The organism is Bacteroidota bacterium (assembly GCA_023957335.1).
In the GTDB taxonomy this organism is placed as follows: domain Bacteria; phylum Bacteroidota; class Bacteroidia; order NS11-12g; family UBA955; genus JALOAG01.
The window spans coordinates 692,056-776,051 of the sequence record JAMLHC010000001.1 but is presented as its reverse complement, the minus strand read 5'-3'; the positions used below and the strand labels follow the sequence as shown (position 1 = coordinate 776,051).

Here is an 83,996-nt window from a genome sequence, read left to right as displayed (position 1 = left end):
GACAGGTATGGACATCACCATACAATTGACAATAGAGGGTAACAATACAATGACAGAGACTGTGTATTGCGCTCTTAATCAAACTTTGAAAGATATGTATAATATGTCGTTGCGCAAAATCACACCTCATTCTAAAGTACGTGAGATTGCAGACATTCGCTTTTTCTGCTGGACTATTCTGCGCGAATTTACAGCGCTTTCAATCCTTCGCATAGGCATAGACTTCAACCGTAATCATGCGAGCGTAATCAGCGGTTTGCGCGCACACCAAGACCAGATAAAGGTAAATTCCCAGTATCGCAATGCATACGCACAATTCAAATCAAAATTCATAGAGAATATCAACAAATAAATTAAAATGAATTACCATCAAAAACAGTCTGACCCATTTTGGGAGGACGAAACCGGAAACAAAATTCCGACCAACAGATTGACAGACCTTGAAAAGTTGTCAGAGAGAGTAGCCGTGAAGTTACACAAGGAAGCCGTCAAAATCAACGAAGGGTTGAAAAAGTTTAAAGAAGAGGTTATTGCACTGTGCGACCAGGTATATGAAGCCAGCTTAGAAGACACACAAACATCCGGCAAAAATCGCAAGGGCAATTTTACACTGTTCAACTTCAATCGCACGCTTAAAATTGAAGTGTCAATCAGCGAGCGAATAGAGTTTGACGACTTGACCATTCAGGCATGCAAAGAGAAGTTAGACGATTTTATAACCTCTAACACCACAGGTGTAGATGATTTTATGCGCACACTTATATTAAGTGCATTTGAGAAAACATCCGGCAGTTTAGACGTTAAAAAAGTGCTAACTCTTCGCAAGTATCGCGACCGCACTCGCAGTCCGTTATACAAAGAAGCAATGGACTTGCTGGACAAAGCCATCCGCAGACCCGATTCAAAGAGATACTTCCGTGTGTTTGCACGTAACGAAGAGGGCAAGTACGAATTGATAGACCTTAATTTTTCGAGTATCTGAAGTAATTGTGAATATGAAAATGATATATAAAATAGCTAGATATTACAAAGGCAAAGAGCCTAATGGAATTTCATTTGCTGCCACTCAAAGTAAAGTGGATGATGAGGTGTTTATGGTAGTCTTAGAGATGTCTATTAATGAAATAATTGGCGAGCGGAAGGAAGAATTTGAAAGGGTGAAAAAAGAGGTACTAGATTGTCTTAATTCTGGGAATTCTCTAAGTATTGGAAAACTCCAATTTTAAATAACCAAAAACTCAACACTAAAAACTAAAAACTCATGAAAAAGGTTATCTACATAGCAGGAAAAGTCACAGGCGAAGACCCAGGCTTGTGTGCAGCTAAATTTGAAGCTGCCGAAAGAGAAATTGAAAACGCAGGTTTTAAGGCTGTCAACCCAATCAAGGAAGTTGGCAATCCGGATGAGAACTGGAAAACCGCCATGCGCATCTGCATTAGCCACCTGGTGGCTTGCGATGGCATCTACCTGTTGCCGGATTACAGTCAAAGCAGAGGAGCAATGGCAGAGGTGCTGCTGTGCAGAGCCTTGGGCATGCCCGAATTTTGCAGCCCACAAGCCCTCAAAGACTACTACGTTGAGGGCAAACGCAGCGCGCGCAAACAAGACAGCTTTATTGACTACGTGCATGCCACCAAGCGCAAAAGCCTAACCACCATCAATAGTTTTTCCCTGCCTCTCGAACTTCGTGTAGCAATAGAGGATTTGATAATAGCTTATGACCAGATGGAAGCAAGAATGGACAATTGACAATGAATAATCATCAATTATCATGAAAATCACCATCACCGAAATCAAAACAGGCTACACCGCTCTCTTTGAATACAGAGAGGACGGACAGCTTATCAGGTCAGAATACCCTGACGTGGACATCGCCACGCTAAAGGCTTTCTATTCAGTTACGAGGCTACACGCCTCAGAACTGGAAAAAGTAGCTCAGCGATGGCACAAGGTACTCCGCATTGAGGAGGTGCAAAGCCTTGACTTCGACAGCTTCTGGAAAGCCTACAACTACAAAGTAGGCTCAAAACCTGCCACCCAAAAGCTATGGGACAAGCTGCCCGATGCCGACAAGTACAACGCCCTCAAAGCCATTCGCAAGTACGACAACTACCTCAACCGCACAGGAACCGCCAAAATCTATCCGGAGAGATACTTAAAGCACAGGAGGTGGGAAGATGAGTATTGACCCCACCCCAACCCTCCCCCCGAGGGGAGGGAGTAGGACTCAACTAACAAAAAGTAACAAACAAACAGTAAGATGACAATCACCACCCAACAAATAATCAAGTTCCACGCGCTGCTGCGCAACCTCAATCTGGAGGAGGACGACAAGCGTGCGCTCATTGCAGACTATACCGGAGGCAGGAGCGACCGCACTAATGACATGACCTTTGCCGAAGCCAAAGAAATGATTAGCTTTCTCGCCAAACAAGCCGGAGAAGCTCCAACCCGCTCGGTCGCTGAGCGTAGCCAAAGCGACAAAATGCGCAAGAAAATCATAGCTATTGCCTATCAACTCGGCTGGACAAAGCCCAACGGCAAAATCGACATGGACAGACTCAACAGCTTCATCGTCTCTCGTCCGGTAACTGACTACCCCATAACACAACTCAACGATATCCAATACAAAGACCTGCCCAAGCTCATCAATCAATTTGAGCAGATATTAACCAAACACCTAAACCAATTTAAAAGATAACGTTGAGGTGCTTGGCTTGCATTGCGAGGAACGAGCATTGCGCCAAACCACGGTTATAAAAATGTAAAAAAACACGGATATGACACAGAAAATTTTAATAATAGGAAGCGTGAACAGGAACGAAAAGCTAATAAGAAACGCAAATGGTAGTGTTTTTTATTTCTTATAACGGTTCGCAGGTATATTTAGTGCCGACTTTAGAAATAAAAATTATGAATTGGATAAAAAGATTATTTAAAAAACAAACTATTGTAGAACAACAGACACAGGCATTGAATATACCTATTGTTAGTGGGCGAAGCGAACAGTTTTCTTGCCCATTACCCGATGCAAGGTGTGATAGACATAAAATTGATGATGAAGAAGGTAGATGGGAGTTTTGCAATACGTGTAAAAGGGAATGGGCAAGATAATTGCCACTAACACAGAAATATACGCAAGTTTGTTGAAATAATAAAGTAAAAAAAAATGAAAAGAGAAATATACATCAAAGCAAAACTTACATTAGGGCAGGAGGCAAAATTCTATACCCCGAGCGTTTGGGATATGATGAAAATAGAACTCTGCACTCGGATTGAAAAAAGAGATTTTTTCGAAGTGTTTTTAGAAAGGCAGTTAGAAGTGGACGGAGAGCCGTATTCAGAGGCTGTGGCAAAGCAGCTTCCTGTCGCTGATTACTACATCATCATGGAAGTTTTAGACAACATGTTGAAGGCATTAAAACCAAATTTTCTATGAAAATCCCACCCCTCCGCCTCACACTCCGCACCGTCCAGCAGCCAGCCTTTGAACTGCTGCTGGAACACTATTTAAACTGTCTTGAAAACAGCTTTAAAGAGGTTTTAATACATGTGATAATTGCCGAGCTACTCCTCAAAGTCAAACAAAAAAACATCTTGGAGCGGGCGCAAAGCACTTATCTGCTGAACCCACAGCAACGCCTATCCCTGCTCTACTGCACCCGTAGCTTGCCCCTCCCTGAAGATGCGCTTGTGCTTTCAGTACATACAAAGCTGGCGTTGGCTAACGACATAAAAATTAACTAAACCCCTTATAACATTTTTGCCAAATTTGGCAAAAACTCCTAAGCCCCTCCAAAAAGGGGCTTTTGTTTTTAAAACATTTTTATCTTTGTCGCCATGAACAAAACCCTACTCATCACCTCCCTTGTATTTCTGCTTTCAGGATTTAGCGCACAGGCGCAGAGCGACAGCGCAAAACTCTCTTACTACAAAGAGAGAGCCGCCACAGCATCGGGCGACAAGCTGCTTAAATACGTTGCGCTCATTGAGCAGCAAGAGCCTTTGGACTCACAGCTCACGCTTAGGGTAGCCAAAGATTATTTTTCTCGACAAGAAATGCTGTTTAGAGGCTCGGATAAGCGAAGACTACCTTACTGGGACACGATTTGGCAATGGATAGACAGGTATGAAGAGCGTTTCGACACCACATCGGAGGGATACTGCCGATACAAAACAGAGCTACTCAAACAATGGGTATATATGTTGCGTTTGACAAAAAAATGTGGTACAGAAGACTGCCTTGACACGGCAGATGCACAAACTATCGCCTTTTGGGAAGATATATATAAGCGTGTATATACATACGGAGAAACCTTTTACCGCAAATTTTATTCAACAGAAACAGACCTATGCGAGTACGATAAACAGCTTTGCGATTACAGAAGGCTGTACAACTACATCATATATGAACTAAAATAGACCTGTTGATAATTTCTTTTGTTCAGTACTCTTGCCTCGCCCTACCTTTGTCCTTGCAATGGGAAGAAAAACTACCACCAAGCGCAATGAGGCAATACGGGAGGCTTTTAACGCCCTCGACAGCAAGAAGTTTACACTGGACTATCGTCTTGCACAGGTAGCCCGCCAGTTCTTCCTTGAGCCTAATACTGTCTATTTAATAGTAAAACAGCAGGGGACGTACAAGCCTCTCCCCAAGATGTCACCCTGAGCCTGTCGAAGGGTCAATCTTTTCCCACCACAAACAAACTTGTAAAATTGCTGTTAGGACGGCTCAACGGTTTTTTGTATGCCACTTCCAAATCAGGCTCAACCTCCACTTTTCTTCTGCTCCCGTCCGCGCTCGTATCCATGTAGGTAGTAGCATACTCCATCACAGTAATAACCACGCTCTCGTGGTTGTTATCCTCCTCATCCGCCACACGGGTAAGACTTGCAAAGTTTTCGCCTCCAAATCCCTCCAATGTCTCATGCACCGCTTCGGTAAAATCAAAGTAGCGCAGGGCAAGGTTTGCATCTTCGCTCTCTGCATGGCTTGCCGCCCAGTTCTCAAACAGTAAGTGAAAGCGCAGCACGGTATTAACCCCCTGTACCCCCTTGCTCACAGTCTTGTACTCGCTCCGCCCAAATTCCACCAACACAGCAGGCAGCGGAAAGCTGTCAAACCTGTCAATGGTGGCAATCTGCCCCATGTTCTTATCCACCCACACATCCGGCAACTCCTCCTTAATCCTGTCCCTGATTGCTATAAATATATCTTTTTTCGTACTCATAATTCATAATTACTTTCTCTCAACATCTTTCATCCACTTCCGCACAGCAGCATCTACTTTTTTGTTTAAATTTTTGCTGTCGCCCATAAATTGCCGCTTGTCAATGGTTATAGTGCTGCCTTTTTTCAATGCAAGATTTTTCCATATTTCAGCCTCCGCATTCAGCTTTTCATTTGTCTTTGTTTTGCGGGCTTCGCCTTTTTTGTTGATTTTTACATTGCCCCGAGCTTCGTAATATTTTGCCCAAAAATACGCCCTCATGCGTGGAGTTACGCCTATAGTCCCGCCCTCGTTGTGAATTTGGGCGTATGGCTGATTATTAAATACGATTGCCTTGCTGCCCATATAGGTATATTGTATATTGTCTCGCAGGTTGCCCCTGCCTGTCAGCGTAGCTCTGCCCTTGCCCGGAAACTCAAACTTGCGGGGCTTCCACTTCTTTACCCCGCTATCGTCAAAACCGCCTTTGTTAAAATTCAGCCTGAAAAAATCCCGCGCCACTATCCCCACAGCCTTAGCAGCCTTAGGCAGTTCCGCCTTAAACTTTTTCAGCTTCAAAGCCAACTTATATGCATTATCGTTTTGTGCCATAATTCATAACTCATAATTTATCATTCATAATTACAAGGCTCCCTCAAAATCCATCACCGCCCTGTTCAGCGCATCCTGCACCATGCGCTTCACATCTGTCATGCTCTCCTTAGCCGTTGCCGTGTAAACTTTCAAATCAAAAATCTGCTTATCTATTCTCACACTTACATTACGAACACTCCTGCCGCTGCTCACGCTCTCGCTTGCTCCTCCCCCCGATGTAGGGGTGGTTGGTGCGCCTGCTATCTCGTTGTCGCCCCCTACTGTGTTTAATGCATTTTTATCTTCAGATTTCTGCTTAGAAGCATCTCTGCCACGCCTGTATGCCTTGCCGGATATTGCATCGTCAAGGTTGTTGAGCATACTTACATTGTCCGATATAAGCCCGTCCAATGCGGCTTTGCCTCTTTCTTTCCAGTTGCCGTCAGCCGAAATAAACCGGACCACAAATGTGAGCGGTGCCATTATTAATTTTAAATAGTCCCAAATTGCGCTGAACACAGACTTAGCAGTTTCGCCCAACCCATCCAAAGCTGCGCGAAATTTATCGCTCGTGTTGTACGCATATATCAACCCTGCTACCAACCCTGCCACAAGGGTAATAATAAAACCTATTGGCGATATGGCGAAGGCAGTGTTGAGCGCAATCCATGCAGCTTGGAAACCTCCGGTGGCAACCGCAGAAGCAAGTGTATAAGCACGGTAGATGGCTTGTACTCCGTTCATCACTGCAGTAATTGCAGCACCCGCTTTCATCACTACATAATAAGTTCCCATTAGCGCAACCATTGTGGCTATTGCAACAGCAACCGTATCAATTATCCCCTTATATTTATTGTAAATATTGAGTGCATATTTTATCAGGTTTAGCACTTTCAGCTTTATTTGCATCCACGACAGGTAAACTCCTGATGTGCTTTTGCCAATTTCGTCCATGGTGGTAACTGTTTGATTTTCGAGCACTATCATTTTAGCTTGCAACGAACCGATAGCATTCTTCACACCGGGACCATATAGATTTTCCAAATATTGGGCAAATTGAGGCAAAAACTCTTCTGCCTGTATCTGTCCTCTTTCCATCATCTCCGAAAATCGAGCTTTTGTCACACCCATAGCTTCTGCGGCTCTGGAGAGTGCCCCCGGCAATGCTCCGCCTAACTGCAACACCATTTCCTGCGACTGCACCTTTCCTTTGGTCATCATTTGCTGTATTGCAATAAAAGCAGATGACATTTGAGCCTGTGAAAGTTTAAGCGAGCGACCTGCGGTTGCGAAACCTCTGAAGATATCAATGGTTTTCTGACCTTCGAGCCGACTTCCTTGTGTGGAAGCGGCAAAAGCACCAAAGGCATCTTTGGTTTCCATTATGGGCAGTGCGAGGTCTTTTATGCTCTTGCCCAAAGCAGCGTTGTACTGTGCATATCGCTCTGTGGTGCCGCTCACGGTTTTGAGCCGCACGTCCAACGCCTCCATTTTGGCATGAACCTGTGTACTCTCCTCCACCAGCCCCCACACCTTTTGTGCGGCAAATACCCCCGCCATAGTCGCCCCCAGCTTCTTAACCATGCCGTCCATCTTGCTTGTTTGCTTTTGGGCGTTTGTCATATTCTTGCCAAACGTTCCGTCCAGCAGGTTTATCACGTATTCAAGGCTCATCTTGCTCATATTCTTATTTTTTTTATTTGGTTATTCAATTTTGTTGTATCTTTGTGGCCTATCGGAGCGAATCCTGCGCAATCAGGGTCGCACCACACTAAAGTAGCCCGCAAGGGCTATTTTGGCTTAATAGACTCAAGGACTTGTTCAAAATTCTTTGCGGTCATCGTGTATGTGTGGTCAAGAATCAATACCATCTCCTCAATACCACTATTTTTCCATCCTTCACTAAGCCTTCCTGAGAATGTATTTTTGTCAAAAGATTTTGGAGAGAGAACCAGTATTTTTGTGTTCTGTTTTTTCGCATCGCGGAAAGCGTTTTGAATAAAAGAGGCGAGGTTGCTTCCGCTCTGCTTCTTCATCTCCAAAAGTTTTCCGTTTAAAAAAGCGTCCGTGTTCTTGAAGTTCTTAAAATTCTGACTTACATTCTGCTCCAGCTTTGGCAGCAGGTGTATTGTATCGCCTTTTTTCAAAATACTTCTAATCTGCTCTATCTCTTTCGCTAAAGGCTTGGCATATAGGTGTGTCATAATCTTGCCCCCATTCTCGGTAATCTCCTCTTCCCACCCATGCTGCAACTTCGGCAGCATTTTGCTCATGACTTGGTTCATGGGCTTAAACAACTGCCTGTTTTCAAACCTCACAGGTGTCAGCCCCATTTCCTCACTTCTCGCTTGGTTCATAAAGGGCATTTTGTCCGTAAAAATTCGCTTATTTTTGCGGTAATCCCGCTCAAAGGTAGGCTTGGGCTTGAAGTCTTTGGGGGCAACAATGGTGCTGCCTTCAGGCGGCTCAAATTCCTGTGTCAGAAAACAACGGCAGTTGTAGTCAAGGGGTGGCGTGTATTTCTTCCTGTTGGGGTCGTCCACCCTAAATGTAAACCCGTCCAAAGCCGCATGGCTGTCGCGGGTGCGCTCGTCTATGATGGCGTGAAAGGTTAGATACGGCAACAGGTCTTTCATTTCGTCTATCTCCTCCCAATGCTCTATCTCCCTCGCCACTTGCCTCGCAAGCTGCTTTTCAGCAGCATGATAGTAGTCTGTATATATCTTGTTTAGCTCGGAGATTGATGTTTCTAATTCCGCACCAGTTGCAGTTTTGCGAAGTATCTCTGCTTCTTGCAACATTCGGTAGGTTTTGAAACTGCTGTGTGCAAACACATTTAGCTCGTAGCCTGCCAGTTTTCGGGGGTCTATCCGCCCGCCTGCATCGCGCACTATCGCTTCCATTATGTCGCGGGTTTGCGCCAGCACTATCCCTTCACTCAACTGTTCGGGAGTCGCTCCTGTCTTGTGCAGATATTCGTTCAGGAATTCCAGCGTGTTCAGTCTATTCTCAGGTGCGTGAACAGCAGCGATATGTCCGCAATCAACGCACATCTGTTTTCGGAAAATATTCGTTCATCAAATCGCGGTGAAAGCTCCTGTAGTCATTCTTGGGCTGCTCCGCCCCCTTGCCCTCTTTCTCCCCCTCTCTCTTTCCCTCCATGGCTCCGCCAAATCCGCCAAAGTCAAATGGGCTTGCAGGTCGCTCCTGCTCTCCCGTAATCTCCACACCCAAGTCTTTCTGCACCTGTTCTTGGTTCAGCTTATAGCCAAGCCTGTGTACTCCCTCAAAAACAGCCAATCGCTCACTTGTGTTCAGCCACTCGCTCTCGTCCCACACGAACTGCACACCTTCGGGCAGAGGGTAGCCGTTAATCCGCAGCAGGGGTATCAGTTGCTCGTTTACAAGGTTAGCAACAAAAACTTTGTCATCTTCCACTATTTCGTCCTGCTCCTCTTGTGTTACTTTCTCTTTGCCGTAATTGCCGTTGTCTTGCGTTAGCGATCTGTTGCCCAGCAGCAGGATTTCAAGTTCCTCGTTGCAAGCTTTACGCTTTCTGTCAAAAACTTCAAATGCATCTGTGCGATTATTCTCTTTGATTTCAAGTTCGGTGTCTTGCGGGAATATGCCGTATGCGGCTGTACCCATGCTTTCAAGCCACTTTTCCACCTCTCGTCTCACGACAGGGTCTTGACTGGCTATCTTGGCAATCCGCATAGGTATTCCAAAGATTTCCTCAAACTCGTCCCAGTTAGCCCAGGAGTGCTTTTTCAGCACATAAAGCGGTGCAGCAGGGTTCAGCAGTCCCAAGTCGTCAGGGTCTCCACAGCCGATCATGTAGTCGCTAAACGGTCTTTCCAAATAATCAAAACCCGCAGAGGGCATATCATAGTCGCGCTTCACCCAACGACTGTACTGAGGCATTACGTGTCGCCTGTCCACCAATTTCACATCGGTAAACTCCCGGACCTTCATCTCCCAGAAATATACAAGGGAATAACCATAAAATCTGCTCTCCATTGCCAATTTTACGAACTTGTTAAACCACCCTTTTTGCAACAGCAAGGCAAGGTCTTTGTTTTCGCTACCGTCTTTGTTATTTAGTTTAAAAGGCTTGTTGCTTATTTTCAACACCCGTTTATTTTTTATTACACCCTGAATAAAAGGGTCGAGCGCAATCTCCTTATACAAGTCCATTAGCATCACCCTGCGTGGGTAATACACGTCTTCTGCTTCTAATCGTGCAGACTTCCAGTGCATTATTTCTTTGTTGAAAAGGCTGTGCTGATTGCGTATCAGCTTGGCGATTACCTGTATGGGGTCGCGCTTTACTTTGGCATATTGTACGTTGTCCTTAGCCGCATTGAACGGACTGCCGTTTGGGTAAAAATACTTCTGTCCTATTTTACTGTTGAAACTCATAATTCATAACTCATAATTCATAACTACCTTACCACTTATCCCTCAGCTTCCTGTTTGCTCCCATTATGTACGCACCGCTTGGCTTGTCCTCGTCCATTAAAGGCAGGTCGGGGCTTACCAGTTCTTTCTGCACATTAACGAGCCATTGTATGGCATCGTCATACCGTTTCTCCCGCAGTTGGCTCATGGGCAACCCTGTTGCAGTGAACAACAGATAAGCAGACAGGTCTATGATTATCGTTATCAGATGCCTGTTGCGGGGGTCTTTGGGCTTCCAGTCGTTGGTGTTTTTCAGGTCTGCACTGGGGTTGTCAACCAATGCCATGTATATTGTATTGCGGGCATCAATAATGTCATAGACATATTCTCCCTCATTATACTGCGTGTCGCTATCATGCGCAGGTATTGGAGCAAAAACCTTGCTTACATCGTAACGGCTGCGCAGGTAGCCGCTTGCCTGTTCTATGGCAGCATCTTCCGCGTCTTCTATGGTGTAGTCGTTGCTGCGGCTAATAGCTTGTTTCACACTGTGGCGAAGCTGTGCGTTGTAATCTCTTGGCAAAAGAAACCTCATGGCTTACCTCCCCTTTTTTTCTCTTGGATTCTAATCCACTCGTTGTAAGCCTTAAAACCGGTGTACAAACAGGTTACGGCTATCAGGGCGAGACTCAAACTGTCCTGCAACCATCCAAGCTGTTGTATCATCAGCGTAACGCTCGCTCCTGCCCATGCTTTTAATATATCTATATTATCTCTCATCTGTTTGTTAATTGCTCATTGTTAATTGTTAATAAACCAAACGCTTAACCGGTTTCCCGATAGTGGGCGCAAACCGCACGGTTGGCAGGTGCTGGTCAAGGAAGTACCACGCTCCCTCATCTGCATCAGGTGCATCGTCAGGCGACTTGTAACCGGGTTCTATCCCTTTCACTTGGTTGTTGCCCTCTATCATATCCGTATTGTGGAACTCATCCTGGTTGTACCAAACATTTCCATCTGAGTACTCAGGCTCCATCTTCACTATTCGGACGTATTTGTTTTCTTTTTTTCGTGTATCTACTGATACATACAGTGGGCGTTTGCCCACAGCCCTGCGCCTTTGGTTGTGTCTTTCCAGCGCCTGCTTCAGAGGTCTGTTGAAAAACTGCTCCTCCATATACCACAGCACCCCCACACCGCTTGGGCATGTATCTTCAAAGCTGCTCATAAAGCGGAAGCACTCTTCCAGTTCGGTGCGCTGGTTGAATCGTTGAAGGCAATGCTTCTCGTACGTTGGCGGGTCTTTGTGCAACAACGCCCACACGCTGACAGCTTTGAAATCAGAGGTCGGCTTATTTTCAAAGGATGGGTCTAAGTAGCCTACTACTATGGCATACTTTCGCCAAGTAGCTCGTGGCGTAGGTTTCCACTTAAACATCTTGTCCTTAAATATTTTCCCCTCCACATGAAACTCGTGGTAGAATTCCCTGCGGCTCATGAGCAGCCCCGCCTTACGCATTTTCTCTTTCAGCTCGTCCAGAGAGTAGCGTTCTTTCCATGCGGGCTGCGCTCCTGCTTCTCCTATGTAAGCCTTCACGCCTTTGGCGGATTCCGTAGCATAAACCTTAGAATGGTATATACCCTCACGCTTGGGGTGTCCGGGCTTGATGTCGCCCACCAAATGAGCCAGTACAGACTGTGGGTGTATTCTGTTGCCTGCCACAACAACCCTGGCTCCTTTGATTGAAAGAGCAAAATACAACGCTCCCAAAATTCTGTCCACGATTTCAGCTACCCGCCTTTGGTTGTTGACGATGATGTCATCGTCAATGTCATCAATCACGGCATAATTAGGGCGTTTTTCATTTTTTCGCGCACCACGAGGCGACTGATCGCGACCGATGGCTAAGAACCTCACGCCTCCTTTGGTGGTAAAATCTCCCTCTTCCCATGAGCCAAGATTGTAACTGTCGCCCCAGTCGTAGGCAAACAGTTGGTTGTATTGAAGCTGCGCCTGCACATCAGATAGCAGGTTAGCCGCATCGTCTTCGTTCTTACCCATGAGTATCATGCCTGTAAGCTCGCCTTTTGCAAGCAGCCACATGGGAATAATGATATTGGCGTGTACAGATTTGGCGTGTTCTCTTGCCCATTCCAATATGGCAAAGCAGTTCTTGTCGCGGGCTATGCGGTTGGCTGCCTCTATGTGGAAGTATCCGCAGTCGCTGTCTGCGTAAAGCGGAAAATAAGTCTTTACAAAATAGTTATAGTCTTTTAGTGCACGGGACTTGCGGGCTTGTTGCACTTTGTCGCTCTCCCTGAAAGGAATGTTGGTGGTGTTCTGCACTTGTTCGCAAAACCGCAGCCACTCCTGTATGTCGCGTCTTTTTATGTCAGCCATTTATTTTGTGGTCTATAAACTTCTTTTGAAACTCATTAATTTTTTTAGCCAGTTCAGGGTTTAGCTCCATTGTGAAGGTGGTAAATTCTTTGAACACGTTAATGATTTGGCTTATGGTAGCTTGCCTGTCGCTCAATTTCTCAATACTGTTTGCCAGCTTTATGATTTTGTCAGCATCGAGTCTGTCTTTTTCTGTTTCTTCAGACAGTTTTTTATAGATATTACTAATTATTTTATTAGCAGTGAGTGTGTGAGCGGACTTTAGCTCGTCCCATCTGTTTTTTTTCTTTTTTTCTGTGAACGTTTTTTCAGTCCAGCCCACTATCTCACATATCTCACGTTGTGGCTTGTCAGTATTTAGAAACAAGTCCAGAGCCAACGCTTCTTTATCTGCTCTGCTTAATGCCATATTTTCAGCTACAAAGTTGCGACTGATATATGTTTTTATCGGTGTTGCAGATTATATTCTTATGTATAATCTTTATATTATATATGTAATAAACTTGGAATATAACTGCTAATTTTCTTAACCGCAAAAATGACTTCAATTTTGTGGCTGATTTAATGAGCAGAAAGGCTTTTTATAGCATTAACAACAAAACCAACGAAATAACCATATACGGTTATATCGGAAATGCTGACGGAGAGACCTCTTTTGAGGGATTTGTGGCAGATTTTGAAAAGTTGGCAACCAAAGGAGATGTTACCATTCGCCTCAACTCTAATGGAGGCAGCCTCTTTGAGGCAATGTCAATCATCGACAAGATACGCAATTCATCAGTACAGGTAACAGGCATTGTGGACGGTGTGGCTGCGAGCGCAGCAGCCGTTATTTTACAGGCTTGCGACAAGAGAGTGATGCAGCCAAATGCTCGCTTGATGATACACAGACCAAGCGGAGTGTCAGAAGGAGAAGCCGAAGACATGGAAAGTTATGTGACACTGATGAAGCAAGAGGAGGATAAAATAAAAGCCCTCTTGCTGGAACGTACCAAACAACCGGAAGATGTTGTAAGTACTTGGCTTATTCGCGGCACCAACAAATGGTTTGATGCAAAAGCCGCATTAAAAGCAGGTCTGATAGACGAGGTGTTGCAGGGAGAGAAAGCTGCACCCGCAGCCACACTCAAAGGTAAGGAGGTTAAGGATGTAATTAATTATTACAACAACTTTTTGCCCAAAAATGACAACGAAAATAAAGATAGCGAAAATATTAAAATGAAAAAACCAATTTTGGACGTGTTCAACCGCATGAAGGTGGCACACAACCTGAACGAGGACAGCCCCGAACAGGCTTTTGCCTCACAGGTAGAGGCGGCTCTCTCAGAGCGCGACAAGCAGATTGCAGAGCTGCAAAACAAACTGAAAGCCAACACAGAGGCTGTCATTAAAGGCGAACTGGAAAATGCAGTAAGCACAGGAAGCATAACTGCTGAACAAAGACCGGCATGGGAAAAAATCCTGAACGCGGACTTTGAGAGCGGTGTAACGGCTCTTAAATCGCTACCTAAGCGCATTGACATCAACAACGCGCTTGAAAAAACTCCTGCAAACGGAGAAAAAGAACCCAATGCCAAGCAGCCCCGCGCAAGCTGGACTATTCGCGACTGGGAAAAGAAAGATCCGGAGGGATTAAAAGCGATGAAGGCTAACAATGAGGAAGCCTACAACAAGTTGTTCAACGAATTTTACGAAGAAGAAAAATAAAGCAATGAAAAAGAAAGGAATTTTTAAATTTTTACTCAGTCTGATGGGCGTAATGCTTATGTCAGGCTTGATGTTGGGTGCGGTTGAACAAACATTTGACGTGCCTGTGATGCAGTACTGGTGGGTTGCGCCTATGATCAAAGTGGCGGTACAGTTCTATCCACAAAGGCTGCTCATTAACTTACCTCAAAATAGTTTATTGGAGGCATCTATTGTAACAATATTTAAACGCGATATCGAAGAAAATATCTATCCCAATAATGAGTTTTACCATAGTTCTGTGGACGATAGCCCACTGGTAGAAGTCCACTCTATGACAGGGGCGAGATATGTTAAAACAGGCATTGCGGGTGCAGCACCTAACACGGTGAGAGACAGGGAGGTCTATCCCAAACCTGTTGTGCAGAGAGATGATGACAGCCACCAGTACACATTAACACACATCAGTAACGATGCTAACCGCATTGGTAATTTCGAGGAATTTATTCACTCATATAATAAGCGGCAATCCCTGCTCCGCAACCACATTGAGAAAATCAATAAGGAAACAGCAGAGATACTGATGGACGTATGGTTTCCCAACGGGGCGGACAATATTGTGAGAACAACCAGCACCTCCAAACGCGGACCCTCAACAGGGCAGTCAGGCGACAGGAAGCTGTTCAGCAAGGACGACTTCATAACCATTGCAGAGAAGTTCAACAGAATGGACGTGCCGCAAAGTGGCAGACGTTGTGTATTGCCGGCTGAATTTTTGAGCGATTTGCTCAAAATAGACGGCTTTGTGGAAGCTGACAAAATCGGCAAGGCAAACTTGATTGAAGGTACTATCGGTCGCTTGCTTGGTTTTGACATCTATATGCGTAGCTCGGTGGCAAGATACACCAATGACGGCACACCTGTTTACAAGCCATTCGGCTCGGCTTCTGCTACTTCTGACAACCTTGCAGGTCTGTTCTGGTACGAGGGTTGGGTAAACAGAGCAACAGGCTCGCCAAATGTTATGATTGAGGAAAACAAGCCCGCCTATGACGGCTCTATCCTCTCCATTGAGGCGTGGGCAGGTGGCAAGATTCGAAAGGATAAAAAAGGGGTAATCGCTTTGGTTCAAACAGCAGGATAAAAGACTATGAGCAAGCATAAAGAAGTTTTTGAAGCCAATCCGAACGTAAACCAGATTTACGTAACCACAGACGGAGTGCCGTTCTTGGACGGACACAGAGCAAAGCTGCATCAGCGCAGCACGCACCCCGAAGGCAGAGTGGAAGTGGTGCATAAGGTTGAGGCTACTTCGTTGGCTGAGTCTGTTGAGGCTACCTCCGAAGTAAAGAAAACTGCAGAGGCGCGCATTGCAGACATTAACGCAGCCACCACCGTAGAGGAGGTTGACATTCTGCTCAACGGTGAGAAAGCCAAAACTGTGATAGCTGCAGGAGAAGCTAAAATTGAGGAAATAAACAAAAAAGACAAGGAGGATAAAAAATGAGCGAGCCGAACTATAAAACATTGTTTCCATTTGGAAATGCGAATGTGAAGACAGAAACTGCCGGAGCAACCAAGACGGTTGAGGTGTACGACAACGTAACAATTGTTGATTTTGGAGAGCTGGCAGCAGACATGGCACTGAGTGTGGATGCACATGCTGAAACAAAAACAGGTGCTATTCTTGTGCTCAAAGCTAAGAGTGATAGCACAGCACGCAACATTACCGCAGGCACAGGCATTGTGGGGGGCGTGGCAGGTACTATCAGCAAAACAAAGACCGGTACGTTCATTTATGATGGTACTAACTTTGTGCAGATAGCATTAGTGCAGCTTGATTAAGAAAAACCAAGAGGGTGTTAGATAAAGTCCTGTGTCCGGATTTGTTTTAAGTGCACAGGCAAGCGGGGGTTATTTTAATTGGTAAAACGGTGAACGAACAATGATTCACAAAATGAGGGTTCGAATCCCTCACCCCTGCCAAATGAGTTGGTTGAAAGACATAGCAAGCATTGTGATTGCTGTTATAATGTGGTGGTTCACACCATTGCTGACACGGGCTATTGACCCAACAGCAGGTGTCGATGATGCAGGACTGTTACAACGCATTTCCTTTGCATTTGTAGCTCTATTTATGTTTCATGCTTTTACTAAAATTTTTATGCGCCTATTTTGGTGCGATTTGGATAGATATTTAAAATATGCTTTCACACACAATTTTAAACTCGGATTGAAATGGCAGGAAAACTGGCTCTCGCTTGTTGTCTATTGTTTACTTATGGTCTGTTTGGCGATGCTCTTCTAATTAACCAAGAATGTCAAAAATGCGTAACAGAAGCATACACAGCAGAGATAGGCGTAAGGGAAGCAACAGGCAAGAACGATGGGGAGGACGTAGAAAAATATCTTCGCTCAATAGGTTTAGGCAAAGGCTATGCGTGGTGCGCTGCTTTTGTACACTGGGTCTTGGAGCAGTGCGGTGCAGCCAGAGTGCGGAGCGGGTGGTGTCCTGCTTGGTTCCCAGAAGACAGAGTGATATGGTCGAACAGCACCAAGCAAAACCAAACAAATATTATTCCTGCGGCTGGGGATGTCTTCGGGATATACTTCAGCAGCAAGAAGAGGATTGCCCATGTGGGGTTTGTCCACGACTGGACGAATAAGGATTATGTAACGACAGTAGAGGGCAACACAAATGAGGCAGGAAGCAGAGAGGGAGACGGAGTTTACAAAAAAAGACGATTAAAAAGACAGATATACAAAATAAGCAGATGGCTGGACTAATGGACATAAAAAACAATATGCCTCCTTTGAAGAAAAAAAACGGCATAACGCACAGCACTAATGTGTTGCAGTTTGTTCTGTTTCTGATCGTACTGGTGTTAATTGTATTTTTCTTTTCAGGATGCAAGCCTCAAAAAGCAATTATAGAGCGTGAGACTCATTACAAGGAAACATTTAAGGATACAACTATATACCTGCCCGGAGAGGTGGTAACACAACCTCTATCTGCTGACTTTTTAAAGCAGCTTGAAAACAGATTTAAAAGCAATTTAAAAGACACTGTCCGGATAGTTTCGCGCACAGGCGAAACCGCGCTTAAATATTACAAAGACCAATTTGGACAACTCATAACCGAATGCGAGGCAAAAGACAAACAGATAGACTTATTGTTGAAAACCATAGAGAGGTTTGAAGTAAAAAGTGAGGTTAAGGTTAAGACAGAGCGGGTCATGGCGTGGTGGGCGTGGTTGATTGTGGCAGTCAATATTGGACTGCTGTTTAATTTAGTAATTATAAAAATATTTAGAAAATAATGACAAGAAGTAAGGTAACAGTAACACGAATGCAAGGAAGGCTCGGAAGACGAGCCGCCAATACTGATGGTGTAATTGGATTGGTTATGGGCGGTGTGGCTGTATCAGGCGGTGTTCAACTGGGAGAGGTCAATGTGCTGCACTCGTTGGCAGACCTTGAAGCTCTGTTGGTAACAGCTGCTTATGACAGCACTAATAAAACACTTGTATATCATCATATTGAACGCTTATACGGACGCAACTCGCAGGCAGAGATACATCTGATGTTGGTGGCAAGGACAGTTACAATGGCGCAAATGTGCGATAAGGCTAATGACTATGCCGCCAAAATAAGTAAAGACAGCAACGGCAGAGTGAAACTAATAGGCGCAATTCTGAACCCAACGGACGAATACACACCTGCTTTGAGTGGTGGTTTAGATGCAGACGTGATTGCGGCTATTGCTAAGGCGCAAGAGTTGGCAACTGAAGAAGCTCTCAGGGGCAGGGAAATTTCCTTTGTGCTGGAAGGACGAGAGTACAACGGCACGGCAGGCGCAGCAGACGACCTGCGCACCAAAAACGCACCCAACGTGAGCGTGGTTATAGCCGCAGACAATGACGTATCAGAAGCGGAGGCCGAGTACGAAACCTACGCTGCTGTGGGCGACTTTTTGGGTATGTTGAGCAAGGCGGCTGTGAGCCAAAACTGCGGAGAACTGACAGAAGCTTTTAATCTGCAAAATGTGGCTCGCGGCTGGTTCATCAATCCCGGGTTGAGCAACGGAGGGTTGCTTACCACTCAAACGGATGGCACGCTTGATACGCTTGATACAAAGGGCTTTATTTTTGCGGAAACACCCGCCTCTTTTGCGGGCGTGTTTTTCAGCGATACACATACCTGTGTGGCTATTGAAAATGACTATTTTAGCATAGAGGCAAATCGAACCATTGACAAGATGAAGCGACTGGCAAGGGTTGCCCTGCTGCCGAGAGTAAAATCGCGCTTCCTTGTAGATGAGGAAACGGGCGAACTGGATGAAACGGCTAAGGCAAACCTTGAAGATACGGCAGTAGGTGCAATTTCCGTGATGGTAACAGACGGGGACTTGTCTGGTGGGGTAGATGCTTATATACCTCCAACCAACCTGCTGGGTGGCGACCCCATCGTGATTGAGATTACAGCTGTGCCTGTAGCCATTGGGCGTGAGATAAAAGTAAACGTTGGGTTTAACAATCCTTTTGGTAATAATAATTAAGTTGAAAGAAGATGAGAGATGTAGTAATAAACGGAGTACGATACAGCGCAGCAGATGTGCAGGTGGCGTTTTTGGGCAGGGTATGTCCGGGCGTTGTAGAACTGTCGTACAAGGAATCGCAGGACGTGAACCCTGTGCGAGTTGTGGGTAACAGAAAGTCTGTTGGTCATGTGAGAGGCAATTACAACGTGGAGGGGAGCATTACGCTCCTGATGGAGGAGGTGCTGGGATTGCAAGTGAGTGGTAAAGGCTCTGTACTTGACCTGAAACCCTTTACCATAACCGTAGGGCTTTTCAAAGACGGCATTTTTGTGAAAGAGGCAATCTCCAACGTTGTTTTCAAGGAAAACGATAAGCAGGTTTCGGGCGGAAACGCAGAGGGACTGCGTGCGACATTGCCTTTTTTTGCCAGCGAAATCAAACCATTTAAAGGATAATATATTTATTTATGACAACAAAAAATAATAAGACTGAGACTGAGGTTAAGAGCAACGAGCCGATGTATGTGGGTAAAATCACAGCCAAAGAGAAAGAAGCACTTGAGAAAGAGTGGGGCAAGATCACGGAGATAGAGGTGGACGTGAACGAGAGTGAAATCTCTATCGCCTACTACAAAGAGCCTGTGCGCGAGGTAAAGGCTAAGGCGATGAGTTTGTTTATTGACAAAAAAGTTGTGGAAACAGGCGATATGCTCATTGCCAACTGCTGGCTTGCGGGCGACAAAAGGCAAAAAGAACACCCGGAAATCAGCCTGTCTGCAGCAGTGCTAATCAACCAAGAGGTAGCCTTTTTAGGTGGTCGCTTAAAAAAGTCTTAGACCTCGCTCCGGCAGTGAGCAGTATTGCGGGGGAAGATATTTTGCGAAAAATAAACGGACTGCTCAGCTACCACTTTCATATACCTTACCCTGAAAAATTAAACGATGAGGAGTATAGTGAAAAGTGGCAGCAATTGAAATGGGTACTTGGGTTTGAAGCGAGGCGGTTTAGCGGAGAATCAGGAAATGTAGCAATGTGATGGCAGAAATAAAATTTGATATAAACAATGCGTTTCGAGAGGTGTTTGGCGTGTATAGCCGAGTACCTCTCTTTCCGTTAGCGGGTTCGGGTAGCGGAGTGGCTTCCGGTGGGGGTGATTTTCCTGATGCAGCACAGCTTGAGAAAGGCGATGGGCTTAGGCTTGAGCAAGGTATGGGCGGCTCTGTTTTAATCGACAGGTTTGCATTTGGAGTTCAAAAACTCCCAAGTGAAGGCTCGGGCTATTGGTACAATTTGAGCCCGTACACGATTTTGGAAATAACCTGTGCGAAAAATATAGTGAAAACACCCCTTCAGGGAAGAAACGGCACGGTGAAAGAGTTCATCAGCATGGGTGACTGGCAGCTTCATTTTAAAGGCTTCCTGATAAACGAGGAAGCAGACGAGCTTCCTTATGAGCAAACCGCCCAACTGTTGAAGGTATTTACTAAAAACACCCACCTTATATTTTCGAGCGAAACTGTCAGGAGGTGGTTTGAGGGGTGGGAAAATAATACTGGCGGAGAAGGGCTTGATTTTCTGGTGGTAGACGATGTGAAGCTGCCTGCAATGGACGGTTTTGAAAATGTACAGCCATTTGAGATAATGGCGGTGAGTGATAACCCTGTAGAAATTCAACTCTTAATGCAAAATGCTTAATCCGGAAATCGCCATAATGATAAACCTGCAAGATGGAGCATTTCTGTACATAGACTATGTGCATGAGGTGGAAATAAACAAGTCGCTGAAAGAGATGACAGGGACTTGCACTATACGCTTGCCAAAAAATATAATGGTGGGAAACAGGGATGTTAGTTTTCGCAAGCCTCTTGGCGAGGTCGTGAAAGGGGGAGATGCTGTGCGCGTATGGATGAAGTATGCGCAGGAAGGCGGGGGAAAAACAGAAAACAGGCTTGAGTTTGCGGGATTTGTGAGAAATGTAAATCCAACTGTCCCCCTTGAGATAGAATGCGAAGACTATATGTACAAGATGAAACGTAAAGAGGTTTCTCCCAAGTCTTTTAGCGGAGGAAACTTGATGCAGGTTATTCGGTATATAACAGAAGGTATGCCTTTGGAGTATGAGGTTGTGGATACAGCACTTGGGGGCGTGTTTTACATCACAAAAGACGAACCGACAGCAGGAAAAGTATTAGCGAAAATAGAAGAAGTGTATGGTCTCAAAAGCACAATTCTAACCTCCGAATATGGTGTAGAACCACCATATTATCATGGGAATGGGAATGGGAATAATAAACCAAAATTTACACTTGTAGTTGGAAATCAATATCAAGCGTCAGGAAATAGTGTTCCTGTAAAATATAAGCTGAACCAAAACGTGATAAGCAATGACCTGTCGTTTACCCGTGCCGAGGACAAGCAGATTAAAGTGAAAGTGAGCAGCAGACAGGCAGACGGCAAGGTGATTACCTCGCAGTTCAAAGGAGATGAGGAGGGCGATACAAAAGAGTTGATGATACCGGGGCTAACACAAGCGCAAATCGAAGCCATCGCCAAGAGGTTGTATGCAGAAAACAAAGTGGACAGCTTTGAAGGAAGCATGACGACATTTGGGCTGCCGGCTATCTATCCGGGTATGCTGGCGCATGTGGAAACGGACAATTATGAACTAAAACAAACCACCAACTATGTGGATGAGGTGAAAGTAAGCTTTGGTATGGGCGGGTATCGCAGGCAGATAACATTGGGTCCGCAATTGCGGGACAGCAGCAACCAATTAACACTATTAGCGCAATGACATTAAAGAGCAGATACACGATAAGAGAGGCAATACAGAAGCTGGCAAAGAACGCTCCGCCTGCGCTGTATATAGCGGAGGTGTTAAGTGTGAATAAAGCGAATGGCACAATGCGGATAAGTAGCCCGTGGTTTGGCGAGATAACCATCAGCTATCAAGCAACGGAGGGAGCGGGAAAATTTGTGCTGTGGGCAGCCGTTGGGAGCTATGTGGTGGTTGGCAGGTTGGAGCAGTCGGATAAGCTGTGTGTGATAGCTACCATAGACCCCGAAGAAGTGTGGCTGCGAGGCGGAGAGTGGAGCATGGTACGAGGAGATGAGGCGGAGCGGGAGATGAAGAAGCTGAACAGCAACATAAACCTGCTGCAACAGGCTACAAGGGCGTTGGCTGTTGTGCTTGACGGTCTTGGTGCTGTGGGTACTTCGGTGGCGTTTGATACCGCAATGGCAGCGAAGCAGTCGCAGGTTCTTACGGATTTTAAAAATGAAAAGGTAAAACATGGCTAAGGATATACTCATAGTTGAAAGTGGAGAATTGAGAATTGAAAATGGCGACCTGTGCATAGGCGACAGCGATGTGCAGAACCTGCAAGACCTGACCCTGTTGAATAAAGGCGGGTTGAAATATGACCCATTACTGGGCATGGATTTGATAAAGCTAAACAAGAAGCGTGGGGCAAGTATTAACAACCTAAGCGAGATAAACAGGCAGTTGCGAGCAGACGGCTGGGTGAACCAAAATGTGAGGACAGAGCAGGGAGAAATATTAATAGCAGCAGAGCGCACAGAATGACCCTTCGGCATTTCGACAAGCTCAATGACCGAGGGGTCGGGGTACGAAAAAGGAGAAAATGAAAGAGGTAACAACAGGAAACGGACAGCAGTTGGAAGACATAGCCATACAGGAGTACGGCTGTGAGGAGGGCGTGATAACACTATTGGCGGACAACCGACTGTCAATGGACGACTTGCTCTATCCGGGTCAAAAGCTGAAAGTGAGGGAGGAAGTTCCCGAACTGACAGGTAACAACCGTGTGATGTTGATGGCGATAGAGCGTGAGGGGGTAAGCCCCGTGAGTGGCATAGTAGGTCAAATACCTGATACCCACTATGCAGGAGAGGATTATTTTGGAGAAGATTATGTTGATTAATTGATTTGAAGATTTGAAATTATGGCAATAGTATATAGAAGTGAGAAAGGCGAGCCGCTAACCAATGCGGAGATAGACGGCAACTTCGCACACCTTGACGACAGGAAGCTGGAAAAGAATGTATTGAGCGAAAACAGCGCAATGATCTTGCGGGACAGTGCGGGAGAACTGACGCACATTGCTATACCTGTGAGCAGGCTGGTAGGCAGACTTGGAAGTGGCGAGGTAAAGGCTCTGACAGCCGCAGAGGTTAAGGCTCTGCTGGCAATAGCGATGAGCGATGTTATAGGTCTTGTAGCCGCACTTGACGACAAGGCAAGCAACGATGTGGCTACTACGGACGATGACGGCTTGATGTCAAGTGCGGACAAGTCAAAATTGGACGGAATTGCATCAGGAGCTACGGCTAATGACACAGACATTAATCTGAAAAATAGGGCTAATCATACAGGCGAACAAGCAATAACAACTGTTACTGGGTTGCAAAGTGCACTTGACGAGAAACAGAATGCTATTACGCCTGATGGTGGCTGGGGCGCAATCATAGGAACAAGTTCAAAGAGTGGCTATGATGTGAGTTCGGTGACTTTGCCAGAGTTGGCAGCACACGTGAAGGCTATTGTGGACGCACTGCGAAGTGCGGGAATTATTGCTGACGTATAAGATGAGACTTGAGACTTTTATAGCGGGCGAAACTTTGGCACTTGTGCTTACGCTTGCCGATGCAGGCGGTGAGCCGATTGCGTGGGAGGAGCTGGATGAACTTACTGTTGTTTTAAGCATAAACAGGAAGCCTGTGGCGGTACTAAGGAAAAGTACAGAGGAACTTGAACCGGGCGAAGAAGAAGGGGAAGTGCTTTTGGTGGTGGAAGATGAGGCTACGGCTGTTTGGCAGAGTGGAAAATTAACCGCTACCGTGAGCGTGGAGATTGGGGCTTCGAGTGCCTCAGCCACCAAGATTGAAGTGGTTGAACTGTTTAATGTAAGGAGAGAGAATGTCGGTTAGTATCAGTTTCAGGAGAGATAACAGGTTTTCCGTTGGCTTCAAAGGCGACAGGGGAATAAGCGTTGGAAAGAAAGTGCCGCCACGTAAAGCAGGTAAGGTTTACAGGCACGACTGGCAAGAGCCGTACAGCTATTGCGGTGTAGCGAATGACGGAACAGAAGAAAGCAGCACAGGGTGGAAGATTACGAGGATTGAGGTTAAGGCTGAGGGCGAGGTTGAAACAGGAGTTGCAAATGGAAAATGGACAGACAGATATATTTTGGATTATGAGTAAAATAATAAAATACAGCACAAGCATAGCTCCGATGGGCGATAAGTATGTACTAACACTAAGGGTGTGGGAAGAGAAAGAGGAGGGCGAGATAGTCTTTTCATCAACAACATTTGTGGCAAATAACATTCAAGAAGCACTTTCTGAGCAAAACAAAAGATTAGAGAAATGGCTATAATGTTTCCAATAAGTAACGGTAACTGGTCTAATGCAGCTAACTGGAACAGCGATGACCCTTTGAGAGTAGGAACTGTGCCTACTGTCGGGGATGAAGTGTATATAAACGGCAAGAATATTACTCCCGACATAGACATTAAAGTTACGAGCATTACCAACTCTTCGTTCCCTGCTCTAAGTATAGCAGCGGGAGGCTATATGTTTGGTTTTGCTGGCGCAGAGCGTACTATTGAAGCTCTGCTGGTGCCTGGCTTGTATGAAATGTTGAGAATTGACACAACGCCTGGTCAAACACTTAATCTCATTGGTGGGGCTGCTATTGGTACAGGTAATTATTTGTTTGGCATAAGACCTCTACATGGCATCATAAACTTCTATGGCGATTACCCTATTAACGGTGTATTATATTACTGCTCAGGCTCGGCACAAATTAACATATATGGTACGATTTCTCCTGTCGGAACTTCGATGAATCTGCTGGCATTGCAAAGTATTAAGGTTCGGATTTTCGGAACTGTAATAAATTCCAGTACTATTAACGCCCCGGCAATAAACAATTTAAACCCATCAATCCCCGTTGAAGTACTATCCTTACAGCATGACTACACAAAGGCTGGCTCACATATTTCAGGAAGATTTGCCTTCATGACAGGCGGCTCCTACATAGGCGAGGACACGAGTGGTAATCCGTTGCCACTCACAGACCCGACAACGGCAGACCAAGCGCTGCCACAAGATGTGAGGCTTGGTGTTGTGTATAATAACGGAGGTCTCACCGGCACTTCTAAAATGCCTGCAAAAGAAGTTGTTTCAAAGGATGTAGTCTTTGACAATGGCACGGTCGGGGAGGCAATATTGACCGCAGAAGCGGTATCACAGGCTGCCGCGCAGGTGGTTGGTGCGCAGTTTAATAGTTTTAAATAATGGCAAGAACAAGAGAGCAGATAGAGGCGGTTATAGAGGAAGCTAAGGCAAGCGAGGCCACGCTTGCGGAAATTACCACTACGAGCAGGGTAAGTGTGTGGGCGAGCTTAAAGCGTGTGTTTGCGTCTGCTCAGGTGTTGCTGGAGCAGCTTTGGGAGCAGAAAAAAAGGGAGCTTGACGATGCGGCTGATGCGGCTGTGGCAGGTACGCCAAAGTGGTACGCAAGCGAGGTGTTGAAGTGGCAGAGTGGCGACACGCTGACGGAGGTGGACGGCAGGTTGGTGTATCTGGTGGAAGACCTGGAGAAAAGGCTTGTGAGTAAGGTTGCTGTGAGTGTGTCGGGCAGGTTGCTTTGGATAAAAGTTGCCAAAGATGACGGAAGCGGAGGGCTTGATCCTTTAAGCCCGGAGGAGCGTACCATGCTCGACAGTTATATTAGGCAGAAGAAATTTGCAGGTACGCAGCATTTGACGGTGTCTGTGGCATGTGATAAGGTGGCGATTACGGGTGATGTATTTTTTGACGGCAAGCTGCTTGAGAGTGAGTTTAAGGACGAGTTTGAGGCGGCACTTTCAAATCATTTGAAGGAGATATTTTTCAATGGCGTGTTGAACATTAACCGCCTGCGCGATGCTGGCGAAGCTGTGAGCGGCTGTATAGACTTTGACCTGAAAGTATTGCAGGCGAAGCCTGATGGCGGAAGCTATGTTACTGTGTTGCGGGAGTACGACCCTGCAAGCGGTTATTTTGAAATAGAAAACTTTAACCTGACGTATATCCCGCAATGATAAGGAGTTACGCATGGAACTTGAAGAACTGGCTATGGCGATACCTGCCTTCAAGGAGGCGCAGGGAAGACGTTGTTGCGCTGCATTATGTGTTTCTCGCTCCCCAGCAGCAGTTGGCTGATGATTTGGCTAACAGGTCTGCGGATTGGGATTTTAGGATTAAGTACAGCTCACAGCAGGGAGTTTTGGCAAGCCTTTTAAACAGGCTTTTTGACCCTGTGGAGAAACGAATTAAGGTGCAAACAATAGCAGACCTCGCTCCCGAAGTGGTGATTTATCACGATGGAGAGGTTGATCCCTTGCCACAGGTACTTTACCACGATGGCGAGAACGAGGATTATAACTCTCCTATCTTATACCACGATAGCGAGACTGACGGGTTTCCTGATTACAGGGTGGTTGTGCCTGCTGCGTTGAGCGGAGAGGAAGATAGGATAAGGGCGTGGGTGGCACGCTATAATTTAGCAGATAAAATTTTTGTTGTAGAATATGAATAAATTTAACATACCGAGCCCAAGCGGTGGGTATAAACTGAAAGCGCAGGACTTAAACCTGATTTACGATTACTTAAAATCCGGAATTGAAGGACTTGCGTACAAGGAAAGCTGCATTTTGACAGGCTGTCGCGCCAATTTGCTGATGTCTAACCCAATGATTGGCATTACACAAGGGTATATTGCGATGAAAGGTGAGGTATATTGGGTGGCTGAGCAGAGTTGGGATATGACTGTGGTTACAGACCCTGTGCTCGTGCCGTATGAAGAGGTGCAACTACCATCACCACGAGTGAGTGCAGACGGGAGTAGCAAGAATGTTCATTTTCGCAGGTGGGCACGGGTGGAGCAATCCGCGAGTCAGCCTACGAAGTACCGCATCAAAGAACTCGCTGACTATGGATTTGAGTGGTACACGGTGTATAACCCAAGTGAACTGATTGTAATTAGTGCTCTTGACATCGAGTACGATGTCTCAGGTGGCTGGCGCAAGATTGGCAGCGACCTAGCGGGCATGGGATATGGCAATCTGCGGGTGCGGAAATGGGGGCAGTATATGGAGTTGTCAGGAAGTTGCCGCAAGGAGAGCTTTGACAGCAACAACTTAATAATAACCTTTCCGAACCTGTCTGCGGCTGTGCCTTTCCCCCGTCTGATGCCTGCGAAGGAGCAGGTAGTACTCGTTCCGTTAAGCGAGGTGTCGCCTTTGGCGGGACCGGGTGGCGACCCTTATTTGGTGGAGCCGAATCATTGGGCTTCGGTGGTGTTCAAGACCAACGGCAATGTGGAGGTAGCTCACAGCAGCTATTCGGGAAGTGACGATGTGATGTTGCACTTCAACCACAGGGTGCATTTGCAGTAAATTTAAAACAGATTTAAAGGGGCTTTAAAAAAAGCCCCTGACTTCAACCGAGTATCTCAGGCTCGGTTAATTAAGGTGCTGACACACCAAAGCCAGAGGCAGAGCCTTTGGACGGTGTGTCAGCACCTTTTTTTATTAAGATTTGAGATGGAACAAAAGTAATTTTTAAAACAAATATGAGTAAACAAAAAACAGAAAAAGTAAAGCCAATGGGTAAGACGCCCATTACTTACTACGGAGGTAAGCAAACCATGCTAAAACACATCTTGCCGCTTGTGCCTCAGCACAACCTGTACACGGAGGTATTTGCGGGCGGAGCAGCGTTATTTTTTGCAAAACAGCCGAGCGAGATTGAGGTAATCAATGACCTGAACATGGAGTTAATCAACTTTTACAGGGTGGCAACAACGAGGTTTGAGGAGTTGAAAGCGAAGATTGACTTGTTGCTGCACAGTAGAGCCGCTCATAAGCACGCAGGCTATGTGTATGCCAATCCTCAGTTTTTTGGCGAAGTTGAGCGGGCTTGGGCTGTGTACACCACGAGTAAGATGTCGTTTGCGAGCCACTTTGGCGGTTCTTTTGGGTTTGACAAGAAGGTAAGCCGCCATCCGAAGAAGTTGTTCTACGCCAAAGAGGCTTTTAATTTGTCTCTCAAAGAGCGGTTGGAATGCGTTACCATAGAGATGGACGATGCACTGAAAGTGATTGCGCGGTATGACACGGAGGGTGCGTTCCACTTCATCGACCCGCCCTATGTTGGTAGTAATATGGGTCATTATAGTGGAATGTTTAACGATCAGAACCTAAAAGAGCTGTTGGAGTTGTGCGAGAGGCTGAAAGGTAAGTTTATGCTGACCATGTACCCTAATGAGGTTATCGAGGAATTTGCTACCCGAAACGGTTGGACTATACACAGAGTTGAGCGTAGGGTTACGGCTTGCAAAGCCTCATCTCGCAGGTTGCAAGAGGAGTGGATGGTGTGTAACTATTAATTGCTAATTTTGGGGGCTGTGAAAGCAGCCCCTTTTTTGTCAAACTCGTACTTTTCGTTTTGGGTACGTGTATTTTTGGTTTTGGGGATTATATCTGACAAGTCAATTATATTTGCCTATTGAATAGTTGTAGTTTGTGCTGCAACCAAGAAATTAATACTTAAAATATATGATCAAATTATTACAACCCATTTCCATTCGCCAAGTTATCTTGGGAGTGTTTGGAGCAACCGCGATTGTTTTGCCATCTGCGGTTCAAGCGCAATTGTCAGGTAGTAGTTATACTATTGACAACACAGCCACCGCGAGTTCGTCAAACTATGCAGATTTTCAGTCATTTTTTGATGATATCGCTTATGGTTTTAGAGGTGATGGTGGACCTTCCAATGGTCCGGATGTGTCAGGAAATGTGACAGTAAATGTTAAAGCAAATGCAACCTTTAACGAGCAAGTTACAGTGAACCCCAGTTATGCAATGGACCAAAGCAACAGAGTAACTATTAAAGGAAACAATGCTTTGTTAACATTCAATGCGACAAACCCTTATGCCAGACACACATTGTGGATGTATGGCGCCAGTTACTTTACTTTTGATAGTTTAAGAATTGAAGGAACTAATGCTAACTATGTACACACAGTAAGATTGTCAGATTATGCAAGCTATAATATTTTCAAAAAATGTACACTGAGCGCGCCCAAATACAACTTTAGTGGAGTGATTTATAATACTTACCCTGACTATTTCAGTAATTACTATGGTAATGAATATTATGCAGGTGCGGTGGTTGCCTTTACTGACGATCCTGCCTATTTGAACGCAAACGGATATTATTATGCCCAAAATGGCAGAGGAAACAGATTTGAAAACAATTTAATTATTGGACCTCCTGATGGTTCAAGTTTAATAGGACCAAGCTATGGAATTTTTGAACAAGGCGGGGCTTCTTGGGATGATGGAGAGAATGAGTTTGTAGGTAATTCAATAAAAAACTTTAGTGCTGTTGGGATTTATTCCTTTGGTTGTAGCGGTGGCAAATACAACAATAACGACATAACACGTAATCTTAAATCTCCGGTTCAGCAAATGAATTATGACAATTGGATTTATGGAATTGATATACGTTGGCCAAGTCTGTATGCCCATTCTGATAAGGATATTGAAATTATTGGCAATAATGTACATGATATTGGCGATCCTACTCGAAATGATGGCGCAGCCAACTTCTGCGGAATTAATATTGAAGCCTTAGAGGGTTGTGAGTATTGCGGTAATTTAAACTATGGCTCTAATATAATTAGAGTAGAAGATAATAAGATTATCAATAATGTGGCAGGTAATGATTACAATTCATGGGTTTATATGTGTGGTATTTATAATACGTCTGCAAGTTCAACATTTATGGTGAACAATATTGTAGCAAATAACACCTTGTATAATAATGCACCGATGTATTGGTATTTGTATGCTTGTGATTTCTATAAGTATTATTCAACCGGTGATATGGTAAACAATTCTTTTATCTTTAATAGAAAATTGAGCAGCAATGTTTATTACTATCACGGCAGTTATATTTATACAGGAGGGTATGGTATGTCATCAAACCCACCTCTAAATGAATCCTCTAGAGTAGAAAACAATATTTTTGATTATGATTTGAAGGGAGCATCGATGGGTGATTTTTACTTAACACTTTATTATATAAGCTCTCTCCGAAATAATGATTTCTATGTTAACAAGGTGCCGGGATATGATGGTACTTATATATATGGCGTGGGTTCAACTTATAATAGTGTTAGTGGCAGTGATCCCAATACGATGAATTCTTCACTGGGTCCGGAATCAAAAGGAAATATTAAAGGCGACCCTGTTTTTGTTGACCCCGCCAGCAACTTCACACCTACTAATTCAGCATTAAAATCAGCGGGATATGATTATAATAATGCGGCTTACCCAAGTGGTATTGTTAAAGATTTGGAAGGTACATCCCGTAATCCTAGTAAACCATCTATAGGTGCCATTGAACCCTACTTTGATTGTCTTGTCTCAGGAACATTTAATGGAGGCGATTATAGCATTTGTGGCGGAGAGCAAATACCAATGACAGGTACTTTGACAAGCTTAATTAAATTTGACTTCCCCAACACAAAAGTTGGCTATATATTGAATAATAAACCTGCTGTTATTACGACTGTAGGTACAGCACCGGCTTTGGGTTCAATCCCTTTTGATCTTGGCTTAATTGATTTTACAGGTGCGCCTTTGAATAGTGTTTTGAAAGTATTTATTGCCCATATTGATGACAATCATGCAAATGATACGTTGACATTTAATATCTCGGTTGGACGTGGTGCTTATGGTGGAGTAGTTACCACTAATCCATCAAGCATGGGTCGTGAGCCGGACTTGGACGAAGGAAGAGATTATTGGATTACTATCCCTGATGATATAATCAAATTAGATATCAGTGCGCCTTCTGAGTTTACAAATGCACAATATGGAACCGGTTATTCTGTTCAGGCAAAAGCATTTACAATGTCAGGAATACAATTGCCTTTATCGTCTTCGGTATATAATCATAATGTGGTTACAGGCGGTACATGGTCTATCAATCCTCCGGAAGCTTTTGTTGATAGTTTTATAATTGCAGAATTACATTTGTTGAACTTGTCAACCAATTGTGACTCTGTTGTAAAACGTAAGATTTTTGTAGCTCCTTTTGGTAAACCTGAATTTAAAGATCCTAAATCATGTATGGGTACTGTTGCCGAATTTGAAAATCTTTCTACCGTTCAAAGCGGTTACTTAACGTATGAGTGGGATTTTGGCAATGGACAAACAAGCACTAATACCAATGGTAAAACAACGTATCTTACACCCGGTACTTATCAAGTTACATTGAAAACAACAACGGTACCTCTTGGTTTTGTAAAATCAAAAACCAAAACAATTACAATTAATGAAGGTCCAATTGCTGATTTTACTTACACAAGTAAATGTTTCGGCACACCGGTTACTTTGACTAATACAACTACAAGTAATGTTGGGGCTCCAAGCTATACATGGGATTTTGGTGACGGACAAACCAGCAATGCTGTTAACCCAACTGTTTCTTATTCGTCAAAAGGTCTATATATAATCACATTGACTGCTGAGAAGAATGGCTGTTCATCTAAGTCTGAGCAAACGATAGCAATGTTTGAACAACCAACAGCTGATTTCTTTGTGAGTGCTGACAAATGTGCAAATCACGATGTAGTATTTACAAACAATGCAAGTAATATTAGCGGCAAAACCGGGTACTTATGGAGTTTTGGTGAGAACGGAGAACAATCCACTCAACATAATGGTGAATATACATATACAACTGCCGGAACCAAAAACGTTAAATTAGTAGTACAAACTGCCTTGGGTTGCAAAGACTCAATCTCTAAGTCGATTACTATTATACCGGGTCCTACAGGGGATTTCAGTATCACCGGAGAATGTCAGGACAGAGATATTGTGTTGAGTTCAACAGATGCTCCTCTTTCAGGAACCACATATACTTGGATTGTTGATGGTCAAACAACAACCGGAACAAGCAGTATTACTAAAAAATACAGTGAGATTAGTATTCATAATGTGAAATTGACTACAACATATACCAATGGTTGTACTAACTCAGTTGCAAAGCCGGTTGAAGTAAAACCAACTCCAAAAGCGGACTTTGTTGTTCAGGGTACAATTTGCTCTAATCATGAAGTTGTTTTGGAAAATAAAACTAAATGGTCAGATGGTGCTATGAATTTTAATTGGGAGCTTGGAGATGGAAATACTTCTATTCAACAGCATCCTGTTCACACTTATGCAACTTCCGGTAATATGAATGTTAAGTTGGTAGCTAGCATTACTGACGGATGTTCAGATGAAATTACCAAAACACTTACAGTGAATCCTTCTCCTACGAGATGTGAGTTTACTATGAATTATGATGGAAGTAAAGGTTTGAGAGCATTTTCTTTTGAACCTACAGATGGAGTTAATGTTGGTGCAGAATCTGGCATCACTTATTCATGGTATTTTGGTGAAGGAAATAGCATGAAAGGAACTAAAGGTGCTCAAAGTTTTAAAGAAGATGGATTTTACAAAGTTACGATGAGAGCTGAAAGTGCTGCAGGTTGTTTCTGTGAATCTACTCAACAGTTGATTATTGACAGAACAGGTGTAAATGAAATCGCAGATGGTTCTCTTTTTAATGTTTATCCTAATCCAAGTAATGGATTATTTAAAGTTGAAATTGCAGATAAAGCAACTAACGGGCTTCTTGAAGTGTTTGATATACTTGGCAATAAATTATATAGTTACACTGCAACCGAAATGAACACATTTAACTGGACTATTGATTTGAGTAATCAAAGCAATGGACTCTATTTAATTCGTTATTCTTCTGACAATCAGACAGCCACCAAAAAGGTTAGATTGATTAAGTAATTGAACTTAAAATAGCAAGTAATAAAGGGTTGGTGTATTTCACACCAACCCTTTTTGTTTTAATTATTTAATAGAACAACTAAACAAATTCATTGGATTCACTCTTTGGAATCAAGTAATGAAATTACCTTGGGTTGAGTCTTATATTATGTTTTAATGCACCGGAGCTTGTTTGAAGCTGCTATATGTTAAAATTGGATGGTACAGAATATAAATATGTTGAATGTACGAAAGATTCAGCATAATGCCTTTCATAACAATCAATGTTGTGATGATAATATTTAAAGAAAAGTAAATAAGGAGATAGGAGAAGTCAGTGCTTAGACTGCGAAACTCTCGCCACAACCACAACTTCTGGTTGCATTCGGGTTGATAAAATTAAACCCTTTTCCATTTAAACCATCACTAAAGTCCAACTCAGTTCCAGCAAGGTAGAGAAAACTCTTTAGGTCGCATACTACATTAAGTCCGTTTGATAAAAAAACCTGATCTCCATCTTTCTTTTCGTTATCAAAATCCATGTTGTAAGTTAAACCGGAACATCCTCCGCCTTTCACTGACACACGAACAAAGTAACTGCTGTCGAGTTTGCCTTCTTTCATCAGTTCCAGAACCTTAACTGCAGCTTTTTCTGATATTGTAATATTACCTGTATCGGTCATAAATTTTATTTTAATGAATACGTTTTTTGCCTTCAACCGGTTCCAAGCCGTGTTTTACCCTATAATCGTTTACAGCCCCTTTAATTGCATCTTCTGCAAGTACAGAACAGTGTATTTTCACAGGGGGGAGTGAGAGTTCTTCTACAATATCCATATTGTCTATTTGCAATGCTTCATCCACAGTTCTGCCTTTAAGCCATTCTGTTGCCAAAGATGAAGATGCAATAGCAGAACCGCAACCAAATGTTTTGAATTTTGCATCTTGGATAATGCCGGTTGCTTCATCAACCTGAATTTGAAGTCTCATTACGTCACCACACTCAGGAGCACCAACCAATCCCGTACCTACTGAAGTTGAATTTTTGTCCAAAGTGCCTATGTTTCTTGGATTTGTGTAATGATCTATAACTTTATCTGAATATGCCATGATTTGTTTCTTTTAAAATGCAACTGCAAAGGTACAAAAAATGATAGAATCATTCTAAATAAAATTTTGCAATTCGGAACTTCTTAGATTTTATTGATAGTTTCGTCCGCTTTCCGTCTCGCATCTTGCATTATTTTGTCAGTTCTGTCTTTTGCGGCTTTTTCTATATCATCTGCTTTTTTGTTAGCTTCGTTTTCTAATGCTGTGGCTTTACTATTAGCTTCCTTTCGAATTTTTTCAGCACCTTTCTCAGCAGCAACTTTTTGTATTGGATTGGTAGATTTATTAATTAAATCTTTTGCTTGTCTGTCTGCTTCATCTCTGATTTTTTGGGCAGCATCTTTGCCTTCTTTTCTTATTATATCTGCTTGCTTTTTTGCCTCAGCATTGATTTTATCACATTGTGCTTGTGCCGTTTCTATAATCTTATCTGCTTCTGCTTGTGCTTTCTTTTTTGCCTCTTCTTTGGCATCATTGACTTTTTGAGTGATGTCTTTTTTTACATCCTCAACTTTTTCAGTAACCTTTTGTTTTACTTGGTCTTTTGCTTGATTAACTAAGTTCTTGCCTAATCCTTCCACAGTTTCGCGTAAATCAAGTTTAACAATGGGTTTAGTAAAGTCACCGGTAATACTCAAAGCTATGTTTATCATTTCATCTGCTTCAAGGTTTAATCCTTTCTTTTTTGCCTCACCTAATAATTTATCAAAAGCAGAGTTTCCAACCCCGAGGTCTTTTCGTGGAATACTAATAAAGCCAACGTAGTTCAACCCTTGTTCAATGGTTGAATATCCGCCTAATTTGAGTTTACTGTTTTGCCATAATGGAACCATGATTGAATCCATCAGGAATTTACCATTATCTATTCTGAAAGTCAATTTTTGATCTTTTAGTTCCAGCGTACGAAATTTTTCTAATTTCAGTTGGTCTGCAAGAATGTTCATCACTTTCAGATTAGATAAACTTGCATTAGATAAACTAATTGTACCACTTCCTGTGAGCGATGGATATACCAAATTCATTCCTTCATCCAAATTGGATTTCATATCCAGGGACATTGAAAATAACCCTGTCATCTTTTCAGTAAAAGGAGCGTATTTTTTAATCATATCAAAATATCCGAATGCTTTTGGAATGTCAAAGTGAGTCATTTTCAAGTCAATATCCGTAAAAGGCATTTTGGGATTTTGACCATCAAAAATTCCATTCATTACCATAGTGCCCCCTATCATCTGCATTCCTGCATCTTTGAAGAAAATCTTACTTTCTTTTACAGTTAAATCGCCTTTGAGATTGTCAATATCCATATTATCGTACTTGAGTTTTTTGACAAGTACATTCATGTTGAAGTCAATATTGTCGGGGATTTCGATAGAGCCAAACGATGACGTGTCTTTGGTCTGAGTACTGGTATTGGCTGTTTCGTCATCCGTCATAAATTGGTTGGCATTGAAGTAATTAGAAGTAAAATTCAAATTGCCTTTAATAATTCCGTCAGAAAGTGCATAGGCAAAAAAGTTACTTAATTGACCATTTGCATTGAAATCTGTTACGCCTATTTTGCCTTGACATGCTGGCATTTTTACTACTTGAGGTGTAAAATTCAAATTGAACTTGTCAAGGTTAACACCTTCTGGAAAATCACTGCTTTTGTAAAACATGTTACTAATATCTATGCTGCCTTGAGCATCAATATCATCATAACTGCCACTTTCCAACTTTGAAATTAATCCTTTGAATGACATATCAGCATTGAGTAAACCGGAAATTTGCATATCATCCAATGGAACAAGTCGTGACACACTTGCCAAATCCAGTTTCCCTTTCATGGCTCCGTTTACATGAGGGTTTGCCATGTTTTTCAAGTACAGTTTGAGTTCAAATGGATTCTTTTCCATTGACAGACTGAGTTTTGACAGATCCAGTATAAAGTCAGGGTCCAGACCGGTTTTGTTTTCTACATTTAATTTCACCTGCACATTTTCTAAAGCTGCCGGGAAGTCGGGATATTTGAAATAGCCGTTGTCAATTGATAGATTGATGCCATATCCGGGCATCAAGTCATCGGTCATTTTGCCTTTGAAAAAGCCGGTAAATTCCATTTTTCCACTCGTTTTGAGTGATGCAAAGTCTTTGGAATATATTGCAGGAATCAGAGATATAAAGTGTTTGAAATCATTTTTTAATGCGCCAAAAGTGAGGTCAAAATCAATGTCATTATCATTGAGTTTAATCCATCCATTCAACTTGGTTTCAAGGTCATTGAGTGTGATGCTGTTTTGTGCAAATTCAAATTTGAAATTTTTTAAATCCATGTTTAAATCTGCCAAGATATTTGAATGAACTTTGTTTAAGAAAGGCACACCTTCGTAGGTCATGGTAATCTGTTGTACTTCAGATTTGGTTTTCATCAGGAAATTATCGAGTGAAAAATCACCTTCCAAATGATGGTCGAATCCATTGAGTAACAGTGAAAAATCAAGTTCTTTGTCATAATAGAAAACTTTACCACCGTTGATATCAAGCGCTTTGATTTCCATAGAAAAATCAGACTCTGCTTCTTCTTCTTTGGTTTGGGTTGAATCTTCCGTAACTATATCCCAATTAGCTTTGCCGTCTTTGTTAATCAAAAGATTAACAACGGGTTTGTCAATTGTAATTTTTTTGAGGTTTAACTTATCGCCTCCAATGACTGATTTTATATCAATGATTGTTTTTAGATTTTCTGCATAAAAAAGAGTGTCTCCTTCAAAGTCATTTTTTCCTATTACAGATACGTCTTTTAAACCTAATGAGAAATTAGGAAAACTACGAATCAAAGACAATGAAATATCTTCGTTGAAATCAATGGTTGCCTGCACATTCTCATTCGCAACTTCTTTTATCTTGCGTATTATCTTTCCTTTGAAAATAAAGGGCGCAAGCAGCAAAAACAGAACAAAAACAAGAATAACAATTCCTGAAATTTTTAAAATTTTCTTAATCATGATTTTGATATTAAAATCGGCTTACAAAAGTATAAAAGAAAGATAAGTTATATGCAAAATGGAATAAATCCTTGATGCATACTACCCATTAGTTTGCTTGTTTATTGCGTTTGCGCTCGTGTTCTTTCAGATAAATTTTTCTTAGTCGGATTGCTTTTGGAGTAATTTCCACCAATTCGTCCTCTTTGATATATTCCAATGCTTCTTCTAAAGAAAATTGTCTTTTTGGTGTTTTGTTTGCAGCATCGTCTTTGCCGGCTGCACGGAAGTTGGTTAACTGTTTTGCTTTAACTATATTGACTACAATATCATCTTGACGAGAGTTTTCGCCAACAATTTGTCCTTCATAAATTTCTTCTCCTGATTCCACAAAGAAAATTCCTCTATCGAGCAATTTGTCGATGGAGTAAGATGTTGCCGGGCCGGTTTCCATGCTCACAAGAGAACCGTTCTGTCTTCCCGGGATGTTACCCTTCCATGGTTGATATTCAGAAAAACGATGTGTCATAATAGCCTCACCTTGTGAAGCAGTTAACATTTGACTTCTCAGCCCGATGAGTCCGCGAGACGGAATAACAAATTCTAAATGTTGCATGTCACCACGTGGTTCCATCACTAACATCTCGCCTTTACGTTGTGTTGCTAACTCTACTATTTTGCCGGATAGGTGCTCAGGTACATCCACCACTAAAGTCTCAATAGGTTCATGTTTTACTCCGTCAATTTCTTTAGTTATTACTTTGGGTTGTCCTACTTGGATTTCATAGCTTTCTCTACGCATTGTTTCAATCAAAACCGATAAGTGCAAAATACCCCGTCCAAAAACCAATAAACTGTCAGGACTCTCTGTATCCATTACTTTGAGTGCAAGATTCTTTTCTGTTTCTTTCATCAATCGGTCGCGCAAATGTCTGCTGGTAACGTATTTGCCGTCTTTGCCAAAGAATGGAGAGTTGTTAATTGTAAACAACATACTCATGGTTGGTTCGTCAATCATGATGTTGGATAATGCTTCGGGATTGTTGGCGTCTGCTACGGTATCTCCGATTTGGAAATCTTCAAGTCCTACTATTGCACAAATATCACCGGCTTCTACTTGTTCCACTTTCTTCTTGCCTAATCCTTCAAAGGTGTATAATTCTTTTATTCTACTTTTCTTGATTATACCTTCTCTGTTAATCAATGCAATGGGTTGGTTTTCTTTGATGCTTCCACGTTTAATTTTGCCAACAGCAATCCTGCCTAAATAATTGGAATAGTCCAATGATGTAATTTGCATTTGCAAATCTCCTTTTTCTGTTTTGGGTTCAGGAATCTGTTCCAGAATGGTGTCTAACAAGTAACTTATGTCTTTGCTTGGCGTTTTCCAATCAGGTCCGTACCACCCTTGTTTTGCAGAGCCATAGACAGTTTTATAATCTAATTGCCATTCAGTAGCATTGAGGTTAAACATCAAATCAAATACAGCATCATTCACCCTGTCAGGAGTGCAATTAGGCTTGTCCACTTTGTTGACTATGACTATTGGCTTGAGTCCTAATTCTAAGGCTTTGTTCAATACAAAACGAGTTTGAGGCATAGGTCCTTCAAAAGCATCCACTAGCAGAAGTACACCGTCAGCCATTTTGAGTACACGTTCCACTTCTCCACCGAAATCCGCGTGACCGGGAGTGTCTATAACATTGATTTTAAAACCTTTGTATTCTACTGCTACATTTTTTGAAAAGATGGTGATACCGCGTTCGCGCTCAAGGTCATTGTTGTCAAGAATCAAATTACCTTTTTCTTCATCTTTTCTGAAAATGAGTGTTTGGTGTAAGATTTTGTCAACCAAAGTAGTTTTACCATGGTCAACGTGTGCAATAATTGCAATGTTTCTGAGGGCTTTCATAAAAGGGGTGCAAAAGTAGTGATTGTAATTGGTTTTAAGAAGAGTTTTGTATGCGTTTCTTAAAACTTTTCGATGAGACTCAAAGCAATTAAACAGTCTTGGGTATTAAATTATAACCCTGCATAATCTTTCAGGTATTCATATTTTTTATTTAATTTTCCTTTATTGCAAATTGTGGCTCTGTCAAGTGTTTCACTTTTTTCTGCCTTGAGTATTTCAGGAATAATGCGTTGAATAAAGGTTCGCCCAAAATATAATGATGCATCCTTAGGTAATTCGGTTGGAAGATTGGTTACCGTCATCATGTCTATGGTGTCTGGTAAAAATGCCTCTGTTTCGCTAAAATTTTTTCTATCAACTCCAAAGACAGGATTGAAAATGTCAACAGCTTTGTATGTTATTGGAACAGAACCTTCTATATCACAAGACACATCGGCTATAACAGATATTTTGAAATCTTGATTGCCAATATCAGTTTTCTCAAAAAGTCTTGGAATACGCTCGTTCCAGAAAATTCCGTTAATGAGCAAATCAGTTTTTGGGATATAGGCTCCAAAGGCTGATTCATATTGGTCTGGGTGTGAATGAAACTCTTCTTTGTTAAACCCGCCATTTGTTTTGCGTCTAAAAAGATGCTTGCTACCCAAATGTGTAAAGTAGATTCCTTTTTGTTTGGTTGTAAGAAAGTCTTTAAATGCCAACTCCTTAATACCAACATCGTTCAAGAATTTTAAAGCACCACCGCCAACTCTACCGGTGCCGGTTAATACAATGCGGATATTGCCTTTGAGTTTGTTTTTGGCTTCTTCAACTATGCCTTTGTAAGAGTTAATTTTGTGTGCTGAGGTTAGATTAAAGGTTTTATACTTCTTGCCCCAAGTAAGCAGTCCGTTATAAGCCCCGACTTTGCCTGCAAAATTGCCAAAACCTATGATACGCTTTCCATTGGATTCGGTCAAAGTTTCAAAGTCAATCATGCGTATTTTTTTATCAATCAATGCCCTCATGAGTTTTTGATTATAAGGCTGTTTTTTGATTGTATGAGAAAAAAAGAAATAGGTTTTGTTTGGAAGCAATTTGTCGGGAGGTACTTCTTTAACTCCTAACAAAATATCGCAATCAGAAATGTCATTGGTTACTTCTATGCCGGATTCACCGTATTGTTTATCTTCAAAAGTTCGATCATTGGAACTTTCTACTTTGACTATAATTTCAGGATGGTCAATCATCAATTGCTTACATTGATGTGGTGTCAATACAGCTCTTTTGTCTGCCGGCTGTTTCCATTCTTTTATTATACCTATTTTCAACATTCTTTTAAAAATTCTCTAATACTTCAATTCTCTTTTCTATGGGTGGGTGTGTCGCAAACAGATTCTTCAATCCCATTGAGAATGAGTTGTCTTGCACATTATTCGCTATAAAAAGCTGTTTCATTTCACTATTCACAGACTCAAGGTTGTTATTGCCCGAAATCTTTCTTAGAGCAGATGCTAATGCAAAAGGGTTTTTCGTCATGTCGGCAGCACCGGCATCCGCCATATATTCTCTCTTGCGTGACAATCCGAATTTGAAAAGCATTGAGAAAAAATAGGCTAATAGCACAAGTAATAATGCTACAATAATGACAGCACCTCCACCGCCTTTGCCATCATCTTTATTCCTTCTTCTCCCTGTACCATACATTATATTTCGTAAAATCACTCTTGCAAGTACAGCCAATATTCCCACAAAAACAATGGAAATAATTAACAAACGTACATCGCGGTTTCTGATATGAGAAAGTTCGTGCGCTATTACTCCCTCCAATTCTTTGTCGTCTAAAGTGTCCATAATACCTTTGGTGAGTGTTACGGTGTAGGTTCTCTCGTTGATACCACTGGCAAAAGCATTAAGAGCTGGGCTGTCAATCATTTGCAACTTTGGCATCTGCATTCCTACACTCATACAAAGGTTTTCTGTAAGGTTATACACTCTTGGGTTTTCTTTTCTGCTCAAACTTTGTGCACCGGTTCCTGCATTAATGATAGCGGTATTGCCAAAGTAAGCTATCAAAAACCATATTGCTATTGCAAGTAAAACGAAGGGAAGAATGATTAAGAATTCTCTGTTTGTTTCGTACAAAGCAGCAAGTTTATCAGCATATCTCTGCTCAAAAGCGAGGTAGTAATATATGGTTCCCCAAATTGGTATCAAAATGAGTATAGGAAATGCAATCAGATACAAGACCGACATTCGGTTGTTTCTCGAAATTTGAGATTGAATACCTACATAAGCAGCCATAACACGAACCTTAGAAACTGATTTCAGGAGCTTTATCTAAAGTTGCTCTGTTTTCTTCACCTACATCAAACATAGGTTGAGATGTAAACCCAAACATCCCGGCTAATATGTTGTTTGGGAACACTTGAATGGCGGTGTTAAGTTCTCGTGTAGCAGAGTTGAAGAATCTTCTAACTGCGGCTAATTTGTTCTCAATATCCGAAATCTCCATTTGCAAATTCATAAAATTCTGGTTGGCTTTGAGATCGGGATAGGCTTCGACCTGAATGTTCAATCCGTTCATTGCTTGTGTGAGTTCATTTTCTGCCGCTATTTTATCATTGATACTGCCGGCTTTTATGGCACGCGAACGGGCATCAGTAATTTTGGTCAATACACCTTCTTCATGTTTCATATAGCCCTTGACAGTATTGATAAGTTGAGGAATCAGGTCGTGTCTTTGTTTTAGCTGAACGTCAATGTCGGCAAAAGCATTTTCTCTGCGGAGTTTTAGTTTTACAAGACGGTTGTAGATACTGATAACAAAGAGTACCAAAATCCCAACTACCACTAATAAAATAATTATTGTCATAATTTTATATTGTTTAAATATCTATGTGCGAAGGTAAGCTATCGCAAATATTGTTTGAAAAAATATTTGACGATGCTATATATTTCCATGAACAAAAAAAGCCGCTCGTAGGCGGCTTTTTTTAAATTAATAATTTATGATTAGTGATTAACGATTATTTTTTGAGTAACACTGGCTCCATCTGAGGTTACTGTTACAGTATATACACCATTTGCAAACTCTTTGGTATCCACTAAATATGAGCTGGAACCGCCATTGAAATTAAACTTGTTTTGACTCACAACCTGTCCTTGGATATTTCTAACCATAACCTCAGCATTGTCTGCTTTATCAAAATTAATGATAAACATATCATCCGCAGGGTTAGGATAGATAATCAAAGATTGTTGTAGTTCAGTTTGATTAACAGATGTTTTCATATTAACACGTGCAAATTGAGATTGAAGTATCTCTTTGGTATTATCGTCTTGCAGGAATACAATAACAGCCAAATTCCAGTGGTTTTCAATAGAATGTTCGGTAGCCCAGTTAATAATATTACCTGCTTGAGCATTTGCAGGTAAACGGTAATTTCCATGAAATTGATAGTTCCCGTGTTCATTGTGGATAGTGCCTTTTGAAATAGCAGGGAGCACTTTGCCGCCAGCCCCATAAGCAAATTTTTTCAAAACATTATGAAACTCTGTTTCACCATTAGTTTTAATATTTTTATAGGTGATGGTCTCCACAATAGCTACATGAAGTTTAATGCCCGCAGGTAAATCGCTGTAAGGAGTTATTTTAATATCAAAATTGAAGTTATCCTTCCATGCCATATAAGCATTGGCATCGATACTCACAAATGACGGGGTATTCATGTAGTTTTGAATCATGGGAAGGGTAGCACTTCCGGGGTTAAATCTTGGGTTTCCATCTATCATCGTGGCAGGAATAGAATTAACGCCACCGTAGTATCCTCCTCGTGTGCCATTTTCGGTTGTATAGTATGGGTCGCCCGTACCAGGGAAACTGTACTGATATTTTAAATAAACAAATCTGTCTTCAGGCAAAGTATTGGTGATTGACATAATCTGTCTGTTACCGGCATTACAAGGTCCGCATGTCGAAGAAGTAAAACTTTCAATCAAAATTCTACGGTTGATAAATGTATCCAGCACTTGAATGGTTATAGATGCCATGTCGTCATCAACAATGGGGTCGTCACCGCCATTTGGCTTTTTAACCTGAAAGTCAATAACGTAAGTTCCTTCTGCAGCCGGAATCCATTGGATAGGGTGAGAAAGTTCGTAATATCCGTTGACAGCCACGTTTGGTGTATTAACGGTTGCAGTAGTCCAACTTCCTCCATTCACTCTATATGAAGCATCCACAGATGCCAACACTTTTAAGCCGTGGTTTTGAATAGTTGCTTTTATAGTAAATGGTCCTGCCGATTTAATATTATATGGATTGAAAATTACTTCCTTCACTCTGGTGGAGTTTTCTGCTAAAGTTCCATGTGCAAATTGATAGTAGCTGTTATCTTCGGAAGTAAATATGTTTTGTGTAGTTTGATTAGCTCCCAAATTTGGCGAAGCGGCAACTGAATAGGCAGTAGAAGAATTAATTTGAATTCCTGCACTCAACTTAACGTTATTAGTACAAAGTTGACTGCTTGCATTCACACACAGTGTTTTCATATCCACAATGTAAATATTGTTTGTGGTTTCTTCTAACACGATTGCCCAATATGTCCAACCGTTCTGAATATTAGTTTCGCCATAAAAATTGAAAAATATCCAATGTTGACGGTTAGGTGCATTGCCATAAGTTCTCGTTAATGCAGCACTTTTGTATGTTGTTTGTCCACCCGCAGATGATTTAGGCTTGATTCCAAGAACACAAACCGAATTGTCGGCAATGTCAGCACTTGGAAGTGTTAAATTGCTAAATCCTGAAGGAAGTATCGTAGGTACTGTATCAGAAAATGTAACTGCGCCAAAGTTGCCAATAGCATACTTGCTAACCGGATTGCCATTGAATTGAAAAGCGAATGGAATGGACTGCACAGTAGAATAAGCCGGAGTGGCGGTTCCATCTCCGTCCCAAACTGTTGTCCAGCCGGCACCATGAGCAGGATAAGGGTTTTCTCCATCTGAGTTTAGCCCTTTAGGATTTTGACCATCATTATAGAAGGTGTAGTAGTATTGTGCTTGAACATAGCCCATGCTCAGCATCAATGCAAATCCTAATGAAAGTAATGATTTCTTCATGTTGATTTTTATTTAATTGATTATTAATTTTTGAGTTCTGATGTATTTACCGTCATTCCATTCAACAATATAAACTCCTTGCGGTAATGCTTGTGTGTTGATTTCTCTATCACTTTGTGTAATATTTTGTAAAATTAAGGTTTTGCCTTCCATGTTTTTCAAAGAGCATATACCGTCTTGTGAACCTTCTATGCGAACAATTGTATGATTGTTGGTAGGATTGGGATATAGCTTAAAATTACTATTGTTCGACAAGGATAATACAGAGTTATATGCATCCCATGCAGTAGCAAAAACGTGAACAGTAACTTTTTGATTTCTGTTATCGATGTTAAAGATTTCGATTACCATTTCTGCATTTCCAACTCCTTTGCCCGGATAGAAATGAGGGTAGAAAATTCCGCTATCGCCTGTCTCCATCTCAAAATCAGCGCTATCTACAGCAGAAGGGTAGCAGAGGTTGATGTCGCAAACAGCACTTTCCCATTCAGCGGAAGGCAGGTTGTTGACAGTCCTAACCCATCTAAACGAATGGGTTATTGCATTGATATTTTTGAATACAAATCCATGTTCCAAATCAGCAAAATCATCGTCATTTGCTTTGTTTGGACCTTGAATTCGTACGGTGTCGGTTGAGCTATAAACCTCTTGTGCAGATGCAAATGAGATTGAGCTAAGTATGATTGATAATATGATTAATGTTTTTTTCATTGTGTATTTGTAAACATAAAAGCCACTCTTGGAAAGTGGCTTTTATGTTTTATAAAATGATTAGTTTAGAATTTTGTGTATTCACCATTTACAAAAGTAACTTGTTTGTCACCGGTTTTGCGCCAGAAAACAACAACTGCTTTTAGGTTCTCTTTTTTCCAACTTGGATCTATGGTGCCTGTATAAGATTTAGAGATTTTATCGCCATTTTTAACAGAAGATGCAATCACTTCACCAACGGGGTCGGTAGTTAGGGTAAGTCTCAAAACATCATCATGCATGTTTTTGTCTTCTGTTCTACCATCTTGGTATTGAGTAGCTGACAATCTGCTCTCAGTGATATATACTGCGAATCTGTATTCGTTTGCAAAGTCTTCATAGAATTTGGCATCAATATCAACGGTTACATTGGTTCCGCTTACTTTTACTTTTGGTTTTGCATATACTGCAGGGTTTGTTTTAGCAAGAATCTCGTTGATTTTAGTGGTTGCAGCACTTTGCATACTTGTTCCCCCGCCAATAGCTGTAATTCCTCCGATGCCATCAGCAATATATAAAGTAGGTACGCCACTTACACCAAAAACACCTGCAAGACCATTGGCAGATTGGTTGTTAAATGGATCAACGGCACCACCGGCACCATTAACCTGACATGAGATAACATGTACTCTGTCATTCAATTTTTTTGCAGCTTGAACGGTAGGTTTGCCATAGGCTCCACAGGGTCCACACCAAGTACCGCCAAAATAAAACATCATCACATTTTGAACCGGTTTTGTTTCTGTGGGTGTTCCACTTCCATTGCTGCTATCACCTTTTTTGTCTTTTTTACATCCTGCAAAGCCTATCAAAAGGGCAGGAATCATAAGTAATAATACTTTTTTCATAACTCTTATTGTTTATAAAGTTCCACAAAATTAGTTTCTATAATGAGAAAAGCAAGATTATTTTTGAATAATTGTTTTGAGACTGATATCCATGCTTTTAACAGAGTGAGTAAGTGCCCCAACCGAAATATAATCCACTCCTGTTTTGAGATATTCAAGCAGATGTTCATCTGTTATACCTCCGGAAGCTTCTGTTTCAAATCTCTTATCTATAATTTTGAGTGCTTCAATAATTTGGGATGGGCTAAAATTGTCAAGCATGATTCTATGTATATTTCCAACAGCGCACGCTTCTTTTACTTCATCCAAATTACGTGTTTCTATTTCTATTTTTAGTTGAAGCTTGTTTTGTTTCAGGTAATCCAATGTTTTATGTATGGCTTGAGTAATACTTCCGCAAAAATCTATGTGATTATCTTTGAGCATAATCATGTCAAACAATCCGATTCTGTGATTTTCTGCCCCACCTGCTTTTACGGCATATTTTTCAAGTAATCTCATTCCGGGAGTGGTTTTGCGAGTGTCCAAAATCTTCACTCCATAAGGTTTTGCAAGTTCAGCATAATGGTTGGCAACTGTGGCAATTCCGCTCAGTCTTTGAATAAAATTGAGAATAAGACGCTCTCCGGATAAAATATCCGTGGACTCGCCTTGAATTTTCATTAAAATGGTTCCGCGTATTACTTTTTGTCCTTCAGAAACAAGTTGTTCTACCTCAATGCTCGGATTTATTTGCTGAAAAATGGTGTTGGCTAAAGGTAAGCCTGCAACTATGCCATCGCTTTTGGCAATCATCTGTGCTACACCTTTGGTTCCTTTGGGTATGGCTGTGAGTGAAGAGTGAGGGGTTTGTCCAAAATCTTCTTGTAAGCCGAGTTCAACGAGCCTGATGACCTGTGGATGCTTCCATAGCTTATCAAAGGTCATAGTTGTTTGGCTATTTCGATTTCTTGAATTTGGAAATCAGATTCTATCTGTTTGAGAAAAACGGTTATTCTGAACTCTTCTTTGTCTGTTTTGTAAGAGAAAACAACAAACTTAGAACCGGTATTTGAGGTGCCGTTGTGAATGATTTGATTGTTTACGGCTTTGTTCTGACTAAAAAACTTTTGCATAATCTGTTTGGCTTGTGCTTTGCTATACATCCCCTCGCCTGTAGGAGTAGTGATTTCGATGCTGGATGCAAAAAAGTCACTTAACTTTTGAGCATCGCCATTTTTGAAAGCATCAGAAATGTTTTCTATGGCTCCGTTCATCTCCGTGGGTAGCGGCTCATCAGGCGAAAGAAATGAGAACAAACCAATAATGAATGTAAATAGTATTTTCATGTCTTATAAGTTTATGCAAAGTAAAATCAAAAACTTTGCCATATCTATATTTTATTAAAAATAAAAATCGATGCCAGTTTTTAGATTTATGTTTATAGCAATTCCTTGTGTAGCTTTGCAAGCAAATAAATGTTGCAAGGTAAAGTAAAAGCGATTTTTTTTGACTTAGACAGAACGTTGTGGGATTTTGAACAAAATGCCAATGAAACCTTAGTTGAATTGTTTCATGAATTTAATTTTGGTAAACTAACTGACTCTTTGCCAAGTGATTTTGTGCAATCTTTTCGCAAACACAGCCAAGCACTCTGGAGTTTATATGACCAAAGGTTGATTGACAAACAGACATTACGCGAGAGGCGTTTCCGACTTGCGATGGATGATTTGGATATTGCACCCGAATACAGACCTGATTCAATGTGGAATCATTTTCTTGCACAATGTCCAACCCGTACGAATTTGATGCCGGGAGCAAGAGAAATACTTGAATCTTTGTCAAAAAACTATCCATTATATATTATAACCAATGGTTTTATGGAGGTTCAACGAAAGAAACTCGAATATGCAGGTTTGTCAAGCTATTTCAAAGATGTTATTATTTCAGAAGAAGTAGGGTACAAGAAACCTGAAAAGGAAATATTCGAATTATCACTTAATAGGGCAGGGCTGAGGAATAGCCAAGCAATTATGATTGGCGACAGTCTTGAGTTAGACGTGATGGGCGCGCTTGGTGCAGGTTGGGAGGCAGTTTGGTTTAATCCCCATAAAATTGATAGTGCGATGAAACCACAAGTCAATGAAATCACTGACTTATCAGAATTAAGAACTCTCCTTCTTTAAAGACTGAGAGATTCAATAATCTTAGATGCTACAATGCCGGAATGGGAAGCCGTCATCACACAAGCCCCATCTTTGACCACAATAACTTGTGGAGATTGATGTATAACAGAAAACATATCAGTAATAGCATTGGATAGCTCTCTATTCTTTAGCAGGTCTAAATAATAGTAATCCAAACTTGTGTTGTTCAAATCTGAGTCTGTTTCGACTCTATTGAGCGCCATTTTGCTGATGGGGCAACGTGTACTGTGTTTGAAGATGAGCGAGAAACCTTTTTTTGACTTTAATGCTTGGAGTTGTTCCGGTTTGTCAAAAATAATTTTATTCATGATTCAAATGCGGTTTTTGCATGCTTGCCTCATGTACTTTGGGGCAATGATCTTTTCTTGACGCACACGCAGAAAGCATTATAATTGCAGTTGCTACAAGTAAGAGTGTTGAAAATGTCTTTTTCATTTATGCTAAAAATTTTAGGGGGACAAAGGTAATGCATTTTTTTGAGGAAATTTCAATAACAGAATTTGACCGGTATATTGACATTATAAGTTCTTGTAATTCAGATGCTAATAAATTTGTTTTGCAAAATAGTGATATTCCTGTGCAGGAGAGAGCTTGGCTCGCAATGCAGATAAAATGCAGAAAAAAAGCAGAAAAAAAACATCCGGATTTTTATGAAAAAGGCTGTTTTTATACAGAGAAAGCTATTGAACAGAGTACATCTTTTTATGTAGCAAAAGAAAAAGTGAAGTTAATCAAGCTGTCAAAGAATGGAAATGTTTGTGATTTGACCGGTGGCTTGGGGGCTGAAACTATTGCATTCGCAGCGGCCGGTATGAACGTGCATTATATTGAGCCGGATAAAGCATTGTTTAAAATGGCTACATATAATTTTTCAAAATTTGTTTGTTCCGGTAACATTGTGCTTCATAATACAAACGCAGAGCAATTTTTAGTTCAAAATCAACAGCATTTTGACCTTGTAATGTTAGACCCGGATAGAAGGGTGGGAGGAACACGAAATTTTACGCTTGAAAACTCATCTCCTAATCCTATTTTATTGGAAAATCAAATTCTGAATATCTCTACTCTGTTGTGGGTTAAACATTCTCCACTTATTGATATTGATTATTTAAAAAAGACATTTAAAAGCCTGCAAACGGTTTTTGTTATCTCACTTCGCAATGAGGTAAAAGAAGTGAGCAGCCTGCATAGTCAAGTACAACACACAACAACTTCAATCATTTGTTTGTGTATTGATAGCAAAGGGGATGCAATAAAAATTGAATTTGAAGAAAATGACCGGCTTGCACAGTCTATACTTGTACCCGAATGCGATTCATTCTTTTTTGAACCGGACAAAGCCATTATCAAATCAGGTTGTGCAGATGCTTATGCAAACAAAAAGCAATTAAAATCCGTTTCTAAAGCCATTCCTTATTATACTGCAAGTACAATTCCTGCTGAATTTGCCGGTAGGGTTTTTAAATTGAGAGGACAATACTTTTATAGTGAAAAATCATTGAAAACATTTCTGAAAACAAATGCAATCACAAAAGCATCCGTTGGTGCCAGAGGATTTCCAATTAAAGCAAATGAAATTGAAAGTAAATTTAGATTGAAACCGGATGATACAACTCACCTGTTTTTCTATCTTGACAAAGATGGATTAAGAAAGTTTATTTGGTGTGAAGCCTATTTGCCAAAGGCTTCTATATAGTTTTCAATTGCCTTCACAATACTCGGTGCTTCCGGTGTGGGTGCAGGAATTTGGCAGTTCAATCCCGCTTCCTCTATTGCTTGTAATGTGGTTTGTCCGAATGCAGCTATGCGTGTGTTGTTCTGTTTGAATCCGGGAAAATTATCATACAGTGACTTAATATCTGCAGGACTAAAAAACACAATGATATCATAAAATACGTTTTCCAAGTCTGACAAATCCGCAGAAACCGTATAATACATAATGGCTTCCGTAAATTGAATGCCCTGTTTTGTCATATATTCAGGGATGGTAGGTTTGCGAATATCCGAACAAGCAAATAGGAACTTCTCTTTTTTATGAGTGTTTAATAATTTGAGAAAGAAATTTTCGCCTTTTTTCTTAGGGAAAAATACCTTTCTCTTTCTCATCATTGTATAGTGTTGTATGTAGTTAGCAATGGCTTCATTGGTGCAGAAATACTTAAATTCGATGGGTAGATTAACCCTCATTTCATCGCACATGCGGAAGAAATGGTCAACACCGTTTTTGGCTGTCAAAATCACAGCGGAATGGTCAAGAATTGAGATACTTTTTTTTCTTAATTCTTTTGCAGGGACCGGGTCAATTTGGATAAATGGACGATAATCAACTTTTACTTTGTATTTGGTAATCAAATCATCATATATAGTCTTATCACTCTCCGGCTTAGGTTGAGAAATCAAGATAGTCTTTACTTTCAACGGGTTTTCGCTCATATCTATATGTTGTTATTAATCCATTTTATGCTGATTAACAGCATGGGAATTTCAAGGGTGCAAAGATAAATAATTAAATAGATTATTTGCCGTTGTTCAAATCTCAAACATGCGAATAAAGATTTGATGGTTCTGATTAAATAGAGACTTACTATTATTGCCACGACAGTAGTATGTTGTTCAAACAAATTTATTCTTAGAAGTGACAATGAAATGATAGCACAAGGGAAGCCTACTAAAGAGAGAATATATATGGTATTGAGAGATGTCCGTGAAAATGTGAACATGATTTCAATGAAATCAAGCGTATGTGAAATGATGATTTGAAAAATACTGAGAAGAAGGAATATTAAAACGAAAAGTACACAGCTTATGAATACTACTATATACGAGTATTGCATAACGGTATATTGGTTGAGTAAAGGGCCGATAATAAAGAGAGCAAAAAAAAGTGAGCTGATGAAAAATGTAAAGACTTTATTAATATCTAACCACTCATAATTGTTTGCCAGAATCTCTGACATGCTTGCCCGACTGACAAAGGCGCTGTTTTCTAATCTGAATTTATAGGGTACAATCCTCGAATATAGAATAATACTTATCACGAAAAGAAAGAATAGTAAATAGTAATAGGAGTAGTTGGTGGGTGCTGTGTTGGGGATGGGATGGGTGCTATTGGGTTTGGTTGTTGAATGGAAATAATAAGGATTTTTTATGCGAACAGAATCAACGGTATTCCAATTTCGAATGGAATCTTTATTTATAACCGGTTTGTGTTTTGTGATGGGTTGTATGTTTAGGCTGTCAGCAACCAGCGCAATTGAATCTGTATTTTCTTGTATAATGATATTGGAATGAAGGCTGTCTGTTTGTGCTTTTGAAGGCAAAACGCAAATCAAGCTAAGCAGAATAAAGAGCCATTGTTTTATTTTCATTTTATATTAGAAAAGACCAATAAGTCCAAAATGAAATTTACCTGCCTGAAACCGAATAGGATTGTTGTTTTCTCTGCCCAAGGCATAAGCCAATGTAAGAATACCAACTCCTGTGTCCAAATTTGCCCCAAAGCCAAATCCGAATGGATAGTCCGATTTTGTCGTTGTCCTTGCAATGCTTTTATCCTCATAATATGCTCCATTCCAAAATGCAAATAAATTGGCGTTTTGACTCAGCAAATATCTGTATTCTATTGTCATCATCGTATAGTTTGTTGCAAAAAGAGATTGTTCGTTGAACCCTCTCAATGAATACACTCCGCCAAAACGTATTAACTCATTAAAATAGATGGTTTGGGAAAATATTCCTTCCCCGCGAAAGGCAGTTTTAAAAGTGCCCAAACTGCCGATTTTTATATATTTCTCAAGATTAAAATGATAACGATAATGCAATGAGTTTAACTGCATAGAATCGTAAATATTGTAATACTCTCCATTTTGCGCTTTGATTGACAATGAGTTAATACGGTTGTCTCTGCGGATGGATTTGGTGCCCACTAAGAAACTACCCTCTATTTTATATCCTTTTCTCGGATTAAAATTATAGTCTAATCTGTTGCTTGTAGCCTCTATTCCATAGTTTCGGATAGCCATAGATTGATTTTCTGGAATTTTCCGGATTGATTTAATCTGATTGGTATCTACTGATATGAGCGATGTTCCTTGATTTTCAAAGAAGAATTTTAGCTTGTCTTTGCCATTCAGTGCATATACAAAGCCGATTCTCCCTTGTATTTGCGAAAATAAGGTGTCGAATTTCAGCCCACTACCTCCTAACTCCACTCCTATATTGCTACCGAAAATATAGGGAAACTCAGTTTTGAGTTGAAATTCCTGAGAACGCTCATTGAAAAAGCGCAAATTGATGTCTAAGTTTTGCCCTCCTCGAAACATATTGCCTAATTTGATTCTCATTTCTCCGGTAATCAGCAACTTTTGATTGCGTGTTGTTCCTCCCGAAGCAGGTGGGGCAAATCCAATGATACCATCAACAAAGTCATTATTCTTGTGTTCCAAATAAAGCATGGGTTTTGCCTTATTGCCAATAAAAATAATAGAGCTTGCTTGTGTTTGCTTTACAAATGGCAGTGTGCGGATTAATTTATCCAGTTCCTTAACTAAACTTTCATTATAGGGTTTGCCGGGCTTGATTCGAGTCAGCGCAGAAATAAATTTTGCAGACACTCTCGCATCACCTGAGATGTTTATGGAGTCAAAATAAATCATCATCCCTTTGTCCACTATAATTTTGGCTGAAATAATGTTTTTTTCAATATCAATAATATTAAGCCTGGTTGAAACAAAAGGGAAACCCCGATTCTCCCAATAGGATGTAATTTTGTCAAAGAAGAACAGGATGTTCTCTGTGGTATATGTGCTCTCATTTAAAAAACTCGTTTTTGTTCCAAAACTTTCTAAAATTTGAACAATTTCGTTGTCCGCTATCAAACGAACTTTTTCGATTCTGTTACCAATATGGAAATAAACTAACCACCTTGCTTCCTCTTTATTGATGCTGTCCACTCCGGCTTCCAGATAGCCCAATTTATTCAAACTATCTTTAATGTCCACAAGAAAAAATGTTACACCATTTTCATTTGTATAAGTTGGCTGAAGCGTAACCTGAGGGTTATCTGTTTTGAACTCAATTTTGATTTCTTGCGAATATAGGTCAAATCCTAGTAAGAGTAGGAGATGCGTGAATATATATAGAATACAATGGCGGAGCAAGAGTTGCTTAATTAAACAAATGTAAAGTTAATCTTTTGCTCAATTTCGGGCGACAGGCTCAGCGCAACCGGGCAAGTTTTGGCGCTTCTTATCAGGGCTTCTTGTGTGTGTGCATCACCGCCTTTGAGTTTGATGGTAAATTCGATTTCAATGCCGGCTACTCTTCGAGGTGCCTCTGCTGACATCCTCTTTGTAACAATCGCTTCACTTCCTTCAATGGAAATACCTTTATTGCGTGCATAAATCCCCATGATTGTAAACATACAAGCGGCAAGTGAAGTAGATAGTAAGTCTGTTGGTGAAAATGCCTCACCTTTCCCTTGATTATCAGGTGGTGCGTCTGTAATAAAACTCTGTGCTGATCTTTCGTGTGTAAGTTGACACCTCAAATCTCCTTTATATATAACGGTTGATGTTTTCATAAATAAAATATGGTTACCTTTGCTCTTCAAAGTTCAAAAGTAAAGATAAACCACACAACCCTACGTGAACACTCAAAAAATCTTTGTCTTCGTTTTTGTCCTTGTTAGCTCGATGTTGCAAGGATATGGACAAAATTATATGCTTTCTACTAATGTGCATATCGGCAATAGAGGGAATGGTATTGGCTTTGCAATTAGAGAAAAGAGCCAAAACAGGATGAATACCAATTATGAATTGAATTTAATTGGTTTGAAAGATTATAAAGAGTTAAGAATTTCAAATGTTGGGATGACAAGTTCCAATTCTAATATTGAACCCGGCACTTTCAAATACGGTAAAATCAATCAGATATTGCAAATCAAAGCGGCTTATGGTAAGGAAATTACACTGATAAAAAGACCGGATAGGAATGCCATTGGATTAATTTGGAACTCAACTGCGGGTATAAATTTTGCACTTCAAATACCTATATATATAGACTATATCACACCCGGTCAAAATGAACAAGGTTTTATAACAGTTCGATACGACCCTCGTATTCATGAGCGCTCTAATATTATTTTGGCACACAGTTATTACGATAAAGGATTGACAAGTGCACGATTGATTCCATCATTCTTTGTGAAGCAAGGTCTCATTATGGAGTTTGGAAATTATTCGAATTCACCTAATAGAATTGAAGGAGGTTTTATGCTGGACGCATTTCCTATTCGACCGGAAATAATGTACGATCATAAACAACCCCATATTATTGCAGCTTTTTATATTAGTTTTGCGGTGCTAAATTTCGAGATATGAGCGAAGTGAAAGAAACCGAGAAACAAGACCGAATTATCAAACCTGATTGGCTTAAAATTAGAATACCTTCAGGGGAAAACTATACCAAAATCAAACAAATAACCCGTGACAACAACTTGCATACTATATGTGAGTCGGGCAAATGTCCCAATATTGCCGAGTGTTGGGGAAGAGGCACTGCCACTTTTATGATTTTGGGCAATGTTTGCACTCGCTCTTGTGCTTTTTGCGCTGTGCAAACCGGCAAACCCACACACTATGATAGAGATGAACCTATCAGAGTAGCCGAAGCTATTCAAAAAATGGGTGTGAAACATGCGGTTATTACATCAGTAAACCGAGATGAACTTAAAGATAAAGGAGCAACAGTTTGGGCAGAAACAATAAGAGAAGTCAAAAGGTTGAACCCAAACACTACAATTGAAACCTTGATTCCCGATTTCAAAGCACTGTGGGATTTGCTCTATATAGTTATTGACGAAAAACCCGAAGTTGTTTCTCACAACATGGAAACAGTCAAAAGGCTGTATAGAATTGTGCGTCCGCAAGCAAAATATGAACGAAGCCTCGAGCAAATCAGAAGAACCAAGGATAGAGGTGCCCGCACAAAATCAGGAATTATGCTTGGGCTTGGAGAAACCCCCGAAGAGGTATATGAAGCTATGGATGACTTAGTGGCTCATGGTTGTGATGTGCTCACATTAGGTCAATATTTGCAACCGACCAAAATGCATTTGGATGTCAAAGAATATGTTACCCCTGATAAATTCGCACATTTTAAAGAAGAGGGGTTGCGCAGAGGTTTTCAAATTGTTGAAAGTGGTGCTCGTGTAAGATCTTCTTACCATGCCGAAAACCATGTATAGTCTTATTTATATGGTTATAATAAGTTAAATCAACGGGTTTCTTACTTTTTGATTAATAGTTGACAGAGTCATCTATTCTATTTTAGTTATTGTCTGAATTGCGGTCGTAAATATTATGTCCGTGTTTTCATCATTTTGAATACATGTACTTACTTTACATATAAGGAATTAGGGGCAGTTTTGATAAAAATTTAGAGAGAATATATTGTCTATTTTGTCACGTGATTAGTATATTGTAACAATTGCTTATTCATCTTCTGTCTTTTACAAACCTACATTCGATGGGTTAAAAAGTATATTTAAAATATTAATAGAATCATGAGTAATTTTTACAATTTCAATTGGTCGCAAAAAGTAATGATGGGATTCATTCCTATCCTATTTTTTATTGCAATTAGACCTGCTAATGCTCAAACGAGCAATCAAACAAATCAAGTAGTTTCAAGCAATATTGGGTATGTACCCGGATATTCAGTCAAACTCTATCCCGACCTAAACGGTCAATCAGAGATTGTATCTGAAAGAACCCAAACAACAAAAACTATATTGCTGGGCAATGGAAGTGCTAAATTAATGTCATTTGCCGGTCCTATTCACTATAAAAAAGGAAATAAATGGGAAGACATTGATTTGACCATTTTGCCAAATCAAAGCGGCACTTTTATGGATTATCCCTATGCTAATTTGGGTAATAGTTTTCAAACTTATTATTCTTCAAATCCTACTCAACAGCCCATTATTACTATCACAGAAGATGGGCATAAAATCACAGAGATGGTTACGAAGGTTTATGCTTCAAACAGTAAAAACAAGAATTCAGTAAAAAATTTCAAACTTTCTGCAACAGTTGTAGCTAACCTTGAAGGTCAAAATATTATTTATTCAGATATCTATCCTTCGTTGGACATCAAATATTCTCAAAATAATATGGGTAGAAACTTTGATTTGATTATCAGAGACAGAAGTTTTATAGAGCAAATCCCCTCTCAATTTCAAAAATTGATGATTGAGGAAACCGTAACTATACCTGAAAATTGGATAGCAGTAAAAGAAGATAACACAATCAATTTCTATGTAGGCACGCAAATCATGGCAAGTATTCCCCAACCTATGATGCGTGAGGACTCTAGGGCTGCCAAAAACTATAAATCAGAAGAAGATTTTCTATGCAAAGGAGATATCACTTTTGAAAGAGAAGGAAATACACTTAAACTTATAACCGGTTTTCCTTTAGACTGGATGAGGGAAGAAGCTCGGGTATTTCCTTTGGCTCTTGACCCGATATGGACTATAAAGCCAACAAATGCAACCTATTGGACAGGTTATCAAAGTTCATCGTCTGCAAAGAACAATGGAATGTTATATATTGGAAGTACCTATACCGCTTGGGCTAAGTTTAACATCCCCAACGTTGCGGGCGCAACTGTTATGTCGGTTAAATATTATGGCGCTTCTTATTATCCCGGACAGGAATATGACAAATATGTATATATTCATTCTATGGGTACAGTTGACCCTGTAGCAGATGTTGCAGCTAATATTTGGAACGCAATCACGGGTGGTGCTATTTTTACAAGCACTTATCGTTGGAATAATCCGGTTACTAAAAATAATGGAACTTCTGCTCCAACAGTAGATGATTATACCGGTTCGGATGCTCTCGGGGCGGCTGCGAATACCTATGTTCAAAGCAGAATGGGTAATTTTATTTCATTAGGTTTTAACTATGCCTCAGGTGATAATTCATACTATAATGCACAAGGAGCTTATAATTCTGTAGCACCTCCTTATATTGAAGTAATCTATTGTACAGGTGCATGTTCCGGAACACCTACAGCAGGAACTCTCAGTGCGCAAGGTTTTGCATGTTCAGGTCAGAATTTTGCGTTAAAATTGGCAGGACCTACTTTATCTTGTGGTATTACAATGCAATGGCAAAAATCTACATCCAGTGCTTCCGGTCCTTGGAGCACATTTGGCAATGAGATGAGAGAAGATATGACTACTTCACAAACTGCTACAACATGGTATAGAGTATCTTTACTTTGCAGTAACTCAGGGCTGTCAAGCTCTAGCAATGTTATACAAGTTAATACTGTTAAAAACACCTATGGAGCGGATAGCTATACCATTGATAAAGGCTCTGCCGCAACACGCAAAAACTTCCAAAGCTTTACAAACCTGTCGGATTCTTTGTCATGTCATGGAATTTCGGCTGCCATTACTGTCAATGTTGTGTCGGCTTCCGGTCCGTATAATGAACAATTAATACTTAAAAAAATACCCGGTTCCAGTACTTCTAAAACAATTACTATAAATGGCAACGGAGAAACTTTGCAATTTAATTCTACTACTGCTGCCAATAATTTTGTGCTTGAGTTTGGACAAGATGCAAGTTATTATACTTTCAAGAATATGAAGATGACAAACACAAATACTTCTTTTGCCAGAATACTGCATCTTCCTAAAAACAATGAGTATATTACATTTGATAATGTTGAATTTATAGGGTATAAGTCTGCTACAACATCAGTGAATCATGCGATTGTTTATGAAGAACCTAATGTCATATCTAATTTCTGGAGCTTTAAAAATTGCAAGTTTACAGACGGTTCTTACGGGTTATACATTTATTCTTCAAGTAGTAATGGAGCCGGACAATCTGCACAGAATCTAAGAGTGGAAAACTGTCAGTTTATTGATCAATATTATATGGGTATTAGGGTGTATTATTATGCGGGGCTTCAATTTTATAGAAACCTAATATATTCAACAAAAAGCTATACCAACTATAATGGCATGTACCTATATTGGATTATGTGCCCTATACAGGATAACAGAACTATTATTGACGGGAATAAAATTTATTATAACAACGGTGGGTATGGAATGTATCTCCAGTATTTAGGTGTAAATACTTCTTACCCTAGTGTCGATTGGCATTTTTTAATATCTAATAATGTGATAAATATCGGTCCGGGTCCATCTTTGTCTACACTGACCAGAGGGATTTATATTACCAATCAATCTAATTCCCAGTTTTATCATAATACTGTTAATGTGTCTTCAGGTGATAATACAAATTCAGCAGGATTTTGGTTCCAAGGGGCATATACTACTTCAGCCTCACAAGGAAGAGTGGATTTGCTTAATAATTTGTTTTCAAGTGAAGGGAATGCAGCCGCATTTTATCTCGGCAGTACAAACATTACAACGACCAATGTAACAATTGATAATAATAACTTATACTCAAAAGGCAGTAGCCTTGGAAATTATATAGGTTCGATGATATCTGATATTGCAACTTGGAGGAGTACTTCAGGTTATGATTTAAACTCCGGAAATTTAGACCCTGCTTATCAAGATGATAGCCGCCCTTATTCTAACTTACATATCACCAATGCTGCACTTCATGATAAAACTCCGTATTTGTCAAGTATCCCTTATGATGCTGATTTGAGAGTGAGAAAATCAACAGGAACAGATCCCGGAGGGTTGGTGTCTATTAAAGATTTGTCTGTAACAATGGCATCGAGCACTTTCACTGCACCTTTCTGTGGAAGAGATTATCCGATTGATTTGCAAGTGACAAATACCGGTAATTTTCCCTTTGTCGGAGATATTTATTTTAAAATTAAAATTAATGGAGGCACAAGAGTTTATTTAGATACAATCTCGTATAATCTTAGCCCGGGTGAATCCAAATCTTTAGTAATGAATAGAGCCGTAAACCTCGTGGGAGGGCGAATTAATACTATAGAGATTAGTATATTAAATACAGATGAACAGATGTCTAATAATGCATTCACATACTCTTCACCTTATTTAGACGTTAGTCCAAGTGGTAGTGTGCTTACAAAAGTTACTACCGGAACCGGAGTTGCACCTACAGAACAACATCCGTTTTGGAAATCAATTGCCGGAGAAACCTGGACGTATAAGGTCTCTGCGCCAAACGGGTTTGCAAATGGAGATTATGGTATGCCAACCGGTTATAATGTGTATACAAGAGCTTATGAAAAGATTGGAGGTAACTTGCTTCCACCTTCTACCACAACCTACACACATAATATGGTAACCGGTGGTGAGTGGACTTTGAATATACCTGACAAATCCTATGACGGTAAGGCTATTATATACGAATTGAGATTTGAAAATGTTGCTACTCTATGTGACTCTACTATCCTAATGGAGGTTCTTGTTGTAGATGATGGTACTCCTGATTTTCAAATCAATTCTACAACCTGCGAACACACTATTGTTGAAATCGAAAATCTTTCTACTGTGTCATCAGGTTACTTGTCTCATAAGTGGGATTTTGGAAATGGAGAAGTAAGTTCAAAAACTAACCCAACACCTATTTATAATACAGCGGGGACTTATCAAATTACATTAAGGACAAGGACTGTGCCTTTTGGTTTTGAAAAGACTATAACAAAATCTATCACTATAAACCCAACTCCAAACGCTACATTTGTTCATACAGATGCATGTTTCGGAAGTCCGATTACTCTTACCAATACATCTACAAATATAGTAGGAGTGCCCACAACCGAATGGGATTATGGAGATGGGCAAACAGGTGTTTCAACCAATGGAACGGCTATCTATAATAACCCCGGAAGATTTATTGTTACATTGACTGTTACATCAGATAAGGGGTGTATAGACATTTTTCAAAAAGGTGTTACTTCTTATGCAATACCTGTCCCCAACTTTGATTTCCCTGCACTGAAATGTATGGGTAACGGAGTCCAATTTGACAACAAAACAACAATTGCTTTCTCTAATTGGTCAAGTGTATGGAAATTTGGTGCCGGTGAAGGTTCTTCTACCGATAAGGATCCCCTATATAGTTTCAAAAATATTGGTAATGCCAATGTTAAATTGATTGCTAAATCCGAATTTGGTTGTACTGATTCAATTACTAAGTTGGTTAAAGTTGAACCATCTCCTATAATTAACATAACAAATTCTGACGCTTGTGTAGGGTTGCCAACTATTTTTAACAGCAACGTGGACGTACCCGGTGGGTTAACTGTGGATTATAAATGGAATATTGATTTTGTAAACTATACTGATGCCACTCCTTCCGTAATATTTAAATACGCTGATTACGAATCTGTCAACCTGACTGCCACTTTCTCAAATGGCTGTAAGTCCTCTGCTTCAATAAGAGTTCAGTCAGTGCACAAACCTAAATCTGATTTTATTGTGAAAGGGTCGGTATGTTCTGGTGAAATGATAGATATTTATAATACCACAGTAGTAAAATTCGGCACACCTAAATATACATGGATTATGGGAGATGGAAAGATATACAATAATGAACTTGCACCAAAGCATGTCTATTCTAATAATGCACCAAAGGACTATTCAATTACTTTGGTTTCAAAATCAATGCTTGGAACCTGCCCTGATTCGATTACCAAAACTATTTCAGCAGGAGTTACGCCCATTTGTGATTTTACCTCAAATCATAATTATACATTCGGATATAGAGGGTTTGATTTTAAAGCAATTTCACAATCAGGTGTGCAATACGCATGGGACTTTGGAGATGGATCTACCTCATCAGAACAGAGCCCAACTCACCAGTTTACTAGAGACGCTGTGTTTAATGTAAAATTAAAAATTACTTCTCCGGAAGGATGTAGTTGTGAAAAGATATTGGGACATAGCGTTGCAAATCTTGATGTGTCAGATGTATTGACAAATGCAGGTATCAATGTGTATCCAAATCCAACTACAGGTGTTATTAACTTTGCAAATTCCGGTTCATCTGTTTTGAGCTCAGTAACTGTTGTTAATGCTTTGGGTTCCGTTGTATTATCAAATACACTTAATTCATTGGAAAACGTGTTTACAGTTGACTTAACAGGACATGCTGCGGGTGTTTATTTGATTCAGATTAAAATGTTCGAAGGCAAGATTTATACTCAGAAAATTATTTTAGAGAAATAACTGTTTTAAATATTTGATTAAAGGAGCAGTTGCATTATGCAACTGCTCCTTTTTTTATGCCCAAACTCCGAAATGATAATCGTCCCGATAATTCTTTAAAAACAAATCTTCATCTTTAAAAAACTTTTCAAGTAAGAGAGTGTTTTCTGTATCTTCATCAATAAAATGATGGCTTATTCCTTTCAATAATGGAACTAAAACATTGCCACCATACCCTTTCATTTCCAAAGTCTTCAAATGGGTTTGCAATAGCGGAAGAATTGATGATGATTCGACTGCCTCAGAAGGGTCGGCAATAATCATTCTGAGTTTGCCGGGAGCAGTTTGCTTTGACTTAATCTTTCCACTCAAATACCGCCTTTTTTCTAAAGGGATGGTTTTAAGAAGGTTATTGGCACATTCTACTTGCTCTCTATTCCAATTGATTCTGTCAGGACCTGTATATTCATGTATGACAAGGATTCCGCCCTTAGTCAACATGCTTTTTACTCGCAATATAACGGTTTCCAGTCGGTTCAAATGGTGCAGTGAAGAATGAAACAAAATCAAATCATATTTGATTTCTGTCTTAAAATTTTCAAAACTGTTGTGAATGAAGCGGAGCTTGTTGTCGGTCGTTCTTGTGTGTGCATATTCAATATTATTGTGTGCAATATCAATGGCATCTATGTGTGCAAACTTTTGGGTATTCAAGAATTCGATTTCCTGACTTCCGGTTCCACATCCAACAGAAAGCATACTGAGATTCGTTTTTTCGGACAAATAGGTGTCTGCTAAATATTGGATGTAGGATATATCCTTACTGCCCGTGATTTTTTCATTCCATCTTTTTCTGATAAGTGGAATATTCCACCAATTATTAGGCGGAAGTTCTCCTGCATTCCAATGAGATTGTACTCTCTTTTGAGCACTCAAAGAGAGTTTGCCAAGAAAAAAAGACAATCTGGATGAGTATATTTTTTCTCTCAGTTCAACATAATCAGAATAAGTAATCAGACTCAAGGCTTTACAAAAATAAAAAAAGGCTGTAGGAAACCCGACAGCCTTTTGCATAATCTTTTTTGGTTTAATTATTTCTTAGCGTAACGCTTATTAAATTTATCAACCCTTCCAGCGGTATCAATAAAGGTTTGTTTACCTGTAAAGAAAGGGTGTGATTTGTCGGAAATCTCTAACTTAAACAATGGATACTCGTTGCCGTCTTTCCACTTGATGGTTTCTTTTGTGTTAACACATGACTTGGTCAGAAACTCATAATCTGAAGACATGTCTTTAAATACTACATGTCTATAACTGCTTGGGTGAATGTCTTTTTTCATTTTCGTTCTCTGAAAAGGGAGTGCAAAAATAGTTGTATTTTTCAAATATGCAAAATCATTTTGGAAATTTAATCTGTATATTGATTATGTTTGCACCATCACAACAGTAATGGAAAAGAGGGATTACATCTTGAATGATGCGCAAATTCGACAAAAGGTTAAAAGGATTGCGTATGAAATTTTAGAAAATAATCTAAATGAAAAATTGGTTTATTTCGGAGGAATTGGTGAACGTGGAGGGCTTTTAGCCAAATTAATCGCTGAAGAGGTAAACAAGTTGAACGAAATCAAAACGGAGCTTTTTTCTATCTCTATCAATAAGGGTGTTATTCTGGGTATAGATATGCATAAACTCAGAAACCAAACTATTATTATAGTTGATGATGTATTAAATACAGGCAAAACATTAATGGATATTTTGGTCGTAATTGCAGCCAATGACCCCAGACGTATTGAAACTTGTTTTCTTGCCCAGCGCAGCCACAGAAAATTCCCTGTTAAAGGAGATTATGTAGGGATTTCTATGGCAACTACATTCCAGGAACATATTTGTTTCGATGCTTCAAATCCTCAAAATTTGAGTGTTTACTTGGAGTAAGATTAGGGGCTTTACAATGTCGTAAGCTTTTCTCTTTATTGCGCTTGTCTCAGACAAGAGACTAATAAATACAATAGTTTTTACAGTTAACTCTTTCTTTGCATTGTTCGCTTAGCAGCATTATAAATGTCTTTTGCAGTCAATCCATATTTCACCAACAATTCTTCCGGAGTTCCGCTTTCACCAAAGCTATCATTTACAGCAACATATTCTTGTGGCGCAGGGTAATGTTTTGCAAGAGTTTGGGCAATACTATCACCAAGCCCGCCAATTCTATTATGTTCCTCCGCACTCACAGCACAACCGGTTTTCTTAACCGAATTGATGATTGATTCTTCATCAAGAGGTTTTATTGTATGAATATTAATTAAATCTGCAGAAATGCCTTCTTTTTGGAGTTCTGTTGCTGCTAAAATGGCTTCCCAAACCATGTGTCCGGTAGCAAATATACTCACATCAGCTCCCTGTTGGATTTGCCACGCTTTGCCTATTTCAAACTTCTGGTTAGCATCGGTAAATACAGGCCATTTTGGTCTGCCAAAGCGAAGGTAAACAGGTCCTCGATAGCTTGCAATTGCTAATGTAGCGGCTTTTGTTTGATTGTAATCGCATGGATTGATAACCACCATGCCTGGTAACATTTTCATCAGCCCGATGTCTTCCAAAATTTGATGTGTAGCACCGTCTTCTCCGAGAGTGAGTCCTGCATGAGAAGCACATATTTTCACATTCTTATCAGAATAGGCAATGGATTGTCGGATTTGGTCATAAACCCTGCCGGTAGAGAAATTTGCAAAAGTACCTGTAAAAGGAATTTTGCCTCCGGAAGCCAGCCCTGCGGCTATTCCCATCATGTTTGCTTCTGCTATTCCAACCTGAAAAAAACGGTTTGGAAATTCCTTTTGAAAAGCATCCATTTTCAAAGAACCGGTGAGGTCAGCACAGAGTGCCACTATATCTTTATTTTGTTTTCCCGCTTCTAATAAGCCCGCTCCAAATCCGGAACGGGTATCTTTCATTTCTGTTATTTGTGTACTGATACTCATGTGTGTGTTAGAATGTAAAATCTGTTACTCTGCCCGAAAACACAGTAAACTCTTTTTGGAATGTATAAATAGTTTTTGTTTCACTTCTTGCTCTTCCTATTACAATATAGTTGCCCGGTTGCATGACTATTACTTGATTGACTTTTTTATCCTCAATATCAGCAACCCAAATGGTTTTACCTCCTTCGATTCTATATATTGCAGCTACATAGTCTTTTGTTTTTGTAAGATTTAATTTGCCCGGTTGAGGGATTTTTATTTCGGTAGTTTTATCTTGTGTTATTTTAACATTCACAAAGATGGGAGGTGTCGAAAGAATTTCTATATCATATTCACCATTGAGGTATTTCTTGGAGGTGTTAAAATCTTGAGCATTTACAGTCGTCATATCTCCTTTTAACCTAATAATGGCTTGTAATCTGTCATATCTTGTAACACCGTCCACCACCAATTTTAGAGTGCCTTGTCCCGCGTCTAATGCAATAATGTTGTGTTTGCCGGGAATCAGAGAAATGTTTTCCTTGTATATATTGGGCATTGTGTGTACCCTAATATTATATCTGCGCATGGGGTCTAAAAACAAAGTGTCCGGTACGCCATAAGCATTCATGGTATGGTAATAGTTATAGAGCTCAACACCGGTTACAGCATCATAAATGGTCATGTTTACATTGGTTTCTAATGGTTTTTTGTTTCCATCTACCAAGTTAATTTGACAACTTGTGGCATTTAATGCTTGGGAAATCACTACACCTACAACGGTTTCAAACTCGTTCATTGAATTTGCATCATAGTAGTTGCCGGCACAAGAGAAAAACTTTCTGAATACATCGGGGTCGGAACCAACGCCTATAATAAATGGTTTTAAGAAAATCCCTTTCTTTTGTAACTCCTGGCTTACCTCACACGGGTTTCCGTCACATTCTTCCAATCCATCCGTGATGAGAATAATGATATTTCTAACGCTTTTGTTATCCTGAGGAAAGTCATTAGCTGCTTGACCTAAGGAACGTGCAATAGGTGTGTATCCTCGGGGTCTTAATGTCGAAACTTTCTTCTTTATCAATTCGTGATTATAAGGGGCAAATGGAATTTCTAATTTAGTGTCATTACAATCGTTAAATTTCAAGTCTGTTTGATGTCCATAAACGCGCAACGCAAGTTCTACATTGGGGAAAGTCGCTAAGCTATCTACCAGCTTGTACAGCATCTCTTTTGCAGCAGTCATACGATCTGTGCTGCCAAATTGTGCATTCATGCTTCCGGAAGCATCAAAAATGATGAGTATGCGCGACTTTGTATTAGGGGTTTTGGTTTGAGCTTGTCCCCATAAAGGAATATTGCTCTGCAAAAATGCTAATAGACAGAAAAATGAGATTTTTTTGAAGATGGAATTCATATATTTTTTTTAGTAATCACCCAAGGTTTCCGGTAATTGAGCAAGTGCATCTGCTAACTGTTGGTCACTGGGTGGAATTCCATGCCATTTGTGCGAACCCATCATGAAGTCCACTCCTGCTCCCATTTCTGTTTTCATCAAAACTACAATCGGTTTTTGCATTCCTGCTTTTGACTTTGCTTCTTTCATGATTTGCAAGATTTGTTCCATATTATTTCCATCCATCTCCATCACAAGCCAGCCAAAGGATTCAAACTTATTTCGAAGATTGTTGAAACCCATGATGTCCACAGTTGAACCGTCTATTTGCTGTTTGTTAAAATCAACTGTTGCAATAAGGTTATCAACTTGGTTATGGGCAGCATACATGATGGCTTCCCAATTTTGACCTTCTTGCAATTCTCCGTCACCCAAATTAACATAAACCAAGCTTGGGTCTTTATCCAATTTCTTTTGCAGTGCAATGCCGGTAGCAAAACTCAAACCCTGTCCCAGCGAACCTGTTGCTACTCTTATGCCGGGTAAATGCTCCATAGTAGCCGGATGCCCTTGTAATCTTGAATTTAACTTTCTGAAAGTAGAAAGCTCACTTATAGGAAAATAGCCATTACGTGCTAAAACACTATATAATACCGGACTTATATGACCATTGCTCAAAATAAAAATATCCTCTCCCTGACCTTCAATGGTGAAATTTTTTTGGTCATGGTTCAAGATATTAAAATATAATGCGGTCAAATAATCTGCACAACCCAGAGAGCCACCGGGGTGTCCGGATTGAACCGCATGAACCATCCTGACAATATCGCGCCTAACTTGGGTGGCTATCTCTTTGAGTTTTTTTATATCGGTTATACCTGCTGAAAACATAGGGCAAATATGACGGATAACTTTTGTTTTTTTGGTATAAAATCTGCTTAATTTTCCTCATACTTTCCTCAAAGCAAAAAGATGATTTTCAACAATTTATTTGATATAATTTTTTTGGGGGATTTACTTTGTGATTTGAATACGTATTAAACTTAAAAATATAGTCAAAATGAAAAACCTATCTAAACCCCTCTCAACAAGTAAAAAAACATTATTGGTGTTTTTACTAACAATTGCTTGCTTTCTGCAATCAAGTTTCGGAAGTGAAACAAGACTCAGTTCGGATGTTAAATCTGTTAAAGTTTATTTTAAAGGTGCCGAAGTGGTCAGAATTGCAAAAACCAATCTTGCAAAGGGAACAACGCTATTGATTTTTTCCGATATTGCAGACGAAATTGAACCATCAAGCATTCAATTTGCGGCAAGCAAGGGGGTAGATGTTTTATCTGTCTCGCATGTTGTGAACACACAAAAAGCAATTGCAGAAAATACGCTCATTAATAAGATGCGTGATTCAATATCATTACTCAATGATTTCATCAAAGCTATTGAAATTCAGAACAGTGTTATGACTACAGAAGAGAACATTCTCAACTCAAATCAAAAGATTGCGAGTACACAAAACGGAGTTAACAGTGCCGAATTACTTAAAATACTGGAGTTAAATCGCAAAAGATTGACTGAAATTCAGACAGAAAAATACAACAATGCCAAGAAACTCAATGATATTCGCAAATCCCTTGCAGATTTAAACAACAGGATAGACAAAGAGTTGGCAGGACTACCCAAAGCCAAAGGCGAAATAAGGGTGATAATTTCCACCGCAAATGCCATGACTGCAAATTTTGAGTTCAAATACCTTGCTCGCGTTGCAGGGTGGATTCCTTTTTATGATATCAAAACAGATGGACCACAATCCGTAGCACATTTAATCTACAAAGCAGAAATAGCTCAAAATACGGGTGAAATATGGAATAATATAAAATTGACTCTAAGTTCTGCAAACCCTCAATATGGAATTGATTTGCCTATGATGAACAATGAATATGTAGGATTTGTACCAAAACCAAAAACAGTAAAAGAAATATATACATCAGACAGAAAGCTCTATATGAAAAACAGCATGACAGCAGGTGCACCTATGGTAATGAATGACGAGGGATATGGAGAAGGAGGTAGCAAACCGGTACAATCATCTTTAGATGCCACTTTTAATGAGAACGAAGTTGCATTTGAGTTCGAAATTCCTTTGCAATACTCGATTCCAAATGACGGAGAAGGCAGAATTGTGAGCATGAAAGATTATGAACTCAATATGCGTTACGAATATTTTGCAATACCCAAATTAGATGGTTCTGTCTTTTTGACCGGAATTGCCTCAGATTGGAAGCGCTTGAATATCCTGCCGGGATTTGCTAACATGTTCTATGGTGATAACTATACGGGTAAAGCATTTCTTAACCCAAGTGCAAAGGACGACTCTCTCAGATTTTCTTTTGGTCGTGACAAGCGCATTTTGGTAGAAAGAAAGCTTGTCAATGATTTCAATAAAAAGAGTTTCTTGGGTTCAACCCAAAAACAGACTTTTTCTTATGAGTTTACTGTTAACAATACACAATCTACTACCATAACTATTAAGATAATTGACCAGATTCCGATTTCTAAAGATGAGCAAATCAAAGTAGAAACTGAAGAGTTGTCAGGGGGTATTCCTGATACTTTTAGCGGTAGAGTTGAATGGAAATTTATACTTAAACCCAATGAAAGCAAGAATCTTAGATTTATTTATAGTATCACATCTCCCAAATCAAGAGAGATTTATAGAAATTAGAAAGCAATATGCCGGCATTGACTTTTATAGTACACTATGAGTTTGAGCGTGTGTAAAATTCAGGTGTATATATTGGGTTAATCAATATGTTTGTTCACTTTATTCAGCTAAATGAACAACCTGTTTCAACAATATTTTAAGGGCGACAGATTTGTGTGGTTTGCGGTGATTGTGCTGTCGTTTACCGGGCTTGTGGCAGTCTATTCATCTACAGGAACGTTGGCATTTGCCAAACAAGGCGGACAAACCGAATACTATTTGATTAAGCACGGAGGTTTTTTAGTGATAGGCTTTGTTCTCATGTATTTCTTCCACAAAATTGATTTTAGGTATTTTTCGCGCATTTCACAATGGTTGATTTGGATTGCTATGATACTTTTGGTAGTAACCATCTTTGCAGGAAATGATATCAATGAAGCTAAAAGAACATTGACCATTCCTTTTGTGGGCATTAGTTTCCAGACTTCTGACCTTGCTCGTTTGTCTTTGGTCATGTATATTGCGCGCTATTTATCAAAAAACCAAGAAAAGTTAGAAGAATGGAAGCCCTTCTTGTGGTTGGTGGGTGTAATTGGAACGACATGTATTCTGATTATGCCCGAGAATCTTTCAACTTCATTGGTGTTGTTTACTACTTGTCTGGTTCTGTTATTCATTGGAAATGTAAGAATGAAGCATCTGCTGGTATTGGTAGGCTCATTTGTAGTGGTATTATCCATAGGGGCAATGTTTTTGCTGAACGCACCCGACAACATGCTGCCCGGCAGAGCCAAAACTTGGAAAGTCAGGTTTGAAAACTTTTTGGGCGGAGACGACAAAGATGCTTATCAGACTATTCAGGCTAAGATTGCTATTGCAAATGGCGGTATCACAGGCAGAGGTCCCGGCAGAAGTATCCAAAAAAACACCTTGCCTCAGGCATATTCTGACTTCATCTATGCTATCATCATAGAGGAGTATGGATTGGTGGGCGGCATTATACTGATTGCAGTCTATCTGCTGATTCTATTTCGGGCATTGCGGATGGTTGTGCGATCGCCACGAGCATTTGGAGCCTTGCTCGCGGTGGGGCTGAGTTTTACACTGGTGTTTCAGTCACTTATTAATATGGCAGTGGCGGAGGCACTCTTTCCCGTTACAGGCTTAACGCTTCCATTGATTAGTATGGGAGGAACTTCCCTCATCTTTACAAGCGTGTCTTTTGGTATTATTTTGAGTGTAAGTCGCTCTACTGAGATAGAGGAGGATGACGAATTCTCTCCGCCCGCAAACGGAGCTCCATTCACGCAACCCAAACAAGACATTCCTCAAGTGTAGGAGGTGTTTGGGCTGTTGTGACTGTGCAGACCCTTATGTTCCGTACATTTGAACTTCCATGCTGACATGCTGTTTCGTAAAAAAGACAAATGATTGTTTTTGTAAAATAAATTGCTTTAACTTTGCTTTACCTTAAAAACTAAAAGATATGAAAAAATTATTACAAAAAATCGACAAAAACACTTTCTCATTAGTTAAATGGAGGGGGGTAACTATCTGTTTAACAATGTTTTACGCTTTTCCTGCAAGAGCGCAAATTAATGTAACCAGCAACACGGCTAGGAATTCCACGCCACCGACCGGCTATGAAGACGGAATCACAGTCAAGAATAATTCAACTCTAACAATTAACGGTATTACATTGCAGATGAACATAAATAATCTGTTAGGCGCGTTGGTATTTGAGCACTCCTGTAACAAGAGCGCCATATCGTTGGATGTTCAGAATTATACAGAATCCGTCTATTTTATGGAAATAGACTTAGACAACGGACAACATTTGTACAACAGGTTTGTGATCCAACACTAAATTCATCATCTATGGTGTCGGTGGATAAATTCAGGTACTATGTATTATTGTTATTTCTTGTAGTTCCTCTGTTATTAACAGCACAAACCAATAATTTTATTGTCGGCTCAAAAAAAGGATATAAGTTTAACAAGGATGGTAATGTACTTATACCTTTTGATATTAATGATAGGAGTTATTGTAATTTCGGAAGTTTCGGATTATATGGAATCTCAGATTGGCAAGGAAATCCGAGATTCTATTTATTTGGTTGTACGGTATATAAACATCCTGAAAATCAAGCCATAGACAATGGAGACTCGGTGGTAGGATATCTTGGCGGTGATGCATTTATGCATTATGACACAAGTAATTATTTGATGTTGAATATGGTTGACACAGGTAAAGGCGTAATGGGAGGTTTGGCATACAACAAGATAGTAGCAAATAAGCAAAGTGCAACAGGATATGAGATACCCGTCAAAGGTAAAAATAGGCTGCTGCCTCCTTATCATAGTGTGGTTCGAGGCACCGCAGCCACTAAAGACAGCATGGGGCAGCCGGTATTTGTGAGCAGGACAACGCAGGGGTTCTATTCCTACAAAACTCTGCCGGGTGGAGATGTGGTTTTGATGGATTCTTTTCCTCTCAAACCCTTTATGTTTACTCCCGACAGCATTTTGCAAAAACAAGGTTTTATAGGAAATTATGTAACAAAGGATCATATAAGCATGCCTGTTCAACTCAATCATTGTGGCAATCAAATAGTCTTTGATTATAATTATACAACCCTCTTGTATGGAACTAATATATTAATTGAGCACTATTGCATTATCTATATACTTGATTTTGATAAACATACTGGTAAATTCTCACACCTCAAATCGGTCTATTTTCATAAGTTTAACCCCTATACTACAGCAAAAGAGAAGGACTATTTCAGAGTTTCTCGTGCTATATTCTCTTTAAACGACAGTATTTTATATTTAAATGGTATCTGGGAAGAATATGATGACAGAGTGTTTACATTCTCTGTTCCCAAGTCAGCACTATATTATAAACGCCTAAAAACAAGTATAGTTCAAATTAATTTTGAAGTTGACAACGATATGCACGAACTGATATCTATTCCTTATAGTTCTGGTAATTATTTGTATGGTAATAATATTAACAATCATGGCGAGATATTACTGTTGTTTGCAGAACAGTTGGGTGTAGAGAGATTTTGTACGTTCTCAAAAATAAACAATCAAAACGCGATGACTAATTATGAGAATAAGGTTATTCATAATTATATTCCTAAAATGAATGATTCCTCATTGACACTTAGTAATTATTTTGTAAGTCCTTCTTCCCCCTATTACACATTTTTGCGTACGGAACAGACGGTAAGTTACAGTTGTTCATCCACGGTTCAGATACAGAACACCACTTTGCCTGATATAGGTTTCACAAAATATAAATGGCACATACGGGATGAGCAAGACAGTTTGCGCGTGTATGAGCAGTTTGAGCCACCGCTACTTCATTATACCCGAGACGGGAACTATGCAGTTCAGCTCTTTGCCCAAAGCCCGAAAGGGGGCGGCTATGCAGAATGGTATATAGACACCATCCGCATCCGTATTCCCAAGAAACCGGTAGCGCGTTTCAGGGCATTGGAAAGCACCGTTTGTCTGCATTTTCCGGTTACTTTTATCAATCAGAGCTTTAGTGCTGCGGTCAACCCGAGCAAGCCACAGCGTTATTTGTGGGATTTTGGAGACGGCACCACAAGCAACGAGATTAATCCGGTACACGAATACGCTCAACCGGGTGTTTATACCGTTCGTCTGCTCTTTGACAACGGCTACTGCGACAGTCTGTTAGAAAAGACCGACTATATCCGTGTGATAGACGCACCCAAAGGAGGCTTTGACATTACGCCCGTTCAGGGTTGTGCGCCCTTGTTGGTTACAATCACCGACACCACTTGGGCAAAAGTAGATCACAAGGAATATTATTTTGGCGACATCGCGCAATGGCAATCGGTAAATACCAGCAGTTTCACACACACGTTTACCCAAGCGGGGATTTACAAAGTCATTCAGAAGTTGTATGCGGAGAGCGGTTGCATTATCACAACCGATTCAGCCTTTGTAGCTGTATCTGTGGGATTGACCATCAGAGACACATTCAACCTGTGGTTGTCCGATGTGAGCCACACCGGCATAAGCCTCCGTTGGCATGGCAAAACTGCGGCAGTCAAATACCGTGTTTATGCAGGCGTTACTCCGGACGGACTGAGCATGCTTGCCGAAACTACCGATACTTTTTACCACGACCTTCGTCAGCCGGTTTTTCCCTATTATTATGCGGTTCAGGGCGTTGACAGTTGTGGCACACAGGGTATCACGGGTTATCAATCTCACCCTGCATGGCTGAGCGGCAAGGTAATCGGCAACAACGAGGCAGCCGAGTTGCGCTTCACAGATTACACTGTTTGGTCGGGCAGTGAATTGGAATATAACCTTCAGAAACTAACCTCAGAGGGTTGGAAAACAATTGTTCACACACCCATTTCAGGCACATTGTCGGACCCTACATTCTTGATGGAAGATTCTTTGCAGAGTTGTTATCGGATATTGTTGACCGACCCTTGGCATACAGAGCTTGTGTCGCACAGCAACGAAGTTTGTCTGGATTACATCCCATTATTGTATATTCCTAACGCATTTAGCCCCAACGGAGATGGGCTGAACGATGTGTTGGGGATTACCACATTCGGCATCCGTAGCTACCGTTTTGAAATATATAACCGCTGGGGAGCGAAGGTTTTTTCCGGCAATAACTCAGGCTGGGATGGTATGTATGAAGGAATACCTGCGCCTATGGGCGTTTATACGCTCTACCTCCGATACACTACCAAAGAAGGCAAAGAATACGAAACCAAGAATACCGTGCAACTGCTGCGGTAGAGAATTCTCTCCGCCCGCAAACGGAGCACCACTCATACAACCCGAACAAGACATTCCGCAAGCGTAGGAGGTATTTGGGCAGTTGCAATATTAACGACAATGCAAATGTTATCCGGTGCTTCCAAGTCATGCTTTTCTACCGCATAACCGATACCTCTCCGGTGAAGTATTGCATTTCTCCGTAGATACTGAGTACCTGAAGCGTAAAGGAGTACACCCCGCTTGGGACAGCTTGCCCTTGATACGTTCCGTCCCAACCTTCATCTTTCAGGGTATGAAAGATGAGTTCTCCCCACCGGTTGTAAATACGGAAATCTAATTTGTCAAAACCTCTGACTATGGGTTTGAAAATGTCGTTCAGCCCGTCACCGTTGGGCGAAAAGGCATTGGGAAGAAACACGCGGTAATTGTTGCGAATATATATTTCCGTTTGTGCGGTGTCGGAGCAACCGTATGTTGAAACGGCAATGAGCGTAGCAGTATAATATCCCGTGTCTGTATATTCCACTTGCGGGGCTTGAGAGGTAAATTTACCGAATGGCTCTATTTCCCAGATAAAACTGCTTGCACCTGTGCTCAGATTTTGGAAGCTGACAAAAGGACTGTCCATGTTGGGTGAAGTGGGTTGAAAAGTAAAGCGGGCAGATGGTTTTGGGTAAATGGCAACGGTATCTCCCTGTATCTCTGCTTTGCAGCCCTTGTCTGTTACAAGGCTAAGCGTAGGAATGTACTTTCCTGCTTGCGCATAAGTGTAGCGGTGCATGGTGCCGGTTTCATCGCCTGTTGTCATATCGTCTGTTCCATATTCCAGCGTATAACTGTATCCATGCGGGTATTGTGTGTTAATTTTGAAATCAACTGTAAGAGGGGCGCAGCCCGCAACAGGCTGCATTTCCAATGTAGTCTGGTCGGGCAAAGCAAACACTTCCACCAAGGCTTCTCGCTTCATGCTGACACCCTTGTAATACATTGTTGCGCTAAGGGTGTAGCTGCCCGCTTGCGTGTATTTGTGGCTTGTAGTTTGCTCCACAGAATGTTTTGTGGTGTTATCTCCAAAATCCCAAACAATGGAATCAGCCGAGTGGGTAAAAGAAGCGTACAGACTGTCTGACAGGCAGATGTTTTGATAGGATATATCGCAGTTGACAAAGCCCACAAAAATGGAATCTGAGGATTTGCAATGCTTGGCGGAAGCCACCTCCAAGCGGTATGTTCCCTCCTCGCTTATGAGCAGTTGCGAAGTAGTGCTGTCATTGCTCCAAAGGTAAGTTGAATAGTCTGTGTGCCGGGCGTTGAGCAAGAGCGTACTGCCTGCACAGAGCAGGGTATCCTTGCCAAGCTGCAAGGGGGTAATGGAAACAATCTCTTTGTGATAACTGGTTGTATCCTGCTTGTTGCCCAAGTAGAGCCGTGCTGACACAATATAACTACCTGCTGCATGATACACGTGTTTTACGGTATCCGATGCGCTAACAGTGCGGCTTCCGTCCCCCCAATCCCATGCAATGGAATCGTAGTCTGAGTATGTCATCTGGAACGAAATACTATCTCCCTCGCAATCTCCCGCGCTTTTTATTTGCGGGAAATACAAGGACGGCAGCACTTTGTTGGGTAGATAGTAAAGATTCTTGTCCGCAAGCGGAATGTCCAAATACTTGAAATTACAAGAATTTCCGTATAAATCGGGATTATGGATAACGGAAAGAGCCGAGTCGTTATAGATTATGCCATCTTTGTATGTGGTATATTTTGTTACATACATTTTCCCGTTGGACGCAAGTTTAATGTCGCTGAAATTAGGAAAGAAGTCGTAGTCAAAACTGTCATGGTCAATTCTTACACACGCTTGGGTAAAAAAGGTATCCTTGTCTATGGTAACAGGGCATTGGTACAGCCCCAATTCAGGATGTCCATACAGATTGAATGAACAATAAAAAAAATTGGAGGAGGGTGAAAACTCAATAGATGAAATAGGAGGTTGAGAGTATCCCGGGAAGTAATGTGTTAAAATCTGTCGTGGATTGGAGGCAATGCCTGTTTCTATATCAAAATCTAATAACAAACTACGATTGTCGGGGTAGATAAGATTGCCGTAAACATCGGGCAGGGCATTGCGGATTCCAACCCAGTTGATTATCAGGAATTTTCCATCATGAGAAATAGTGCAATTAAGTCCTTCCAGGTTATCTATCTTAATAGCAGACCCAACAAGACCGTTATTGGGATAAGAAATGACCGGAGAAGCAACCTTGGCAGCGGTATCTACTCCGTTTTCAGTAAGCTTGTAAGCGTATAGATAAACAGTAGAATCCGGGCGGGATGCAACACCCCGCAAAAGCCATACAAATCGCCCGCTTGGGTGGTTGATAAAATCGTAGAAGAAAGGAAAATAGGTGCTGCTGTCAACAATTACACCGCCAAGCCCTCCGTCCAATGACATATCTACAATAAAGGATTTGCCTTCCCATAAAGGTATAGAAGCGACCAGATTGTTTACACTGCCTAAGTAATATTGAGAGCTGTTGGGTTTCTTTACCGCTACTCTAAATGCCTCGCTGTATGCAGCAATCACCTCGCTCCCCTTCATGGGCTGCATATTCCTGTTCCATATTTTACCGCTATCGCTTGTGTAAAACAAGAGCTTGCCATTGGAGTCTGATACACAGGTGGTAATAGGAAAGTGAATATTATTGTTGAGTAGCGTGTAATCCAATCCCAATGAAGGGTCATTGTTTATTATGGGGTCGGAAACACTATCAGGAAAATGAAAAACATGGTTGTTAGCAAAAATCCAGTTGCTAAATTCTTTGTGCGGAGGTTGAGCCAAAAGCCCGCCTGCAAAGAACAAAAGAAACCATGTGAACAACGTTTTCATATAAACTTAGTAATGAAAATGGAAAGTTACACAACCATTTATTACCGTAACGGTTACATGGACGGGGGTGGTGCAAGAGCCGGTATGAAAAATATCATAATAAGTTCCACTCCAACAACAAGTGAAAATTGCACCTCCCCACGGGTCAGCAGGTTGCATTGTATTAGGGTCTATTACCCTGAACATAGTTGGACACTCGCAAGGATCATCGCAAAACTTCATGCAGGGAGCCTGCCATGGCAAGGGTGGAGTGAAATAGGCGTTGTTTGGACCAACAGTCCCTGCAGGATATTCTTGGTCTGCACAAGGACTTCCTTGGTAACCCCAAATAAAGTTTAGCTCGCAGTCTGTGTCGTTGATAATGTTGCAGATTGCCGCACAAGGTGGGTTGCAAAATTCAGGGAAAGGGCAGGTTTGTCCTTGCCCGTAGTTTATTTGGCTGATAAACAGCGTTACAATGGTGCTTAGTAATAGTTTTTTCATGGTGTTTTCATATAAAAAAATATTTATGAATCGCAAATATATGCAATTATACCATACCACGTTATTTGGTAATAAAACCCCAATATTATCATAGTACTTTATTACTCACTTTTATAGCTCTGGTTTAAATTGAGGATGTATCCTCTCCGCCCGCAAACGGAGCAGATTACAGCAGTGTCAGTTTAAATACAATCGAGCAAATCAGGTAATAGAAATATATGGGGGCTAACGCAGCCAGACCCATGAATAAGACTGCAGCCAAGGCAGGAATGAAAAAGATAAAAAGTTTGAGATAGAAAGTTTTGTCAAAATTCTTGAATTTCAATGCCAACATCGGAATATTGGCAACTAACATGAGTGCTGTGAAAATTGTAAGTGAGTAGAAAACATTGGGTGCTGATACTACATTTTCAAATAATGGGTAATTCTTGGTTAGAAAGACTATTCCTACCCAGAAAAAGGTGTTCATTGGTGTTGGCACACCAATAAAGGTGTCATGTTGTCTTTCGTCAATATTGAATTTTGCTAATCTGAGCGCAGAAAATAATGGAATCAAAGTGGCAGCAGCAAACATCAGCCATGAGTCGCTTTTGCCTACATACCAAGCGAGAAAACCCGGTACAACCCCAAAAGTAACCATGTCTGCCAGCGAATCCAACTGTTTGCCGAGTTCTCCTGAAACCTTTAATGCCCGTGCCACAAAGCCGTCAAAGAAATCTAATGCCCCTGCCAACAGGACTAACCAACATGCCCACACTACCGAATAGCCTTTCAAAATGAAAAAGATAGCTAAAAAACCGCAGGCAAGATTGCCAAGTGTAAAAAGATTGGGAATATGTTTCTTGATTGAATACATCTGAATTAGTTAAAAATCAAAGCCATCTTTAATGAATAAAAGGCACTACTCCATTTTTGGGAGGGTCCCTGCACCCTGTTTCCGCCTTGCTTCCATGAGGTTTTGCCCGTTTGCCAATTATAGCCACAGTCTGCCCCAATCATAAGTGACTTAAAAACAAAGGCCGCAAGCCCAAGCGTGGGAATCACATTAAAAGAGGCTGTCTTGAATTTGGCGGTTGCAATATTGTCAAAACCCAAGAGCGCAGGTCGACTCTTGTCGGGATATTGGATTTGCAGGTATTTGCTGTCATAACCCAAGCGCAAACTGCTGTTCAACCACAGTCCGAATTCGCTTACAGAAAATAATTTCCTCAAATAGTGCATGCGAAAGTTGGCGCTCATACCTCCGAACCTAAGCGTAGTTACACTGTCAATGTCTCTGGTTTGGGCAAGGTCATTGCTAAAATCTATGCCCCAGCCTCTGCCCGATTTTTTGCTAAAATTAATAAAATCAATATAAATTGTTTGGCTGATGATAGGGGTCTTGAAGTCCGTAAATAGTGGATTGGCGCCCAGTGCTTGGTTCAAATTGTTGAGCGGTTTTTTTTGAACTTCAGGCAACATTGCAAAGTTTCTGCCATACCCAATCAGGGTGTAAGGAGTTTTGTACTTGTCAAGATTTTTCCATGTATAGACAGGTCCGGAATCTGTATAAGAAACCGGGAGTTTGGATTTATTGTCAATGATGACATAGTTGTATTTGCTTGGGGCAACATCCGCAGAGTCTGTTTGGCTTACATTGTTTTCGTAAGGATAAATATAAATACTGTTTTTGGGTGTTTGCGCAATCAATGAATTGATTTGGTCAGAGAGTTTGTCCTTGTATGCAAGTCCGTCTGTATAGATGATTGCTAAAGTCATCATCTTGCCTTTTAACTCGTTGTTGTTTAGCTCACTGATGCGAGTTGCAATGGGTCTGAAATTATACCATTCACACTCGTTTCCGTCTGAGGTTTGACCGATATGACAACGTCCGAATTGTCCGTAAAATTTGTCATTAGGATACTGCTTGTATAGCTTCTCAAATTCTTTTAACATGAATTGTTCTCTGAAAATGAATTTCTGAATCATGTTATTGTTGTCATAGTTGCGCCAAACCTCATTGTCTTCAAGACATTTGATAATTTTTGCAAACTCGGTATATTGAGTGTCAAGAAAAGTTTTATAACTGTCTTCGTATCGATGAAAGTTGGCGATAATAGAATCAATACTCGCGGAGTATGAATATGAAACTGAATTATTATAGCCGTCACCGGAACGGGATTGATCATACAGATACTCTGAAAGTGCTTTGATGGATTCTACGCTTACAATAATATCATCTGAAGGAGTTGATTTGCGGGGAATCAGATAGTTGAGATAGTGCATGCATACTGTATAATCACGGGTTACATCTATGCCGGTAATGATGATTTTTTCACTGTCGGGTAGTGATTTATTATAAAAGTATAATTGGTTAAAATAATCATAATGAGATATATAAGAGGATTTTTTGATTACCTCAAAAATAGCACTGTCACCGGTTTGGATATAAGTATTCAGGATTTTGCCCCATGTATAGCCAAGTTCTAGCAGTAGGTGTCTTACTCCAAATTTCTGATGTAAATACTTGGTAAAAGCCAAGGAGATTTCATTGTTGTTTTCTATGAAGCGATGGTCTTCTCCCGTGAAGAAAACTTGTTTGTTCCTAAAACTGCTGTCAAGCACTTCAAATCCGATTGCATTCTTATTGGCATCAAAGGATATTTCATAACCCTGTGTTTTTTGTGCAGTTGCAGATAAAAATAAACCGAACACAAACAGCAGAGGTAAAAGCAACTTCATCATAAATTTTGGAGTGTATCTCAGATTTATTACTTCTTGGTTGTAATGTTGAAATCAATCACATCTTGGTTATTAGTTTGTGACGCGTCATTTTTGATGGCAGATGAGTCTGTTGAAGTTGAATCCGCTTCGTCTGCTTCTATTTGATTAAGAAGGTCGTCTTCGGATTCCTGAATAATTTGTTCGTTTTCCTGAATTTTTCCATCATCAACTGTATTGGTATTATTGCTGCATGCGATGAAAAAAGAAGTAGATACTAAGCTTAGGATAAAAAGAGTACGTTTCATTGTGATTTGTTTGAGTGCAAATGTAAACTTTACTTTTACTTTTTATGATGCTTTTATGAATTGCCTTGTCGGTTCCGCTTGTAAATTAAGAACCTGCATTCGTCAGTAATTTATGCCGTTTGTTATGATTCGATTTTATTTGTGAGTTATTATTTTTTATCTTTGAATAGATGAATAATGAACATCATATTATTATTAATCACAAGTTGGCAAATGCAATTGTGTGTTCCCATGCGGTGTTCAACTATCTGACTGCGATTCAAAACCGTATTACATTTGACCAAAAACGCGATGCAATCAATGGATTGTCAGCTTATGCAAAATTTTTGCGAAAGGTGATTTCACTTGTTGACTTATCCGAGTGGACTGTGAAAGAAGAGGTGGAATTGTTAGACGAGTATTTGCAAATGGAAAAAATCAGATTTGGAGAGTTATTTGATTTCAGTATTGACAACAATACACCCTATCAAGTATTGCACGTGCTACTCTGCATTCCATTTGTGGAATTGCTTGTTTCTGCTTCTCTCAAAAATAACCTCAAACCTGTTAAATTGACAATCAGTTTTGAATATAGCAATAACAAACTATTACTTAATGTATTGATAAATCAGATGCTACCGCCATTTGACATACAAGAAAGAAATGATGAACAACAAGGAAGATTCCGATTGTTAAAAGAAAAAATGAAACTATGTGCATCTGAATACACAGAAAATATTACACAGAAACAAACCCAATATACCTTATTAATCAACCATTAAAATGAATGCTTATGCTAAAGACTATTATTATTGATGATGAACAAAATGTACGCGAAGTGTTGAGCAAATTGCTTGCAGACTATTGCCCGGATGTAAAGGTAGAAGCTTTTGCAACCAATATTGAAGAAGGTACCAAGTTAATCAAAGAATTGCAGCCGGATTTGGTATTTTTAGATGTGGAATTTCCTGAGAAATCAGGTTTTGAGTTGATTGATGAACTTAAGCATGAGGAATTTGATGTCATTTTTATTTCAGGACATGAGGAATATGCGCTAAAGGCATTCAAAACAGAAGCCGTTGACTACTTACTCAAACCCTTTAATGTGGAAGAACTCGAGGTCGCTGTGAACAAAGTATTAGAAAAACGCAGAAAAGAAAGCTCAGTACGGTATGCAGATGTGTTCTTGCAAAAGTGGAATGGCTCACAAGACAGACAAGTTGCTTTAACAAGTTCTGATGGATTGTTATTTGTTAAGGTAAAAGATATCATCTATTGCAAAGGCGATGGAGCTTATACATATTTCTATATGAAGGATTCGGACAGAATTACAGTGTCAAAAAATCTCAAGGAGTTTGAAGAATTATTGAGGGACATGGGCTTTTATCGGGTTCATAAATCCTACTTGATTAATCTCAACCAGATGAAAAAATATGTGCGAGGAGATGGTGGTCATGTGATTATGAGTAATGGTGACTCCGTGGATGTATCCAAAAGAAAAAAAGAGGGGTTTCTGTCCAATTTATCCAAAGTATAATAAAATATGAGAAGTGTTCTACTTTATACAGTATTGCTCTTTTGTCCTCAATTTATTCATGCTCAGACGTCAGAGATAAAATATCCTGCAATCAAGTTTCGGAATTTTTCCATGGAACAGGGGCTGTCTATGTCGTCCATCTTGCAGATTACACAAACCCAAGACGGCTATTTATGGATTGCAACTCCGGACAAACTTAATAGATATGATGGCTATGAATTTAAGTCTATTCCACATGAATATGGAAAAGATAACTCGCCTTCCGATAACTATATTACCGCTCTGGTTCCCTTGCCTGACGGGAGTTTGCTCATAGGTACCCATTCAGGATATATTGACCGATATTACAATAAATATAATAAGTTTAACCATTATAAGGTTTGGACACAGCAATCAGATGCTTATGAAATCAGAGGATTCTGTCTTGTGGACTCTCAAAATGTAATTGCTTATACTATGGGTGGTGGACTTATAAAACTTAATATATCATCAGGTGAATATGAACGTATTACTTCCAAAAATTCTCAACTGCCCTCAGACTATACACAAGCGGTGTTAAAGTTAGGAGAGCATCTGTTTGCAATCGGAACTGACCAAGGAATAGCCTATTATAATTCAAAAGAATCACATTTTTTACCTAATAGAAATTTAGAACAACATTCGGTCAGTTGTTTAGCACTGTTTAAGGGCAGTCTATATGCCGGAACAGGAAATTCAGGTCTTTTCAAAGTAGATTCTAATAAAGAAACAGAAATTAAACTCGGGGAAAATGACAATGAAGAATTTTCACATATCAACGTATTGTATCCTGATTCTAAAGGTAATTTATGGATAGGTACAACCTTTGACGGCTTAGTCAATATAACCAAAGAGGGTAGTTCTTGGATTTTAAAAAGGGACTTGTCGGATCATTTTTCACTGATAAACAACACAATATATGATATTTTTGAGGATTCTGAAGGTAATATATGGTTAGGGACTATTAGTGGAATTTCAGTTTATTTACCCTTGAATCAACAGTTCAAATTTTATCGTCCAAACTCAGATAAATTAGGTACACATAGTAAGCAAGTTTATCCTATTTATGAAGACCGCCAACACCGAATCTGGTTGGGAACATTGGAAGGTGGTTTGAACTTGTTTGACCCGAGTTCCGAAAACTTTACTTCCTTTAACCGGAACAATTCACATGGCTTAACTTCCAATAGTATTAGAGCGATATTTCAAGATTCTAAAGAGCGTTATTGGGTTGGAACCGGTGAACAAGGGTTGTTTGAATTTTTTCCTAAAGAACGTAAATTTACTCCTGCCACAGACGAAAATGGTAGAGTTATGACGCATAACCCCATTCGTTCCATATATGAAGACAACAGAGGTTTGTTATTGATTGGTACTACTGATGGTTTGTTGGTTTGGAATCCAAAAACTAAAGAAATACACTCCGGTTTTGAGTGTACAACCAATGACTTTCCACCACAGGTTATATATGATATTAAACCCGGTAGGTCTGCAAACCTAGTTTGGGTTGCTTCGTTCGGACAGGGTTTGTTTGAATTTGATATTGAAAAGAGAGAGTTTGTGAGTTGTTACTCTACTGCTACAAAGGGTTTTTCAAATATGAATAATAATGTCATGTCTATAAAAAAATTGGGCAAAGACACACTTCTACTGGGAACTTTTGGTGGAGGAATTAATATTCTTGATATTAAACAAAATAGAATTTCGACATTTTCTGAAGTTAATGGACTACCCAATGATGCTGTTTATGGACTTTTGATTGATAAAGAGGGCAATTGGTGGGTGAGTTCCAACAAGGGAATAGCAAAAATTAACCCTCAAACCGGAAGTGTGAGTAGCTTTGACAGACCGGAGCAAATACAAAGTCTGGAGTTTAATGAGGCTTCTTATCTCGCTTCAAGCAGTGGACTGTTCTTGTTTGGTGGAATTGAAGGTTTAAACATATTTGATCCTTCAAAAATACTTGTAAATAGTGGTGCACCCATTGTTCATTTAACCAAGATGAGTGTGTTTGAAAGACAGTTAACTAATTTGTGGGTAGATAATCTTCAGTTAACTCATAAACAAAACTTTATAAGCTTTGAATTTGTTGGCATAGAACTGCTGAATCCCGATAAGGTTACCTACAGCTATATGCTCGAAGGTATTGATCAAGATTGGGTGAATGCAGGTAATCGCAGATTTGTTCAATATCCCGATTTGCGTCCGGGACAATATATCTTCAAAGTTCGTGCAAGAAGTCAGGACGGTGTTTGGTCAAACAATATTGCCACTAAATCATTTACCATCTTATCTCCATTTTGGCTCACATGGTGGTTTATACTCTTAATTGCGATAGCACTTTTATTAGCCCTTTACGGAGGATATGTGTATAGGGTAAATATTATCCGCAAAGAATTTAAAACAAAAGTTACCGAAATTGAACTCAAAGCCTTGCGCTCTCAAATGAACCCTCACTTTATTTTCAATTCTATCAATAGCATTCAATATTATATTCTGAACAAAAATCCCAAGCTTGCATATTCGTATCTCACTAAATTCTCCTCTTTGATGAGGAAAATTCTGCAAAACTCAAGGCTCAACTTTATTCCACTTGCAGAAGAGTTAGAATCGTTGCAACTCTATATTGATCTCGAAAATATCAGAATAGAAGGCGAAATTCAATACAAGGTAGAAATTGCTGAAGATATCAATCCCAAATCTATGCTGATACCCTCAATGATTTTGCAGCCCTTTATCGAAAATTCAATTGTACATGGATTGCTGAACAAAGAGGGTGAAAAGAAAGTTACACTCAGGGTTAAGAAGGAGATTTCGCATTTTTATTGCGAAATTGAAGACAATGGCATTGGACGTGCAAAAGCAAAAGAACTCAATGCAAACCGAACAAAAAAACATGAATCTACTGCTATGAAAGCTATCAAAGAAAGATTAGAGTTGCTCAATGTAGATATGTACAAGAAACTAACCATTAATGTCATAGACTTGTTTGACAACCAAGAAAATGCAAGCGGAACTTTAGTCCAAGTCTTTATACCATTTATGAAGGAATATTAACCCATGCGCATACTAATAGTTGATGATGAAAAAAAGAGCAGAGAAGTGCTCAAAGCCTTGATAGAACTCTATTATGAGAATATTGAAGCCATAGAAACCTGTCAGGATATTGCAGGAGCAAAAAAAGCCATAATTGATTTTAAACCTAATCTCGCATTTTTGGATATCAGTCTGAGAGAAGGAGATTCTTATCAGTTGCTGAACGAAATTGGAGACTTTGATTTTGAGATTATCTTTATCACGGCATTTGACGAAAACTCAATCAGGGTGTTAAATTATTGTGGATTTCCTACGCTAATGAAACCTATTGATGTTGACCAGTTGGTGCATGAAATTACAAATTCTACATCCCGTTTGAATACC

Annotated in this window: 87 protein-coding genes and 1 pseudogene (1 of these 88 running past the window's edge); 52 read left to right on the top strand and 36 right to left on the bottom strand. The window is 40.3% G+C overall.

Features of this window, described 5'->3' with window-relative positions:
* The 11 genes from M9892_03375 to M9892_03325 form a co-directional block, all read left to right on the top strand.
* Positions 1-352, top strand: a 352-nt coding sequence (locus M9892_03375) for a hypothetical protein (protein MCO5253389.1), incomplete at its 5' end; no start/stop codon positions are given.
* A 6-nt stretch (positions 353-358) separates the two neighbouring features.
* Positions 359-982: a DUF3164 family protein gene (locus M9892_03370; protein ID MCO5253388.1), complete on the top strand. Its 624-nt coding sequence runs from the start codon at positions 359-361 to the stop codon at positions 980-982.
* Between the two features lie 13 nt (positions 983-995).
* Positions 996-1,226, top strand: a complete 231-nt coding sequence (locus M9892_03365) for a hypothetical protein (protein ID MCO5253387.1) — start codon at positions 996-998, stop codon at positions 1,224-1,226.
* Between the two features lie 35 nt (positions 1,227-1,261).
* Positions 1,262-1,750: a DUF4406 domain-containing protein gene (locus M9892_03360; GenBank protein ID MCO5253386.1), complete on the top strand. Its 489-nt coding sequence runs from the start codon at positions 1,262-1,264 to the stop codon at positions 1,748-1,750.
* A gap of 22 nt (positions 1,751-1,772) precedes the next feature.
* Entirely contained in the window at positions 1,773-2,189 is a 417-nt protein-coding gene (locus tag M9892_03355) for a hypothetical protein (GenBank protein MCO5253385.1), read from the top strand.
* Positions 2,190-2,261: 72 nt separating this feature from the next.
* On the top strand, positions 2,262-2,702 hold the full coding sequence (locus M9892_03350) for a hypothetical protein (GenBank protein MCO5253384.1): 441 nt from the start codon (positions 2,262-2,264) through the stop codon (positions 2,700-2,702).
* Between the two features lie 143 nt (positions 2,703-2,845).
* A complete protein-coding gene (locus M9892_03345; protein MCO5253383.1) occupies positions 2,846-3,115 on the top strand; it encodes a hypothetical protein in 270 nt (89 codons plus the stop codon).
* Positions 3,116-3,170: 55 nt separating this feature from the next.
* Positions 3,171-3,440, top strand: a complete 270-nt coding sequence (locus M9892_03340) for a hypothetical protein (protein ID MCO5253382.1) — start codon at positions 3,171-3,173, stop codon at positions 3,438-3,440.
* On the top strand, positions 3,437-3,748 hold the full coding sequence (locus M9892_03335) for a hypothetical protein (protein MCO5253381.1): 312 nt from the start codon (positions 3,437-3,439) through the stop codon (positions 3,746-3,748). Before M9892_03340 ends, M9892_03335 begins: the two co-directional genes overlap by 4 nt.
* Before the next feature lie 93 nt (positions 3,749-3,841).
* Complete coding sequence (locus tag M9892_03330; GenBank protein MCO5253380.1) at positions 3,842-4,423, top strand: hypothetical protein; 582 nt, start codon at positions 3,842-3,844, stop codon at positions 4,421-4,423.
* Between the two features lie 31 nt (positions 4,424-4,454).
* Complete coding sequence (locus M9892_03325) at positions 4,455-4,673, top strand: hypothetical protein (GenBank protein MCO5253379.1); 219 nt, start codon at positions 4,455-4,457, stop codon at positions 4,671-4,673.
* Positions 4,674-4,686: 13 nt separating this feature from the next.
* On the opposite strand, the gene M9892_03320 is transcribed toward M9892_03325, so the two are convergent.
* The 9 genes from M9892_03320 to M9892_03280 all read right to left on the bottom strand — a co-directional run bounded on the left by M9892_03320 (position 4,687) and on the right by M9892_03280 (position 13,019).
* A complete protein-coding gene (locus tag M9892_03320) occupies positions 4,687-5,235 on the bottom strand; it encodes a hypothetical protein (GenBank protein ID MCO5253378.1) in 549 nt (182 codons plus the stop codon).
* Positions 5,236-5,244: 9 nt separating this feature from the next.
* Complete coding sequence (locus tag M9892_03315) at positions 5,245-5,826, bottom strand: phage virion morphogenesis protein (GenBank protein MCO5253377.1); 582 nt, start codon at positions 5,824-5,826, stop codon at positions 5,245-5,247.
* 30 nt (positions 5,827-5,856) lie between these two features.
* On the bottom strand, positions 5,857-7,491 hold the full coding sequence (locus M9892_03310) for a tape measure protein (GenBank protein MCO5253376.1): 1,635 nt from the start codon (positions 7,489-7,491) through the stop codon (positions 5,857-5,859).
* Between the two features lie 107 nt (positions 7,492-7,598).
* Positions 7,599-8,861, bottom strand: a complete 1,263-nt coding sequence (locus tag M9892_03305) for a minor capsid protein (protein MCO5253375.1) — start codon at positions 8,859-8,861, stop codon at positions 7,599-7,601.
* Positions 8,851-10,230 carry a DUF935 domain-containing protein gene (locus M9892_03300; protein ID MCO5253374.1) on the bottom strand — a complete coding sequence of 460 codons (1,380 nt, stop codon included), beginning with the start codon at positions 10,228-10,230 and terminating at the stop codon, positions 8,851-8,853. Before M9892_03300 ends, M9892_03305 begins: the two co-directional genes overlap by 11 nt.
* A 28-nt stretch (positions 10,231-10,258) precedes the next feature.
* Positions 10,259-10,804, bottom strand: a complete 546-nt coding sequence (locus M9892_03295; GenBank protein MCO5253373.1) for a hypothetical protein — start codon at positions 10,802-10,804, stop codon at positions 10,259-10,261.
* Entirely contained in the window at positions 10,801-10,989 is a 189-nt protein-coding gene (locus M9892_03290; protein ID MCO5253372.1) for a hypothetical protein, read from the bottom strand. Before M9892_03290 ends, M9892_03295 begins: the two co-directional genes overlap by 4 nt.
* 28 nt (positions 10,990-11,017) lie before the next feature.
* Positions 11,018-12,610 (bottom strand): hypothetical protein, encoded by a 1,593-nt coding sequence (locus tag M9892_03285; GenBank protein MCO5253371.1) that lies wholly within the window; start codon positions 12,608-12,610, stop codon positions 11,018-11,020.
* Entirely contained in the window at positions 12,603-13,019 is a 417-nt protein-coding gene (locus M9892_03280) for a hypothetical protein (GenBank protein ID MCO5253370.1), read from the bottom strand. Before M9892_03280 ends, M9892_03285 begins: the two co-directional genes overlap by 8 nt.
* Before the next feature lie 155 nt (positions 13,020-13,174).
* Here M9892_03280 and M9892_03275 point away from each other — a divergent pair, with 155 nt between their 5' ends.
* From M9892_03275 to M9892_03145, 27 genes and pseudogenes are all read left to right on the top strand, one after another.
* Complete coding sequence (locus M9892_03275) at positions 13,175-14,317, top strand: Clp protease ClpP (GenBank protein ID MCO5253369.1); 1,143 nt, start codon at positions 13,175-13,177, stop codon at positions 14,315-14,317.
* Positions 14,318-14,321: 4 nt separating this feature from the next.
* On the top strand, positions 14,322-15,440 hold the full coding sequence (locus tag M9892_03270; protein MCO5253368.1) for a hypothetical protein: 1,119 nt from the start codon (positions 14,322-14,324) through the stop codon (positions 15,438-15,440).
* Between the two features lie 6 nt (positions 15,441-15,446).
* Positions 15,447-15,803: a hypothetical protein gene (locus tag M9892_03265; protein ID MCO5253367.1), complete on the top strand. Its 357-nt coding sequence runs from the start codon at positions 15,447-15,449 to the stop codon at positions 15,801-15,803.
* Positions 15,800-16,141, top strand: coding sequence for a hypothetical protein (locus M9892_03260; protein ID MCO5253366.1), 342 nt, complete (start codon positions 15,800-15,802; stop codon positions 16,139-16,141). Before M9892_03265 ends, M9892_03260 begins: the two co-directional genes overlap by 4 nt.
* 63 nt (positions 16,142-16,204) lie before the next feature.
* Positions 16,205-16,280, top strand: a pseudogene (locus M9892_03255).
* Between the two features lie 3 nt (positions 16,281-16,283).
* Entirely contained in the window at positions 16,284-16,604 is a 321-nt protein-coding gene (locus M9892_03250; protein MCO5253365.1) for a hypothetical protein, read from the top strand.
* A complete protein-coding gene (locus M9892_03245; GenBank protein ID MCO5253364.1) occupies positions 16,535-17,083 on the top strand; it encodes a CHAP domain-containing protein in 549 nt (182 codons plus the stop codon). The genes M9892_03250 and M9892_03245 overlap by 70 nt, the downstream gene beginning before the upstream one ends.
* Positions 17,071-17,616: a hypothetical protein gene (locus M9892_03240; protein ID MCO5253363.1), complete on the top strand. Its 546-nt coding sequence runs from the start codon at positions 17,071-17,073 to the stop codon at positions 17,614-17,616. Before M9892_03245 ends, M9892_03240 begins: the two co-directional genes overlap by 13 nt.
* Complete coding sequence (locus M9892_03235; GenBank protein MCO5253362.1) at positions 17,616-18,854, top strand: DUF2586 family protein; 1,239 nt, start codon at positions 17,616-17,618, stop codon at positions 18,852-18,854. Before M9892_03240 ends, M9892_03235 begins: the two co-directional genes overlap by 1 nt.
* 11 nt (positions 18,855-18,865) lie before the next feature.
* Complete coding sequence (locus M9892_03230; protein ID MCO5253361.1) at positions 18,866-19,291, top strand: hypothetical protein; 426 nt, start codon at positions 18,866-18,868, stop codon at positions 19,289-19,291.
* 11 nt (positions 19,292-19,302) lie between these two features.
* On the top strand, positions 19,303-19,671 hold the full coding sequence (locus tag M9892_03225; protein ID MCO5253360.1) for a hypothetical protein: 369 nt from the start codon (positions 19,303-19,305) through the stop codon (positions 19,669-19,671).
* A gap of 14 nt (positions 19,672-19,685) precedes the next feature.
* Positions 19,686-19,871 carry a hypothetical protein gene (locus M9892_03220; protein MCO5253359.1) on the top strand — a complete coding sequence of 62 codons (186 nt, stop codon included), beginning with the start codon at positions 19,686-19,688 and terminating at the stop codon, positions 19,869-19,871.
* Positions 19,871-20,530 carry a DUF6046 domain-containing protein gene (locus tag M9892_03215; protein ID MCO5253358.1) on the top strand — a complete coding sequence of 220 codons (660 nt, stop codon included), beginning with the start codon at positions 19,871-19,873 and terminating at the stop codon, positions 20,528-20,530. Before M9892_03220 ends, M9892_03215 begins: the two co-directional genes overlap by 1 nt.
* Complete coding sequence (locus tag M9892_03210) at positions 20,523-21,629, top strand: hypothetical protein (GenBank protein MCO5253357.1); 1,107 nt, start codon at positions 20,523-20,525, stop codon at positions 21,627-21,629. The genes M9892_03215 and M9892_03210 overlap by 8 nt, the downstream gene beginning before the upstream one ends.
* A gap of 110 nt (positions 21,630-21,739) precedes the next feature.
* A complete protein-coding gene (locus M9892_03205) occupies positions 21,740-22,135 on the top strand; it encodes a hypothetical protein (protein ID MCO5253356.1) in 396 nt (131 codons plus the stop codon).
* A complete protein-coding gene (locus tag M9892_03200; protein MCO5253355.1) occupies positions 22,128-22,421 on the top strand; it encodes a hypothetical protein in 294 nt (97 codons plus the stop codon). The genes M9892_03205 and M9892_03200 overlap by 8 nt, the downstream gene beginning before the upstream one ends.
* A 58-nt stretch (positions 22,422-22,479) precedes the next feature.
* Positions 22,480-22,779, top strand: coding sequence for a LysM peptidoglycan-binding domain-containing protein (locus tag M9892_03195; GenBank protein ID MCO5253354.1), 300 nt, complete (start codon positions 22,480-22,482; stop codon positions 22,777-22,779).
* 21 nt (positions 22,780-22,800) lie between these two features.
* Positions 22,801-23,442, top strand: a complete 642-nt coding sequence (locus M9892_03190) for a hypothetical protein (GenBank protein MCO5253353.1) — start codon at positions 22,801-22,803, stop codon at positions 23,440-23,442.
* 1 nt (position 23,443) lies between these two features.
* Positions 23,444-23,785: a hypothetical protein gene (locus M9892_03185; GenBank protein ID MCO5253352.1), complete on the top strand. Its 342-nt coding sequence runs from the start codon at positions 23,444-23,446 to the stop codon at positions 23,783-23,785.
* A complete protein-coding gene (locus M9892_03180) occupies positions 23,775-24,059 on the top strand; it encodes a hypothetical protein (protein ID MCO5253351.1) in 285 nt (94 codons plus the stop codon). Before M9892_03185 ends, M9892_03180 begins: the two co-directional genes overlap by 11 nt.
* Positions 24,052-24,234, top strand: a complete 183-nt coding sequence (locus tag M9892_03175) for a hypothetical protein (GenBank protein ID MCO5253350.1) — start codon at positions 24,052-24,054, stop codon at positions 24,232-24,234. The genes M9892_03180 and M9892_03175 overlap by 8 nt, the downstream gene beginning before the upstream one ends.
* Positions 24,225-25,157, top strand: a complete 933-nt coding sequence (locus M9892_03170; GenBank protein ID MCO5253349.1) for a hypothetical protein — start codon at positions 24,225-24,227, stop codon at positions 25,155-25,157. Before M9892_03175 ends, M9892_03170 begins: the two co-directional genes overlap by 10 nt.
* Before the next feature lie 197 nt (positions 25,158-25,354).
* On the top strand, positions 25,355-25,945 hold the full coding sequence (locus M9892_03165) for a hypothetical protein (protein ID MCO5253348.1): 591 nt from the start codon (positions 25,355-25,357) through the stop codon (positions 25,943-25,945).
* Entirely contained in the window at positions 25,942-26,442 is a 501-nt protein-coding gene (locus M9892_03160) for a hypothetical protein (GenBank protein ID MCO5253347.1), read from the top strand. The genes M9892_03165 and M9892_03160 overlap by 4 nt, the downstream gene beginning before the upstream one ends.
* The gene (locus M9892_03155; protein MCO5253346.1) at positions 26,435-27,301 is read left to right on the top strand and encodes a hypothetical protein; all 867 of its coding nucleotides are present in this window, start codon (positions 26,435-26,437) and stop codon (positions 27,299-27,301) included. The genes M9892_03160 and M9892_03155 overlap by 8 nt, the downstream gene beginning before the upstream one ends.
* Before the next feature lie 176 nt (positions 27,302-27,477).
* A complete protein-coding gene (locus M9892_03150; protein ID MCO5253345.1) occupies positions 27,478-28,293 on the top strand; it encodes a DNA adenine methylase in 816 nt (271 codons plus the stop codon).
* A 169-nt stretch (positions 28,294-28,462) separates the two neighbouring features.
* Positions 28,463-32,764: a PKD domain-containing protein gene (locus M9892_03145; GenBank protein MCO5253344.1), complete on the top strand. Its 4,302-nt coding sequence runs from the start codon at positions 28,463-28,465 to the stop codon at positions 32,762-32,764.
* A 320-nt stretch (positions 32,765-33,084) separates the two neighbouring features.
* On the opposite strand, the gene M9892_03140 is transcribed toward M9892_03145, so the two are convergent.
* The 12 genes from M9892_03140 to M9892_03085 all read right to left on the bottom strand — a co-directional run bounded on the left by M9892_03140 (position 33,085) and on the right by M9892_03085 (position 46,763).
* A complete protein-coding gene (locus M9892_03140; GenBank protein MCO5253343.1) occupies positions 33,085-33,426 on the bottom strand; it encodes an iron-sulfur cluster assembly accessory protein in 342 nt (113 codons plus the stop codon).
* Positions 33,427-33,436: 10 nt separating this feature from the next.
* A complete protein-coding gene (gene iscU, locus M9892_03135) occupies positions 33,437-33,853 on the bottom strand; it encodes a Fe-S cluster assembly scaffold IscU (GenBank protein MCO5253342.1) in 417 nt (138 codons plus the stop codon).
* A gap of 83 nt (positions 33,854-33,936) precedes the next feature.
* The gene (locus tag M9892_03130) at positions 33,937-36,840 is read right to left on the bottom strand and encodes a hypothetical protein (GenBank protein ID MCO5253341.1); all 2,904 of its coding nucleotides are present in this window, start codon (positions 36,838-36,840) and stop codon (positions 33,937-33,939) included.
* Positions 36,841-36,928: 88 nt separating this feature from the next.
* Positions 36,929-38,731 carry a translational GTPase TypA gene (gene typA / locus M9892_03125; protein MCO5253340.1) on the bottom strand — a complete coding sequence of 601 codons (1,803 nt, stop codon included), beginning with the start codon at positions 38,729-38,731 and terminating at the stop codon, positions 36,929-36,931.
* Between the two features lie 110 nt (positions 38,732-38,841).
* Complete coding sequence (locus M9892_03120; protein ID MCO5253339.1) at positions 38,842-40,044, bottom strand: NAD(P)-dependent oxidoreductase; 1,203 nt, start codon at positions 40,042-40,044, stop codon at positions 38,842-38,844.
* A gap of 4 nt (positions 40,045-40,048) precedes the next feature.
* The gene (locus M9892_03115) at positions 40,049-41,014 is read right to left on the bottom strand and encodes a M48 family metallopeptidase (protein ID MCO5253338.1); all 966 of its coding nucleotides are present in this window, start codon (positions 41,012-41,014) and stop codon (positions 40,049-40,051) included.
* 10 nt (positions 41,015-41,024) lie between these two features.
* Positions 41,025-41,585, bottom strand: a complete 561-nt coding sequence (locus tag M9892_03110; protein MCO5253337.1) for a LemA family protein — start codon at positions 41,583-41,585, stop codon at positions 41,025-41,027.
* A 140-nt stretch (positions 41,586-41,725) separates the two neighbouring features.
* Positions 41,726-43,837: a T9SS type A sorting domain-containing protein gene (locus M9892_03105; protein MCO5253336.1), complete on the bottom strand. Its 2,112-nt coding sequence runs from the start codon at positions 43,835-43,837 to the stop codon at positions 41,726-41,728.
* A gap of 12 nt (positions 43,838-43,849) precedes the next feature.
* Complete coding sequence (locus M9892_03100) at positions 43,850-44,548, bottom strand: T9SS type A sorting domain-containing protein (protein ID MCO5253335.1); 699 nt, start codon at positions 44,546-44,548, stop codon at positions 43,850-43,852.
* Positions 44,549-44,613: 65 nt separating this feature from the next.
* Positions 44,614-45,435, bottom strand: a complete 822-nt coding sequence (locus M9892_03095) for an Omp28-related outer membrane protein (GenBank protein ID MCO5253334.1) — start codon at positions 45,433-45,435, stop codon at positions 44,614-44,616.
* A gap of 57 nt (positions 45,436-45,492) precedes the next feature.
* Complete coding sequence (nadC, locus tag M9892_03090; GenBank protein ID MCO5253333.1) at positions 45,493-46,362, bottom strand: carboxylating nicotinate-nucleotide diphosphorylase; 870 nt, start codon at positions 46,360-46,362, stop codon at positions 45,493-45,495.
* Complete coding sequence (locus M9892_03085; protein MCO5253332.1) at positions 46,359-46,763, bottom strand: DUF4783 domain-containing protein; 405 nt, start codon at positions 46,761-46,763, stop codon at positions 46,359-46,361. Before M9892_03085 ends, nadC begins: the two co-directional genes overlap by 4 nt.
* Positions 46,764-46,892: 129 nt before the next feature.
* Between M9892_03085 and M9892_03080 the strand changes: the two genes are divergently transcribed.
* Positions 46,893-47,600 carry a YjjG family noncanonical pyrimidine nucleotidase gene (locus M9892_03080; protein MCO5253331.1) on the top strand — a complete coding sequence of 236 codons (708 nt, stop codon included), beginning with the start codon at positions 46,893-46,895 and terminating at the stop codon, positions 47,598-47,600.
* On the opposite strand, the gene ytxJ is transcribed toward M9892_03080, so the two are convergent.
* Positions 47,597-47,929 carry a bacillithiol system redox-active protein YtxJ gene (ytxJ, locus tag M9892_03075; protein MCO5253330.1) on the bottom strand — a complete coding sequence of 111 codons (333 nt, stop codon included), beginning with the start codon at positions 47,927-47,929 and terminating at the stop codon, positions 47,597-47,599. The two genes, M9892_03080 and ytxJ, sit on opposite strands and share 4 nt — an antisense overlap.
* A gap of 248 nt (positions 47,930-48,177) precedes the next feature.
* Between ytxJ and M9892_03070 the strand changes: the two genes are divergently transcribed.
* A complete protein-coding gene (locus M9892_03070; GenBank protein MCO5253329.1) occupies positions 48,178-49,317 on the top strand; it encodes a class I SAM-dependent methyltransferase in 1,140 nt (379 codons plus the stop codon).
* On the opposite strand, the gene M9892_03065 is transcribed toward M9892_03070, so the two are convergent.
* From M9892_03065 to M9892_03050, 4 genes are read right to left on the bottom strand one after another with little or no spacing between them, the layout of a single operon-like run.
* Positions 49,293-50,054, bottom strand: coding sequence for a uroporphyrinogen-III synthase (locus M9892_03065; GenBank protein ID MCO5253328.1), 762 nt, complete (start codon positions 50,052-50,054; stop codon positions 49,293-49,295). The two genes, M9892_03070 and M9892_03065, sit on opposite strands and share 25 nt — an antisense overlap.
* A gap of 2 nt (positions 50,055-50,056) precedes the next feature.
* Positions 50,057-50,989, bottom strand: coding sequence for a hypothetical protein (locus M9892_03060; protein MCO5253327.1), 933 nt, complete (start codon positions 50,987-50,989; stop codon positions 50,057-50,059).
* 6 nt (positions 50,990-50,995) lie between these two features.
* On the bottom strand, positions 50,996-52,780 hold the full coding sequence (locus M9892_03055; GenBank protein ID MCO5253326.1) for a hypothetical protein: 1,785 nt from the start codon (positions 52,778-52,780) through the stop codon (positions 50,996-50,998).
* Between the two features lie 11 nt (positions 52,781-52,791).
* Complete coding sequence (locus M9892_03050; GenBank protein ID MCO5253325.1) at positions 52,792-53,202, bottom strand: OsmC family protein; 411 nt, start codon at positions 53,200-53,202, stop codon at positions 52,792-52,794.
* Between the two features lie 112 nt (positions 53,203-53,314).
* Here M9892_03050 and M9892_03045 point away from each other — a divergent pair, with 112 nt between their 5' ends.
* From M9892_03045 to M9892_03035, 3 genes are all read left to right on the top strand, one after another.
* Positions 53,315-54,001 carry a hypothetical protein gene (locus tag M9892_03045; protein MCO5253324.1) on the top strand — a complete coding sequence of 229 codons (687 nt, stop codon included), beginning with the start codon at positions 53,315-53,317 and terminating at the stop codon, positions 53,999-54,001.
* On the top strand, positions 53,998-54,867 hold the full coding sequence (lipA, locus tag M9892_03040; GenBank protein MCO5253323.1) for a lipoyl synthase: 870 nt from the start codon (positions 53,998-54,000) through the stop codon (positions 54,865-54,867). Before M9892_03045 ends, lipA begins: the two co-directional genes overlap by 4 nt.
* 318 nt (positions 54,868-55,185) lie before the next feature.
* Positions 55,186-60,831, top strand: a complete 5,646-nt coding sequence (locus tag M9892_03035) for a PKD domain-containing protein (GenBank protein MCO5253322.1) — start codon at positions 55,186-55,188, stop codon at positions 60,829-60,831.
* A 54-nt stretch (positions 60,832-60,885) separates the two neighbouring features.
* Here the strand turns inward: M9892_03035 and M9892_03030 are convergent, their stop codons facing one another.
* Complete coding sequence (locus M9892_03030; protein ID MCO5253321.1) at positions 60,886-61,884, bottom strand: class I SAM-dependent methyltransferase; 999 nt, start codon at positions 61,882-61,884, stop codon at positions 60,886-60,888.
* Between the two features lie 17 nt (positions 61,885-61,901).
* Positions 61,902-62,150, bottom strand: coding sequence for a type B 50S ribosomal protein L31 (locus M9892_03025; protein MCO5253320.1), 249 nt, complete (start codon positions 62,148-62,150; stop codon positions 61,902-61,904).
* A gap of 109 nt (positions 62,151-62,259) precedes the next feature.
* Here M9892_03025 and M9892_03020 point away from each other — a divergent pair, with 109 nt between their 5' ends.
* Entirely contained in the window at positions 62,260-62,748 is a 489-nt protein-coding gene (locus M9892_03020) for a phosphoribosyltransferase (protein MCO5253319.1), read from the top strand.
* 86 nt (positions 62,749-62,834) lie between these two features.
* On the opposite strand, the gene M9892_03015 is transcribed toward M9892_03020, so the two are convergent.
* The 3 genes from M9892_03015 to M9892_03005 are packed head-to-tail and all read right to left on the bottom strand — an operon-like array spanning position 62,835 to position 66,063.
* A complete protein-coding gene (locus M9892_03015; protein ID MCO5253318.1) occupies positions 62,835-63,794 on the bottom strand; it encodes a transketolase family protein in 960 nt (319 codons plus the stop codon).
* 7 nt (positions 63,795-63,801) lie between these two features.
* Positions 63,802-65,193 carry a VWA domain-containing protein gene (locus M9892_03010; GenBank protein ID MCO5253317.1) on the bottom strand — a complete coding sequence of 464 codons (1,392 nt, stop codon included), beginning with the start codon at positions 65,191-65,193 and terminating at the stop codon, positions 63,802-63,804.
* A gap of 9 nt (positions 65,194-65,202) precedes the next feature.
* Complete coding sequence (locus tag M9892_03005) at positions 65,203-66,063, bottom strand: transketolase (protein MCO5253316.1); 861 nt, start codon at positions 66,061-66,063, stop codon at positions 65,203-65,205.
* A 169-nt stretch (positions 66,064-66,232) separates the two neighbouring features.
* On the opposite strand from M9892_03005, the gene M9892_03000 reads away from it, so the two are divergent.
* The 4 genes from M9892_03000 (at position 66,233) to M9892_02985 (ending at position 72,676) form a co-directional block, all read left to right on the top strand.
* Positions 66,233-67,894 carry a DUF4139 domain-containing protein gene (locus tag M9892_03000; protein ID MCO5253315.1) on the top strand — a complete coding sequence of 554 codons (1,662 nt, stop codon included), beginning with the start codon at positions 66,233-66,235 and terminating at the stop codon, positions 67,892-67,894.
* Positions 67,895-68,005: 111 nt separating this feature from the next.
* Positions 68,006-69,211 carry a putative lipid II flippase FtsW gene (locus tag M9892_02995; GenBank protein ID MCO5253314.1) on the top strand — a complete coding sequence of 402 codons (1,206 nt, stop codon included), beginning with the start codon at positions 68,006-68,008 and terminating at the stop codon, positions 69,209-69,211.
* Positions 69,212-69,359: 148 nt separating this feature from the next.
* Positions 69,360-69,740, top strand: a complete 381-nt coding sequence (locus M9892_02990) for a hypothetical protein (GenBank protein ID MCO5253313.1) — start codon at positions 69,360-69,362, stop codon at positions 69,738-69,740.
* Between the two features lie 11 nt (positions 69,741-69,751).
* Entirely contained in the window at positions 69,752-72,676 is a 2,925-nt protein-coding gene (locus M9892_02985; GenBank protein MCO5253312.1) for a PKD domain-containing protein, read from the top strand.
* A 136-nt stretch (positions 72,677-72,812) separates the two neighbouring features.
* On the opposite strand, the gene M9892_02980 is transcribed toward M9892_02985, so the two are convergent.
* The 5 genes from M9892_02980 to M9892_02960 all read right to left on the bottom strand — a co-directional run bounded on the left by M9892_02980 (position 72,813) and on the right by M9892_02960 (position 79,042).
* Positions 72,813-75,551 (bottom strand): PKD domain-containing protein, encoded by a 2,739-nt coding sequence (locus M9892_02980; GenBank protein MCO5253311.1) that lies wholly within the window; start codon positions 75,549-75,551, stop codon positions 72,813-72,815.
* 6 nt (positions 75,552-75,557) lie between these two features.
* Positions 75,558-76,034 (bottom strand): hypothetical protein, encoded by a 477-nt coding sequence (locus M9892_02975; GenBank protein ID MCO5253310.1) that lies wholly within the window; start codon positions 76,032-76,034, stop codon positions 75,558-75,560.
* Positions 76,035-76,200: 166 nt separating this feature from the next.
* Complete coding sequence (pssA, locus tag M9892_02970) at positions 76,201-76,890, bottom strand: CDP-diacylglycerol--serine O-phosphatidyltransferase (protein ID MCO5253309.1); 690 nt, start codon at positions 76,888-76,890, stop codon at positions 76,201-76,203.
* A gap of 5 nt (positions 76,891-76,895) precedes the next feature.
* The gene (locus tag M9892_02965; protein ID MCO5253308.1) at positions 76,896-78,728 is read right to left on the bottom strand and encodes a hypothetical protein; all 1,833 of its coding nucleotides are present in this window, start codon (positions 78,726-78,728) and stop codon (positions 76,896-76,898) included.
* Between the two features lie 56 nt (positions 78,729-78,784).
* Positions 78,785-79,042 carry a hypothetical protein gene (locus tag M9892_02960; protein MCO5253307.1) on the bottom strand — a complete coding sequence of 86 codons (258 nt, stop codon included), beginning with the start codon at positions 79,040-79,042 and terminating at the stop codon, positions 78,785-78,787.
* Between the two features lie 170 nt (positions 79,043-79,212).
* Here M9892_02960 and M9892_02955 point away from each other — a divergent pair, with 170 nt between their 5' ends.
* The 4 genes in view from M9892_02955 to M9892_02940 are tightly spaced (at most 11 nt apart) and all read left to right on the top strand, a layout consistent with a single transcriptional unit that may run on beyond the window.
* The gene (locus M9892_02955; GenBank protein ID MCO5253306.1) at positions 79,213-79,803 is read left to right on the top strand and encodes a histidine kinase; all 591 of its coding nucleotides are present in this window, start codon (positions 79,213-79,215) and stop codon (positions 79,801-79,803) included.
* An 11-nt stretch (positions 79,804-79,814) separates the two neighbouring features.
* Complete coding sequence (locus tag M9892_02950) at positions 79,815-80,558, top strand: LytTR family DNA-binding domain-containing protein (GenBank protein ID MCO5253305.1); 744 nt, start codon at positions 79,815-79,817, stop codon at positions 80,556-80,558.
* Between the two features lie 6 nt (positions 80,559-80,564).
* Positions 80,565-83,633: a histidine kinase gene (locus M9892_02945; protein ID MCO5253304.1), complete on the top strand. Its 3,069-nt coding sequence runs from the start codon at positions 80,565-80,567 to the stop codon at positions 83,631-83,633.
* A gap of 3 nt (positions 83,634-83,636) precedes the next feature.
* Positions 83,637-83,996 carry the 5' portion of a response regulator gene (locus tag M9892_02940; protein MCO5253303.1) on the top strand. It continues 228 nt past the right edge of the window, so only the first 360 of its 588 coding nucleotides appear in the window; its start codon is at positions 83,637-83,639; its stop codon lies beyond the right edge, outside the window.

What these genes read in the sequence shown, in the direction of transcription:
- M9892_03050 (MCO5253325.1), bottom strand. Translation starts at nt 53,202, where the DNA reads ATGAAAACATCAACCGTTATATATAAAGGAGATTTGAGGTGTCAACTT.
- M9892_02955 (MCO5253306.1), top strand. Translation starts at nt 79,213, where the DNA reads ATGAATAATGAACATCATATTATTATTAATCACAAGTTGGCAAATGCA.
- M9892_03265 (MCO5253367.1), top strand. Translation starts at nt 15,447, where the DNA reads ATGAGCAAGCATAAAGAAGTTTTTGAAGCCAATCCGAACGTAAACCAG.
- M9892_03295 (MCO5253373.1), bottom strand. Translation starts at nt 10,804, where the DNA reads ATGAGGTTTCTTTTGCCAAGAGATTACAACGCACAGCTTCGCCACAGT.
- M9892_03015 (MCO5253318.1), bottom strand. Translation starts at nt 63,794, where the DNA reads ATGAGTATCAGTACACAAATAACAGAAATGAAAGATACCCGTTCCGGA.
- M9892_03150 (MCO5253345.1), top strand. Translation starts at nt 27,478, where the DNA reads ATGAGTAAACAAAAAACAGAAAAAGTAAAGCCAATGGGTAAGACGCCC.
- M9892_03335 (MCO5253381.1), top strand. Translation starts at nt 3,437, where the DNA reads ATGAAAATCCCACCCCTCCGCCTCACACTCCGCACCGTCCAGCAGCCA.
- M9892_03250 (MCO5253365.1), top strand. Translation starts at nt 16,284, where the DNA reads ATGAGTTGGTTGAAAGACATAGCAAGCATTGTGATTGCTGTTATAATG.
- M9892_03350 (MCO5253384.1), top strand. Translation starts at nt 2,262, where the DNA reads ATGACAATCACCACCCAACAAATAATCAAGTTCCACGCGCTGCTGCGC.
- M9892_03095 (MCO5253334.1), bottom strand. Translation starts at nt 45,435, where the DNA reads ATGAAAAAAGTATTATTACTTATGATTCCTGCCCTTTTGATAGGCTTT.
- M9892_02975 (MCO5253310.1), bottom strand. Translation starts at nt 76,034, where the DNA reads ATGAAAAAACTATTACTAAGCACCATTGTAACGCTGTTTATCAGCCAA.
- typA (MCO5253340.1), bottom strand. Translation starts at nt 38,731, where the DNA reads ATGAAAGCCCTCAGAAACATTGCAATTATTGCACACGTTGACCATGGT.
- M9892_03190 (MCO5253353.1), top strand. Translation starts at nt 22,801, where the DNA reads ATGGCAATAGTATATAGAAGTGAGAAAGGCGAGCCGCTAACCAATGCG.
- M9892_03160 (MCO5253347.1), top strand. Translation starts at nt 25,942, where the DNA reads ATGATAAGGAGTTACGCATGGAACTTGAAGAACTGGCTATGGCGATAC.
- M9892_03025 (MCO5253320.1), bottom strand. Translation starts at nt 62,150, where the DNA reads ATGAAAAAAGACATTCACCCAAGCAGTTATAGACATGTAGTATTTAAA.
- M9892_03100 (MCO5253335.1), bottom strand. Translation starts at nt 44,548, where the DNA reads ATGAAAAAAACATTAATCATATTATCAATCATACTTAGCTCAATCTCA.
- M9892_03185 (MCO5253352.1), top strand. Translation starts at nt 23,444, where the DNA reads ATGAGACTTGAGACTTTTATAGCGGGCGAAACTTTGGCACTTGTGCTT.
- M9892_03145 (MCO5253344.1), top strand. Translation starts at nt 28,463, where the DNA reads ATGATCAAATTATTACAACCCATTTCCATTCGCCAAGTTATCTTGGGA.
- M9892_03180 (MCO5253351.1), top strand. Translation starts at nt 23,775, where the DNA reads ATGTCGGTTAGTATCAGTTTCAGGAGAGATAACAGGTTTTCCGTTGGC.
- M9892_03170 (MCO5253349.1), top strand. Translation starts at nt 24,225, where the DNA reads ATGGCTATAATGTTTCCAATAAGTAACGGTAACTGGTCTAATGCAGCT.
- M9892_03005 (MCO5253316.1), bottom strand. Translation starts at nt 66,063, where the DNA reads ATGTTTTCAGCAGGTATAACCGATATAAAAAAACTCAAAGAGATAGCC.
- iscU (MCO5253342.1), bottom strand. Translation starts at nt 33,853, where the DNA reads ATGGCATATTCAGATAAAGTTATAGATCATTACACAAATCCAAGAAAC.
- M9892_03215 (MCO5253358.1), top strand. Translation starts at nt 19,871, where the DNA reads ATGGCAGAAATAAAATTTGATATAAACAATGCGTTTCGAGAGGTGTTT.
- M9892_03080 (MCO5253331.1), top strand. Translation starts at nt 46,893, where the DNA reads ATGTTGCAAGGTAAAGTAAAAGCGATTTTTTTTGACTTAGACAGAACG.
- M9892_03320 (MCO5253378.1), bottom strand. Translation starts at nt 5,235, where the DNA reads ATGAGTACGAAAAAAGATATATTTATAGCAATCAGGGACAGGATTAAG.
- M9892_03235 (MCO5253362.1), top strand. Translation starts at nt 17,616, where the DNA reads ATGACAAGAAGTAAGGTAACAGTAACACGAATGCAAGGAAGGCTCGGA.
- M9892_03300 (MCO5253374.1), bottom strand. Translation starts at nt 10,230, where the DNA reads ATGAGTTTCAACAGTAAAATAGGACAGAAGTATTTTTACCCAAACGGC.
- M9892_03140 (MCO5253343.1), bottom strand. Translation starts at nt 33,426, where the DNA reads ATGACCGATACAGGTAATATTACAATATCAGAAAAAGCTGCAGTTAAG.
- M9892_03205 (MCO5253356.1), top strand. Translation starts at nt 21,740, where the DNA reads ATGCGGATAAGTAGCCCGTGGTTTGGCGAGATAACCATCAGCTATCAA.
- M9892_03280 (MCO5253370.1), bottom strand. Translation starts at nt 13,019, where the DNA reads ATGGCATTAAGCAGAGCAGATAAAGAAGCGTTGGCTCTGGACTTGTTT.
- M9892_02985 (MCO5253312.1), top strand. Translation starts at nt 69,752, where the DNA reads ATGGTGTCGGTGGATAAATTCAGGTACTATGTATTATTGTTATTTCTT.
- M9892_02995 (MCO5253314.1), top strand. Translation starts at nt 68,006, where the DNA reads ATGAACAACCTGTTTCAACAATATTTTAAGGGCGACAGATTTGTGTGG.
- pssA (MCO5253309.1), bottom strand. Translation starts at nt 76,890, where the DNA reads ATGTATTCAATCAAGAAACATATTCCCAATCTTTTTACACTTGGCAAT.
- M9892_03275 (MCO5253369.1), top strand. Translation starts at nt 13,175, where the DNA reads ATGAGCAGAAAGGCTTTTTATAGCATTAACAACAAAACCAACGAAATA.
- lipA (MCO5253323.1), top strand. Translation starts at nt 53,998, where the DNA reads ATGAGCGAAGTGAAAGAAACCGAGAAACAAGACCGAATTATCAAACCT.
- M9892_03030 (MCO5253321.1), bottom strand. Translation starts at nt 61,884, where the DNA reads ATGCAAAAGGCTGTCGGGTTTCCTACAGCCTTTTTTTATTTTTGTAAA.
- ytxJ (MCO5253330.1), bottom strand. Translation starts at nt 47,929, where the DNA reads ATGAATAAAATTATTTTTGACAAACCGGAACAACTCCAAGCATTAAAG.
- M9892_03175 (MCO5253350.1), top strand. Translation starts at nt 24,052, where the DNA reads ATGAGTAAAATAATAAAATACAGCACAAGCATAGCTCCGATGGGCGAT.
- M9892_02980 (MCO5253311.1), bottom strand. Translation starts at nt 75,551, where the DNA reads ATGAAAACGTTGTTCACATGGTTTCTTTTGTTCTTTGCAGGCGGGCTT.
- M9892_03315 (MCO5253377.1), bottom strand. Translation starts at nt 5,826, where the DNA reads ATGGCACAAAACGATAATGCATATAAGTTGGCTTTGAAGCTGAAAAAG.
- M9892_03130 (MCO5253341.1), bottom strand. Translation starts at nt 36,840, where the DNA reads ATGATTAAGAAAATTTTAAAAATTTCAGGAATTGTTATTCTTGTTTTT.
- M9892_03340 (MCO5253382.1), top strand. Translation starts at nt 3,171, where the DNA reads ATGAAAAGAGAAATATACATCAAAGCAAAACTTACATTAGGGCAGGAG.
- M9892_02960 (MCO5253307.1), bottom strand. Translation starts at nt 79,042, where the DNA reads ATGAAACGTACTCTTTTTATCCTAAGCTTAGTATCTACTTCTTTTTTC.
- M9892_03370 (MCO5253388.1), top strand. Translation starts at nt 359, where the DNA reads ATGAATTACCATCAAAAACAGTCTGACCCATTTTGGGAGGACGAAACC.
- M9892_03225 (MCO5253360.1), top strand. Translation starts at nt 19,303, where the DNA reads ATGACAACAAAAAATAATAAGACTGAGACTGAGGTTAAGAGCAACGAG.
- M9892_03365 (MCO5253387.1), top strand. Translation starts at nt 996, where the DNA reads ATGAAAATGATATATAAAATAGCTAGATATTACAAAGGCAAAGAGCCT.
- M9892_03155 (MCO5253346.1), top strand. Translation starts at nt 26,435, where the DNA reads ATGAATAAATTTAACATACCGAGCCCAAGCGGTGGGTATAAACTGAAA.
- M9892_03000 (MCO5253315.1), top strand. Translation starts at nt 66,233, where the DNA reads ATGAAAAACCTATCTAAACCCCTCTCAACAAGTAAAAAAACATTATTG.
- M9892_03065 (MCO5253328.1), bottom strand. Translation starts at nt 50,054, where the DNA reads ATGAGCGAAAACCCGTTGAAAGTAAAGACTATCTTGATTTCTCAACCT.
- M9892_03305 (MCO5253375.1), bottom strand. Translation starts at nt 8,861, where the DNA reads ATGTGCGTTGATTGCGGACATATCGCTGCTGTTCACGCACCTGAGAAT.
- M9892_03085 (MCO5253332.1), bottom strand. Translation starts at nt 46,763, where the DNA reads ATGAAAATACTATTTACATTCATTATTGGTTTGTTCTCATTTCTTTCG.
- M9892_03120 (MCO5253339.1), bottom strand. Translation starts at nt 40,044, where the DNA reads ATGTTGAAAATAGGTATAATAAAAGAATGGAAACAGCCGGCAGACAAA.
- M9892_03045 (MCO5253324.1), top strand. Translation starts at nt 53,315, where the DNA reads ATGTTGCAAGGATATGGACAAAATTATATGCTTTCTACTAATGTGCAT.
- M9892_03230 (MCO5253361.1), top strand. Translation starts at nt 18,866, where the DNA reads ATGAGAGATGTAGTAATAAACGGAGTACGATACAGCGCAGCAGATGTG.
- M9892_03195 (MCO5253354.1), top strand. Translation starts at nt 22,480, where the DNA reads ATGAAAGAGGTAACAACAGGAAACGGACAGCAGTTGGAAGACATAGCC.
- M9892_03105 (MCO5253336.1), bottom strand. Translation starts at nt 43,837, where the DNA reads ATGAAGAAATCATTACTTTCATTAGGATTTGCATTGATGCTGAGCATG.
- M9892_03330 (MCO5253380.1), top strand. Translation starts at nt 3,842, where the DNA reads ATGAACAAAACCCTACTCATCACCTCCCTTGTATTTCTGCTTTCAGGA.
- M9892_03010 (MCO5253317.1), bottom strand. Translation starts at nt 65,193, where the DNA reads ATGAATTCCATCTTCAAAAAAATCTCATTTTTCTGTCTATTAGCATTT.
- M9892_03020 (MCO5253319.1), top strand. Translation starts at nt 62,260, where the DNA reads ATGGAAAAGAGGGATTACATCTTGAATGATGCGCAAATTCGACAAAAG.
- M9892_03310 (MCO5253376.1), bottom strand. Translation starts at nt 7,491, where the DNA reads ATGAGCAAGATGAGCCTTGAATACGTGATAAACCTGCTGGACGGAACG.
- M9892_03360 (MCO5253386.1), top strand. Translation starts at nt 1,262, where the DNA reads ATGAAAAAGGTTATCTACATAGCAGGAAAAGTCACAGGCGAAGACCCA.
- M9892_02950 (MCO5253305.1), top strand. Translation starts at nt 79,815, where the DNA reads ATGCTAAAGACTATTATTATTGATGATGAACAAAATGTACGCGAAGTG.
- M9892_03270 (MCO5253368.1), top strand. Translation starts at nt 14,322, where the DNA reads ATGAAAAAGAAAGGAATTTTTAAATTTTTACTCAGTCTGATGGGCGTA.
- M9892_03260 (MCO5253366.1), top strand. Translation starts at nt 15,800, where the DNA reads ATGAGCGAGCCGAACTATAAAACATTGTTTCCATTTGGAAATGCGAAT.
- M9892_02945 (MCO5253304.1), top strand. Translation starts at nt 80,565, where the DNA reads ATGAGAAGTGTTCTACTTTATACAGTATTGCTCTTTTGTCCTCAATTT.
- M9892_03285 (MCO5253371.1), bottom strand. Translation starts at nt 12,610, where the DNA reads ATGGCTGACATAAAAAGACGCGACATACAGGAGTGGCTGCGGTTTTGC.
- M9892_03240 (MCO5253363.1), top strand. Translation starts at nt 17,071, where the DNA reads ATGGCTGGACTAATGGACATAAAAAACAATATGCCTCCTTTGAAGAAA.
- M9892_03115 (MCO5253338.1), bottom strand. Translation starts at nt 41,014, where the DNA reads ATGGCTGCTTATGTAGGTATTCAATCTCAAATTTCGAGAAACAACCGA.
- nadC (MCO5253333.1), bottom strand. Translation starts at nt 46,362, where the DNA reads ATGACCTTTGATAAGCTATGGAAGCATCCACAGGTCATCAGGCTCGTT.
- M9892_03035 (MCO5253322.1), top strand. Translation starts at nt 55,186, where the DNA reads ATGAGTAATTTTTACAATTTCAATTGGTCGCAAAAAGTAATGATGGGA.
- M9892_03110 (MCO5253337.1), bottom strand. Translation starts at nt 41,585, where the DNA reads ATGACAATAATTATTTTATTAGTGGTAGTTGGGATTTTGGTACTCTTT.
- M9892_03210 (MCO5253357.1), top strand. Translation starts at nt 20,523, where the DNA reads ATGCTTAATCCGGAAATCGCCATAATGATAAACCTGCAAGATGGAGCA.
- M9892_03355 (MCO5253385.1), top strand. Translation starts at nt 1,773, where the DNA reads ATGAAAATCACCATCACCGAAATCAAAACAGGCTACACCGCTCTCTTT.
- M9892_03290 (MCO5253372.1), bottom strand. Translation starts at nt 10,989, where the DNA reads ATGAGAGATAATATAGATATATTAAAAGCATGGGCAGGAGCGAGCGTT.
- M9892_03245 (MCO5253364.1), top strand. Translation starts at nt 16,535, where the DNA reads ATGGCAGGAAAACTGGCTCTCGCTTGTTGTCTATTGTTTACTTATGGT.
- M9892_03345 (MCO5253383.1), top strand. Translation starts at nt 2,846, where the DNA reads ATGGTAGTGTTTTTTATTTCTTATAACGGTTCGCAGGTATATTTAGTG.
- M9892_02990 (MCO5253313.1), top strand. Translation starts at nt 69,360, where the DNA reads ATGAAAAAATTATTACAAAAAATCGACAAAAACACTTTCTCATTAGTT.
- M9892_03200 (MCO5253355.1), top strand. Translation starts at nt 22,128, where the DNA reads ATGGCTAAGGATATACTCATAGTTGAAAGTGGAGAATTGAGAATTGAA.
- M9892_03060 (MCO5253327.1), bottom strand. Translation starts at nt 50,989, where the DNA reads ATGAAAATAAAACAATGGCTCTTTATTCTGCTTAGCTTGATTTGCGTT.